Origin of the sequence: Roseobacter sp. (assembly GCF_045106495.1) — a bacterium.
Classification (GTDB): domain Bacteria; phylum Pseudomonadota; class Alphaproteobacteria; order Rhodobacterales; family Rhodobacteraceae; genus Roseobacter.
This window is the reverse complement of record NZ_JBGCEQ010000002.1, coordinates 56094-171436: the sequence shown is the minus strand read 5'-3', so window position 1 is coordinate 171436 and position 115343 is coordinate 56094. Positions and strand designations below refer to the sequence as shown.

Annotated in this window: 106 protein-coding genes, 4 pseudogenes and 1 riboswitch (2 of these 111 cut by a window edge); of the genes and pseudogenes, 57 read left to right on the top strand and 53 right to left on the bottom strand. The window is 54.3% G+C overall.

The genetic code is table 11. From position 1 onward, the window contains the following. Positions 1-1440 carry the 5' portion of a lysine--tRNA ligase gene (locus tag AB8B75_RS01485; protein ID WP_405359284.1) on the bottom strand. It extends 144 nt beyond the left edge of the window, so only the first 1440 of its 1584 coding nucleotides appear in the window; the start codon lies at positions 1438-1440; its stop codon lies off the left edge, out of view. Between the two features lie 169 nt (positions 1441-1609). On the opposite strand from AB8B75_RS01485, the gene AB8B75_RS01480 reads away from it, so the two are divergent. After that, positions 1610-1981, top strand: coding sequence for a tellurite resistance TerB family protein (locus AB8B75_RS01480; RefSeq protein ID WP_405359420.1), 372 nt, complete (start codon positions 1610-1612; stop codon positions 1979-1981). A gap of 116 nt (positions 1982-2097) precedes the next feature. On the opposite strand, the gene dacB is transcribed toward AB8B75_RS01480, so the two are convergent. The 3 genes from dacB to AB8B75_RS01465 all read right to left on the bottom strand — a co-directional run bounded on the left by dacB (position 2098) and on the right by AB8B75_RS01465 (position 5803). Beyond that, the gene (gene dacB, locus AB8B75_RS01475) at positions 2098-3618 is read right to left on the bottom strand and encodes a D-alanyl-D-alanine carboxypeptidase/D-alanyl-D-alanine-endopeptidase (RefSeq protein ID WP_405359283.1); all 1521 of its coding nucleotides are present in this window, start codon (positions 3616-3618) and stop codon (positions 2098-2100) included. A gap of 82 nt (positions 3619-3700) precedes the next feature. Then, positions 3701-4303, bottom strand: coding sequence for a nicotinate-nucleotide adenylyltransferase (locus AB8B75_RS01470; RefSeq protein WP_405359282.1), 603 nt, complete (start codon positions 4301-4303; stop codon positions 3701-3703). Positions 4304-4408: 105 nt separating this feature from the next. Beyond that, positions 4409-5803 (bottom strand): alpha/beta hydrolase, encoded by a 1395-nt coding sequence (locus AB8B75_RS01465; protein ID WP_405359281.1) that lies wholly within the window; start codon positions 5801-5803, stop codon positions 4409-4411. Between the two features lie 310 nt (positions 5804-6113). On the opposite strand from AB8B75_RS01465, the gene ettA reads away from it, so the two are divergent. From ettA to cutA, 3 genes are read left to right on the top strand one after another with little or no spacing between them, the layout of a single operon-like run. Continuing rightward, positions 6114-7769: an energy-dependent translational throttle protein EttA gene (gene ettA / locus AB8B75_RS01460; protein ID WP_405359279.1), complete on the top strand. Its 1656-nt coding sequence runs from the start codon at positions 6114-6116 to the stop codon at positions 7767-7769. Continuing rightward, positions 7766-8860, top strand: a complete 1095-nt coding sequence (locus AB8B75_RS01455; protein WP_405359278.1) for a hypothetical protein — start codon at positions 7766-7768, stop codon at positions 8858-8860. Before ettA ends, AB8B75_RS01455 begins: the two co-directional genes overlap by 4 nt. An 11-nt stretch (positions 8861-8871) precedes the next feature. Continuing rightward, complete coding sequence (gene cutA / locus AB8B75_RS01450; RefSeq protein ID WP_405359276.1) at positions 8872-9216, top strand: divalent-cation tolerance protein CutA; 345 nt, start codon at positions 8872-8874, stop codon at positions 9214-9216. On the opposite strand, the gene AB8B75_RS01445 is transcribed toward cutA, so the two are convergent. Continuing rightward, complete coding sequence (locus tag AB8B75_RS01445) at positions 9211-9684, bottom strand: DUF2938 domain-containing protein (RefSeq protein ID WP_405359275.1); 474 nt, start codon at positions 9682-9684, stop codon at positions 9211-9213. The two genes, cutA and AB8B75_RS01445, sit on opposite strands and share 6 nt — an antisense overlap. Before the next feature lie 156 nt (positions 9685-9840). Here AB8B75_RS01445 and AB8B75_RS01440 point away from each other — a divergent pair, with 156 nt between their 5' ends. After that, positions 9841-10092 carry a YdcH family protein gene (locus tag AB8B75_RS01440; protein ID WP_405359274.1) on the top strand — a complete coding sequence of 84 codons (252 nt, stop codon included), beginning with the start codon at positions 9841-9843 and terminating at the stop codon, positions 10090-10092. A gap of 1407 nt (positions 10093-11499) precedes the next feature. Further along, positions 11500-11706, top strand: coding sequence for a cold-shock protein (locus tag AB8B75_RS01435; protein ID WP_007117950.1), 207 nt, complete (start codon positions 11500-11502; stop codon positions 11704-11706). Between the two features lie 77 nt (positions 11707-11783). Here AB8B75_RS01435 and AB8B75_RS01430 read toward each other — a convergent pair whose 3' ends face one another. The 8 genes from AB8B75_RS01430 to AB8B75_RS01395 all read right to left on the bottom strand — a co-directional run bounded on the left by AB8B75_RS01430 (position 11784) and on the right by AB8B75_RS01395 (position 19018). Next, a complete protein-coding gene (locus tag AB8B75_RS01430; protein WP_405359419.1) occupies positions 11784-12038 on the bottom strand; it encodes a hypothetical protein in 255 nt (84 codons plus the stop codon). A 131-nt stretch (positions 12039-12169) separates the two neighbouring features. Beyond that, the gene (locus tag AB8B75_RS01425; RefSeq protein ID WP_405359272.1) at positions 12170-13159 is read right to left on the bottom strand and encodes an ABC transporter substrate-binding protein; all 990 of its coding nucleotides are present in this window, start codon (positions 13157-13159) and stop codon (positions 12170-12172) included. Between the two features lie 23 nt (positions 13160-13182). Continuing rightward, complete coding sequence (locus tag AB8B75_RS01420; RefSeq protein WP_405359271.1) at positions 13183-14022, bottom strand: ABC transporter permease; 840 nt, start codon at positions 14020-14022, stop codon at positions 13183-13185. Continuing rightward, entirely contained in the window at positions 14019-14879 is an 861-nt protein-coding gene (locus AB8B75_RS01415) for an ABC transporter permease (RefSeq protein ID WP_405359270.1), read from the bottom strand. The genes AB8B75_RS01420 and AB8B75_RS01415 overlap by 4 nt, the downstream gene beginning before the upstream one ends. 154 nt (positions 14880-15033) lie before the next feature. Then, the gene (locus AB8B75_RS01410; RefSeq protein WP_405359268.1) at positions 15034-15864 is read right to left on the bottom strand and encodes an ABC transporter ATP-binding protein; all 831 of its coding nucleotides are present in this window, start codon (positions 15862-15864) and stop codon (positions 15034-15036) included. Then, complete coding sequence (locus AB8B75_RS01405; protein WP_405359267.1) at positions 15861-16229, bottom strand: hypothetical protein; 369 nt, start codon at positions 16227-16229, stop codon at positions 15861-15863. Before AB8B75_RS01405 ends, AB8B75_RS01410 begins: the two co-directional genes overlap by 4 nt. Before the next feature lie 13 nt (positions 16230-16242). Beyond that, positions 16243-17703, bottom strand: a complete 1461-nt coding sequence (gene hydA / locus AB8B75_RS01400) for a dihydropyrimidinase (RefSeq protein WP_405359265.1) — start codon at positions 17701-17703, stop codon at positions 16243-16245. A 64-nt stretch (positions 17704-17767) separates the two neighbouring features. Beyond that, positions 17768-19018: a Zn-dependent hydrolase gene (locus tag AB8B75_RS01395; RefSeq protein WP_405359264.1), complete on the bottom strand. Its 1251-nt coding sequence runs from the start codon at positions 19016-19018 to the stop codon at positions 17768-17770. A gap of 181 nt (positions 19019-19199) precedes the next feature. Here AB8B75_RS01395 and AB8B75_RS01390 point away from each other — a divergent pair, with 181 nt between their 5' ends. Then, on the top strand, positions 19200-19817 hold the full coding sequence (locus tag AB8B75_RS01390) for a TetR family transcriptional regulator C-terminal domain-containing protein (protein WP_405359262.1): 618 nt from the start codon (positions 19200-19202) through the stop codon (positions 19815-19817). 116 nt (positions 19818-19933) lie between these two features. Beyond that, a complete protein-coding gene (locus tag AB8B75_RS01385; RefSeq protein WP_405359261.1) occupies positions 19934-20407 on the top strand; it encodes a hypothetical protein in 474 nt (157 codons plus the stop codon). Between the two features lies 1 nt (position 20408). Here AB8B75_RS01385 and preA read toward each other — a convergent pair whose 3' ends face one another. Next, positions 20409-21710, bottom strand: a complete 1302-nt coding sequence (preA, locus tag AB8B75_RS01380; protein ID WP_405359260.1) for an NAD-dependent dihydropyrimidine dehydrogenase subunit PreA — start codon at positions 21708-21710, stop codon at positions 20409-20411. A gap of 24 nt (positions 21711-21734) precedes the next feature. Next, on the bottom strand, positions 21735-23066 hold the full coding sequence (locus tag AB8B75_RS01375) for an NAD(P)-dependent oxidoreductase (RefSeq protein WP_405359259.1): 1332 nt from the start codon (positions 23064-23066) through the stop codon (positions 21735-21737). 326 nt (positions 23067-23392) lie between these two features. On the opposite strand from AB8B75_RS01375, the gene AB8B75_RS01370 reads away from it, so the two are divergent. Beyond that, positions 23393-23599, top strand: a complete 207-nt coding sequence (locus tag AB8B75_RS01370) for a cold-shock protein (protein ID WP_405359258.1) — start codon at positions 23393-23395, stop codon at positions 23597-23599. A gap of 52 nt (positions 23600-23651) precedes the next feature. Here the strand turns inward: AB8B75_RS01370 and AB8B75_RS01365 are convergent, their stop codons facing one another. After that, complete coding sequence (locus AB8B75_RS01365) at positions 23652-24269, bottom strand: SOS response-associated peptidase (RefSeq protein ID WP_405359256.1); 618 nt, start codon at positions 24267-24269, stop codon at positions 23652-23654. A gap of 5 nt (positions 24270-24274) precedes the next feature. Further along, a complete protein-coding gene (locus tag AB8B75_RS01360) occupies positions 24275-24907 on the bottom strand; it encodes an arylesterase (protein ID WP_405359254.1) in 633 nt (210 codons plus the stop codon). Positions 24908-24958: 51 nt separating this feature from the next. On the opposite strand from AB8B75_RS01360, the gene AB8B75_RS01355 reads away from it, so the two are divergent. Together AB8B75_RS01355 and AB8B75_RS01350 are read left to right on the top strand one after the other, a co-directional pair. Beyond that, the gene (locus AB8B75_RS01355; RefSeq protein ID WP_405359253.1) at positions 24959-25648 is read left to right on the top strand and encodes an ABC transporter ATP-binding protein; all 690 of its coding nucleotides are present in this window, start codon (positions 24959-24961) and stop codon (positions 25646-25648) included. Beyond that, the gene (locus tag AB8B75_RS01350; RefSeq protein ID WP_405359252.1) at positions 25645-28173 is read left to right on the top strand and encodes an ABC transporter permease; all 2529 of its coding nucleotides are present in this window, start codon (positions 25645-25647) and stop codon (positions 28171-28173) included. Before AB8B75_RS01355 ends, AB8B75_RS01350 begins: the two co-directional genes overlap by 4 nt. Before the next feature lie 4 nt (positions 28174-28177). Here the strand turns inward: AB8B75_RS01350 and gcvP are convergent, their stop codons facing one another. From gcvP to gcvT, 3 genes are all read right to left on the bottom strand, one after another. After that, positions 28178-31021, bottom strand: coding sequence for an aminomethyl-transferring glycine dehydrogenase (gcvP, locus tag AB8B75_RS01345; protein WP_405359250.1), 2844 nt, complete (start codon positions 31019-31021; stop codon positions 28178-28180). A gap of 61 nt (positions 31022-31082) precedes the next feature. Continuing rightward, a complete protein-coding gene (gene gcvH / locus AB8B75_RS01340) occupies positions 31083-31442 on the bottom strand; it encodes a glycine cleavage system protein GcvH (protein ID WP_405359249.1) in 360 nt (119 codons plus the stop codon). A gap of 19 nt (positions 31443-31461) precedes the next feature. Next, positions 31462-32586, bottom strand: coding sequence for a glycine cleavage system aminomethyltransferase GcvT (gene gcvT, locus AB8B75_RS01335; RefSeq protein ID WP_405359248.1), 1125 nt, complete (start codon positions 32584-32586; stop codon positions 31462-31464). A gap of 146 nt (positions 32587-32732) precedes the next feature. After that, positions 32733-32821, bottom strand: a riboswitch (glycine riboswitch). 96 nt (positions 32822-32917) lie between these two features. On the opposite strand from gcvT, the gene AB8B75_RS01330 reads away from it, so the two are divergent. Beyond that, positions 32918-33508 (top strand): gamma-glutamylcyclotransferase family protein, encoded by a 591-nt coding sequence (locus tag AB8B75_RS01330; protein WP_405359247.1) that lies wholly within the window; start codon positions 32918-32920, stop codon positions 33506-33508. Here AB8B75_RS01330 and AB8B75_RS01325 read toward each other — a convergent pair. The 3 genes from AB8B75_RS01325 to AB8B75_RS01315 are packed head-to-tail and all read right to left on the bottom strand — an operon-like array spanning position 33455 to position 36678. Further along, positions 33455-34852 carry an MATE family efflux transporter gene (locus AB8B75_RS01325; RefSeq protein ID WP_405359246.1) on the bottom strand — a complete coding sequence of 466 codons (1398 nt, stop codon included), beginning with the start codon at positions 34850-34852 and terminating at the stop codon, positions 33455-33457. The two genes, AB8B75_RS01330 and AB8B75_RS01325, sit on opposite strands and share 54 nt — an antisense overlap. Positions 34853-34882: 30 nt before the next feature. After that, on the bottom strand, positions 34883-36208 hold the full coding sequence (gltX, locus tag AB8B75_RS01320; protein WP_405359245.1) for a glutamate--tRNA ligase: 1326 nt from the start codon (positions 36206-36208) through the stop codon (positions 34883-34885). Positions 36209-36267: 59 nt separating this feature from the next. Then, complete coding sequence (locus tag AB8B75_RS01315; RefSeq protein ID WP_405359244.1) at positions 36268-36678, bottom strand: DUF1801 domain-containing protein; 411 nt, start codon at positions 36676-36678, stop codon at positions 36268-36270. 106 nt (positions 36679-36784) lie between these two features. Here AB8B75_RS01315 and AB8B75_RS01310 point away from each other — a divergent pair, with 106 nt between their 5' ends. Then, positions 36785-37714, top strand: coding sequence for an MBL fold metallo-hydrolase (locus tag AB8B75_RS01310; protein WP_405359243.1), 930 nt, complete (start codon positions 36785-36787; stop codon positions 37712-37714). A gap of 20 nt (positions 37715-37734) precedes the next feature. Here the strand turns inward: AB8B75_RS01310 and AB8B75_RS01305 are convergent, their stop codons facing one another. Then, on the bottom strand, positions 37735-38595 hold the full coding sequence (locus tag AB8B75_RS01305; RefSeq protein WP_405359242.1) for an alpha/beta hydrolase family esterase: 861 nt from the start codon (positions 38593-38595) through the stop codon (positions 37735-37737). A gap of 99 nt (positions 38596-38694) precedes the next feature. Beyond that, complete coding sequence (locus AB8B75_RS01300; RefSeq protein ID WP_405359241.1) at positions 38695-40356, bottom strand: NAD+ synthase; 1662 nt, start codon at positions 40354-40356, stop codon at positions 38695-38697. Positions 40357-40539: 183 nt separating this feature from the next. Here AB8B75_RS01300 and AB8B75_RS01295 point away from each other — a divergent pair, with 183 nt between their 5' ends. Continuing rightward, positions 40540-41928 (top strand): MORN repeat-containing protein, encoded by a 1389-nt coding sequence (locus tag AB8B75_RS01295; protein ID WP_405359239.1) that lies wholly within the window; start codon positions 40540-40542, stop codon positions 41926-41928. A 122-nt stretch (positions 41929-42050) separates the two neighbouring features. Here AB8B75_RS01295 and AB8B75_RS01290 read toward each other — a convergent pair whose 3' ends face one another. The 3 genes from AB8B75_RS01290 to AB8B75_RS01280 all read right to left on the bottom strand — a co-directional run bounded on the left by AB8B75_RS01290 (position 42051) and on the right by AB8B75_RS01280 (position 43424). Continuing rightward, positions 42051-42350, bottom strand: a complete 300-nt coding sequence (locus AB8B75_RS01290) for a CcdB family protein (protein WP_405359238.1) — start codon at positions 42348-42350, stop codon at positions 42051-42053. Further along, positions 42350-42580 carry a type II toxin-antitoxin system CcdA family antitoxin gene (locus AB8B75_RS01285; protein WP_405359236.1) on the bottom strand — a complete coding sequence of 77 codons (231 nt, stop codon included), beginning with the start codon at positions 42578-42580 and terminating at the stop codon, positions 42350-42352. Before AB8B75_RS01285 ends, AB8B75_RS01290 begins: the two co-directional genes overlap by 1 nt. Positions 42581-43130: 550 nt before the next feature. After that, on the bottom strand, positions 43131-43424 hold the full coding sequence (locus AB8B75_RS01280) for a hypothetical protein (RefSeq protein ID WP_405359234.1): 294 nt from the start codon (positions 43422-43424) through the stop codon (positions 43131-43133). A 218-nt stretch (positions 43425-43642) separates the two neighbouring features. On the opposite strand from AB8B75_RS01280, the gene phnC reads away from it, so the two are divergent. The 6 genes from phnC to AB8B75_RS01250 all read left to right on the top strand — a co-directional run bounded on the left by phnC (position 43643) and on the right by AB8B75_RS01250 (position 49841). After that, positions 43643-44458, top strand: a complete 816-nt coding sequence (gene phnC, locus AB8B75_RS01275; RefSeq protein ID WP_405359232.1) for a phosphonate ABC transporter ATP-binding protein — start codon at positions 43643-43645, stop codon at positions 44456-44458. A 94-nt stretch (positions 44459-44552) separates the two neighbouring features. Next, a complete protein-coding gene (gene phnD, locus AB8B75_RS01270; RefSeq protein WP_405359230.1) occupies positions 44553-45464 on the top strand; it encodes a phosphonate ABC transporter substrate-binding protein in 912 nt (303 codons plus the stop codon). 65 nt (positions 45465-45529) lie between these two features. Next, on the top strand, positions 45530-46405 hold the full coding sequence (phnE, locus tag AB8B75_RS01265) for a phosphonate ABC transporter, permease protein PhnE (RefSeq protein ID WP_405359228.1): 876 nt from the start codon (positions 45530-45532) through the stop codon (positions 46403-46405). Next, positions 46402-47715 (top strand): phosphonate ABC transporter, permease protein PhnE, encoded by a 1314-nt coding sequence (gene phnE, locus AB8B75_RS01260; protein ID WP_405359226.1) that lies wholly within the window; start codon positions 46402-46404, stop codon positions 47713-47715. Before phnE (AB8B75_RS01265) ends, phnE (AB8B75_RS01260) begins: the two co-directional genes overlap by 4 nt. 177 nt (positions 47716-47892) lie before the next feature. Next, positions 47893-48513: a chloramphenicol acetyltransferase gene (locus AB8B75_RS01255; RefSeq protein WP_405359224.1), complete on the top strand. Its 621-nt coding sequence runs from the start codon at positions 47893-47895 to the stop codon at positions 48511-48513. 128 nt (positions 48514-48641) lie between these two features. Then, complete coding sequence (locus AB8B75_RS01250) at positions 48642-49841, top strand: glycerophosphodiester phosphodiesterase family protein (RefSeq protein ID WP_405359418.1); 1200 nt, start codon at positions 48642-48644, stop codon at positions 49839-49841. A gap of 68 nt (positions 49842-49909) precedes the next feature. Here the strand turns inward: AB8B75_RS01250 and phnF are convergent, their stop codons facing one another. Then, positions 49910-50632 (bottom strand): phosphonate metabolism transcriptional regulator PhnF, encoded by a 723-nt coding sequence (gene phnF, locus AB8B75_RS01245; RefSeq protein WP_405359222.1) that lies wholly within the window; start codon positions 50630-50632, stop codon positions 49910-49912. 81 nt (positions 50633-50713) lie between these two features. Here phnF and phnG point away from each other — a divergent pair, with 81 nt between their 5' ends. From phnG to AB8B75_RS01200, 9 genes are all read left to right on the top strand, one after another. Further along, positions 50714-51169 (top strand): phosphonate C-P lyase system protein PhnG, encoded by a 456-nt coding sequence (gene phnG / locus AB8B75_RS01240; protein WP_405359220.1) that lies wholly within the window; start codon positions 50714-50716, stop codon positions 51167-51169. Continuing rightward, on the top strand, positions 51169-51732 hold the full coding sequence (gene phnH, locus AB8B75_RS01235; RefSeq protein WP_405359218.1) for a phosphonate C-P lyase system protein PhnH: 564 nt from the start codon (positions 51169-51171) through the stop codon (positions 51730-51732). The genes phnG and phnH overlap by 1 nt, the downstream gene beginning before the upstream one ends. Then, positions 51732-52820, top strand: a complete 1089-nt coding sequence (locus AB8B75_RS01230; protein WP_405359216.1) for a carbon-phosphorus lyase complex subunit PhnI — start codon at positions 51732-51734, stop codon at positions 52818-52820. The genes phnH and AB8B75_RS01230 overlap by 1 nt, the downstream gene beginning before the upstream one ends. Beyond that, entirely contained in the window at positions 52817-53416 is a 600-nt protein-coding gene (locus AB8B75_RS01225) for an HAD-IA family hydrolase (RefSeq protein WP_405359214.1), read from the top strand. Before AB8B75_RS01230 ends, AB8B75_RS01225 begins: the two co-directional genes overlap by 4 nt. Then, positions 53413-54270, top strand: a complete 858-nt coding sequence (locus tag AB8B75_RS01220) for an alpha-D-ribose 1-methylphosphonate 5-phosphate C-P-lyase PhnJ (RefSeq protein WP_405359212.1) — start codon at positions 53413-53415, stop codon at positions 54268-54270. Before AB8B75_RS01225 ends, AB8B75_RS01220 begins: the two co-directional genes overlap by 4 nt. After that, positions 54267-55037 (top strand): phosphonate C-P lyase system protein PhnK, encoded by a 771-nt coding sequence (gene phnK / locus AB8B75_RS01215; protein ID WP_405359210.1) that lies wholly within the window; start codon positions 54267-54269, stop codon positions 55035-55037. Before AB8B75_RS01220 ends, phnK begins: the two co-directional genes overlap by 4 nt. Before the next feature lie 3 nt (positions 55038-55040). Beyond that, positions 55041-55724 (top strand): phosphonate C-P lyase system protein PhnL, encoded by a 684-nt coding sequence (gene phnL / locus AB8B75_RS01210; RefSeq protein ID WP_405359209.1) that lies wholly within the window; start codon positions 55041-55043, stop codon positions 55722-55724. Further along, positions 55721-56266: a phosphonate metabolism protein/1,5-bisphosphokinase (PRPP-forming) PhnN gene (gene phnN, locus AB8B75_RS01205; protein ID WP_405359207.1), complete on the top strand. Its 546-nt coding sequence runs from the start codon at positions 55721-55723 to the stop codon at positions 56264-56266. The genes phnL and phnN overlap by 4 nt, the downstream gene beginning before the upstream one ends. Before the next feature lie 159 nt (positions 56267-56425). Further along, a complete protein-coding gene (locus tag AB8B75_RS01200; RefSeq protein WP_405359205.1) occupies positions 56426-57619 on the top strand; it encodes an alpha-D-ribose 1-methylphosphonate 5-triphosphate diphosphatase in 1194 nt (397 codons plus the stop codon). Between the two features lie 738 nt (positions 57620-58357). Here AB8B75_RS01200 and AB8B75_RS01195 read toward each other — a convergent pair. Continuing rightward, positions 58358-59233 carry a GlxA family transcriptional regulator gene (locus AB8B75_RS01195; protein ID WP_405359203.1) on the bottom strand — a complete coding sequence of 292 codons (876 nt, stop codon included), beginning with the start codon at positions 59231-59233 and terminating at the stop codon, positions 58358-58360. Between the two features lie 344 nt (positions 59234-59577). Here AB8B75_RS01195 and AB8B75_RS01190 point away from each other — a divergent pair. The 6 genes and pseudogenes from AB8B75_RS01190 to AB8B75_RS01165 all read left to right on the top strand — a co-directional run. Then, positions 59578-60486 (top strand): annotated as a pseudogene (locus AB8B75_RS01190) (3-keto-5-aminohexanoate cleavage protein). Further along, the gene (locus AB8B75_RS01185) at positions 60483-60863 is read left to right on the top strand and encodes a 3-hydroxyacyl-CoA dehydrogenase NAD-binding domain-containing protein (RefSeq protein ID WP_405359201.1); all 381 of its coding nucleotides are present in this window, start codon (positions 60483-60485) and stop codon (positions 60861-60863) included. The pseudogene AB8B75_RS01190 and the gene AB8B75_RS01185 overlap by 4 nt, the downstream one beginning before the upstream one ends. Before the next feature lie 5 nt (positions 60864-60868). After that, on the top strand, positions 60869-61900 hold the full coding sequence (locus AB8B75_RS01180; RefSeq protein WP_405359199.1) for a thioesterase family protein: 1032 nt from the start codon (positions 60869-60871) through the stop codon (positions 61898-61900). Positions 61901-61974: 74 nt separating this feature from the next. Then, entirely contained in the window at positions 61975-63111 is a 1137-nt protein-coding gene (locus AB8B75_RS01175; RefSeq protein ID WP_405359197.1) for an extracellular solute-binding protein, read from the top strand. A 12-nt stretch (positions 63112-63123) separates the two neighbouring features. Then, positions 63124-64725: a BCCT family transporter gene (locus tag AB8B75_RS01170; protein ID WP_405359195.1), complete on the top strand. Its 1602-nt coding sequence runs from the start codon at positions 63124-63126 to the stop codon at positions 64723-64725. Between the two features lie 121 nt (positions 64726-64846). Continuing rightward, positions 64847-65641, top strand: a pseudogene (locus tag AB8B75_RS01165) (IS110 family transposase); the annotation flags it as partial. 603 nt (positions 65642-66244) lie between these two features. On the opposite strand, the gene AB8B75_RS01160 reads toward AB8B75_RS01165, so the two are convergent. The 5 genes from AB8B75_RS01160 to AB8B75_RS01140 form a co-directional block, all read right to left on the bottom strand. Continuing rightward, positions 66245-67648, bottom strand: a complete 1404-nt coding sequence (locus AB8B75_RS01160; protein ID WP_405359193.1) for a hypothetical protein — start codon at positions 67646-67648, stop codon at positions 66245-66247. A 256-nt stretch (positions 67649-67904) separates the two neighbouring features. Next, positions 67905-68786, bottom strand: coding sequence for a hypothetical protein (locus AB8B75_RS01155; RefSeq protein WP_405359191.1), 882 nt, complete (start codon positions 68784-68786; stop codon positions 67905-67907). A 10-nt stretch (positions 68787-68796) separates the two neighbouring features. Next, positions 68797-70194, bottom strand: coding sequence for a hypothetical protein (locus AB8B75_RS01150; protein ID WP_405359189.1), 1398 nt, complete (start codon positions 70192-70194; stop codon positions 68797-68799). Between the two features lie 4 nt (positions 70195-70198). Further along, positions 70199-71221: a TAXI family TRAP transporter solute-binding subunit gene (locus tag AB8B75_RS01145; RefSeq protein WP_405359188.1), complete on the bottom strand. Its 1023-nt coding sequence runs from the start codon at positions 71219-71221 to the stop codon at positions 70199-70201. A 10-nt stretch (positions 71222-71231) separates the two neighbouring features. Next, positions 71232-72038, bottom strand: a complete 807-nt coding sequence (locus AB8B75_RS01140; RefSeq protein WP_405359187.1) for a hypothetical protein — start codon at positions 72036-72038, stop codon at positions 71232-71234. A gap of 156 nt (positions 72039-72194) precedes the next feature. Here AB8B75_RS01140 and AB8B75_RS01135 point away from each other — a divergent pair, with 156 nt between their 5' ends. The 4 genes from AB8B75_RS01135 to AB8B75_RS01120 are packed head-to-tail and all read left to right on the top strand — an operon-like array spanning position 72195 to position 76041. Next, positions 72195-72854, top strand: coding sequence for a hypothetical protein (locus tag AB8B75_RS01135; protein WP_405359185.1), 660 nt, complete (start codon positions 72195-72197; stop codon positions 72852-72854). Beyond that, positions 72842-73942: a hypothetical protein gene (locus tag AB8B75_RS01130; RefSeq protein ID WP_405359183.1), complete on the top strand. Its 1101-nt coding sequence runs from the start codon at positions 72842-72844 to the stop codon at positions 73940-73942. Before AB8B75_RS01135 ends, AB8B75_RS01130 begins: the two co-directional genes overlap by 13 nt. Before the next feature lie 34 nt (positions 73943-73976). Beyond that, positions 73977-74513 (top strand): OmpA family protein, encoded by a 537-nt coding sequence (locus tag AB8B75_RS01125; protein ID WP_405359181.1) that lies wholly within the window; start codon positions 73977-73979, stop codon positions 74511-74513. 25 nt (positions 74514-74538) lie between these two features. After that, the gene (locus tag AB8B75_RS01120) at positions 74539-76041 is read left to right on the top strand and encodes a caspase family protein (protein WP_405359180.1); all 1503 of its coding nucleotides are present in this window, start codon (positions 74539-74541) and stop codon (positions 76039-76041) included. Positions 76042-76483: 442 nt separating this feature from the next. On the opposite strand, the gene AB8B75_RS01115 is transcribed toward AB8B75_RS01120, so the two are convergent. The 8 genes from AB8B75_RS01115 to AB8B75_RS01080 all read right to left on the bottom strand — a co-directional run bounded on the left by AB8B75_RS01115 (position 76484) and on the right by AB8B75_RS01080 (position 84455). Beyond that, entirely contained in the window at positions 76484-76768 is a 285-nt protein-coding gene (locus tag AB8B75_RS01115) for a hypothetical protein (protein ID WP_405359178.1), read from the bottom strand. A gap of 274 nt (positions 76769-77042) precedes the next feature. Continuing rightward, complete coding sequence (locus AB8B75_RS01110) at positions 77043-77870, bottom strand: ABC transporter ATP-binding protein (RefSeq protein WP_405359176.1); 828 nt, start codon at positions 77868-77870, stop codon at positions 77043-77045. Next, positions 77864-78640 carry an ABC transporter permease gene (locus AB8B75_RS01105; protein ID WP_405359174.1) on the bottom strand — a complete coding sequence of 259 codons (777 nt, stop codon included), beginning with the start codon at positions 78638-78640 and terminating at the stop codon, positions 77864-77866. The genes AB8B75_RS01110 and AB8B75_RS01105 overlap by 7 nt, the downstream gene beginning before the upstream one ends. A gap of 1 nt (position 78641) precedes the next feature. Next, entirely contained in the window at positions 78642-79667 is a 1026-nt protein-coding gene (locus AB8B75_RS01100) for an ABC transporter substrate-binding protein (RefSeq protein WP_405359172.1), read from the bottom strand. A 294-nt stretch (positions 79668-79961) separates the two neighbouring features. Further along, on the bottom strand, positions 79962-81290 hold the full coding sequence (locus AB8B75_RS01095) for an amidase family protein (protein ID WP_405359170.1): 1329 nt from the start codon (positions 81288-81290) through the stop codon (positions 79962-79964). Further along, positions 81287-82294, bottom strand: a complete 1008-nt coding sequence (locus AB8B75_RS01090) for an ABC transporter substrate-binding protein (RefSeq protein ID WP_405359169.1) — start codon at positions 82292-82294, stop codon at positions 81287-81289. Before AB8B75_RS01090 ends, AB8B75_RS01095 begins: the two co-directional genes overlap by 4 nt. A 59-nt stretch (positions 82295-82353) precedes the next feature. Then, positions 82354-83172, bottom strand: coding sequence for an ABC transporter permease (locus tag AB8B75_RS01085; RefSeq protein ID WP_405359167.1), 819 nt, complete (start codon positions 83170-83172; stop codon positions 82354-82356). Next, complete coding sequence (locus tag AB8B75_RS01080) at positions 83169-84455, bottom strand: M20 family metallopeptidase (RefSeq protein ID WP_405359166.1); 1287 nt, start codon at positions 84453-84455, stop codon at positions 83169-83171. Before AB8B75_RS01080 ends, AB8B75_RS01085 begins: the two co-directional genes overlap by 4 nt. 109 nt (positions 84456-84564) lie before the next feature. On the opposite strand from AB8B75_RS01080, the gene AB8B75_RS01075 reads away from it, so the two are divergent. The 6 genes and pseudogenes from AB8B75_RS01075 (at position 84565) to AB8B75_RS01050 (ending at position 89127) form a co-directional block, all read left to right on the top strand. Beyond that, a complete protein-coding gene (locus tag AB8B75_RS01075; protein WP_405359164.1) occupies positions 84565-85470 on the top strand; it encodes a LysR family transcriptional regulator in 906 nt (301 codons plus the stop codon). A 182-nt stretch (positions 85471-85652) separates the two neighbouring features. After that, positions 85653-86330, top strand: a complete 678-nt coding sequence (locus tag AB8B75_RS01070) for an amino acid ABC transporter permease (protein ID WP_405359163.1) — start codon at positions 85653-85655, stop codon at positions 86328-86330. Beyond that, complete coding sequence (locus tag AB8B75_RS01065) at positions 86327-87034, top strand: amino acid ABC transporter permease (protein WP_405359161.1); 708 nt, start codon at positions 86327-86329, stop codon at positions 87032-87034. Before AB8B75_RS01070 ends, AB8B75_RS01065 begins: the two co-directional genes overlap by 4 nt. A 20-nt stretch (positions 87035-87054) precedes the next feature. Continuing rightward, complete coding sequence (locus tag AB8B75_RS01060) at positions 87055-87837, top strand: transporter substrate-binding domain-containing protein (RefSeq protein ID WP_405359159.1); 783 nt, start codon at positions 87055-87057, stop codon at positions 87835-87837. A 226-nt stretch (positions 87838-88063) separates the two neighbouring features. Continuing rightward, positions 88064-88403, top strand: a pseudogene (locus AB8B75_RS01055) (IS6 family transposase); the annotation flags it as partial. 187 nt (positions 88404-88590) lie between these two features. Further along, positions 88591-89127, top strand: a complete 537-nt coding sequence (locus AB8B75_RS01050; protein WP_405359157.1) for a VPLPA-CTERM sorting domain-containing protein — start codon at positions 88591-88593, stop codon at positions 89125-89127. A 537-nt stretch (positions 89128-89664) separates the two neighbouring features. On the opposite strand, the gene AB8B75_RS01045 is transcribed toward AB8B75_RS01050, so the two are convergent. Together AB8B75_RS01045 and AB8B75_RS01040 are read right to left on the bottom strand one after the other, a co-directional pair. Then, positions 89665-90360, bottom strand: a complete 696-nt coding sequence (locus tag AB8B75_RS01045; protein ID WP_405359155.1) for a class I SAM-dependent methyltransferase — start codon at positions 90358-90360, stop codon at positions 89665-89667. A gap of 93 nt (positions 90361-90453) precedes the next feature. After that, positions 90454-91257, bottom strand: a complete 804-nt coding sequence (locus AB8B75_RS01040) for a sulfotransferase (RefSeq protein ID WP_405359153.1) — start codon at positions 91255-91257, stop codon at positions 90454-90456. A 232-nt stretch (positions 91258-91489) separates the two neighbouring features. Here AB8B75_RS01040 and AB8B75_RS01035 point away from each other — a divergent pair, with 232 nt between their 5' ends. After that, complete coding sequence (locus AB8B75_RS01035; RefSeq protein ID WP_405359151.1) at positions 91490-93973, top strand: glycosyltransferase family 4 protein; 2484 nt, start codon at positions 91490-91492, stop codon at positions 93971-93973. A gap of 27 nt (positions 93974-94000) precedes the next feature. Here AB8B75_RS01035 and AB8B75_RS01030 read toward each other — a convergent pair whose 3' ends face one another. Both AB8B75_RS01030 and AB8B75_RS01025 read right to left on the bottom strand, forming a co-directional pair. After that, complete coding sequence (locus AB8B75_RS01030) at positions 94001-94639, bottom strand: class I SAM-dependent methyltransferase (protein ID WP_405359150.1); 639 nt, start codon at positions 94637-94639, stop codon at positions 94001-94003. A gap of 226 nt (positions 94640-94865) precedes the next feature. Then, entirely contained in the window at positions 94866-96023 is a 1158-nt protein-coding gene (locus AB8B75_RS01025; protein ID WP_405359148.1) for an NAD-dependent epimerase/dehydratase family protein, read from the bottom strand. A 245-nt stretch (positions 96024-96268) separates the two neighbouring features. Between AB8B75_RS01025 and AB8B75_RS01020 the strand changes: the two genes are divergently transcribed. The 5 genes from AB8B75_RS01020 to AB8B75_RS01000 all read left to right on the top strand — a co-directional run bounded on the left by AB8B75_RS01020 (position 96269) and on the right by AB8B75_RS01000 (position 101659). Beyond that, positions 96269-97207 (top strand): NAD-dependent epimerase/dehydratase family protein, encoded by a 939-nt coding sequence (locus AB8B75_RS01020; RefSeq protein WP_405359146.1) that lies wholly within the window; start codon positions 96269-96271, stop codon positions 97205-97207. Positions 97208-97517: 310 nt separating this feature from the next. Continuing rightward, positions 97518-98480 (top strand): rhamnan synthesis F family protein, encoded by a 963-nt coding sequence (locus AB8B75_RS01015; RefSeq protein WP_405359144.1) that lies wholly within the window; start codon positions 97518-97520, stop codon positions 98478-98480. Positions 98481-99448: 968 nt separating this feature from the next. Continuing rightward, entirely contained in the window at positions 99449-100081 is a 633-nt protein-coding gene (locus tag AB8B75_RS01010) for a class I SAM-dependent methyltransferase (protein WP_405359142.1), read from the top strand. Positions 100082-100085: 4 nt separating this feature from the next. Then, on the top strand, positions 100086-100748 hold the full coding sequence (locus AB8B75_RS01005; protein WP_405359140.1) for an acetyltransferase: 663 nt from the start codon (positions 100086-100088) through the stop codon (positions 100746-100748). Continuing rightward, the gene (locus tag AB8B75_RS01000; protein ID WP_405359138.1) at positions 100748-101659 is read left to right on the top strand and encodes a hypothetical protein; all 912 of its coding nucleotides are present in this window, start codon (positions 100748-100750) and stop codon (positions 101657-101659) included. Before AB8B75_RS01005 ends, AB8B75_RS01000 begins: the two co-directional genes overlap by 1 nt. A 50-nt stretch (positions 101660-101709) precedes the next feature. Here AB8B75_RS01000 and rffA read toward each other — a convergent pair whose 3' ends face one another. Beyond that, the gene (gene rffA, locus AB8B75_RS00995) at positions 101710-102882 is read right to left on the bottom strand and encodes a dTDP-4-amino-4,6-dideoxygalactose transaminase (protein ID WP_405359136.1); all 1173 of its coding nucleotides are present in this window, start codon (positions 102880-102882) and stop codon (positions 101710-101712) included. A 275-nt stretch (positions 102883-103157) separates the two neighbouring features. On the opposite strand from rffA, the gene AB8B75_RS00990 reads away from it, so the two are divergent. From AB8B75_RS00990 to AB8B75_RS00980, 3 genes are all read left to right on the top strand, one after another. Continuing rightward, positions 103158-104030, top strand: a complete 873-nt coding sequence (locus AB8B75_RS00990) for a class I SAM-dependent methyltransferase (RefSeq protein ID WP_405359134.1) — start codon at positions 103158-103160, stop codon at positions 104028-104030. Positions 104031-104142: 112 nt separating this feature from the next. Next, positions 104143-104742, top strand: a complete 600-nt coding sequence (locus AB8B75_RS00985; protein WP_405359132.1) for a hypothetical protein — start codon at positions 104143-104145, stop codon at positions 104740-104742. Further along, complete coding sequence (locus AB8B75_RS00980) at positions 104739-105080, top strand: hypothetical protein (protein ID WP_405359130.1); 342 nt, start codon at positions 104739-104741, stop codon at positions 105078-105080. Before AB8B75_RS00985 ends, AB8B75_RS00980 begins: the two co-directional genes overlap by 4 nt. 2 nt (positions 105081-105082) lie before the next feature. On the opposite strand, the gene AB8B75_RS00975 is transcribed toward AB8B75_RS00980, so the two are convergent. The 5 genes from AB8B75_RS00975 to AB8B75_RS00955 all read right to left on the bottom strand — a co-directional run bounded on the left by AB8B75_RS00975 (position 105083) and on the right by AB8B75_RS00955 (position 110938). After that, on the bottom strand, positions 105083-106045 hold the full coding sequence (locus AB8B75_RS00975; protein WP_405359128.1) for a glycosyltransferase family 2 protein: 963 nt from the start codon (positions 106043-106045) through the stop codon (positions 105083-105085). Continuing rightward, complete coding sequence (locus tag AB8B75_RS00970) at positions 106045-106863, bottom strand: phytanoyl-CoA dioxygenase family protein (RefSeq protein ID WP_405359126.1); 819 nt, start codon at positions 106861-106863, stop codon at positions 106045-106047. The genes AB8B75_RS00975 and AB8B75_RS00970 overlap by 1 nt, the downstream gene beginning before the upstream one ends. Positions 106864-106865: 2 nt before the next feature. After that, positions 106866-108041 (bottom strand): class I SAM-dependent methyltransferase, encoded by a 1176-nt coding sequence (locus AB8B75_RS00965; protein ID WP_405359124.1) that lies wholly within the window; start codon positions 108039-108041, stop codon positions 106866-106868. Between the two features lie 181 nt (positions 108042-108222). Next, a complete protein-coding gene (locus AB8B75_RS00960; RefSeq protein WP_405359122.1) occupies positions 108223-108930 on the bottom strand; it encodes a WbqC family protein in 708 nt (235 codons plus the stop codon). 70 nt (positions 108931-109000) lie between these two features. Then, the gene (locus AB8B75_RS00955) at positions 109001-110938 is read right to left on the bottom strand and encodes a hypothetical protein (RefSeq protein WP_405359120.1); all 1938 of its coding nucleotides are present in this window, start codon (positions 110936-110938) and stop codon (positions 109001-109003) included. A 1141-nt stretch (positions 110939-112079) separates the two neighbouring features. Between AB8B75_RS00955 and AB8B75_RS00950 the strand changes: the two are divergent. The 3 genes and pseudogenes from AB8B75_RS00950 to AB8B75_RS00940 all read left to right on the top strand — a co-directional run. Then, positions 112080-112219, top strand: a pseudogene (locus AB8B75_RS00950) (IS5/IS1182 family transposase); the annotation flags it as partial. A gap of 314 nt (positions 112220-112533) precedes the next feature. Continuing rightward, a complete protein-coding gene (locus AB8B75_RS00945; RefSeq protein WP_405359118.1) occupies positions 112534-114255 on the top strand; it encodes a glycosyltransferase in 1722 nt (573 codons plus the stop codon). 516 nt (positions 114256-114771) lie between these two features. Continuing rightward, on the top strand, positions 114772-115343 hold the 5' end (the start) of the coding sequence (locus tag AB8B75_RS00940) for an ABC transporter ATP-binding protein (RefSeq protein ID WP_405359116.1). The gene runs 1162 nt beyond the window's last position; the window shows 572 of its 1734 coding nt (coding positions 1-572); it begins with the start codon at positions 114772-114774; its stop codon lies off the right edge, out of view.

The following is a 115343-nucleotide window of genomic DNA, read 5'->3' as shown; positions in this document are numbered from 1 at the left end:
ACGCAACGGCTCGAACCTGTCGCGGCCACAGGCATAAACAATCGACTGCAAGGCTTCGTCGTCCACTGGACCATCATATGCTTTGAGTTGATCCCGCAAATCGCTCAACGCCTCCCGCTCCAGTTCGCTGGCCAATCGGTAGACCTTTTTGGGCTTAACAAAGTCATTGTAGTAGCGCACGGCAAAACCCGCCGCTGCATCCATATCCGGGTTGTTTTCTGCATTTGTTTCAGGCGCATAGCGTTGCACAAAACCCCAAAGTTGAGACTTGTCTTCAGCCGCCGAAACGCTTGCAAGATTGAGAAGCATCGAAAACGGAACCAGCATATTTGACTGCGGCACGTCACCGCCATGAATGTGCCAGACCGGATTGTTTAGCCGTTGCGTTACATCCTGCGTCTCGTAGGCGCGCAGCTGTTGATGATACTCATCAACTGCTTTGGGAATGACATCAAAATACATTCTCTTGGCGGTTTTGGGCTTTTGATACATGAAGTATGACAGGCTTTCAGTGCTGGCATAAGTCAGCCATTGATCTATCGAAATACCATTGCCGGACGACTTGGATATTTTCTGGCCGTTTTCGTCCAGAAAAAGCTCATAGCTGAAATGCTCGGGCTTTTCGCCGCCCAGTATTTCGCAAATCCGGTCGTAGATCGCCGTGTTGGTCGCGTGTTCCTTGCCATACATCTCGAAATCGACGTCCAATGCGGCCCAACGCGCTCCGAAGTCTGGCTTCCATTGGAGTTTAACGTTGCCGCCCGTCACCGGCAGGGTCCACTCGCGCCCATCTTGGTCATCGAATGTGACTGTATGATTTGTCGCATCCACATGCTTCATCGGCACATAGAGCACGCGGCCCGTTTCGGGATGAATGGGCAGGAAGATGGAATAAGTCTGCTGACGCTCTTCGCGCAATGATTTGAGCATGACCTTCATCACATCGTCATAGCGCTCCACTGCGCGGCGCAGGATGCCGTCGAACTGACCGGATTGGTAGAACTCGCGAGCGGAGTAAAACTCGTAGTCAAACCCGAAGGTGTCCAGAAACCGCCGTAACATCGCATTGTTGTGATGCCCGAAGCTCTCATGCGTGCCAAAGGGATCGGGTACGGAGGTCAACGGCTTGTGCATATGCTCGGTAAGCATGTCTTGTTGAGGTACGTTGCCCGGTATCTTGCGCATTCCATCAAGATCATCTGAAAAACAGATCAGCCGCGTTGGAATATCAGAAATTTGCTCAAATGCGCGCCGCACCATTGTGGTACGAAGCACTTCGCCAAAGGTTCCGATGTGTGGTAGACCGCTGGGCCCATACCCGGTTTCAAAAAGCACGTGCCCTTTTTCAGGTGGTGCTTTCTGGTACCGTTTCAGAATGCGGCGCGCTTCTTCAAAGGGCCATGCTTTGCTGGTCATTGCGGCGTCGCGTAATTCGGACATGTCTCACCTGAGGCTTACTCATCCGGCACCCCTTGCGCCGGGTTTCGTCCGTCCCTATTGCGTTGCAGCATTGCCGTCAATAATCTGACGGCGTTGACCCAAGTGAAAGAACAGCCAAGTGCCTGACAATCCCGCTCACGCGTTTTCCGAACAAGACAGCCTCGTTGCCATGATGATCGCGGTTTCTGCGTCGGACGAGGACATCCGCACAGCAGAGCTTGTGAAAATTCAGTCCGCCGTTCAAATGCTTCCCATATTCGCGGACTATGATGAAGATCGTTTGGGCGTCATCAGCCAGACCGTCTTCGACCTTTTCGAACAGGAAGACGGGCTGGATGCACTTTTTGGACTGATCCGAGAAGCGTTGCCGGAACGGTTGTTTGAAACAGCTTATGCTCTGGCCTGCGATGTCGCCGCCGCCGATGGCACGCTTGAGGAAGCTGAACTGCGTCTGCTCGAAGAAATCCGTTATGAACTGAATCTCGATCGGCTGCATGCCGCGGCCATCGAACGGGGCGCACGGGCAAGGCATCTGACGTAAGTCAGTAGGTTTCCGTCATTTCACGAACATCCGCGGTGCGCAGCACCCCGCGAAACACAGTTTTGGCACAACAAACACAACACGCTCGGTAAATGGGGGTGTGTTGCAGAAGGGTTTTAGTTTTTCAACGCTGCAGTGCTTCGCTCTGCGTAAACTGTCCCCCACCGACCTAGCAATTTCCGCTGCAATCGGCGCGCACGCGTGGCCCAAGGCCGGGCTCCTTTTGGGCGTTCACGGTTGGCCCGCGTGATCGTCGCGCGGATGTCTTCATCCGCACAGAAAACCGCGAAGACCATCTCACGGCCTCCTGGTGCGGTAATGAAGCCAGCCAGGCCGGACACATAATTCAGCGTTCCGGTTTTCGCGACCACTTTGACCGGATGGTTTTTGGTTGTGCGACCGTCTTTGTCGAAGAGATTGACCGGTTTCAGGATTGGCCGCAATTCTGCCTCTTTGTGCGCCGCCGCCAGACCACGCACCATATCATTCGCGCTTATGCGGCTTGCGCCACCCAAGCCCGAATGATCCACAAAAGCTGGCCTTGTCATGCCGAGGTTTTCCATTGCCCAAAGGTTCATCTGCAATGCCGACGCAGCCAGCGTATTTACACGCCCTGACCGGGCCCGAGTGGTGGCAAGCCCGACCATTTCAGCGGTAAGATTATTTGAATACTTTAGCATCCCATGAAGAATTTCGTTCATCGGGGGGCTTTTCACGGACGCGATTACGGAACCCATTGGCATTTCTTCAACCAGCTCCGCGGTCTTCAGCACGATACCGTGGGACCGTGCAAGCGTCGCGAAGACATCTCCGGCATAGAGCCCTGGGTGGCGCACTGGAAGCCAGCGCGATCCCTCACTGCCCAGAGCGCGTTTCGCGACCGTCCATTCGTCCGCCGCACCGGCGTCTTCATAGGTGAATATGGGCGACGACCTGTCCACAATCTTCATGCGGGCCATGGCAACGTCTGGGCGGTAGGGCGCAGCCCGCGCGTCCATTGTCACATTGTACTTCCCCGATGCGCGTTTCCATTGGAAATGCACCCGGTTGTAGTTCAGCGCAATACCCGACACGGCCGGGCTATAACCCAAATGGTCAGGTTGCTCCGGGTCGATGGTTTTTACAGGTTCCAGAATGTTCTCAAAGACCAAAAATCGCCCGCGAATTTCGCGCAGACCCGCATCTTTGAGCTGGCTGGCGAGCTCAGCCAAATCATTGGTATCCATGGTCGGATCGCAGCCACCAACAAGCACCAGATCTCCGTCCAGCACGCCATCTGTCAAGGTTCCTGTCGTTACGACCGTGGTTTCAAAACGGTGGGAAGGGCCCAGCACGCCAAGCGCGTAAAGAGCTGTTATGGATTTCGCCACACTGGCCGGCGCAATCCCCAAATCTTCGTTGTGCGCCTCAAGCAGTTTTCCTGTTTCGGCATCCGCAACGGCAAAAACAATGTCACCGGTGACCCTTGACTCGCGCAAAAGCGCATTGAGTTCGCGTGCCGGTTTTGGAGTGTTGTCCCGGAGCCTGGGCCGCAAAGATACTTCAGGCGCACCCGCCAGTACGGGGCTGGCTACGCCCGCCAGAAACGTGGCAATGAAGGCCCGTCGGGAGACCTGCGATGAGGGGTGTCGCGTCATACGGGTAAGTAAACCTTAGCCTATCGGTTGAAACAAGCGGAAGCGTCGCCGGAAATTCTGAATATTTCGTGACGCAACCTGTTTATGCCTGCCAACCTCCTGCCGCGCGGATAGCAGATGAGGATTGGGCAACCATGGGAACATTCACAAAACACCAAGCTGGTGCATCCGCACGTCCCAATAGAACGGAAGCATGTCCCGCGATCCGCGCGGCGGAAAACAGCCGTGCGGCAGGACTCATTCTGGCGGATATTCGGTCTCCCGGGCGTGCCAAGACACCGATGGGTACCGCCATCATGATCTGCCGCCAATTCTGCCAATGGTGAAATTGGGCCAGATTGTCCGCGCCCATCAACCAGACAAACCGCACGCCGGGGTAGCGCATTTGCAATGCGGCAAGTGTCTCAGCAGTATAGCGCGTGCCCAGATAGGTCTCCATATCGGTGACCGTAACGCGCGGATTCTGGATCATCGCCTGCGCGCGCGCCATACGTTGTGCCAAAGGTGCGGGGCCTTGTTTCTTGATAGGGTTGCCGGGGCTAACCAGCCACCACAGCCGGGTCAGCCCGAAACGTTTCAAGGCTTCGCGTGATATGTGCACGTGTCCGCTGTGCGCTGGATCGAACGACCCACCCAAAAGGCCGATGACCTCTCCTGAGCGCGCGATGGGGAACCCTTGTTTCAAAGGAACGCTTTCTAAGCCATTTCAGCGCTCTTTGAACGTGCGCTGCGCGTTTTTGTCAATAACCTGCGCTAAATGCGCGTCACGCCGGCATCAAACTACGGTGCCTCAGGTCTTTGCCAAGAAACATCCAACGCGCAAACGATCCAGAATACAAAAACCCCCTTGGAGGAAAGATCGTTGCATTGAGCTGGTTTTGCTTATGCCGATGTCAACGATCTTCGCCGGCGACATTGGCCAACTCTGGCAACCTTTCCAATGGATAGTTGGGATGCAACTGCCAAAACCCATCATCAGCCAATTCCAAAGGCCGCAAACTCCCCCCGGAAAGGCTCGCGTGCGCAAAGCAAGCGCGATGTCTGACAGTACCGCCTGATTGTCGCGAAAATACGAATGACCGCGGCCAATGACATTCTCGACACGGATAAAATGCACCAATTCTGCTTTCTTTAACTGCTCCAGTTGCGAAACGCTCAACGTATCCGACGTCGCGGACCCAAGACGCGGCGCGTTGGTGATGTATGACGCCAATCGCAATGCACCATCTTCAGGATTGATGTAGATGTTGATCTGCTCAAATGCTTCGGAGAACCGTTCGGCCTGTAAGCGTTGTTCGACAACACCTGCATCCAGATCAGCCGCCGCCAGGATCAAAGTACCTGTTTTCATGGCTGTCTTGGGCGGCACGCCCTGCCCGCGATGGTAGATCACGAGCTCGCGAAGAGATTTGCTCATGACATCCGTACCGCGAGAGTGCGCCACGATGTCAATGTCTTCCACCTCCTCGATTTCAGCGAGCAACCGCAGGAATTCCTTTGCGTGAAACACGCTGAAGTCCCCCGCTTCCCGGTCGCGGAAATACCCCAGAAGGCCACTGTTGCCCGCAGGCCATGTAAAGGCGATCGGCACACTTTCGCGACCCGTATAATGCCAGAGGTTCGCCAGGGTATCCATTGCGCGTTCAAAGTCGTTGGCAGCACCATGAGTGAAAACCAGAACCCGTCCATTGCCAGTACGTATGATTTCGTCCCGGATGGCCTTTTGAAAGGCGCGCGCGTCCTCTTCATAGCGCTCTAGCGCGTCGGGTTCGAACATCAGCTTGCCATCTTCGCGCCGGGTCGGGAGCGGAACATCACGGAACCGCACAAGCTCAGTGGTATCTTCCACGTCAAGGCGCGACAGGCGCCGAGCGCCATCCTGCGATGTGCGCGCAACCAAGTCGGCCCAATCCTGCGCCCCAAACCGGACGCGTGCAACGCCCAATGCCATGGAATTGGAGCGCTGCGACGAGTAGGTCAACTGACCCGCCTCGTCTGTCAAGGCCGCGCGATCCGTGACGTAGAATATTGGCGGAGCCACAGTTTGAAGAACGGCCGGAATTTCATCCGCCGGATAATTTTCTTCTGACAAATAGATATTGGGAGGCGGTGCCAGCGTAACGTCCCGCGCACTGCAGCCCAATAATACAGCCAGCAGCACCGCAATCTTTGTGAAGGTCCTCACCGCTTCCGCCCCGCCCTTGATCTTATAGAACCAGCGCTAACATGGGGTGCCAAAAAATCAAATCACACCTTTGGAGATCAGCGGATAATGCCTGTCTATCGCAATGAGGCAACGCGTGAAAACAGCATTGCTAACGCTGTCATGTATTGAATTGGCCGACTGGCTGTGTGTTGCTGTCCCCTCGTGTGTTCTGAAATGCATCAGCGCCCCATAAACAAGCGACGTGATCCTTTTTGCATAGCACCTCCGCATTGCCCTTGCTTCTGTCTGTGTCTAAGAGATGAGCAAATGAAAACAAACGAGGTTTCCCATGGCTGCCTATCAATACGTCTACCATATGTCCGGTGTCTCGAAGACGTATCCGGGCGGCAAAAAGTGTTTTGAAAACATTCACCTGAACTTTCTGCCCGGTGTGAAAATAGGTGTTGTCGGCGTGAACGGGGCAGGTAAATCCACGTTGATGAAAATCATGGCCGGCCTGGATACCGAGTTCTCAGGCGAAGCCTGGCATGCCGAAGGCGCCACCGTGGGCTACTTACCACAGGAACCCAAACTTGATGAAAGCCTGACGGTGCGGGAAAATGTCATGCTCGCGGTGGCAGACAAAAAGGCCATTCTGGATCGTTACAATGAACTGGCAATGAATTACTCCGACGAGACCGCCGACGAAATGGCCAATTTGCAAGACAAGATCGACGCCGAGAATCTCTGGGATCTCGACAGCCAGATTGATGTTTCGATGGAAGCACTGCGCTGCCCACCCGATGATGCCAATATCGCCGATCTATCCGGCGGCGAAGCGCGCCGTGTGGCCTTGTGCAAACTGCTGCTCGAAGCCCCCGATATGCTGTTGCTCGACGAGCCGACCAACCATCTGGATGCGGAAACCATCGCCTGGCTGCAACAACACCTGATCGATTACAAAGGCACCATTCTCATTGTCACCCATGATCGCTATTTCCTGGATGACATCACGGGTTGGATACTGGAACTCGACCGCGGCCGCGGCATTCCCTACGAGGGCAATTATTCGGATTGGCTCGAACAAAAAGCCAAACGTCTGAGCCAGGAAGCCCGCGAAGATAAATCCCGCCAGAAGACACTGGAACGGGAATTGGAGTGGATGCGACAGGGCGCCAAAGCCCGTCAGGCCAAATCCAAGGCCCGGATCAATGCCTATAACGAAATGGCGGAAACTTCGGAGCGCGAAAAACTTGCCCGCGCACAGATCGTCATTCCCAATGGCCCGCGTCTGGGTGCCAAGGTGATCGAGGTCACGGGGCTGGCAAAACACATGGGCGACAAGCAACTGTTAGAAAGTCTCGACTTCTCCCTGCCCCCAGGTGGCATCGTGGGTGTGATCGGACCGAACGGCGCAGGTAAGTCGACACTTTTCAAAATGCTCACCGGGCAATTGGAGCCGGACGCCGGTACCATCGAATACGGCGATACGGTCGATCTGTCCTATGTGGATCAGAGCCGCGATGATCTGGCCGCCAATGATAATGTCTGGGAGGCAATCACCGGTGGGGCTGAGCTAATCCAACTAGGCGATGCCGAGGTCAACTCTCGTGCCTACTGTTCGTCGTTCAACTTCAAGGGCGGCGACCAACAGAAGAAGGTCGGCCTGCTCTCAGGCGGCGAGCGCAACCGCGTGCACATGGCGCGGCTGCTGAAAGCCGGCGGTAACGTGCTGCTGCTCGACGAACCGACCAATGATTTGGACGTCGAAACCCTGCGCGCGTTGGAAGACGCTTTGGTCGATTTCGCCGGTTGCGCTGTGGTGATCAGCCACGACCGGTTTTTCCTTGACCGCATCTGCACGCATATCCTCGCGTTTGAAGGCGAAGCCCATGTGGAATGGTTCGAAGGCGGCTTCACGGATTACGAAGAGGACAAGAAGCGCCGGTTGGGTGCAGATGCTCTGGAGCCGAAGCGGTTGAAGCATAAGAAGTTTGTGAGATGATTTGGACAGTTTCTGAGAAATCAGAGCCTCAAGAGATTAGTCTCCACAAGCTTGCGAGCTTTACCCCGGCGTGTGAAGAGATCGTTGCTCGGCTCAAATCAAGAGACGTTACAGAATACTGTCAAATCTGGCTTTCGACCACTCTCGTTGAACGGGTGGCTAACACTAACGACTTGCTTGCGACAGTTCGCAACACTTTACCAACAGATGCCTTTTTTGAGTGGCCTTCAATGGAGAAGCGATATGTACATGCACCTCCAGTTGTTCGTCTATACCATAAAGTCAAGTCGTACACACACTTGGCCCAAGACGCTATCGTACCGCTCGTCGGCAATTATCTTGTAGTATATATTCCTGTTGATGGAACTGAAGGCAACGCCTTACTCAAGCAACGTGGATCGACGGAAATAGATCGGATATCAAGCGAAATCCGCGCTCATCTAAACCTTCTACTTGGCGCTGGCTCTATTCTTGGAGTACATGCTGTGTTTCGCAGGGATGTAAAGAGCACATGGATTTCCCTTGAAAGTGATCAAACGCGCGACTCGGAGGTTCTAGCCCACGAGAACAGCATATACAATTTTTTGCTTGATGGACTTCCCGAGAGAAATCTCCTCTATCAACGCTTCCCAGTTGAAGTTCTGGACCTTGTCGCGCAGGCAGAGACCAGCACAGTGCCAGAAGTCCGGTTTTCGATTCTTTGGCTAGCTCTCGAAAGAGCCTTGGGAAATGGCGCGGACCGTCGCAAGTTTTGCATTGAACAGCTTAAATCGGAAACGATTAATAAATTCTGCTTTGATGTTTTTAGAGTTCGAAGCGACTGGTTTCATGGTGCAAATCGCGAAGGGACGCTTGCAAGGTACGAACCCTTTTTGAAAATAATGATTCTTCTACGGTATATCGGCTCCGGTAAGGTGCTCTCGCATATCGTAAAAAGGCTTGAAGAGCTGATCGAGGGCAATCGGATACTGGGTCAAGAGAAGGATTTTCTTTCCATGCGCTGGACCTTTAGCTTTCAAGAACCTATGCCTAATTTCAAATCTGACAGAGCGTTTTCTGCAGATCCAAGGGATGAATCTCCACTCTCGTAGGAAAGTGCAGCGTGCACCCACTTACCGATCTCCTCATCGACATCCTCGCAAACTGCCCTTCCATCCAAAACGCCGACACCATCAGTGCGGCTCTTATCGAACAGCGCCTCGTCGCCTGCTCTAACCGCTACCCAGCTATCCAAAGCGCCCATTTCTGGAAGGGCAAGGTAGAGCAGGAAGAGGAAAACCCGTTACTTTTGAAGACCCGTATCAAACTGGGCGACGCTGTAGAGGATGCGGTGCGTATGCTGCATCCCTATGAAGTGCCGCCGATCACACGCGTCAATGTGGACGCGGCCAACGCTGACTACATTCAGTGGGTCTACGATGTGACCCGCGCGCCGCAAAACCTATAACAGCGCGCCCATCCAAAGACCGACACCGAAAACCGTATGGGCCGCCAGCCCCAGCCCGCGTGCTTTCCAGGGTTGAGGCGTTTTCGACGCGGCCCAGCCGACCCCCAACCCCGGTTGCAGCAAGAACCAACCAAAGCCAATCATCAAAAGCGAAAAAATCCATGCGGGCATAAAGGTGGGCGCCGCCAGCCACGTGGCACCCATTATCCCCGCCAGCACGATGCCATAAATGACCCCGACCGCATAGTGAAAGCCCCAACCGATCATGCGCTCTCCGGTCACAGGCGCCACAGCTCCAATATCGTCGTGAAACACCTGACCCAATGGCAAAGTCGCCACCCAACGCCCGACCAAACCCCAATTCGGCAAGGGTTGACCGGCGGCGCGGTTCAGCACCACAGCCCAAAGGTCCATCAATACGGTCGCGAGCAAACCCATCACAACTCCCGTTCCCAAAACCTCGTTCACTCAAGAGACTCCCTACCTATCAATCACCCAAACCCTGTCATTTATTGCAAGCTTGCGCCAGCAGCCCCGCATTAAAAGCCTGTTTTGTTGACCCAGATCAAAACAAGATCGCCAACCCAATGACATAAGTCCAGCAAGTCCACGAAGGAGGAATAAATGTCTCACACGCCACATGAACTTGCCGATGACTTCCCTGAACACACCGCTCGGATACATGATCTGCGCGAAACCGACGCGCATTTTCGCAAGCTTTCAGACGCTTACCATGATGCTAATCGTGCAGTTCACAGGGCGGAAACAAATGTTGAACCCATTGATTCTCAGTACGAGACCGAACTGCGCAAGCAGCGCATGCGGATCAAAGACGAAATTGCCACCATTCTGAACAAAACCCAGGCTATGGGTTAGTTCAAACCGTGCGCCGCACGACAGATCGCAATGTGAAAAAAAACGGGCCGGTGTTAAACCGGCCCGCAGGGAAGAAACAACGCTGGGGGAGAAAACAACGTTGCTTGTGTCAAAGGGCAGCCCAGTCGGTGAAACGCCACTTGGAAGGACATTTCGGACCTGGACGAGGATTGACTGGGCTGCACCCGATTGCGCGCCAGGAAGAGGTGCGCGGAACCGGGGAGATTTCCGGGATAATGTCCCGGGGGTCGTCATGAAATTCTGGAAATTTGACCATAATCGTTACTCCACTTCCGAGGAGGAAAATAACCCCGGCTCACAAATCCATCTAATTCGATAGAATGGCCAGCGTCTGTGAAGAGGATCACACTTGTTAAAACTTTCGGGGCTTTTTTAACCTTTTTCTTACGATCAGGTGCCGCTGCGTTTTCCATCAAGCCTTACATACCCGAATACCAAGAAATAGAAGGATGGCCTGATGATTTTCGACCGTTGAAATACGAATAAAAAAGAATTTTGGGGATTTCGTCAGGAGCACTATGACGCGGAAACACCCCAATGGAACCGTTATCTGGATCGACAATAACCAAATATTGCCTTCAAATTAAGCAAAATTAGTAGAAGACGGACGAAACCTGCACAAAAATCACGCCGCAAACCCTATTGAAATACGCGCGGGAATCGGGCGTAATACAAAGAAATTTACATTTTACGACTGCTGTTAAGATCATCCTAAGACCTTATAATTAAAGATAATATCCGGTCCAATTCACAAATCACAACTGGCTAAATTGAAATTCGATATTCGTTGCAACGCATACGAGAAGTGTGTCGACAGACAAATAGATTTAAACGACGGCGGCCCAGTGGGCCAGATCTCGGCTGTCGAACCATCGCGAGCCTAGTCAGACGAGCGACGGGACGGGACGAGAGGGGAAACAGACATGGCGATCTTGATAGTCCTGATCGGAGCTGTAAGCGGATTTGTGAGTTTAGCTATTGCACTACTGGTGTTTCAAACAGGCTTTTTGACGGCCGTGATTACGCATATTATCACTTCATTTGTCGTTGCAGGTCTTCTGTTCGTGATTAGAGCGCTCCGAAATAAGTGCTGACAACCAATCTAGATCAAACTTTTGATTGTCACCATTGCATACTTGGATTCCGCTCAAAATCACCCCTGGTTTTTCAGAAGCAAAGCATGAAAAACCAGCGGAATATGGCCCTTAATTCCACCGCTGGTTAAAGCTTTTTCTTGTCAAAACAGCAACTTTCTGTCATATGCCCCTCGCAAACGTTTTTCTTTTTCGACCTGCTGTCTCTTATGGACGGTCAGTCTTCGATCCAGACCGACCACGCCAGGCTATCGCACAAACGCGGATAGCATCTACACAGGAGACCACGGATATGGCCACCGGCACCGTGAAATGGTTCAACACAACAAAAGGCTTCGGCTTTATCGCACCCGATGGCGGCAGCAAGGACGTATTCGTTCACATTTCTGCCGTTGAGCGCGCTGGACTCACAGGTCTGGCCGACAATCAGAAGGTGACTTTTGACATCGAAGCCGGCCGTGATGGCCGCGAAAGTGCGACGAATATCGCTTTGGCGTAAGCCACGATCACGTAAGAAAAAACCGGCTTCTTTGAGGCCGGTTTTTTTGCGCTAACTTGAATGTCGGGAGCGTGGCTTCAAAGCAGTACGCGCCAGATTAGCAAGCTTGGTACCAGCATCGCAAACAGGATGCAAAAAAGCTTGGCGACATGACTGATCTTTCCAAAAATGCGATCTCCCAATGCGGCTTCGCCATAGCTTAAAAAGCTGGCCATGACAGCGTATCCACGCGCTTCTTGCCGTACACCTTTCGCTTTTAGAGCAGCAACAGCTTGGTCATAGACCTGCGTCTGGCGCTCTTTTTCAGTCAATTGATTTTGCAGGCTTTCCATATTGCTCACTGTTTCCATACTCCTTTGCGTCAAGGAAAACATGGTGCGGTCGTGCGCAAAGTCTAGGTTTTTAAACAAAAAAAAGGCCAGTCGCTTAACTGGCCTTTACAGGACTTTCCAAACGTAAAAAATCAGTTCAACGCTTTGTCCGTGATGGCATGCGTCCACGCGCCTTCCGGGGCTTTGGTAATGACAGGATCAGATCCACCAGATAGCAATGATTCGACCGTTCTCTCATAATCTGCAGGATCCAGCGCGCCGTTGCTACCAGCAGTCAGCTTCGCAATTTCTCCCATCATCCGCTTTTGATGCATTTCCGTCTGCGCTCCACTTGCGTCGTTGTCGAGCACAATCTCTGCCGCCTCATCAGGGTTTTCTTCTGCATATTTCCAGCCCTTCATAGAAGCGCGGACAAAGCGAACCATCTTTTCCGCAAATTCAGCATCCGCCAGTTTGTCTTCAAGAACATAAAGCCCATCTTCCAGCGTCGCCACACCTTGGTCTTCGTATTTGAAGACGGTCAGGTCCTCGGGCGTCAACCCCGCATCGATCACCTGCCAATACTCGTTGTAGGTCATGGTCGATACACAGGCCGCCTGACCTTGCAAAAGCGGGTCCACATTAAAGCCCTGCTTGAGCACCGTAACGCCGGTATCGGACCCGTCGGTCGGGATATCGAGCTTGCTCATCCAGCTCAGAAACGGGAATTCGTTGCCAAAGAACCAAACGCCTAGTGTTTTTCCCGCGAAATCATCCGTACTGGAAACGCCGGCATCCTTGCGACAGGTCAACATCATACCAGAGGATTTGAAAGGCTGTGCAATATTGACCATCGGCAGGCCTTTTTCGCGTGCAGCCAGAGCAGAAGGCATCCAATCTACCGTGACGTCCGCACCGCCGCCAGCCAGCACCTGTGTTGGAGCGATGTCAGGGCCGCCGGGTTGAATGGTCACGTTTAGATCTTCTTCCGTGTAAAATCCCTTGTCCAGCGCCACGTAGTAGCCCGCGAATTGCGCTTGCGTAACCCATTTGAGCTGCAGCGTGACATCATCTGCAGCTTGCGCAGAAGCCGCCCAGAGCGCTAGCGCCGCCCCGGTGGCAAATGTTCTTACTTTTTTCATCATACTCTCCTTTATTTTGTTTTTCAGTTTCTTTGGGACGGATGCCAAAATGTCACCGCCCGTTCAATCAGCGCGACGCAACCATAAAACGCCGAGCCCACGATCGCAGCAACCACGATTTCCGCCCAGACCAGATCCAGCGAGAGCTGTCCAACAGACGTCGATATTCGAAAGCCCATTCCTCGTATGGGTGAGCCAAAAAATTCCGCGACTATGGCGCCGATCAACGCCAGAGTGCTTGCAATCTTCAACCCGTTGAAAACAAATGGCATTGCAGCAGGTAAACGTAGTTTCAACAAAGTGGTCCAATAGCCGGCCGCGTAGGTTCGCATCAGATCACGCTGCATGGCAGAACTATCCGACAAGCCCTGTACAGTGTTCACAAGCATTGGGAAAAATACCATCACCACCACCACAGCTGCCTTGGAGTGCCAGTCAAACCCAAACCACATCACCAAAATGGGTGCCATACCGATCACCGGCAACGCGGCCACAAAATTGCCGACGGGCAATAATCCGCGCCGCAGGAAGTCAAACCGATCCACTAGAATCGCCACGACAAATGCCGATCCGCACCCCAGCACGTAGCCCGTCAAAGCGCCCTTGATCACAGTTTGCACAAAATCTTCCCATAAGATCGCCGTAGATGCGGCAAAGCGTACGGCAATCATTGAAGGGGCTGGCAACAGGATTGGGCTGATGTCAAATCCGCGGACAAGACCTTCCCAAACCGCGATCAAAGTCAGACCAAATATCACCGGGACGACCAACGCAATCGCCCGTGATTGTGGCAAAGCCGCCAGTCGCGAGTTTAACCACCACCCCGCGACCCAAACCCAGAAAGCAAAGAAAAGCCAGATCATACCATGCCCATCCGCTTCAAGGTGACGCGTTGGATCACCCCTATGATTGCCACAAGGGTTGCAGCCAACGCCGCCGCCATGATCAGAGCAGACCAGATTTGTATTGTCTGACCATAGTAGCTGCCCGCCAGTAACCGCGCACCCAAACCGGCAATGGCACCGGTTGGTAGTTCCCCAACAATGGCGCCAACCAATGATGCTGCCATCGCGATCTTGAGCGAGGTAAAGAGGTAGGGCATCGAAGATGGCAATCGCAACCGCCAAAATGTCTGGTGCGGGCTGGCGTTCCAGGTATGCATCTGGTCCAGCTGCATTCTTTCGGGGCTGCGCAGCCCCTTGACCATGCCCACAACTACAGGAAAGAACGATAAATACATTGAAATCATCGCTTTGGGTAACAAACCTGAAATTCCTACCGCGTTCAAAACGACAATAATCATTGGCGCAATGGCGAGAATAGGGATGGTTTGGCTGGCAATGACCCAGGGCATCACCGACATGTCCATCGTACGGTTGTAGACAATGCCGACCGCCAGCGCGATACCGAGCGCAGTACCAAGTGCAAACCCCAAAAGCGTAGCACTCAGCGTGATCCAGCTATGATAAATCAGCGAGCGTTTCGAAGTGATTTTCTTTTCAACCGTGGTTTGCCAGATTTCGGCAGCTACTTGATGTGGAGCCGGTAGTTTTGGTTTCTCTTGGCTCCATGTATCTGCGATCAACGTTTGCGTTGTCAGCGTTTCGCCCGAACGTGTCGCTTTGTCATGGGCCCAGGCCGCGTTCAGCCAAATGGCCGCAGCATACCAAAGCACAAAGATTGCGCAGACAACGGTTACAATAGGCAGCACGCTACGCATTTCCGACTCTGCCTCGCCAAATTACTGCCAACACCACCAACTCAAACAATATCGGCTGCACCAAAAGAGACAGGAGGATGCGCATCAAACACCCCTGCCCAGAGGCTCGCAGAAACAATTGTGCGCCAAGTGGCGCGCAAGGATCAAACCTCGATCAGTCATCAATGTGCCCCGCACGCAGTCCCTGACGGACCCGGTGGGCCACTTCCAGAAAAGCGGCTGTGTCGCGTATGTCCAAAGGCCGCTCTTTGGGCAGGGGGCTCTCAATCACATCGGTGATCCGGCCAGGACGCGGGCTCATCACCACAATCTTGGTGCTCAGATACACCGCCTCAGGGATCGAGTGGGTCACAAAGGCAATCGTTTTTTCAGTTCGGGCCCAAAGCTGCAGCAATTGTTCGTTCAAGTGATCCCGTACAATTTCGTCCAGCGCGCCAAAGGGCTCGTCCATCAGCAAGATATCCGCATCAAAGGCTAAGGCCCGCGCGATTGAGGCGCGTTGCTGCATGCCGCCCGACAATTGCCAAGGGAATTTACGCTCGAACCCCGCCAGTTCGACAAGCTCCAGCACGCGCGCTACCCGCGCATCCATATCGGAATTTGAATACCCCATGATCTCTAGCGGCAACCTGATATTGCCACCTATCGTGCGCCACGGATATAGCCCCGCCGCTTGAAAAACGTAACCATAGGCGCGTTTTTGGCGCGCTTCCTCGGCGCTCACACCATTGACTGTGATTTTTCCGCCCGTAGGGTGCTCCAGATCCGCTATACAGCGCAAAAACGTCGTCTTTCCACACCCCGATGGGCCGATAAAGCTCACGAACTCACCTTTGCCGATATCGAGCGATACGTCCTTGAGGGCACGTACTGGACCATCGTTGGTCTCGAAGGTCAGGTCTAGGTTTCTTGCGGAAATCACACTCGTTTTGACTTCAACTGTTCCAACCGTTTCGGTTCGTTTCGGGGTTTTTTCTTGTCTCATATTGTTCGCTCTGCAGCGGCCAAGCGCCATTTGCAGAGTGTACGCCATGCCAAAAGCACAGTGACAAATGGCGCAAAAACGAACGCAGTGAGGCGGTCAATGTCCGGAAACTTATAGCTGCATTGGAAAAAAGGAATTACTTCGGTTGCACCGTCTGGTTTTGGTAACAATCTAAATGGATCACCTGTACAATTCAGCAAAAGAGCCAACGTGGCGTAAAGCGCTGTGCTGGTGCCAACAAAACCGATAATAACCGCTATTTTTGGGAACCAATTCGATAGAATCGCCATAGTTCCAACAACCGCACAAACATAGACCATGCTCACGCTCGACAACACAGCAGAGAAAAAGAGCAAACCTTTCAAATCACTAAAATCCTCAAATCCCCGCCGGAATGTTCATCGGATCACGTTTGATCATCTTGGGTGCGGTCAGCGCTTTCCATTTACTCAAGGCCTCAGATGCGGAGGAAAACGCCGGGCGCGGGATGAAACGACCGCGGCCCGGATTGGGTTGCGAATTTTGCCCCCAGGCCCAGATCACTTCACCCCGGTTCAGGGTATAACGGCTCTGGGCTTTGACCTCGAAACCCTCGAACACGTTGTAATCCAAAACAGAATGATGATTGGAGGGCGAAATGGTTTTGGAAATTTTTGGGTCCCAAACCACGATGTCCGCATCCGCGCCTTCGACCAGCGCGCCCTTGCGTGGGTAGATGTTCAGGATTTTGGCCACGTTTGTCGAGGTTGCTGCAACGAACTCATTCGGGGTTAAGCGGCCCGTTTCCACACCTTCGGTCCACAGCACGGCCAGACGCTCCTCCAACCCGTTTGAACCGTTAGGAATGATGCGAAAGTCATCGCGACCGGCGCGCTTTTGTTCGGTATTGAATGCCGCGTGATCGGTCGCGACCACTTGCAAGGATCCTGCCTGCAGACCCGCCCACAACGAATCCTGATGGTCCTTGGAACGGAATGGTGGCGACATGACGCGCCGCGCCGCGTGGTCCCAATCCTTGTTGAAATACTCGGATTCATCTAGCGTCAGGAACTGAATAAGGGGCTCGCCGTAGACCCGCATGCCTTTTTGACGCGCGCGCCTGATCGCCTCATGCGCCTGCTCGCAAGACACGTGAACGATATACAAGGGCACCCCCGCCGCGTCTGCAATGGTGATCGCGCGGTTTGCCGCTTCTCCTTCAAACTCGGGCGGTCGGGAGTAGGCATGACCCTCTGGACCAGTAATCCCCTGATCAAAGTACTTTTGCTGCATCTCGGCGACCAGATCACCGTTCTCCGCATGTACCATCGGCAGCGCACCAAGCTCGGCACAGCGCTTGAAAGAGGCGAACATCTCGTCATCCTCGATCATCAACGCCCCTTTGTAGGCCATGAAGTGTTTGAAGGAATTCACGCCCATGTCGACGGCGTCTTTCATTTCATTAAAGACTGTCTCGTCCCACCCTGTGATCGCCATGTGATAACCGACGTCGGAACAAATCTGCGGCGCCGATTTACGGTGCCACTCATTGATGGCATTCTTGATCGACCCATCCGCGCCCGGCAGACAAAAATCAACGACCATGGTGGTCCCGCCCGCCGCCGCAGCCCATGTGCCACTCTCAAAGGTTTCAGCTGCAGTCGTGCCCATGAAGGGCATCTCAAGATGGGTGTGCGGATCAATGCCACCCGGGATCACATAGGCGCCTTCGGCATCAATGGTTTCGTCGCCGGTCAGGTCTTCGCCAATTTGTTTGATCGTTTCGCCTTCGATCAACACATCGGCTTTCCAGGTCCGATCCGCCGTGCAAACCAAACCGCCTTTAATAACCTTGGACATTTCTTAACTCCTCGTTCTGTCAGCTGCCGCGGTGACTACCGAACGCGCGCTGCAACCAGTGTTTTTATCCCACAATCTCAGCTGTTTCGACCACAGCATGCAGCAACACGTCTGTGCCCGCCATAGCCCAGTCTTTGGATATCTCTTCCGCCTCGTTGTGGCTCAACCCGTCCACACAAGGGCACATCACCATCGCCGTGGGAGCCACACGATTGATCCAGCAGGCGTCATGACCGGCACCGGAAATCAGGTCCATGTGGGAGTATCCCAGACGTTCAGCCGCCGCCCGCACGGCACTGACACAACCCGCATCAAAGGTGACCGGGTCAAACCCACCTACCTTTTCAAACACGATCTCCAGCCCCATGTTGTCCACAATTTTCTGAGCTTCAACATGAAGCTGAGCCTCCATATCCTGAATCACGCTCAAATCAGGCGAACGAAAGTCAACTGTGAACACAACCTTGCCGGGGATCACATTTCGCGAGTTTGGATAGACATCAATGTGCCCTGCTGCGCCCACGGCGTGCGGCTTATGCGACCATGCAATCTCGTCCACTTTTTCCAATACCCGCGCCATCGCGAGACCTGCGTTCTTGCGCATTGGCATCGGGGTCGAGCCGGTGTGGCTGTCTTTGCCAAGGATCGTGATTTGCGTCCATGACAGGCCTTGACCATGGGTAACCACGCCAATGTCGCGCCCCTCAGTCTCCAATATCGGACCTTGTTCGATGTGCAATTCGAAGAATGCGTGCATTTTGCGCGCACCGACCTCTTCCTCGCCCTGCCATCCAATGCGCTTCAGTTCATCGCCAAATTTCTTCCCTTCGGTATCTACCCTGTCGTAGGCCCAGTCCTGCGAATGAATGCCAGCAAACACACCTGATGAAAGCATCGCCGGTGCATAGCGCGTTCCTTCCTCATTGGTGAACTTCGTCACCACAATCGGATGTTTGGTTTGAACACCCAGATCGTTCAGCGTACGGATGATCTCCAAACCGCTCAAAACACCCAGAACGCCATCATACTTCCCACCGGTTGGCTGGGTATCCAGATGCGATCCGACATAGACCGGCAAGGCATCAGAGTCCGTGCCCTCGCGGCGCGCAAACATGTTGCCCATCTGGTCCAGACCCATTGTGCACCCGGCGGCCTCACACCAGCTTTGAAAAAGTGCGCGGCCTTCTGCATCCTCGTCGGTCAAGGTCTGCCGATTGTTACCTCCCGCCACACCAGGGCCAATTTTGGCCATTTCCATCAAGCTGTCCCAAAGCCGGTCCGGATTGACTTTCAGGTTTTCTCCGGGCGCGGGCATAGCTAGGTCCTTCCTGACGATACATTCTTGGGGGCAACAGTAATTTTTACCAATTGGTCAATACACGATTGCCACTCGGCTATGGCAAGTCAAGACTTCCTTTTGAGCGCCTTGCATGGGAAGCTGCCGTTAACCGGTTTGATGCCCTAATTTCACGCAACCTGATTGGATACCTTCGCCAATGCCGGACGGCACAAACAAAAAACCAAGTCGCATCCAGCAGCGCAATCGCAGCCTTATTCTGGATGCCGCTTTGGATGTGTTTTCTCAACACGGTTATCGTGGCACTACGCTGGATCAGATTGCCGAAGCTGCGGGTCTCAGCAAACCCAATATTCTGTACTATTTTGACGGCAAGGAAGAGATCCATATCACGCTTCTGAACCAGTTGATGGCAACCTGGCTGGACCCTTTGGTAACACTCGATCCACAGGGCGACCCGTTGAGCGAAATTCTCGGATACGTTCGGCGCAAATTGGATATGGCGCGTGAACTTCCACGGGAAAGCAGACTTTTTGCGGGTGAAATTCTGCAAGGTGCACCACGGATAGCGCCCCACCTCAAAACTGACTTACAGCCTCTTTTTGAAGAGAAGTGTGACGTGATACAGAATTGGGTGGATCAGGGGCATCTCAACAAAGTTGATCCGCGTCATTTGATTTTTTCCATCTGGGCCACGACCCAACATTACGCGGATTTCGCGGCGCAAGTAGAAGTCTTGCTGGAAGATGACCCCAAAGGCCACGAGCAAGCAGAATTGTATCTTGATACCTTGTTCACACGTCTTTTGAGACCTTAACCGATAGTTAACCAAGCTTGCAGAAACCACAGCGCCTTAAGGCCTCGTTAATCTTCACTTTGCATTAATGATTGCGGGTGGCGGCTTCAGATTGAACGATTAAATCGGAGCTAACCATGAGTGCGATTTCTTTCAACGCCCCTTACGCGCCGCAACCGGTTGCGGCGTCGGCGAACGACCCACAGGGCATTAATGCCCAGATCAACCAGCCGATTGCAAATTCGGCAGCAAACAACGGGACCAATCTGGCATCAGATCACTCCGGACAGGGCGCAGGCAACGGGACAGGAACTGGAGGCGCGCATCTCGCCAGTCTGCTCAAACGTGGCAGAGTCGCAATGCCGCCTGTCGAAGCAACTCCAAAGTCAGTCATTGACGCGCAGACGACAGAAGGAACCAGTGCCGAATTTCTTGCTCAAAAAGCACAATTGCGGGCGGAATTCAAAGCGCAGCAGAATGCACGGGACGATGCGCAGGTTGCTGAACGAGCCGCAGCCGCGAAGGAAGCCGCCGCCAAAGAGCAGGAGCCTGAATTTGAGCTGCCCAACCCACTGCCCACAGCCCCTATTCTTGAACGCGATGACGCGTAGGTTACTCCGCTGCAGCTGAACCAGGGTTATTGGGATGGGTCGTCCAATTGGCGTATTCCGGTGACACCACTACCCCAGTACGCGGGTCTACCTGACCTGGCGCGACCTTTTCCATCGTGATGCAAGACTCCACCGGGCAAACGTTAACGCACAAGTTACAGGCGACGCATTCTTCGTCGATAACGGTGAATGTGCGGTCTTCAGACATGGCAATCGCCTGGTGTGACGTGTCCTCACAGGCCGCAAAGCAACGCCCGCAAGAGATACAAAGGTCCTGATCAATCTTGGCCTTGGCGACATAGTTCAGGTTCAGGTACTGCCAATCCGTGATATTTGGCACAGCGCGTCGCACAATCTGATCTACTGAGGTCAAACCTTTGCCATCCATGTAATCGCTGAGGCCTGAAATCATTTCCTGAACGATTTTGAAGCCGTAGGTCATGGCCGCAGTGCAAACCTGCACGTTGCCCGCACCAAGAGCCAAGAATTCTGCGGCATCGCGCCAGGTCGTAACGCCGCCGATCCCGGAGATCGGTAGCTGCGCCAAAGCCGGATCACGTGCGATTTCCGCCACCATGTTCAGAGCGATGGGTTTCACCGCAGGCCCGCAATATCCCCCATGCGCACCCTTGCCATCAATTGTGGGTTCAGGTGCAAAGAGATCCAGATCCACGGATGTGATTGAATTGATCGTGTTGATCAGAGAAACTGCATCCGCGCCCCCCTGCAAAGCCGCCTCGGCCGGTTTGCGAACATCTGTGATGTTGGGCGTAAGCTTCACGATTACTGGCATGCGCGTATTGGCCTTGACCCAGCGCGTCACCATTTCGATATACTCGGGCACCTGCCCTACAGCCGACCCCATGCCGCGTTCCGACATCCCGTGAGGACAACCGAAGTTCAACTCCACCCCGTCGGCGCCAGTGTCTTCCACGAGCGGCAGGATGTACTTCCATGGGTCTTCCTCACAGGGCACCATCAGCGATACGACCATGGCACGGTCCGGATAATCACGCTTGACCACTTTGATTTCATCCAAATTGGTCTGCAGCGGGCGATCCGTGATCAATTCAATGTTGTTTAACCCCAGCAACCGACGATCGGCGCCGTAAACTGCCCCATATCTTGGCCCGTTTACGTTGACCACATGCGGATCCAGACCAAGCGTCTTCCACACGACGCCGCCCCAACCCGCGTCAAATGCGCGGCGGACATTGTATTCTTTGTCCGTAGGCGGTGCGGATGCCAACCAAAACGGGTTCGGGCTTTTGATTCCAATAAATTCACTTTTCAGATCAGCCATTTGCTATACTCCGTATGGTGGGTTTCAACCCGCTGCGCTCGTCAATGCGGTGTGAATGTCCATCGCTGCATCGCGACCCTCTGCGACAGCCGTCACAGTCAGGTCATCCCCGCCAGAAGCACAATCTCCTCCCGCCCAAACCCCAGTAACCGAGGTTCGGCCTCTATCCTTTACAGCGATTTTACCACCCTCGAGATCTGGCAAGCCCTCGCCCTCAAGCGTTTGACCAATGGCCCTAAAGACCTGATCCGCTGCCAATCGCAACGTTTGGCCTGTCGGTTTCATTCTATCGTCGACATAGTCAAATTCGATCTCACGCACCGCGCCGTTTCCAATGATCGCGCCTGGAACCGCATGTGTGACAAGACGCACGCCCTTACGCGCCGCCAAATCCTGTTCAAACACGCTCGCGTTCATCCGGTCCCGACCCCTTCGATAAACCAGTGTGACATTCAATGCTCCAAGCAGTTTAGCCTGAACCGCCGCATCAATCGCTGTCATTCCGCCGCCGATTACGACCACATCGCGGCCGACAGGCACTTGCGCTAAATCCTCAGCCTGCCGTAGTTCCGAGATGAAATCGACTGCATCCAAAACGCCCTCCTTCTCCGACCCTTCTGCGTGCAATGCATTGACCCCGCCCAGACCCATGCCGAGGAATACTGCGTCATATGCGTCGCGCAAGCCGTCGAGCGTCTCTTCGCGGCCCAAAGCACGCTCGTATTCAATCCGTATTCCACCGATTTCCAGTAACCAGTTCACTTCGGACTGTGCGAAACCTTGCACCGTTTTGTAGGTCGCAATGCCGTATTCGTTCAAACCACCTGCTTTGGGCTGGGCATCATAGACCACCACGTCATGTCCCAGCATGGCCAACCGGTGCGCACAGGAAAGGCCAGCAGGACCCGCCCCCACGACAGCCACTGTTTTGCCGGTTGTCTCAGCGCGGGAAAAGGGATGTACCCCCTGGCCTTGCAAATGATCGGTCGCATAGCGTTGCAATTGTCCGATCAATACTGGCTTGCCTTCTGCAGCCTCGCGTACACAGGCTTCTTCACAAAGCTGTTCGGTCGGACACACCCGCGCGCACATACCGCCCATAATGTTCTGACCGAGAATCGTTTTTGCAGCTGCATCCGGTGTGCCTGTCGCAATCTGGCGAATGAACAGCGGAATATCGATATCCGTCGGGCAGGCGGTGATACATGGCGCGTCGTGACAGAAATAGCACCTATCTGCCGCAACCAGTGCTTCATGCGGATCAAGTGGGGGATGCAGGTCAGAAAACTGCGCCTCATAGTCCGTTTCATCCAAACGGCCTGGCACGATTCCGGGTGTAAATGCATCGCTGGACATGGTTTTTTCCCACACTGGCTGGTTCATTTTGGAAAACGCTCTCATGGTTTCATTTTTTTATCAACTGGTAAAATTTGAATTCCTGCTCATCAATGATCAATTGCTCAAATTAAAAGCAATACACGGATGGCGGGAAATTGCCGATGCAATCGTATGCACCTTTGTCATTAGATTATCACTTGATTTTGAACATTCGTGCTTCAATATCAGAGCCGCGACGCGACAAACTATCGACCACTGCTCTTATTTGGCCAGTCAATCGATCTGCTTTCGACCGAGCCAAGCTGCCGCATTCTGCGGGCAGCACAAGACAGGAGAACACGGGAATGGCCACAGGCACCGTGAAATGGTTCAACACCACCAAAGGGTATGGGTTTATTGCACCCGACGGCGGTGGCAAAGATATTTTTGTACATATTTCCGCTGTAGAACGAGCCGGCCTTACAGGATTGGCGGACAATCAAAAAGTCACGTTTGACGTAGAAGCAGGCCGCGATGGCCGCGAAAGCGCAGGCAATATCGCACTGGCGTGATCGCAGAACGAAACGATTGCAAACGGGCGCGGGGGTGCCCGTTTTTTTTGGATCAGGGGCCGTTCCAATCTATGCCCTTGGCCTCGGCGACCGTCAGCCTGCCTGCCGGCCAAGACCGTAGCAGGGGTTTCACATCCTCTTCAGATCTCGACAACCAATGTTCAATATCCGTCAGTTCCAAAATGACACCCATACGGTTATGGATATCGCACACATCTTTCGATGGCGCGCAGGTCAATGTGGCCACCTGATCCACCACAACACCGCCCGGCCCCTGCCAACGATCGGTGATCGCTGCAAAATACAAAAACCCTCCCACTTTAGGCGTAATGGCCCAGGCGGTTTTGCGACGTTTTTCACCCGTCCATTCGTACCAGCCGTTCATCGGCACCACGGCGCGGCCCGTGCCCAGATAGGCTGATTTGTCAAAAACGGTCTCACTGCGCGCGTTCACAATGGTCTCCATGACTGGGCGGCCGCGCGCATTGACCCGACCCACCGGCACAATACCCCAACGCATGTACCGAAGTCCTGCTTCTGTGACCACCACGATGTTTTGACCCGGCGCAATATTGTGACGCACAGGCTCATCTGCAACCGACTCCCCATTTCGTCCCAGGTCTTTTGCCAAATCAGACATCGATGACGTCAGAAAAAAGCGGCCTGGCATGGTTGCTATTCCGCGGCCTGCGCGATCAGCGCAAGCACATCGGGGCCAAGCGTTTCCACGATTTTAGCCACGCCTTCCGCGTTGGGATGAATACCGTCGGCCTGCATGTAAGCGCGGGCACCGTCTGGGTCCTCCATCGCATTCAGCCCCGCGAAGAAGCTTGGCACCAAAAGAGTTCCGTAGGTCTCGGCAAGCTCCGGGTAAATTGCGTCAAATGCAGCTTTATACTCCGGGCCGTAATTGCCCGGCGCTTCCATCCCGACCAGTAATACATCGACATCAACGGCGGCGGCTGCCTGCAGTATCCCGTCAAGGTTTTCTCGGCTGACAGATGGTTCTATCCCGCGCAACAGGTCGTTGCCGCCCAAGGCCACGATCATCGCATCCACTTCCGGCGTCAACGTCCAGGCAGCGCGCGACAACCCACCAGCCGTAGTGTCGCCGGAAACGCCCGCATTGATCAGGTGTACTTCGGCCCCTCGATCCTCTAACCACGCCTGGAGTTGCGGCACGAAACCCTCTTCAGTTACCAACCCGTAACCCTGCGTCAGGCTGTCCCCGAGTGCTGCGATAACGATGTCTTCGGCCTGCAACACACCCGGCCAAAGAAAAGCAAATCCCATCAAAACCTTGCGCATCTTGATCTAGCCTCCATATGCCACACGTATCCCCCTAAAGGTGCCCACTCTATGACCAACTCTGTGTTCTCTCTCAATGATGCGGCTTTGTCGCTGGATGGCAATGCCGGGCGGGTAGATATCCTGCATGGTATAACGATGGATGTTCACAAGGGCGAGAGTTTGGGACTGATCGGGCCTTCCGGCTCAGGAAAGTCATCTCTTTTAATGCTGATGGGGGGATTGGAGCGCGCAACAGGCGGCAGCGTTATGGCTTTGGGTCACGACCTGACCCACATGTCAGAAGATGCTTTGGCACGATTTCGACGCAACCACATGGGCGTGGTTTTCCAGTCGTTTCACTTGATCCCGACCATGACCGCTTTGGAGAATGTCGCCTCGCCGCTGGAACTGGCGGGAGATGCGGATGCCTTCTCCAAGGCTGAGGCCGAGTTGGAGGTGGTTGGACTGGCTCACCGCGCCGATCACTATCCGTCGCAAATGTCCGGCGGCGAACAACAACGCGTGGCACTGGCCCGCGCCTCGGCACCCAGACCGGACATCCTTTTGGCGGATGAACCCACCGGAAATCTGGATGGGGCCAACGGAACCGCCATCATCGATTTGTTGTTTGGCTTGCGGGACCGCTACGGCGCCACACTGGTTCTAGTCACCCATAGCCAAAGCCTTGCCGCACGCTGCGACCGCGTGATCCGTTTGACAGATGGCCGCATTGCTCCGCTTGAGCGAGCCGCAGAATGAGCCTACGCATTGCGGCAAAATTTGCCCGACGTGAGCTGCGCGGCGGCCTGCGCGGGTTTCGCATTTTTCTGGCCTGCCTGGCACTCGGCGTGGCGGCGATTGCAACCGTTGGGTCCGTCCGCTCCAGCATCGAAGCAGGACTGGCCCGCGAAGGTGCGGCCCTTTTGGGAGGGGATGCCGAGCTTGATTTTACCTACCGTTTTGCGACCGAAGAAGAACGCGCATGGATGACGGACAAGGCACTCGCTGTTTCAGAGATCGTAGACTTCAGGTCCATGGCGGTGGTCGGCGAAGGTGACACTGCTGAACGGGGTCTGACCCAGATCAAGGCCGTCGATACGGCTTATCCTCTGGTCGGTACTGTGGTTCTAGACCCTGATATCTCACTCGCCGAAGCGCTGGCAGGCTCAAATGGCTTGCCGGGCGCCGTGATGGAGCGGGTATTGATTGACCGACTCGGCCTTTCCGTTGGGGACACCTTCCGGCTGGGCACGCAAAGCTTCCACCTTTCGGCCGTGCTGGTACGCGAACCTGACAGTGCCGCAGGCGGGTTCGCGCTTGGCCCGCGCACGATCGTCAGTACGCCGAGCCTGGAAAACTCCTCGCTGCTGGCTTCAGGATCGATTTTTGAGTCAGAGTATCGCCTGAAACTGCCCGAAAACACAGACCTCGATGCGCTCGAAGCCGAAGCCCGCGTTCGATTTGACGGCACCGGCGTGCGTTGGCGGGATTCGCGCAATGGCGCTCCCGGTGTATCGCGTTTTGTGGAGCGTCTGGGCTCCTTTTTAGTGCTCGTCGGGCTCTCGGGTCTGGCCGTTGGCGGGGTCGGCGTTTCCTCTGCCGTGCGGTCCTACATGTCTAGCAAGACCAATGTCATCGCCACGCTCAGGACCCTCGGCGCCGAACGATCGACGATTTTTCAAACCTACTTCTTGCAGATCGGTATTCTATCGATTTTGGGCGTTGGCATCGGCGTTATGTTGGGGGGGCTTGCGCCGCTGTTGTTTGCGCCATTGATCGAAGCGCGCCTTCCCATTCCTGCGCAATTCGCCCTTTACCCCAAACCCTTGTTCGAAGCCGTAATCTATGGGTTGCTCACTGCCTTTCTGTTCACTCTCTGGCCTCTGGCCCGCGCCGAAGACATCCGCGCTGCCACCCTCTTTCGCGACGCATTGAGCGCCGGGCGCAAGCTGCCGGCTCTCCGCTATCTCGTTATGACCGCAGTGGCATTGGCCCTCTTGCTCGCAGTTGCAGGATGGTTTTCAGGGTCTTGGTGGCTCACGCTATGGACCGCTGGTGGGATTACCGGCGCGTTGATACTGCTGTCAGGTGCTGCATTTCTGATCAGGACCCTGTCGCGAAGGGGCGGCAAACTGGCCCGGGGGGCCCCACGTCTCAGATGGGCGCTTGCGGCGATTGCCGACCCGCGCGAAGGCGCTGCATCGGTTGTACTTTCACTCGGATTGGGCCTTTCCGTCCTGGCCGCTGTCGGTCAGATCGATGGCAACCTGCGCAATGCCATCTCCGGAAACCTGCCCGCCATTGCTCCCTCATACTTCTTTGTGGACATCCAGAAAGACCAAATTGACGGCTACACGGAGCGGCTGCAAAACGACCCGGCTGTAGAGCGTATCCAGTCCGCACCCATGTTGCGCGGTGTGGTCACTCAAATCAACGGCATCCCCGCCCGTGAGGTGGCTGGCGATCATTGGGTTGTGCGCGGCGACAGAGGCGTCACCTATGCCGAAGCACTGCCCGAAGACACGCGGCTGACGGCCGGCACTTGGTGGGCCGAAGACTACACGGGTCCGCCCCTGATAAGTTTTGCCGCAGAAGAAGCCGAAGAAATCGGCCTCAGCCTGGGCGATACGCTGACAATTAACATCCTGGGGCGCGACATCACCGGCACCATTGCCAGCTTTCGCGAGGTTGATTTTTCAACGGCGGGCATTGGTTTCATCCTGACCATGAACCCTGCGGCCCTTTCCGGTGCGCCCCATAGCTTTATTTCAACCGTCTACGCCGAAGAACACGCCGAAACCAAGATCCTGCGCGACCTCAGCACCCGGTATCCCAACATCACGGCCATTCGCGTACGAGACGCCATTGACCGCGTTGCGGATGTGTTGAGCGGGCTTGCAGCGGCAACCTCCTACGGCGCGGCAGCGACCCTGCTGACCGGGTTGCTTGTGCTCTTTGGTGCAGCATCTGCTGGAACGGGCGCGCGCAGTTATGAGGCAGCAGTACTGAAAACTCTTGGCGTGACCCGCCGCAGCATCTTCATCAGCTTCGCTCTGCGCTCCGCCCTACTGGGTTTGCTGGCCGGGTCGGTGGCCCTTGCGGCAGGCATAGCAGGTGGATGGGCAGTGAGCACCTTCATCATGGAAACTGAGTTCACCATCATCTGGCCCTATGCGCTTGCCATCATCGGCGGCGGCATTCTCGCGACACTAATGGCAAGCCTGGCATTTGCGTGGGGTCCGGTGAACACTACACCGGCCCGCGTGCTGCGCGCCAAGGAGTAGTCTGCTATTCGGCGGCTTCCGCGTAGTCCTCCATCGGGGGGCATGTGCAAATGAGGTGCCGGTCACCATAGACGTTGTCCACCCGGTTGACCGGTGGCCAGTATTTGTCCACACGAAAGGCGCCCGGCGGGAAACACCCCTGCTCGCGGCTGTAAGGGCGCTCCCACTCGCCGACCAGGTCTTCGACCGTATGCGGCGCGTTTTTGAGGGGGTTGTTCTCGGCATCCGCCTGCCCTGCCTCGATGGCTGCGATTTCTGCACGGATGGCCAGCATCGCATCACAAAAACGGTCAAGTTCGGCCTTCGTTTCACTCTCCGTGGGCTCTACCATCAGCGTCCCTGCCACAGGCCAACTCATCGTCGGCGCATGGAAACCGCAATCGATCAATCGCTTGGCGATGTCTTCAACAGTCACATGCGAGCTTTGCTCAAAAGGGCGTACGTCAAGTATGCACTCATGCGCGACTCGTCCAGTGGGACCTTTGTACAAGACATCGTATGCGCCTTCGAGCCGCTTGGCGATGTAATTGGCATTCAGGATCGCAACACGGGTCGCCTGCGTCAGCCCGTCCCCGCCCATCATAAGACAATATGCCCAGCTGATCGGCAGCAAAGATGGCGAACCAAAGGGAGCGGCCGAAACGGCTCCTTCACCATCCGTCGGCGCGCCCGGCAAATGCGGCACAAGATGCGATTTCACGCCAATAGGTCCCATGCCGGGGCCGCCACCCCCATGGGGAATGCAGAATGTCTTGTGCAGATTCAAGTGGCTCACGTCACCCCCCAGATCGCCTGGACGGCTTAATCCAACCATCGCATTCATGTTGGCACCGTCGATGTAAACCTGACCGCCATGCGCATGAGTTATTGCAGTGACCTCGGTCACTGTCTCTTCGAAAACCCCGTGAGTGGACGGATAGGTGATCATGCAGCCTGCAAGATTTTCGCCTGCCGCTTCCGCCTTGGTGCGAAAATCATCCAGATCGATGTCGCCATTGTCAGCTGTTTTTATCACCACGACCTTCCAGCCAACCATCTGCGCACTGGCAGGATTGGTTCCATGAGCGCTCATCGGAATCAGACAGATATTGCGATGACCCTCACCCCTACTGCGGTGATACCCCGAAATGGTCAGCAAACCGGCATATTCACCCTGCGCGCCGGAATTGGGCTGCATTGAAATGGCATCATAGCCGGTGATGTCGCAGAGTTTGGCGCTGAGATCATCAATCATGACCTTGTAACCCAGCGCCTGATCGGCCGGCACATAGGGGTGGATCAACGAAAACTCGCGCCAGCTCACCGGCATCATTTCGGCCGCAGAGTTTAGCTTCATTGTGCAGGATCCGAGCGGGATCATCGCCCGATCCAAGGCCAGATCGCGGTCCGCCAACCGGCGCATGTAACGCATCATTTCGGTTTCCGCACGGTTCATGTGAAAAATCGGATGTGTGAGATACTTTGAGCTGCGCAACATCTTTTCTGGAAAGCGGTAGTCCGGTTTGAAATCCTTGTCCTCGCGCACAATCCCAAAAGCCCGCCAAACAGCCTCCACCGTTGCAGGCTTGCAGCGTTCATCCAGGGTTATCCCGACCCGAAACTCGCCCACGCGACGCAGATTGATGCCTTCATCCACCGCCGATTTCATGACAGCCGACTGCAGCGGACCCACATCTACAGTAATCGTGTCAAAACATGCCCTTGGATCAACCTTGAATCCGGCGGCCTCCAACCCTTTGGCCAACCGCACTGTCTTGCGGTGAATGCGCTGTGCAATCGCGCGCAACCCCTCGGGCCCGTGGAAAACTGCGTACATCGACGCCATAACGGCCAGCAGAGCCTGCGCGGTACAGACATTCGAAGTCGCCTTTTCACGGCGAATATGCTGCTCCCGCGTTTGCAGTGAAAGCCGGTATGCGCGGTTGCCATGGCTGTCGACAGACACGCCGACAATCCGCCCCGGCATCGCGCGTTTATAAGCATCGCGGCAGGCCATATAGGCCGCATGTGGCCCACCGTAGCCTTCGGGCACGCCAAAGCGCTGGGTCGACCCAACGGCAATATCTGCCCCCATGGCACCGGGTTCTTTCAATAGTGTGAGCGCCAGAGGATCCGCTGCGACAACGCCAATCGCACGGTGTTCATGCAACGCGGATATATGATCCGTGTAGTCATTTACGTGGCCGTAGGTGCCTGGATATTGGAAGATCGCGCCGAAGACGGCACTTGCGTCCATCTTGGCGGGATTACCAACAATCACTTCTATCCCGAGAGGCGCGGCACGGGTTTTCATAACGGCTATGTTTTGCGGATGGCAATCACGGTCCACAAAAAAAGCCTTCGATTTCGATTTCGCCACCCGTTGCGCCATGGTCATGGCTTCGGCACAAGCCGTCGCCTCATCCAACAGTGAAGCATTGGCAATCTCAAGACCGGTCAGATCGGACACCATGGTCTGAAAATTCAACAGCGCTTCCAGACGACCTTGCGATATTTCTGGTTGATAGGGCGTATAGGCTGTATACCACGCCGGGTTTTCCAGAATATTGCGCTGGATTGCTGGGGGCGTCACCGTGCCATGGTAGCCCTGCCCGATCAGCGAGGTCAGCACTTTGTTCTGGGCACCGGTTTTTCGCAAATGTTCCAGCACTTCGCGCTCTGACATCGCCCGGCCAAAATCCAGAGGTTCCTTTTGCCGGATCACAGATGGCAGCGTGTCATCGATCAGCGCTTCCAGCGTGGTTACGCCCAAGGTGCCCAACATCTCCGCCATCTCACTCGGAGAGGGGCCAATGTGGCGCCTGTTGGCGAAGTCATAGGGCAAATAATCAGTTGGCTTGTAAACCATGGCTTGGTTCCCTTCCGTTGACGTGCAGTTTCATCCGGCTTTGATGATCCGCCCGCACAGTCTATGCGATGAATTTTTGATACCCTGCTTCGTCCATGAACTCGTCCATCTGGCTGGGATCACTCACTTGCAGTTTGAAAAACCAAGCCTCACCCTGCGGGTCATCATTGACCATGGCAGGATTGTCCGCGAGCGCAGTGTTCACCTCCACGATTTCACCGTCTACCGGGGCCAGAATGTCGCTGGCAGCCTTGACAGATTCGATCACCACCACCTCATCATCCTTGCTCACGGTGGTGCCTTCGTCGGGCAGTTCCACAAACACCACATCGCCCAGCTGTTCCGCGGCATGAATGGTGATCCCCACAACCATGACTCCATCTTCGTCGCGCAACCATTCGTGTTCTTCGGTAAATTTCATATTCTGGTCTCCTTTTTGATCATCGTTTGAATTTGGCTGGCACAAAAGGCAATTTGACCACCTCCAGGGGCAGCCGCTTGCCGCGGACCTCGCCGAACAATTCCGTACCGGGCGTCGTGAAACCGGTGCTGACATACCCCATTGCAACCGGTCCCTGAAGCGATGGTCCAAACCCGCCAGAGGTCACACATCCGATCTCGGTGCCACCATCAGTTTGGTCATAAATCAATACGCCGTCTCGCATCGGAGCACGGCCTTTGGGTTGCAATCCCACGCGTTGTCGGGGAACGCCTCTTTCCAGGGCAGCAAACACGGCTGTCGCCCCCGGGAAACCCCCCTCCCGGTCACCACCGACTCGTCTCGCTTTCTGCATGGCCCATGTAAGCCCGGCGGAAACCGGGTCCGTACCGGCGTCAATGTCATTGCCATAAAGGCAAAGCCCGGCTTCCAATCGCAAGGAGTCCCGCGCACCCAAACCGATGGGTGCTACACCCGGCTGTTCCAAAAGTATTTTCGCGAGCGCCTCGGCTTCGCTGGCATCGACGGAAATCTCATAGCCGTCCTCCCCGGTGTAGCCGGACCGCGAGGCCCAAACCGCATGACCATCCAGCGTCAAATCAAAAACGTCCATGAACCTCATATCTGCAGCGCGGCTATCCAATGCGGCCAGAACCGCTTCCGCGCCGGGTCCCTGCAAAGCGATCAGAGCGCGATCTTTCAATTCTGTCAGCTGTATTTGTTGTGGCAGGCCGTTCCGCATCCGCGCCAGATCCGCGACCTTGCAAGCAGCATTTACAACCACAAACAAATCATCCCCGCGCCGCGCAAACATCAGATCGTCCTCTATGCCGCCCGTTTCATTGGTGAACAAACCATAGCGTTGTCGCCCATCCGCCAAGCCCAGCACATCCATTGGCACCAGCGCTTCGAAAGCCAGCGCAACGCTTTCCCAAGACGGGCCGGACAAAATCACCTGCCCCATGTGGCTGACATCAAAGAGCCCGGCATGCGTCCGCGTATGAACATGTTCTTGCATCACACCCATCGGGTATTGAACCGGCATTGCATATCCTGCAAAGGGCACCATCTTCGCGCCAAGGCTCTCGTGCAGCTCGTAAAGCGGTGTTTGGCGTAAGTCACTCATTCGGCTTCTCCCCTGCGCCGGTTCATGTGTGATCAAAACACCGGCATCTGATACGCGCATGTGCGCGTCCTGATGCCCCCTCTGTCTTTTCGCCTGAGATCGCTATCCCTTCGGCGGATGCATCATGCATCTCTCTCCAGAGTTTCAGATCCCGCACGGTCCGGTGGCCTGAGAGTTTCCGGGGCGGTTGCTCCTTCGGCACCAGCCTCGCAGCTGGTTCTCCCGGGCGGGATTTGGTCAGACGGTATTCCGTTGCGTACAGATTGGTCAAGGTCTCTTGTGCCTCTTTCGGCATAATGTTTGACTACGTTCACTGATCTGCGGAGTAACGATGAACGACCCCTATTTCTTTGGCTATGGCAGTCTTGTGAACACCAAGAGTCACAGCTATCCCGATCCGCGCCCGGCCACCTTGAACGGTTGGCGCCGCGCCTGGGTGGCCACACCGCGATTCGGAGTGGTGTTGCTGACGGGCGTTCCGGCACCGGGTCACAGCATTCAGGGATTGATCGCCGCCGTACCTGGTGCAGACTGGGATGCTCTTGATGCACGCGAGGGCGGATATGCCCGGCTACCCGCGCGCCACGCCGTGGATCACAATCACCCGCATGATCCTGATATTGCTGTCTACGCAGTGGCCCCTGAAAACCACTTGCCACGCGATCGGCAAATGATCCTGCTCAGCTATCTGGATGTGGTCGTACAAGGGTTTCATGAGGTTTTCGGCGAAACCGGCGTGCAGGGTTTCTTTGACACGACAGACGGCTGGGATACACCCATCGTCAACGATCGTGCCAGCCCGCTTTACCCCCGACATCAAACCCTGACCAAAGGGCAAACTGCCCTTGTGGATGATCATTTGGCGCGTTTATCGGCGCAGGTGCAGGAGCGCCATGAGGCGCCCTTGCCGCCCGAATTCTGACCCCGTCGCCGGTAGGACACCCGGAGCTTCGCGCATCACGCGGCGCGCGAACACCCATCCCAAACCGCCAAAAATCACGCCCGCCAACGCTTGGCCGATCAACACGCCCTCTGCCCCCAGTAAGCCAGCACCCAACAGAACCAGAGGCACCATGCCAACAGTGTTCCGCCCCCAATTGAGGAAGGTGGAATAGAAGGGGTAACCCATGTTGTTGAACGCCGCGTTCGCGATGAACAACACGCCGTTGAAAAAGAATAGTAACGAGAGTGGACCGCAGAACAAAAACACCAGCTCCCGTGTGATGCCTGTGGCAGAAAACAGATCTGCTATCGGCGCGCGCAACAAAAAAAGAAGTGCGGATACAACGAAAACGACCATTCCATTGAAATACACCGCAGCCAGAAACCCGTCTCTGACACGCTCTGAATTGCCCGCACCATAGTTTTGACCAAGGATCGGCCCAACCGCTCCCGAAAGGGCAAAGACAATACCAAAGGCAACCATGGAAAGCCGGCCTACAATTGCCATGCCCGCAATCGCTGCCTCGCCGTAGTCGGCCATTGCTCGGGTCACGATGGCTTGGCCAACCGGCGTTGCAAGCTGTGTCAAAATCGCAGGGACCGCAATGGTGGCGATGGGGACGATATCGCGCAACATACCTGCCGCACGGGGTCGGCCCACGCCCCCGTAGTGCCGGGCAATAGGGACCAGCGCGGCGTAGGCGATGACCAGCCGTGCCGCCACGGACGCAAGTGCTGCACCCGTCAGATCAAGGCCCAACCCAAAGATCAAAATTGGATCCAGCACCGCGTTGACCGCACCGCCATAGATGGTGGCCATCATGGCCCGCCGGGCGTCGCCATGCGCGCGTAGAATGGCACCCCCCATCATGCCGAGCATCAAAAACGGCAGTGTCGGCACAATGATCTGCAAATAGCCAACCGCCAAATCTGCGATCTCTGCCTGAGCGCCCAGCAAAGAAACCAGAAAAGCGAGGTTCAGCCAGATCACGACCGCAAAAATGAGGCCAAAGACAAACCCATATATCAAGGAATGTGTCTTGCGTTCCTCGGCAAGCTGGCTGTCTCCGCTGCCAAGCGCACGCGCGACAAGAGCACCAGCAGCGATGGACATGCCGATGCCAAAAGAGGTGGTGAAAAACAATATTGTCGCGGCATAGCCAACCGCTGCGGCCAACTCGGCTTTTCCCAACATAGCGATAAAGATCATGTCGACAAAATCGACCAGAAAAATCGCCATCAGGCCAACGGAAGATGTCAGAGACATAACCGATACATGACGAAACAGATTGCCCGTCAGGAACTTGGCCTGTGCGTCAGCCATGACCCGCCTCCGTTTGCGCGGATCGCCAGGTCATCCCCGCGCCTTGACCACCTGCAATAGCGGCATCAACGCCGACATATCAGGCCCGTGTGCCTGCCCGGTCAGCGCTTTGCGCAACGGCATGAAAAGTCCCCTGCCCTTGCGGCCTGTTGCTTCCTTGACCGCAGAGGTCCAGGCACCCCATGTCTGATCGTCAAATGGGCCATCGGGCAAAAGCGCCATCGCTTCTTTGACAAATGCGGCGTCTTCGGCGTCAATCTGCGGGACGGCACCGTCGCGCATCATCTCCCACCAGGGACCAAGGTCTTTCAGTGTCGAAATATTCTGGCGGGTCACATCCCAGAATTGCGCTGCTTTTTCGTCTGGTACACCCGCCTCAACCACGGCCTCTTGTACCGCCGCAAGAGGCAAACTCGCCAAATGGCGTGCCGTCAGCGGGAAAAGATCATCCACATCAAATTTCGTGGGGGCGGAGCCAAAACGCTCAATGTCAAAACCATCAATCAGCTCGGCCATGTCAGAGCGCAACTCGACCGCATCCGAAGATCCCAACCGTGCCATCAAGCTCAAAAGCGCCATCGGTTCAATCCCTTGGGCGCGTAGATCACGCAGAGCCAAGGTGCCCAGACGTTTGGAAAGTGCCTCACCCTGTGGGCCGGTCAGCAGCGAGTGATGCGCAAAAGCGGGGACCTTCCCACCCAGAGCTTCGATGATCTGGATCTGCGTTGCGGTATTGGTCACGTGATCGGACCCCCGCACAACATTCGTCACACCCATCTCTGTGTCGTCAACAACGGAAGCTATCGTATAAAGCACCTGCCCATCGCCCCGGATCAGCACCGGATCAGATACCGACGCCGCATCGATGGAGATGTCGCCCAGAATGCCATCACGCCACTCTATCCGTTCACGATCAAGCTTGAACCGCCAGACACCGTCGCCGCGTTCAGCGCGCAGGGTTTCTTTTTCCGCATCCGTCAGGGCCAAAGCCGCACGATCATAGACCGGCGGCTTGCCCATGTTCAGTTGCTTCTTGCGTTTGAGATCCAGCTCTGTAGGGGTCTCAAATGCTTCGTAAAACCGCCCCATCTCGCGCAAACTGTCCGCAGCTGCCTGGTAGCGGTCCAAGCGTTCGGATTGCCGCTCTATGCGGTCCCAGTGCAGACCCAGCCATTCCAGATCGCTCTTGATGCCATCTACGTATTCTTCTTTCGAGCGTTCAGGATCCGTGTCATCGATCCGCAGGATGAACGTACCACCGGCTTTGCGCGCAATCAGATAATTCATCAAGGCCGTGCGCAGGTTGCCGATATGGATATAGCCGGTAGGCGAAGGGGCGAAGCGTGTGGTGGTCATGCATGTCTCCTGTTGGGGCGCGTGGTGTCACAGGGATCGGCGATTGTCCAGCAAAGCCATCACGTGGGATGGACAGGCCAGCGTGTGCTCAGATCCGCCAACCCTGCGCGGATCAACTGGTTTAATACAGTGAGATCCACATCTTCTAGCTTGTTAATATAGAGACAGGATTTGCCCAGCTTGTGCTTGCCAAGATTTTGCAGAATGGCGGCGAAATCGGCATAGCCGGGCATAATGTAGACCGATAGTTTGGCCTTTCGCGGGGCAAAACCTGTGGCCAAATGGGTTCCCGATCGACCGGATGCATAGGTGTAGTCGTAAGTGCCATAGCCTAAAATCCCGCCTTTCCAAAGCTTTGGCTGCCATCCTGTGGCCTGCTGGAAAATGCGGTTCAGCGATTCCGCTTCATGCTGACGACGTATCGGCATGACGGTTTCCAGAAAACCTGCGATTGCTCGTGCTTCATCCATTACGCGCGTCCCTCGCAAAAAAATGATCGCATGGCTCGACTTTAGCATGGGCAGCGCCTATCGCCATGCTAGATTTCCGAATGTCCAACACAAAAGGAACGCGATCATGTCAGATCAAATCAACCTCTCACGCCGCGCTGCACTTGCAGGTGCGGCTGCCCTACCACTCGCAGCTGCTTCTTCGGGCATTGCGCGCGCCGGGGCGCCGATGCAGGGTATCGGGATGAGCCCCTTCAACCGTGTAAAAGTCGGCGAATTCGACGTTACCACCCTGCTCGCTGGAACCCGTGCCGTCGAGGGGCCACACAACATCTTTGGCCTCAACGTGGACGCAGATACCTTCGCATCGGTCTCCGCCGAAGCCAATCTGCCTACCGATGTGTCGCAGTTCTTTTTCACTCCGACGATCGTAAACACCGGATCGGAACTGGCGCTCTTTGACACCGGCCTGTCCGCCGCTGGCACGACAGCAGCTCTTGAGGCGGCTGGCTACACCGCGGATCAGGTTGACGTGGTGGTGATCACGCACATGCATGGCGACCACATCGGCGGCATGACTACTGAGGATGGATCGTTGACCTATGCCAATGCCCGTTTGGTGACAGGGCGGACGGAATTTGACGCCTGGTCCAAAGCCGACAACGACAACTTCAAAGCCAAGATCGCGCCTTTTGCAGATCAGTTCACCTTTCTTGAAGACGGCGGCGACGTGGCCTCGGGCCTGACAGCCATGGCGGCCTTCGGCCACACGCCCGGCCACATGATCTATATGGTGGAATCGAACGGCACACAGTTGGTGTTGGGAGCAGATTTTGCGAACCACTACGTTTGGTCGCTGGCACATCCGGATTGGGAAGTAAAATTCGACATGGACAAACCAGCGGCGGCCGTCACGCGGCGCCGCATACTCGATATGATGGCGACGGACAAAACTGCCTTCGTCGGCTACCACATGCCATGGCCGGGCATCGGTTATGTTGAAAAACGCGGCGATTCTTACGCCTATGCACCGCACAGCTATCAACTGATGTTGTAACTCTTTGGTGGGGCGGCGCTCTAAAGCCGCCCCGCATCCTTGAATCGTTCCCAGGCAAAACGCACGTATTCCGTTCGAAAGGAATGCCCGCCTTCAAAGAGGCAAAAATCCAGTATGTCGGCGTTGTCATTGCGTCGTTCCTGACACCGCAGGGTATCGTGAGTGGTCGGACTTGCAGGCCCGAACCTGCCATAGGCGATGTACATATCCAGAGCGTCTTGTACTTCGCCCTGTTTGGTTTGCTGAATGCGGCGCCCTTTCAACGGCACGGTTTTGTCATTGTCGCCGTGAATGTGGATGACGTTAGCCACGGGTCCCGAGCATTCCTCTGGCGGTTTCAGCCAAAACGTGCCCGAAATCGGTGCAAATGCGGCAAACCGATCACTGCGCGCACAGGCAAGATTCCAGACCATCATCCCACCGGCACTGAACCCAGTCGCCATGATACGGCTTTCGTCGATGTTGAAATGTGCGGCAGCGTCCTCGAGCACTGCATCGAAATAGGCAAACTCAATTGCACCATCCGTATCCATATGGCGTGGCGCATTGGGGATCACCCAGTCATCGTCCTTGGATTTCACTGCGATCAAGGCGGCCCCTAAGTCGGACACCATGCGGCGCAACGAACCATTTCGCATCACACCCTGCGCCGACCCGCGATACCCATGAGAAAAGACAATGGCCGGAACCGCTGTCGCGCCATCATGTCCTTCAGGCATGGCAATCCGGTAATGCCTGTCACCCAAAACGCAATCGCTGTCCGGACCACAGGCGAAAACCGGCATGCCCACCCACCCCAAAACCACTGCCACCATCGTAACGATCCGCATCGTCTGTCCCTTTGCTGTTTGACGCGACATTGCCGCCAGTCTGATGCGCATTCAAATCACATCCGCGTTTTTGAAACAGCAATCATAGAAGCCCGGCCGACCTGCTCATAGATCGAACATCCGCACAAAAAAGACAGGTCCCGTGCCGTACTAACCAGATGGATCACGCCAGCGGTTCACAATTGGATAACGCCGGTCCAACCAGAACGCACCTTTGGTCAACCGCGCGCCAGGGGCGGACTGGAAGCGTTTGTATTCGCTGATATAAATCAAGTGTTCAACGTGTTTAGCAACGTCTCGCGCGAATCCAGCCGCCACACAGTCTTCGATGGAACCGGCCTGATCCACCAGAATTTCCAACATCGCATCGAGCTCCGGATAGTCAGGCAAACTATCGCTGTCTTTCTGATCTTCACGCAACTCCGCCGAAGGGGGTTTTTCGATCACACGGTTTGGGATCACTTCGCCGCTGGGACCCTTCATCCAACCGCGATGATTGGCGTTGCGCCAGCGGCAGGTTTCGAACACCCGTGTTTTGTAGAGATCCTTGATCGGATTGTAGCCGCCCGCCATATCGCCGTAAATCGTCGCATAACCGACAGCGACCTCGGACTTGTTGCCTGTGGTGAGAAGCATCTCACCGAACTTGTTGGACATTGCCATGAGCAAAAGCCCGCGCAGGCGGGATTGGATGTTTTCCTCGGCCAAACCGGTGTCCAACCCCTCAAACAAGGGTTCCAGGGTATTGGTGATCGCCGCGCGCCCCTCTGAGATCGGCACATAGTCATAGCGACAGCCCAAAGCTTTCGCGACCGCCTCGGCATCTTCAAGCGAGCTTTGAGAAGTATATTCAGACGGCAACATCACACAGCGCACATTTTCGGCACCCAATGCGTCCACAGCAATCGCCGCGACAATCGCGGAGTCGACACCGCCCGACAGACCCAGCAGTACCTTGCCAAAACCGGTTTTGCCGCAATAGTCGCGCAAGGACTGAACCATCACGTTGTAGTCCTGTTCCCAGCCATCCGGATGCACAGCTTTCTCGCCTGTGACGATCCGCCAGCCCTCCGACGTGCGTTCGAGATCAAGATGACAAAGGTTTTCTTCGAACACAGGCAATTGCACTGCCAATTCCCCGCCGGGGTTCAACGCAAACGACGCGCCGTCAAATACCTGATCGTCCTGCCCGCCGACCATGTTGAGATAAATCAAAGGCAGACCTGTCTCCACAACCCGCGCAACCATATGATTCAAACGCGTTTCGAATTTACCCCGGTAATAAGGCGAACCATTTGGGACCAATAGGAATTCGGCGCCGGTTTCTGCCAGTGTTTCGGCTACATCTTCGTGCCATGCGTCTTCACAAATAGGACTCCCGACTCGCGAGTTGCCAATTGAATAGGGTCCGCCCAAGGGCCCGGAATCGAAAATACGCACCTCATCAAATACAGTTTCATTGGGCAAATGGTGTTTTAGCACCTGACTGGCAATTATTCCGCCTTTGAGGATCAGATAGGCGTTATAGAGTTTGGTGCCTTCCACCCATGGCGCGCCGATGGCCAGTGCCGGCCCATCTGCACATTCAGCAGCAAGTTTTTTGACAACCTGAGCAGCATTCAGGTGAAAAGCCCGCCGCATGACCAAATCTTGTGCGTTGTAGCCAGCGATGAACATCTCTGGCAGAGCCACAAGATCGGCACCTGCAGCGCGACCCACTTGCCAAGCATCTCTCGCTAAGATTGCATTTCCCGTCAGATCTCCTACCGTTGGATTAAGTTGCCCCAGAGTGATACGAAAACGATCCGACATATGCCCGGTCCTTTTACATGACTACCAGTGATGTAGCAGATTGGGCGTGGGTGAAAAGGCCATCGCCGCGCATTGCAACAAAAGAGCGTTGCTCCCGGCGCGCCCATTGCATAAGTTCTCGCAAAGGCCCTTTTGGGGGGTTCGTTCGCAATTCTTGCCGCAAAGATTCGTTCAGGGTTCAAAATGTCCATTCGCCACCTGATTTTCTGCCTCGCTTTTGTTCCTGCCCAACTTTTGGCGCAGGACAGCCAGGTTCTGACGAAACAATATGATGATGGAGGTGTCTACGAGGGAACCTTCCAGGGTGGCGTGCAACATGGCACCGGCACATACAAGTTGCCGAACGGGTACGAATATTCCGGCCAGTGGGAAGATGGCGAGATCAAAGGCGAAGGAATCGCCCGGTTCCCTAATGGGTCTGTCTACGAAGGCATCTTTGCCAAAGGTAAACCGGACGGATTGGGTAAGATCACTTTCGCTGACGGCGGGACTTATGAGGGCGAATGGTCTGGCGGGGCCATCATGGGGTCCGGCATCGCTCTGTATGCCAACGGCGTGCGCTACGAGGGTCAATTCCGGAATGCAAAACACCACGGAAAAGGCACGATGCAAAGCCCCGGTGGGTATGAATACAAGGGCGACTGGGTTGATGGCATCAAAGAGGGCATCGGTACGATAACATACCCGGACGGTGCGATTTACGAGGGCGCGATCCAGGCTGGCAAACGCTCCGGCGAAGGCACGCTGACGATGCCGGACGGTTTGGTTTACGTCGGGTTTTGGAAAGACGGCCAGATTGATGGCACGGGTAAGCTGTCTCAGGCAAATGGCGACGTTTATGAAGGGCAACTTTCTAGTGGGCGGCGCGAGGGCGTTGGGAAAGTGACGTACGCCAACGGGGATACCTACGAGGGCGAATTCACCAACGATTTACGTGAAGGCCAAGGCACATTCACCGCACAAGATGGCTATACATACACAGGCTCCTGGGTTGCAGGAGAGATAGAAGGTCAGGGGCGCGTGACCTACCCGGATGGGTCCGTTTACGTCGGCGCTTTCGGCAACGGTTTGGCAGATGGCGAAGGTCTGATCACATATCCGGATGGATCCACCTACGAAGGTACCTGGAAAGCCGGTGTGATCGACGGAACAGGTAAGGCCACATACGTCAATGGTGTCGTTTATGAGGGCGGCTTTCGCAATGCGCGCAATCACGGCAAGGGCGTGATGACTTACGCGGATGGATACAAGTACGATGGCGATTGGGTTGATGGTCAACGGCAAGGGCAAGGCACCGCGACTTATCCTGATGGTACCATCTATGTTGGATCTTTCGAGAACGGGCAAAGGCATGGGAAAGGCAAAATCACCATGCCCAGTAACTTCGTTTACGATGGCGAATGGCAAAATGGTGAGATCGAAGGCGAAGGCTTGGCCACTTACGCGAATGGCGATGTTTACGAGGGCACTTTCAAAGCGGGCAAACGCCAAGGAAGTGGCACTATGCGTTACGCGACCGGTGAGGAAGCGACAGGCGACTGGGAAAACGGCGCCCTTACCGACGGCGGATAGTCGAAAACGGGAAGTTTTAGTGCATACAAAAATGCGGCAAAGGCAACTTGCTCATTTTTGATCGAGCTCATAGCACGGCCTGCAAAATGCTTACCCGAAGAGCGCTGCTAGCTAAGTGATTGCTAGAATCCCTGAAACAACATGTCGATTGCCGCCGTGACCCGATCGAATTCTTTATCGAGTTTGCCCAACGAGGCACCAAGAACACCGGTTGGGACCGCCGCCATAAATTGGGTTACCATGACAACTGGCTCGTCATGGAAATTAAAGACCGGATTGAGTCGCGTTGCTGGTTTTGGAGCGCTAGATGCTGGGAGCAACGGTACAACCACGCGAGTGTTCATGTCGCTCAGTAGATCCGTCTGAACATCCAAGAGATACCCGTCTCCCGAGGGGTTGGGGAAAACATCGTATTTCGGCATCAGAACTGGCGATAGCGATCAAGCGGCAGACCATGACTTTCGACGTATGCGTTGGAACTCTGAATTGCAGCCGCGTTCTCGACTTTCCACCGTTCTGCTTTGGCTGCGACGACGGCGCCACGGACCCCATCTTCGGCCGCCCGCGACAGGTTCACCTTCAACGCCTTGGCCTCTGCAAGCAGACTAGCGTCCAACGATAGATTTGTGGCTTTGCGAGGTTGAGAAGTCATTTATCGGTCTCCTGCTCGAAGGATACCCTCATATTGGATGCACGTCAATCATGCGCATAAATGATAAGCATCGTACTCTACTTTCAACAATATCATGGGTTTAGCCGCTAATCTCGCAGATGGCTTACGCGGCGAGCCACGTCATGTTCTCAGCATGCCCAGCACCGGACTTAAACTTAGCTGACACAGCACATACCCAAACTGAAGCCTCTTGAAACAATTCGTCAAAGCAGGTTGGAGAACGCCAGTTTGTTACGACTAAGAGCACCGAAATAGGTAGTAGTGGCCGCGACAATTTCTTGCGACAGTACGTTGAAAGCCCCACTCGGCCAGGTCTCGACATCGTCGCTGTTGTCCAATTGCACGGAATTGGCACAGTTACTCCTTTGCAAGAGACCTCGGAGGTTCAAAGCGTTTTGCAGAAGGCGGGTAAAATCCAGCATATCGGCATGCCAAATTTCGCTGTTTAGCAAGTGACAATGGTGCGATTTATCACGAACACTTTGGGAATGCGCATCAAAGCTCTATTTCCGCGGCCGGTGGCGACAGCCTAAGCCGGGTTCGCATGGGAACCTTCCCAGTGTTCGCCCATGGCCACGATACAAGAAGTGCCATTCGCGTAACTCTGCACGATCAACCAATCGCCATTCCGAGTAGTGACCCAGACTTCGAGCCTCGTTTCAGGGTCTCGCAAACCCATGCCTTGGCGCTCTGCACCCAAAACATTGTTCAGGGTCTCGGTCATCCGGGCGCTGTCATCGCAGCTTACATCCGACATGCGGGCCTGCGCGAGTTCCGGAAGCGTCACACAGACACAAAAAAGAAATATGAGGCGAGTGATCATTTTCAAATTCCAGCTGCTCCTGAATCAAAATGTAACAGCTTTATGAAGGCCTGTGGATAACAATATCACTTAACTGCAACGTCAGGTTTTTCATCAGTGTGACCACGGGCTTTTGATTTGTGTCACATATCTGTTGTGCAATTGTCAGAAAGTTGAATCAAAAGCGTCACGAAGCTGTAGCCTTGGTCTCTTATCCGCCTCTCAAACATGGGGGCGATATGCTGCAAATCGATACTTTGACGAAGCGGTTCGGAGACAAGACGGCCGTGGACGCGGCTAACATCTCCGTCGACAAATCGACAATGATCGGGATTATCGGGCGTTCAGGTGCAGGTAAGTCGACGCTGTTGCGCATGATCAATCGCCTCAGCGATGCAACGGCAGGCACGATCATCTTCGAAGGCGAGGAGATCACCACACTGCGAGGTGCGGCCAAGCGCAACTGGCAGTCGCGCTGTGCCATGATATTTCAGCAGTTCAACCTCGTGCCGCGCATGGATGTCGTATCGAACGTCCTGCATGGAACACTGAACAAGCGCTCGACCATTGCGACGATGTTCAACCTCTATCCGCAAGCGGATATCCACAAAGCAATCGAAATTCTGGACCGCCTCGGCATTGCGGAACAAGCCCCAAAACGGGCCGAAGCGCTTTCCGGCGGTCAGCAGCAACGCGTCGCGATTGCCCGTGCGTTGATGCAGGATCCCAAGATCATTCTTGCAGATGAACCGATCGCCAGCCTCGACCCGATGAATGCGCAGGTGGTGATGCAATCGTTGCGCACTATTCACGAGGAAGACGGGCGCATGGTGATCGCTAATCTGCACACATTAGACACGGCACGGCGCTATTGCGACCGGGTGATCGGGATGCGCGACGGTCGGATCGTTTTTGACGGCAACCCTGCTCAGCTCACCACGGGCGTGGCACGCGATATCTATGGAGCTGGTGCAGATTTTTCCGAAGCAGCCACCTCCACCGAAATCGGAACACTGGACAGGCCGGGAGTTCGCGGAGCCGAAGCATACGCCTGAGCCTGACAATTTCCCCGCAGCGCGCGGGCCACCTTCTTCAAAACCGCCCTCAATCAGCCGCAAGGCAATAGGGCACCAAATCACGGAGAGAACAATGAAACAGACCCTCGCCCTGGCGCTTGCCGCAACTACAGCATTCGGTACGGGAGCCTTCGCTCAGGAAATCACTGAATTTCGCATCGGCGTTTTGGGCGGCGAAAATGCCCAGGACCGCATCAATAACTACCAGTGTCTCGTTGACTACACCACAGAAGCGCTTGGCGTGGAAACCAAAGTCTTCGCGCCTGCGGATTACAATGGCGTTATCCAGGGCCTGCTCGGCGGTACCATCGATATGGCGTGGCTGGGTGCATCCTCCTATGCGGCCACGTTCCTGCAAGATCCGGAAGCGGTCGAGCCGGTTCTGGTAAAGGTCAACCTTGACGGCTCCATCGGCTATCACTCAATCGGCTTTGCGCGCGTTGACAGCGGCATAACCTCGCTGGACGACATGAAAGGCAAGGTGTTTGGCTTTGGTGATCCAAATTCGACCTCGGGCTATCTTGTCCCGTCCATTGAAATTCCGCAGTACAAAGACGGTATCACAATGGAATCCGGCGCGTACTTTGGAGAGGTCAAGTTCACTGGCGGCCATGAACAAACCATCGTTGCTGTCAACAATGGCGATATCGACGGCGGCGTAACCTGGGCCGATGGTCAGGGCAATTGGGAAGATGGCTACAACTCTGGCGCGCTGCGCCGAGCCGTTGACGCGGGACTGGTCGACATGAACAATCTGGTCCAGATCTGGAAGTCCGACGTGATCCCCGAAGGCCCTATCGTTCTACGCAAAGCGCTGCCTGCGGATGTGAAGGCGACAATGACCGAACTCATGGACACCCTTTATGAGAAAGACGCCGAATGCTCTTACGGTGTGTTCGCCGGTGACAATCTGGGGGCGCAGCCCGTGACCCATCACACCTACATCTCTATCGTTGAGGCGCGTAAAGCCAAGATCGGCGGATAAGCAGATTTCATGACGTGACCGGCTGCCCACAGAGGCGGCCGGTATTTCTTTGTTCGGGGTCGGGGATGGCAAACATATCACTTAGTGGCGCACTGCCCAGTGTCGACAGCATTCAAGAAAGCTACATGGCGCAGGTGCACCGCCGCAGGCTCTATGGTGGTCTGACCCTTCTCATTTTCGGCGTTCTGATGATGTCCGGCTTCAACATCGCGGACAACCGCAACGCAGGCGGCTTCTGGGACGGTCTGGATCAAATTGGTGACTATCCCGCGGATGTTCTTTCCGAGGCTTGGGAAAAGCGCGCCAATCTGCCCGGTCTCATCGCTAAGTATTTTCCGGCATTGGTTGAAACCATCAATATCGCCGCCGTATCTACTTTGATCGGGGCGATAGGCGGCTTGTTCTTGTCGCTGCTTGGCACACGCGGGCTCGCGAAATGGCCGCGGTTGATCTCTTTGTTCCGTCGCATCTCCGACGTGATGCGTGCCGTACCTGAGATCGTCATTGCTCTGGTGCTGATCTTCGTACTGGGCGGCGGCCCTGTTCCCGCGATGATCGCAATCGCAATCCACACCGCCGGCGCCCTTGGAAAGATGTTCTCGGAAGTCGCCGAAAACGCCGACCTGAAGCCGGTTGAGGGCCTGGCGTCGACCGGTGCGACGTGGTCACAACGCATGCTTCTAGGCGTTCTGCCACAGGTTGCGCCGAACTACGTCAGCTATACGCTTCTCCGGTTCGAGATCAACATCCGCGCCTCTGCTATCCTTGGCTTCGTTGGCGCGGGTGGCCTGGGGTATGAGTTGCGTAATGCCATGGCCTGGGGTCCTGGCCGTTTTGACGAGGCAGGTGCAATCTTCATTCTTCTCTTTGGCACCATCGTGTTCTTTGACCAGCTATCCAGCCGCTATCGCAACCGACTGACCGAGGGGCAGGCACAATGACGGCAGTTGACCTGAATGCCATCAAGCGCGCGACCGACAAGCGTTTTCAGGGCAAACGGATGCTTGGGTTCGGCATCCCTGCTGTCGTTACGGTTTACCTTGTCTACATATTCTTCGCCTTCGATCTGCCTGGTCTCGCGCAGCGCGCAAACCTCGACAACGCCCTCACGCTGGCCTCCGACAGCTGGTCGCACAAGGTTCACGTCACGCGAGACAATAGCTCGGGGGAGATCACCTACGCTGTCGAGGGCGAACGCAAGGGTACATATCCAGTCGGCCAGCGCCCGGATTGGGTTGGTGGGACCGAGACCCTCACCATCGATCTCGGCAGTGGCTACATCGTGCGCTACCAGCCGGACAACCGAACAGAGATCGAAATTCCCGGTTTCCCCTTGATCAAGCTGCAGGCCAAGGATCGGCGCGTCACAAGCAACTTGCGAGAGAACCTCCCGGACTGGATTTCCGCCTCCGACCGGCGCATCGGCATCACCACACCCGAGGGTCGGATCACGATGACCGGCGCGCGCACCGAAGTTTTCAATTACTTCCCCGGATGGGAACTGTTCTGGTTCACGCTCGACAGCCCCTATCACGGGCAGAGCCTTGGCACGATCCTGTTTGGAGAGCAGTTGGACGCGGAGCGCAGCAACATCGCGGGCGCTGTTTCAGACTGGTGGAACAACGCGATGTGGCGGCACAAGGACGTCGCCTGGGCGATTGGGGAAACGATCCTGATGGCGTTCCTCGGAACCATGGGCGCGGCGATCATCGCGCTACCGCTGGCCTTTCTCGCCGCCAGGCGCTTTTCGCCCTTCATGCTGATGCGTGCCGCAACACGGCGCCTGTTTGACTTTGTGCGGGGAGTCGACGCGCTAATCTGGACGGTTGTGCTTGCCCGCGCCTTTGGTCCTGGTCCCCTCACGGGCGCGCTGGCGATCCTGATCACCGACACCGGCACCTTCGGCAAGATATTTTCCGAAGCACTCGAAAACGTCGATCAGAAACAGATCGAAGGTGTCGCCTCTACAGGGGCCAAACCGCTACAACGCTACCGCTTTGGCGTGATCCCGCAGGTGGTGCCGGTGTTGCTGGCACAGATCCTCTACTTCCTTGAATCCAACACGCGCTCTGCCACCATCATAGGGGCGATCACGGGAGGTGGCATCGGCCTGATGCTGACGCAGGCGATTCAGACCCAAAAAGACTGGGAGGAAGTTGCCTATTACATCATCCTGATCGTGGCCATGGTAATGTTCATGGATTGGTTCTCAGGCTGGCTGCGCAGTAAGCTGATAGGGCGTACAGATTGATGGCGAAAACATCTGTCATAGTCATCAACCAAGGGATCAGCACCGCAAGGTGGTCACAGTGACTCTCAATAACCCGGAGGAGATCGCGAAGGGTAGTCTTGCGATGGCCAGCCGACTGGCAGTGGAAAACGCCTCGAAGTTCTTTTACGCCACAGCAAAAGTACGCCCGTTCTGACCATGGCCCGCCTGTCCGCAGACGCCCCCTTCATCCACCCTGAATGCGAGGTCACCGACAGCACGTTCGGGGCCTATGTTGAGATTGGCAAAGGCAGTCGCGTGGCGCACTCTGTTTTCGGGGACTACAGCTATTGCGACCGCTATGCCGACATCGCCAACGCGCAGATCGGTAAATTCGCCAATATTGCGGCCTTCAGCCGGATCGGTGCAACAGATCATCCGCTGCATACGGCAGCCTGCCACCATTTCCTCTATCGCTCGGACGACTACTGGGACAATGCCGGGCGGGATGACGCCTTCTTTACCCATCGCAAATCCCGCCGCGCCCATATTGGCCATGATACATGGATTGGCGCAGGCGCGATGATCAAGCCCGAAGTGACACTGGGCCATGGTGCAGTCGTTGCCGCTGGCGCAGTTGTGACCAAGGATGTGGCGCCCTACACTATCGTTGCAGGCACCCCGGCCAAGCCCCTCCGCCTGCGGCAGCCCCGCGACATCGCGGACCGCCTCATTGCGCTGGCGTGGTGGGACTGGTCGCATGATACATTGCGTTTGGCTCTGGCAGATTTCCGCATGCTTGAAGCCGAGGCGTTTCTGGAAAAATACGAAAATGCATAGCGTATACTCTGAAGGCGGCGCAATTTCAGGAAACTGCAACGAAACTGTCGCGCTCCTGTTACCCCGCAAAACGCAGATAAGAGACTATCTGGAACAAAGGAAACAGAATGTTGCGCATCACGGCACTCATGTCGATCTGTATGGCCGCCTCACCTGCCCTGTCTCAATCTTTCGACGGCAATGTCGAGTTTGGCCCTCGACCCTACTACCTGATTGATCGGATGTCTGAAGGGCCGCTCAAAGACAAGCTTTTGTCCTGCGGTGGTCAGGAAGCCAGTACGTCGTTGTTTTCCATCGGCCACCGGGGCGCACCCATGCAGTTTCCCGAACACACGGTGGAATCCAATCGGGCGGCAGCGCGTATGGGAGCCGGTATCCTGGAATGCGATGTGACCTTTACTAAAGACTTGGAACTGGTTTGCCGCCATGCGCAGAATGATCTGCACACGACGACAAACATTTTGACCACCCCATTGGCCGAGAGCTGCATCACGTCGTTTTCTCCGGCAGAGGGTGAGACACCTGCAGGCGCAGAGTGCCGGACCTCTGAAATTACCTTGGATCAGTTTCGCACATTGACGCCCAAGATGGATGCCGCAAACAGCGCGGCCACGACGGTTGAAGCCTATTTGCAAGGTACGGCCGATTGGAGGACGGATCTTTACTCCGCCGAACCTGCAACCCTCATGACGCATGCAGAGTCCATTGCGCTGTTTAAATCTTTGGGAGCCAAATTCACACCGGAATTGAAAACGCCATCGGTAGAGATGCCGTTCAACGGATTCTCTCAGCAGAACTTTGCGCAAAAGCTGGTTGACGAATACAAGACGGCTGGAATTCCCGCAGCAGACGTCTGGCTGCAATCGTTCAATATTGATGATGTGCTCTATTGGATTGAGGCCGAACCGGAATTTGGGGCCCAAGCGGTCTATCTGATGGATGAGTATGACATCGATGGCTATTCGCCCATGGACCCCGAGACATGGCCCAATTCCATGGAAGATCTGAAATCCATGGGTGTCAACTACATCGCGCCGCCCATGTGGATGCTGGTGACCGCCTCTGCTGAGGGCGAGATCGTGCCATCTGAATTATCGCATCAGGCGAAAGCGGCCGGCTTGAACATCATCACATGGACCATCGAACGTTCTGGGCCACTGGTGTCTGGCGGAGGGTGGTACTACCAGTCCATTGCCAATCTCACCACCGGCGATGGGGTGATGTATGAGTTTATCGATACATTGGCGCAAGACGTAGGGGTTGTCGGCATCTTTTCCGACTGGCCTGCAACCGTCACCTACTACGCAAACTGCATGGGCCTCAAATAATCCGTCCTGTCCGTTCCAGACGCACGTACCCGCCGTTGCGTTGCCCGGGGGGTTTTCACCTGCAGTCCTTATTGTCCCTCTAGCGTCAGAGCCACACGATCTCCGGCAAACCAAGTCCGCCCATACTCCACAGGCACCCCTGCCTCGTCAACATTCACACCTGAGGATCTCAGCAGCGGATCGCCCTCTGTGACCTGCAAATGCAACGCCTGGGTAGCTGACGCCCGAACCGCCGTTAGTCGTGTTGAAGCGCGCGTGTAATCGGCGACACTTACGGATCGCAACGCTTCGGTTACACTGCTTGTTTCTTTCAATGCCTCGCCGATGCCCGGTAGGCGCGCCAGAGGGAACAAGCTCTCAAATACCGCAATCGGCTGACCGTCGGCAAGCGACAAGCCATGATACACACAGACGGGGTCACCCGACGCAATATACAATGCTTTCGCTTCGCCTTCAGTTGCCGCGCGTTCTTCCAAATGTAGCACGCGCTTTTCCGGCCTGCGCCCAGCTGCGATCAGGTTTTCGTGGAACCGGACCCGACTGCCGATCGGGTAATCCGTGGGCGTGGCCGCCACAAAGGCACCCGCGCCGCGGCGGGTCCGAACAAACCCTTCATCGACCAAAGCGGAAATACCATGGCGCACCGTGTGGCGGTTGACACCGAAGCGCTCCGCCAAGGCAGCCTCGGTCGGAAGCTTGTCACCAGGGGTGTAGCGCCCTTCGGCCAAATCGCTACGCAGAGCATCGGCGATGGCTTTCCAAATCGGTGTCTTGGCGGATATGTCACGCAAGTTTCACAAATTTCCTCTGTCTTCCCGCGCGGAATAGGGTAAGATAAGTATAGTTGTATAGGAAATGGATAAGTTGTCGAGATGAAAGACGCTTTCGACGAAAATAATCCTCGCAAGACCTGGATGAGTCTGCTCGCCAAAGCCCCGGAAGGCCGTGTTGTTGCGCTGCTTGATGCGGCGATGACCCGTCCTGAATTTACATGGTTGAGGCCACCGGAGATTGGAAGCACGATGGTGCGCGCCCATGCGGGCGGCACCGGATCACCGTTCAACCTGGGCGAGATGACGGTGACCCGCTGCGCTTTGACACTTGTCACCGGCGAGGTCGGGCATGCCTATATCCAAGGGCGGCGCAAAGCAGATGCCGAAGCTTCGGCGCTGGTGGATGCGCTGATGCAAACGCGCGCATCGGAAGCTCTGCGCAGATCAGTGTTGGACCCACTCGCAGACGAGCAGAACACTGCAAAAGCGGCCCGCGCCGCAAAGGCCGCCGCCACTAAGGTCGATTTTTTCACTATGGTCAGAGGGGAAGATTGATGCAGGCTGAAACTCTTTTCGGCGGCTTCGCCGATCCGGCAATCCAGTCGGCCCATGCCTTTCGCAGCATGATGGAGGCAATGGCGCGTCCGGGGACGATTCACGACATCAGCGGCGCGAAACCACCTGCGCCTTTGTCCATGGCGGCGGGTACCGTTCTGCTGACACTTTGCGACAGCGAGACACCGGTTTATCTGGCCGGCCATACCAATTGCGAAGCAGTGCGTGCATGGTTGGCTTTTCACACCGGCGCGCCGATGACCGGACCGTCCAATTGTATGTTTGCGGTCGGCACGTGGGAGGCTTTGGCGCCTCAGTCGGAATACTCCATCGGAACCCCAGAGTACCCGGACCGCTCTGCCACATTGATCGTCGAATGCTCAGAGCTTGCGGCAACCGGAGCAACGCTCACAGGCCCTGGCATCAAGACAAGCGCGTCCCTGTCGTTGCCGAACGTGCGGGCCTTCCGGAACAACCGCAGCCTGTTTCCCTTGGGCCTGGACTTCATTCTGACCAGCGGCAGTCGGCTCGCAGCACTGCCCAGATCGACAGAGGTGCAATAATGTATGTTGCTGTGAAAGGCGGAGAGCGAGCGATCGAGAACGCCCATGCCTGGCTCGCCGAAGAGCGCCGGGGCGATCCGGATGTTCCTGAGCTCAGCATCGCACAGATACGTGAGCAGCTCAAACTGGCAGTTGACCGCGTCATGTCGGAAGGCTCCCTTTATGATCCCGACCTTGCCGCACTGGCAATCAAACAGGCGCGTGGCGACCTGATCGAAGCAATTTTTCTGATCCGCGCTTACCGAACCACTCTACCCCGCTTTGGCGCCTCAAAGCCTGTTGATACTGGCACAATGGCATGTGACAGGCGTATCTCGGCCACTTTCAAGGACCTCCCCGGTGGGCAGGTGTTAGGGCCGACTTTTGACTACACCCACCGTCTGCTGGATTTCAAACTGGCCGCTGACGGCGATGTCCCGGAAGCGCCTGCGCGCGCGGTTACGCCGGGTGATGTGCCGCATGTCACCGAATTCCTGAACCGCGAAGGCCTCATCGAACCCGCAGGGCACGACGACACACCACCCCCCGATCTCACACGCGAACCGCTGGAGATGCCTGCTGATCGCGCCTTGCGGCTTCAAGCGTTGACCCGTGCCGATGAAGGTTTCACGCTTGGGCTCGCCTATTCGACGCAGCGCGGCTATGCGCGCAACCACGCCTTTGTGGGCGAGTTGCGGATCGGTGCTGTGCCGGTTGAGCTGGAGATCCCGGAATTGGGCTTCTCGGTTGAAATCGGTGAAGTAACCCTGACCGAATGCGAAACCGTGAATCAGTTCAAGGGGTCAAAAACCGAGCCGCCGCAGTTCACGCGCGGCTATGGGCTGGTTTTCGGCCACACCGAGCGCAAAGCGATTTCAATGGCCCTTGTCGACCGCGCCCTCCGCTGGGAAGAACTGGGCGAAGACAACGTTGGCGCGCCCGCGCAGGATGTGGAATTTGTCCTCTATCATGCAGACAACATTCAGGCGACGGGCTTTCTGGAGCACATAAAGCTGCCGCACTACGTAGACTTCCAGTCGGAACTTGAACTGGTGCGCAAGATGCGCCGAGAGGCAGGAGCCGATCAGGTGCAGGAGGCCGCGGAATGACGGTCAGTACTGTCGTTTTCGACATCGGTGGCGTGCTCGTGGATTGGCAACCGCATCTTGCCTGGGTCGATGACCTTGGGGAAGAAGGTGCACGCGCCTTTCTAGACCGGGTCAGGTTCGACAAGATCAACTTTGCCTGCGATGGCGGCACGCGTTTCAGTGACGCCGCAGCACATATTCCGGATCGGGAAGACGCAGCGCGCCTTGCCCAATACGTTGGCCGCTACTCTCTGACCGTACCTGACAAGATCGCGGGCACATGGGAGTGTCTCTATGCCTTGCGGGACAATGGCATTCCAACTCACGCCATAACGAACTGGTCTGCCGAGACTTGGCCCGAAGGCCTGAAGGTGCATCCTGAACTGGGCACGGTCTTTGGAACCCTCGTGGTCTCAGGCGAGGTGGGTGTCCTGAAGCCCAGCGTCCTGATTTACCGGCTCTTGTGCGAACGCGCCGAGGTAAATCCGCAAGACTGCGTCTTCATCGATGATGGCCTTCACAATTGTCTGGCTGCGCGTGCAGTGGGGATGGACGCAATTCACTTTACCGGTGCCGATGCCCTTTGGTTGACGCTGAATGAAAGGGGGTTGCTATGACCGACCAGTCCTACAACTTTGCCTATCTGGATGAACAGACCAAGCGGATGATCCGCCGCGCAATCCTGAAAGGATTGGCGATCCCCGGCTATCAGGTGCCTTTTGCTTCGCGCGAGATGCCCATGCCGTATGGCTGGGGCACCGGCGGTGTTCAGGTCTCTGCAGCCGTTCTTACGCCCGACGATACGTTCAAGGTAATCGACCAGGGCGCGGATGATACAACGAACGCCGTATCGATCCGGACCTTCTTCGAGCAAACCGCAGGTGTGGAGACAACGACCACAACCCGGGACGCAACGGTTATCCAAACCCGGCACCGCATCCCCGAAGAGAAGCTGACCGAGGGTCAGATCCTCGTTTACCAGGTGCCGATCCCAGAACCACTACGGTTTTTGGAGCCACGCGAGAGCGAGACGCGCAAGATGCACGCCCTCGAGGAATATGGTTTGATGCATGTAAAGCTCTACGAAGACATCAGCCGCCATGGGCATATCGCCACCTCTTATGCTTATCCAGTGAAGGTTGAAGGGCAGTATGTCATGGACCCTTCGCCAATCCCGAAATTCGACAACCCCAAGCTGGGTGGGATGGCGGCGATCCAGCTTTTCGGGGCGGGGCGGGAACAGCGGATCTACGCGCTGCCCCCTTACACGCAAGTGGTCAGCCTCGATTTCGAAGATCACCCTTTTGAGGCCTCGAAGGCCGATCACCCCTGCGGGATGTGTGGTGCCGAAGAAAGCTATCTCGATGAGGTGATCATCGATGACACGGGCGGGCGGATGTTCGTCTGCTCTGACACCGATTATTGCGAGGCACGTCAGGCGGCGGGCCACAAGGGAAAGGACGCGGCATGACACCATTGCTGTCAGTTCAGGGGATAACAAAACGCTATGGCCCGCATATCGGATGCGCGGATGTTTCCTTCGACCTCTATGCCGGTGAGGTCATGGGGGTCGTCGGCGAAAGCGGCTCGGGCAAGTCCACGCTGCTGAACTGCATGGCGGGTCATCTGAAACCAGATGCAGGCAAAGTGTTGTTTGACACCCGTATGGATGGCCCGCGCGATACGGTCGCCATGCCTGAGCCGGAACGCCGGATGCTGTCGCGAACCGATTGGGCATTTGTACACCAGCACGCCCGCGATGGGTTGCGCATGGGTGTGTCAGCGGGTGGCAATGTAGGTGAGCGGCTGATGGCCGTCGGCGCGCGCCACTATGGCGATATCCGTGACAAGGCCACGGACTGGCTTGAGCGGGTCGAGATTGACGCCACCCGCGTGGATGATCGGCCCACGACCTTTTCCGGTGGCATGCAGCAACGCCTGCAGATCGCCCGTAACCTGGTCAACGGACCGCGGCTGGTATTCATGGATGAACCCACGGGCGGATTGGATGTGTCCGTGCAAGCCCGATTGCTGGATCTGCTGCGTGGGCTGGTCCGCGACATGGGGTTGTCTGCGATCATTGTAACCCATGACCTTGCCGTGGTGCGTCTACTTGCAGACCGGCTGATGGTGATGAAATCCGGCCGCGTGGTCGAAACCGGGTTGACCGATCAGGTGCTCGACGACCCGCAACATGCCTATAGCCAACTTCTTGTCAGTTCCGTTTTGCAGGTGTGACCCATGATTGAATTGAAAGACGTGTCCAAGACCTTCACCCTGCATAATCAGGGAAGCGCGGTCATCGAGGTTATCAATAATGTGTCCTTCGAAGTCGCCACCGGCGAGTGCGTGGCACTCACCGGTGCGTCTGGCGCGGGTAAGTCGACGCTGATGAGGATGATCTACGGCAACTACCTGACGCGAGCGGGGTCAATACAGATCGGCGGGTTGGACATGGCGCAAGCAGAGCCGCGTGAAGTGATCGCCTTGCGTCGCGAAGTGCTGGGTTACGTTAGCCAGTTCCTGCGGGTGGTGCCCCGTGTGCCGACGCTGGCCGTGGTCGCCGAACCTTTGCGTATGGTGGGTGTGGCAGCAGAGGCAGCGCAAGCGCGAGCGCAAGCGCTTCTCACTCAGCTGAACATCCCGGAACGGCTCTGGACCCTCTCGCCGACAACCTTTTCGGGCGGTGAACAGCAGCGCGTGAACATCGCCCGCGGTTTTGCCCATGCCTACCCGGCGATGCTACTGGATGAACCAACGGCCAGCCTTGATTCCGTGAACCGCGAAGTCGTGCTTTCGCTCATTGAAGAGGCCAAGGCGCGTGGGGTTGCTATCATTGGTATCTTCCATGACGAAGCGGCCCGCGCACGTGTCTGCGACCGCGAGATCGATGTCGGGCGCTTTACGCCCGGGGTGGCCGCATGACGTCGGGAAGGCTCATCGCGGTCGTCGGGCCCTCAGGTGTTGGCAAGGATAGCGTGATGGCGGGCATTCACGATGCAATACCCCAGCTTAAACTGGTGCAAAGAGTGGTCACGCGCGCGCCTGGGCTCGGCGGCGAAATCTATGATGGCGTGTCGGTTGCCGAGTTTGAGGCCATGGTCGAGAATGGGGCCTTTGCCGTACATTGGTCCGCGCACGGGCTCTATTACGGCATCCCCATCACGGTGAAATGCCAGTTGAACAAGGGCACAGATTGCCTCGTGAATTTCTCTCGCAAGGCCTTGTCTGAAGCGGCCGCGATCTTTCCACGCTTCAAGGTTCTAAATATCACGGCACAGCCTTCTACCCTTAAACAGCGTCTGGTTGCCCGCGGGCGCGAGACGGACGAGGAGATTGCGGCGCGCCTTGCGCAAGCGTCAAATCCCCTGCCTGCCGACCTTGAAGTAATCCACCTGTCCAATGACGGCCCACTGTCTCAGACCGTCGCACTCGGTGTGGCGCTCCTTCAACCCGAGAGCGTGTAGCGATGTATGAACTCGAACCGACCATTGTTCCCCGCGCCGCACAGGGTGATCTAACCGACCAAATAGGACGTGGGAAAAGTGCCAGTCTGGCCACGCAACACCGAGTTCGACAAGGTGCTCTCGAGCGGGTCATGGCAAACTGCGAAGCGAGAAAATGAGATGAATTCCCCTTGCCATGCGTCCTCTTTGGCCCGGTCTTGTCAAAGCGATGTGCCAGCCGATCTATGCCTCGCAAATGCACAGATGGTGCTGCCCGATCGTATTGTCACCGGATCGGTCACGATCGAAAAAGGTGTGATCTGCGACATCGCAGAAGGGGACCGCGTGCTAACCGGTGCCATAGATTGCGCGGGCGATTTGGTTTTGCCCGGTTTGGTGGAACTGCACACGGACAATGTCGAGCGGCACATCGAGCCACGTCCAAAGGTGGATTGGCCCCATCTGGCGGCCTTGATTGCCCATGATGCGGAACTGGCCTCGACCGGCATCACCACCGTATTCGATGCGATGCGGGTGGGCTCCATACACGGCGGCAAAGGACGGTACATTAACTACGCTCGCAAACTGGCAGACGAATTGCTGGCCGCCCGCGCAGAAGGACTGTTCAAGATCAGTCATTTTCTGCATCTGCGGGCCGAGATCTGTTCCGAGACTCTGCTGGACGAGCTGGCAGCCTTCGGACTGGAAGATCGCGTCGGTATTGTCAGCCTGATGGACCACACCCCGGGACAGCGTCAATTCCGCGACCTTGCCAGATTGAAGACCTATGTCGCCAAAAAGCGCGGCATGAACGATATGGAATTTGCCGAGCACGTCGAGAACCTGTTGCGGCTGCAAAAAAGCTTCGGCTCCAAACACGAGGCAGGCGCCGTGACCGAGGCTAACCGCCTTGGCGCGGTTCTCGCCAGCCACGACGACACGACATCTGAACATGTGGCAACATCGGCGCAAAATGGTGTAGGTTTCGCGGAATTCCCAACCGCTTTGGAAGCCGCCAAAGCCTGCCGCGCCCATGGCATTGCGGTGATGATGGGCGCGCCGAACCTGATCCGGGGTAGTTCTCACTCCGGGAATGTCGCGGCGGAAGAGCTCGCCCAAGCTGACCTCTTGGACATCGTGTCTTCGGACTATGTGCCCTCGGCACTGCTCTTGTCTGCCTTCCACCTCGCCCAAGTCTGGGACGATCTACCTCGCGCCATCGCAACAGTTACTTGCAACCCGGCCAAGGCTGCGCGACTGCATGATCGCGGTGTGCTGCAGCACGGGTTTCGTGGTGATGTGCTGCGTGTGCGCACCGTGGGCCAAACACCCATGCTGCGCGGTGTTTGGAGCCAAGGCAACAGAATCGGCTGAACGTCTCAATCCCAAAAGTGCAACTGGCATAGGGTTTTACGAATTGGCAGTATGTTTGAATTTTGCGTCTTGACCTCTCACCTCGCTGCAGCGGAAGCACAACGTGGCGCGGCGGTGGGCCTTCTATGGATCGGGTCCGACAAAGGATGTAGCGATCTACACGCGCACTGGCGCAACTGCAGATCGACTTGGGGCGCATCTCCCAATTGTTGATGCGCAACGCGATCCTTGCGAACAATACCAAAACTGTTTTTGGCATTACCAACCACTAAGAGAACGACAGCCAAGTGGGTAAGAACCCAGGCGCTGGCGGGATCGGAACCAAACAAGTCGACGGTTCTACGCGCACCAAAATGTTCGCTGACTGGCGGTGAGCACCGATCCTGCTGACCAGCTTCGGAACTATCAATTGTCTCGGATCGAGGCGGGTAGCAATTGGTCAACACTACAGAGCTTAGATAACACCGCGCTGGAGATCCATTCAAATGTCTGGCCCAAGTCAGTGAACCAGGGCAAGGAGATGTGTTTGAGCGTCAGCCCATGCTGCGTCAGAGCATGTTCCTCTCGCTCATGACCGCGCCAATCGATACGGACAGGCTAATGGAAATAACAAAGCCATTTCTTTTACGGGCCCATCAACTACGCATCGCCATTTGGGTTGGATGCGCTGATGCCGCGACGCGCGCAGGCGCAGTAGGCATCTATTTTGGTACTTATACCGGCAACCTGTGTCTCGCTTCAGACCATTTGGGATACTTTTCTTACCAAAGTTTCCTCAAAGACCCCTTTGTAGGCACGACACAATGATGACGCTGAAGCGTAGCCACATCGTAGTGCGATCTGCTCCAAAGAGAGATCTGTACTCGCAGCAAGATACTCCGCTTGCTTGAGCCGGAATCTGGATCTGAATTTGCCTGGCGTCACATGCAATTCACTCAAGAACGTACGGTGCAATGTGCGGCTGGAAACGCCAATGTGTTTGGCAATCTCACTTGTCGACATGGGAGACTGGATGTCCTCGGCGATCAGTTCGACAGCCTTGACGAGCATTGGCGATCCTCTGACGCTCAGATTTGGCGCACTTTTGGTCGCGTCAGGCGCGCGTTTGTCGGAGTAAACAAACATATTTGAGGCATCAAAAGCAGTGGCCGGTCCAAACAGACTGCTAAGCATGTCAAACATCAGCTCCAAAACAGTGCTCGCGCCGCCACAGGTATAATACTTCCCGGATTTCACAAAGTGGTCCGATGTCGTAGCAACAGCAGGGAATGCTTCCGCAAACTCTTTCAGATCCTGCCAATGGATCGTGGCCACGTGCCCATCCAGCAGACCCGCATCGGCAAGCAGCCAGGCAGCCGCATCAATCGCGACCACTGCCTCGCATTGTCGGGCCGCGATCCGCAATTTGGCCCGCAAATCGGGATTGGTGATGTTGCGAACACCGTAGCCGGCCACCAACACCAGCCTTTTGGACGGTCGATCAGCCTGAAATGTGCTGTTTGGAACGATCTGAAGACCACTGGAACTGGTGGCTCTTTCTCCATCCAAGGTTGTAACGATCCAGTTTGCGCGCTTCCGGCCCGCCCGCAACTTGACGTCTCGCAAAGGTTCCATAGCGCACGACAAAGCAATGTTCGAGAAACCCCCGAACAACAGAAATTCAAAGTCGTGGATCGATTCTGACAACATATGTACATATTTTTGGCAAATTTTGACAATGTTGAAAACCCTATCACGTGTTTGAATACACGCAATATTTCGGGCTTCAGGCGATTCCAGTCAAAAGGGCAACCCGTGAAACATAGGCGATGTCGGCACGAATGTCCGGTCAATTGACCTAGTCGTGTCTGCATTCGACTGCGCAATGCCCAATTCGAGACGTGTCTGGTTTGGTCAATCCCGAAACCCTGAAACACGACGGGGGGGCGCCCTCGATGACAGGAAAAACGGATACGGCTGTGCCACTTCGCATGAACAGAGACGTCTTTATCGCATGCGCAGTCACGGGGTCGGGTGGAACGCAGGACCGGTCGCCACATGTGCTCCGCAGTCCTAAACAGATCGCAGATTCTGCGATTGATGCCGCCAACGCCGGTGCAGCGATTATCCATTGTTATGTGCGTGATCCGGAAACCAGGGCGCCCTCCCGCCGTCTCCATCTCTACCCCGAGGTGGCAGACCGGAACCGTTCCTCAAACGTGGATGCCGTTCTGAACCTGACCGCCGACGTGCGCGGCGACATCGTATTTGGTCCGACCGAACCCTCCCTCCCTGTCCACGAAGCCACGTCCTTTGTCATCGGCCCACCCGAACGAACAAGTCACATCAGCGCATGCCTTCCCGAGCTGTGCGCCCTGTATTGCGGTGTAATGAACTTTGCCAACGCCGACTACGTCATGACCAACTCGGCTGACATGACATGGGCCATAGGCTTAAAACCCGAAATCGAGGCGTTCAACGCAGGTCATCTGAGGTTCGCCAAGGAACAGATGAAGGAAAGTGTCCTTGATGGCCCTCTTGTGCAATTGTGCATCGGCGTCGCTTGGGGGGCACCCAATGACATCAACACGCTGATGACGATGGTCAACAGCGCACCTGCCGACTGGACCTGGGCCGCGTTCAATCTTGGCCGGAACCAAATGCCATACACAGCCAAGGCCGCGCCGACTGGCTGGAGGAAACGTGCGCGTGAGTCTCGAAGACAATTTGTTTCTCGAAAAGGGTTTACTGGCCACGAACGTGCAGTTGGTAGAGCGCCCCATGGTCGCGATTTCAGAGACTGCGGCCACGTCATCGGTTTGGATGCCGAACGCGAAAATCTGGGCCAGAAAAACCGCGCGGCTGTCGACCTGCGGGGCGTTGCATGACCCGCAAAGCAACAATTGTCGGTGGCGGTCTGATTTGGGATGGCTGGGTTGCGCGGCTAATGCTGAACGGCTGGGATGTTTCGGTATTCGCTCTTGATCAACGCTCTGAACATAAAACTGACGCAGTCTTCGAAAATACCCGCAGAGCGTTGCCGCCTGAAGGTGCAATTATGTTTTGCGATGACATTGGAGAGACGCTAATCAATAGGTCCTGGGTGCAGGAAAGCGTGCCAAAGCGTTTGGATCTCAAACACAAAGTACACTCTGTGATTACCAAGCAGACCACGCGCGAGGCAATCGTCGGGTCGTCAACATTAGGCTTCAAACAGCCAGATTTGATTGCCGGTAGGACACGGATCATCGTGTCCCCCCATTAAACCCGGTGCGCCTTTCGCCGCTTGTCGAAGACGCCCAAACTTGCGCCAAGACATCGGACGTCTTCCGCAACATCGGTGTACTTCCCCTGACCTTGCGCAGGGAAATCGACGCCCCTATCGCCGATCGGATTCGGGAGGCGATCTGGCGCGAAGGGCTTCGGCTCATCAAGGATAGCTTTTGTACCACTGAGGAACCCGACGAGGACACCCGCATGGGCTTTTGTTTGCAATGGACACAAATGGGTTTGTCCAAGACCGACAGGATCGCTGGGGCCGAGTCCGGAATGAAGCATTTTGTGTCACGGTTAGGGTCGGCGGCGAAATGGCCTTGGAGCAAGCTGATGGATATGCCAGAGTTTACCGAAGACTTGGTCAACCTGATCTCGGGCCAGTCGGACACGCCATTAAGCCATCTGTCGATCCGAGATATGGAACGTCTGTGCGACGACAATCTTGTCGGAAGGAAGCGCAAACTGCAACAAACCGGTACTGGGGCTGGCGCCGTGATCGATGCGCAAGAAAAGCAACTGCCCGAACCTTTTCAATATCTGGGAAAGGAACGCATCACCATGCACCGCTACGTGCCGCAAAGCCGGACCGACTGTAACCGTCATTTGAACAAGGCTCACTACGTGGAGTCCTCTGCGCAGGCAACGGACCGCTTTATGGAAATGTTTGTCTGCAATACCAAATACATCGCTGCGCGTGGCAGCTACTTTACTATAGAGAACCGCCTTCCGTTTCTTGATGATATGTTCGAAGGCCATTTGTTGACGGTCGCTACACAACTGAGTTCGGGCCAGGGCAAAAAATTGCATCTGTTCCACCTCGTTAAAAGCGAGACGGGCACCGTTAGCGCAAGTGTCAAAACATATTTGGTACACATTGATCTGACGACGCGCCGCCCCTCTGAGCCTGTCGGCGGCATTCAGGTGCGGATTGAAGAGATTCAAGCTGATAACAGCAACCTTCCCAAACCGGAGACTCTGGGCAGAGCCAGTAGAGGCGCTTCGCCGCAACGTGATCCGGTCCCATGACCGTCAAGAACGCTGCCCATCGCGGACAGTGCCATCAACACACTTCAAGACAAACCAAATAGGGGAGGGACCTGATGAAACACAGATCACACAGAAACCTGAGGCTGAGTATCGGCTGCGCATTACTGAGCGCGCTGTGGCTGCAGCCTGCTGTCGCCCAAGATCCGCCAGAGCCCAAGAACGAGATCACATTCACAAGCTGGACGGGTCCCTATATGCGGTCGCAGATGCTTGGCTTCGTGCGCCCCTACGAGGAACAGAGCGGAGATCGCGTCCACGTCGAACATTACAATGGCGGGCTCGCCGAAATCCGCGATCAGGTGGAGTCGGCTAACGTCATCTGGGACGTTGTCGATTTGACACAGGCGGACTCTTTGCGCGCCTGCGAGGAAGGGTTATTAGAGAACATTTCCGACATCTCGCTGCCCAACGGCGCCGACGGCACAGCCGCAGAGGAAGACTTTGTCGAAGGCGCCCTGAACGATTGCGGTGTCGGAGTTATCCAGTGGTCGACAGCCTTTGCCTATTCGACGTCGGCCTTTGGGGATGGTGCCCCTGCATCCATTTCGGATTTCTTTGACGTCGACACCTTTCCGGGTGCGCGCGCGATCCGCAATGATCCGACAGTAATCATGGAATGGGCGCTCATGGCCGACGGCGTAGCGCGTGGCGATGTTTATGGAACGCTTGAAACACCCGATGGCGTCGCACAGGCCCTAGCCAAGATGGAGGATATCAAACCTGGTCTGCAAATCTGGTCCACAGGCCGCGAACCTGTCCGCCTGCTCAACAATGGCGATGTCGTGATGTCATCGATCTGGGCCACAACAGGTGCCACGGCCTCCGAAGAAGATGGGGCCGGTTTCGAGATCGTGTTTGACGGGCGGGTGATGGAGCTTGACCTCTTTGGCATTCCGAAGGGCAGCCGATACAAGGACGAAGCGATTGAGTTCATTCGCTTTGCAAGTTCGACAAAGTCGCTAGCCAATATGGTCGGATACCTGCCCAACGGCCCTACACGCCGGTCGTCTCTGGCGCTTTTGTCCGAGGACACACTCGCGAAAATACCAAACAGCCCGGTCTATGCCGACAGCCTGTCTATCGTATCAGATGCTGCCTGGTGGGCCGACAACCACGGTCGACTGGAAGAAGCCTTCCGCGCATGGCTCAGCGAAACCGTGCAACAAGGTCCTTCGGGCACAACAAGATAACAGGGAACAGACATGCCAAATAGAGAAAAAAAGACACCGGAAACCCTGATTGCAAAATCTGGTTTGTTTGCCGGGATGAACACTTTCATGGCTCTCGCGTCGATGGCCATGATCATTGCTTTTGTCGTTTACACGATCATGGATGTTGAACGTTCTTCTGCAGTTTTTTCTGCGGGCAAAAATTTTATTCTGGGCACAATGGACTGGTTTTATGTGCTGGTTGCCAATGCGGCCCTGTTCTTTTCGATCTGGTTGATGTTCAGTCGGTTTGGGGACGTGAAACTGGGCAAGGAAGACGACGAGCCAGACTTCTCGACCTTCTCGTGGATCGCGATGTTGTTCTCGGCAGGACTTGGGTCCGGCCTGATCTATTGGGGCGTGGCTGAGCCAATGTTCCATATTCAGGGAAACCCGTTTGGCGACGAGGCGGGCCTCGTGGCAGGATCAACAGCCGCAGCAGTCAAGGCCGTCACTGTAACCAGCTTTCACTGGGGTTTTCACGGCTGGGGCCTATACGTACTGACCGGGCTTTGCCTGGCGTATTTTGCCTATCGCAACGACCTGCCTTTGACACCGCGTGCCGCGCTCTACCCTGTGCTCAAGCATCGCATTTATGGACCTTGGGGACATCTGGTCGACCTGATCGCGGTGTTCGGAACAATCTTTGGTATCGCGACATCGCTGGGTTTGGGCATCGTGCCTATTGGTGCAGGCTTCGAACGGCTGGGCATTATGGAAAACACCCAAACCAATCAGTTGATCCTGGTGGGCATCATAACCGTCCTGGGCACTGCCTCTGCAGCATCTGGCGTCGGTAAAGGCGTGCGCATCCTGTCTGAGATCAACGTCTTGACCAGTCTTGGTTTGCTGCTGTTGTTCGTCATTCTGGGGCCAACCGCGTTTATCCTAGGCGTTACGATTTCGGGCATGGGCGATTATCTCTGGAACGTCTTGCCGATGGGCTTCTGGATCGACAATGAACCGGAAAGTCAGTGGCAAGGATGGTGGACCATCTTCTATTGGGGTTGGTGGATCGCCTGGTGTCCCTTTGTCGGCATGTTCATCGCACGCGTGTCCAAAGGGCGCACGATCCGGGAATTCTGCCTAGCCGTCCTGTTTGTGCCGGTCACGGTTGTGATCATCTGGATGGGTGTGTTTGGCGGAGCGGCGGCAGGAGTGGATCTGTTTTACGGCGCAGGCGTGGTTGATGCCGTCAACGAAGACTATGCACGCGGGGTATTCCAGACGATTGCAGGATTTGGATATGACTGGATCACCTACCCGATGTATATCCTTGTCACGCTCTTGCTGGTTTCATGGTTTGTGACGTCTTCGGACTCCGGCACGCTCGTTCTGTGCACCATGTTGTCGATGGGTGACGAAGACCCACCGATCCGCTTCCGCATTTTCTGGGGCCTGTCCTCCGGCATGGTGGCAGCGGTTCTGATGGTGGCGGGCGGCTTGAGCGCGTTGCAAACGGCATCCATCGTGGCGGGTTTGCCCATAGCTGTCATCGTCTTGCTCATGATTTATGGCATGGTCAAAACCCTGCATGAAGAGCACCCAGTGCCGGATTACCCAGACAAATATGATCTGGAATTCTTGAACCGCTAAATCAATAACTTGTATACGACCGAGGCCGCTTTTGTGGCCTCGGTGACCCGTGAGAAACCATTCCTTGACTCACTATGGTGCAGTCGGGACTGATGCTGTAACCGCTCCCCGACGGCATCTTTACGTCAAGCCTTTTGTGAAGCGACAAAAGAACGATGCGGTCGACGCTGAGGCGATCTGTGAGGCTGCTGTGCGCCCCTCAATGCGGTTCGTGTCAGTGAAGAGCGAAGAGACGCAAGGCGCGGCGATGGTCTTCCGTGTCCGCGAGCTTCTGATCCGGCAGCGGACCCAAGCCATCAATGCGCTGCGAGGACATTTGGGTGAGTTCGGGCAGGTCGTGCCTGAAGGCGCAGCAAATGCAACGAAGCTGATTGGAATCATTGAAGATTCGGAATGTGAACTGCCAGCGGATGCCATTGCGACGTTGAAAACCCTCCTCGCAACACTCACCCATTTTGAAACGGAGATTGCCAAGCTTGATGCCGAGATCGCCCGCCGGGCCAAGAAAGACGAACTCGTACGGCGCCTGATGACAGTACCAGGTATCGGCCCGCTGATCGCGACGGCACTTGCCACCCTTGCGCCACCGCCAGAAAACTTCCGGAGGGCGCGCGACTTTGCAGCTTGGCTTGGACGAGTACCGCGCCAGCATTCGACTGGCGGCAAGCAGCGACTTGGTGCCACAACAAAGATGGGCGAGCGATCCTTGAGACGGTTGCTAATAATTGGTGCCAATAGTGTCATCATCAAAAGGCACACCCATCGAGACGCTCAGCCGGGAACGTGGCTGGGCAATCTATTGTCACGCAAGCCGCCGATGCTGGTGCGGGTGGCGCTCGCAAACAAGATGGCGCGCATCGTCTGGGCCTTGATGGCCCGTGGTGGCGTCTACCAGTCTCCGGTCCCGGAAGCATAAGGCTACCGAGGGCCGCGAGAACGTCGGAGCGTAAGAGGGCAAGGAGTAGTTTGGCGCAACAGTCGTGAGACAGGTTCAATAAATCAATATGCAACAAGTGCCGATGAGCACGCGGGACTGATCTGACTTTGAACTTCGAACACCATACGGGCCCGCAGCATGTGGATCACTGCATCAGAGGCCGGATACATGTCAGCACCCGATGACGCGTCAAAATCAACTCTGAAATTACCTCTTGCGCATGGAGCGGTTATTCATGATGCATCAACTTGCACTTCGCATCTCCAATCCCCGCGTTGACGACGCGACCATCTTCTCAAGTTCCAGGATCGAACACAGCAGCGCCGCGTGATGGTTCGCAGGTCGCGCACAGACCAATCCAATCCCCGCCCAATTGGTAGAACCCAATCCACAGGTCCGACCGCATGGAAGCGCTGAAAAAACAGTCTCAAGACAGATTCTGGTCGTTATGGCAAAGCGAAACCCAGCGAAAACGCCAACCAGCTGGCTCCGAGCTTATGGGTTAGTTTCCGCAAGACGGCCTTTTTGCCGCAGAAATAGACAAGAAGATCTCTGCAAATCCACGGAATAGTCGCTCAAGGGCTATGTGTTTTTGTCTTCAGAACAGTCATCGCTAGCGCTGTCGGCAGGTTTTCCCGTGTTTGTTTGGGAACGCTCCTCGTCGCGTTCGATTTGCAGAATACCTAGAATGAGGCCGCAGAAGGCCAAAAAGAGCGATGTCAGGACAACGAGCGACGGCTCAAGCAGCACGCGCGTGAGAAACGGGACAGAGACCACGTTGCTGTTGTCCGTTGTTCCGCCAGCGCCGGGACGCAGAATGTGAAATCTGTTCGCCTCGGCAGAAAGATTTGCGTGGTACCGACCGTCCTTGAATTCGACCTGACCATAAAAATGGGATGGTGATGCGCTCCAGTAATAAGTTGGATCGTTCCGCCTATCGAACCACTCAGCCAATGGTTCGGGAAACCAATTAGTCTCGGTGCCGTAGAATGCAGATCCTGCCGGAAAACTGACAGGTTCAGTATTTGTCGGATAGATACGTGTGCATGAACGGTCCTGATCTCCTGAAACGCTTCTATCCGATGCGAAAAAACGCGCCGGTGAGAAAAGTTTCCAACACAAGACCTGACGTATTAGAATTTCGGTTTCCCCTTTAATGACCGGAAGATCGTCGTCAGCCACAGTGGCGCCGCCTACAGTGCGCAATTTGCGCCCGATCACAGCAGGGCCATCTATGGTGACAGGTGTCAGTGGTGAAGCGAAGGCCGCGTTTTCCCCACGTTCTTGCGCACAACCGGGATCTTGTGAAATCGTGATAGGCCCTTTGATCGCAAACTCCCCGATCATATCCACCGGATCGCTGACGTCATCAAAATTCAGTGGCTTAAGCATCAATCCCTCAGGTTCCTCCGTATTCGGGTCTGTCGGCTTTGTTTTCTCCGGTGGGTCCTGGTGCGAATCACGCACCGCCAAATCTTGACCATTAAAGCTGAGCGTGGCGAGTGTGCCTTTCGCATTTGCGGGTTGGGTATCCTCTTCATCCTTACCAATTTTCTGCATTAGCCAGATCAACCATGGCGGCCTGACTGCAATAGACGGCCGGACGTTTGAAATTCTCAGAACTTGTTTTCCGTCGTCGATATCCATCTCAATGCGTGAATCAAGAAGAGGCTTAACAATACCGCTGTAGCAAAAATAGTCTGGTCTGGTTTCGACTGTAATTGCCTGAGCCGATAGTGTTGAAGAACTCCATTCTTGCCAAAAAACACGAAAAAATGCGGAAACGATATTTTTGATTTTTTCAACAATATCATTGGTCTTCGCCTCATGTTGAGAAACATCGACAACGTCTCCCCCTTTGGCGGAGATCAATACTCCTTGCAGTCGGATCTCGCTCCTGTTCTCGTTTGTCACATCGTATTCGAGCCGGGTCGTTTCAACTTTGGTGACAAATAGCCCGCCAGATGGGTAAAGAAAAACAAACAACAAGATTGCGCAAATCAAAAGGACAAGCGTCCCAAATGTCAGAACACTTAAGATCGGCGCAAAACGGCAAAACAGGTTTTTGACTTGGACGTTGCTACATGCCCTGAAACAGGCATGAGCCGCCCGCTTGATCGGACCGGGTTTTTTGGTAGGCGAAGCAGCTACGTGCTCTCCATCATCCAACGGCTGTTTGACCTCACTTTTCAAATGCGCCGGAGATTGCGCCAATGGCTGATCGTGCTCGGTCCCCGTCATTTCAGGGTAACTCTGGCAAAGTGATGCGCGAGCGAAAGAGACGGGGTTTCGGCAGGTGCGGCTGGGTAACTTCCAGCCAAACCTCATAGATCGTGTTTCCCTTCAACTTTGGTTTTTCTTTGATTCCCAAAGTACAATCAAATCCCCTATCTACACGCCGCGTCGTCTCGCACTCAAATTTATCCACCGGCTCTTCATTCGGTTTGCCTGACTCATCAATCTCGTGAAGAGTGGCTTGTACCCGTGCATTTCCAATCTCAAAGACAGCCAGGAGCGTATTGGGCACGTCACTGTTCTTGGAACTGAAATACATCGGCACGTAGTAACTCGAGCGACCCGCTGCACAATCTGGTGCCACGAAACCGCGCAGAAGCATTAGATCTTCTGTATAATTCCCATCAATATACTTGCTCTCATCGGCTTTTATAGTGATCGGACTGCCCTGAGCCTCCTCCTGAGCGGCAAGCGGGATGCTTCTCGCTACGGCCTCATAAAAGCCATTGATTGTTCGCACTTCTGCACAAAGCAGGAGTTTTTCACTTTCCTGATCAATGTTTGCCGGCAATCTAATGGGTGCAAATCGCAGATCTTTCATGTTTATCTTTGCGGCCGCGGTGGGCGCGGATTTCTCTTGATTTTCGTTTTCTTCCTTCTCTGCGTCTACGTTGATCAACTGAAAGGCCGCAAAGAGTTGATTGGTCCGGATCGACAGCCGTTGATTGCCAGACATGGTACCACTCGAGGCATTGATCGTTTCCTTGAATTCGATTTCCCCCGAGATTGGAAGATCCTGGAAAAAGGAGTTTCCAATCTCGGGAGAGGCGCTTTGGGCGGTCGCAACAGAAGCGCCAAAGCCTAGAATCAAAGCAAGACGTACAATCATTGGAACATCCTCAAAAGCTGCGCTGTTCAAATCCAGACGCCGGCAGCGTGCCGTCTGCTCGACGCCAGCCAAATACAAATTTGCTACCCGGTAAAAAATAGTTTGCGGCCAGCATATCACGAAAATCATCAAGCGACTGGAAAGAATAACGCGCCCGTGGCTGGCCTTCCAACACCACATTGACCCTTGCAATACGATCCTGAGACCGGAAGGCCGAAGCCGTATTTGTGCGAGAGACAATGACGCTTTTGCCATCGGCGTCAAAGCCAAGTGCTGCGATGCCCAAATCGGATAGTGCTGCCTCTAAAATGCATGCGTTGACTACATTTTTTTCGGGTCCTTCAACAACCAGACCCTGATCGCGCAATGCAAGCGCTTCATCGCGTTTTTCGGGATCGATCCTGCAAATCTGCGCGTCCTGTCGCCAGTCTGACGACGCCGACCCTACAGGCCCGGAAACTTTGGGTTCCGAAAGGCTGAAGCTACCGTCGATCGTATCATAAAGGACGTGAGGAATTTGACGCCATCCCAGAATTGGCAAGTCACGGTCGCTTGCAGCAAAAACACTTTGGGCCTCGACCGCTAGACGCACGTCTGTGAAGATACTCAAAAGAGGTCGCTTGTCACTTATCACCGGCAGCAGGTTCCGCGAAAAGAGTGAATAAATCTCGGTTGATAGTTCATCGGTTGGCAGGTCTTCGAGATCCAAGCTGTCCAGCATGCCAACCGACTGATCGCCTCTCAGAAGTTCCTCGCGTTCCGAATTGTTCATGATGTCATAGGCAATGCCCCTTGGCGAAGAGCTATAGAGCACCAGGATCTCGTTATCCACATCATCGAACCGTGGTCGCACAGGCGCACGAGACGCCTCAGAGACAAGCGGTTCATCCCCGCATGCATTGATAATCAGGACAATTCTGGAGGGCCGCCCGACATTGAGTTTGCGAATGACCTCCTCAAGCGTTATCGACCCAGCGCGCATATCGCCAATCGAGCCATAGCGTTCGCCGGAGCCTGGCACACCGACCAGGTAGTTTTTCCCATCGTCAGAAAACCCGTGGCCGTTAAAAACAAAAAGTACTTCAGAGCCTTCGGTGATCTTGGTCGATGCCACGTCGAGGTCATTCTCGATGGACCGCAGAGAACGATCCGAAAATGAGGTGTTGATCACATCCCAGTTCATGTCCTCAAGGGCTTCAACATAGCCCAATGCATCCGCGCGGGGCGTGAGCAGGTTCAGCGGAGAATTCATTACTGGTTCGTTATCGCCCAGTCGTTCATATGCTCCATTGCCAATGACAAAAGCAAACCTGTCAGTAACGACCTCGGCCGCAAGCGGCTGTGAGGCGGCGAGCATCACCGCAAAAACAAGAAAGATCCCACTGCTTTTCCAGCGCGCGCGTCGCACAACCCTAACGTCCGTTCAGGACGCGCGCAGAACACCGATAGATGTCCGAACGGTTACCTGCGCCTACAAGATCAACCTCCCGCCACTTCGGGTGACTGCCCGAGATCGGATTCTGCCTGTCCCTAAGGCCGTCTTTGATCGCCTGCGTCAGGCGGGCAATCAGATCACAATAGGGATTCTCCTCGTCGTAATCAAAAGTCACCAGTAGCGCAGTCACCGCCAACGTAGGGACATCGGCTTCAAGCCAAGGATACTGATCACGTGTCAATAGGGCCTTCCGGTAAGGTGTTTCAGCGCCGTCCAGCAACGTTCCGTATTCCGTTATCGGCAAAAGCTCGAGGCCCTGTTCGGAAGAGATAGATTGACCCAACGAATTGGGCGCTCCCGAAACGTCGAAAAGAACGTCGTATCCCGCACCTATCGCCGGCAGGCCCTTTTCTACCGAATAGTTGTCCCAATTGTATGTTTCGGTTGCATATCCCATTTGCTCAAACAGCCACCTTGACGTAAGGTTCGTACCGCTCCGCTCGCCACCCGCGTTTACGACAAGTCCCGCGCCTATGATGTCATTTACGCTTTCGAGTTCGTTCGCCGATTCCGCATAGACATGAATCTCTTCGCCATAGAGCGGCATCACCACCTTAATTCGATCTACGACGGTTTCGAGCACATCACTGCCTGCTGCCCGTGCCCGCAACTGGTCAAGCACGTCAGCCTGCACTAGTGCGAGTTGAAAGTACTGCTGATCTTCGTGCCCTTCGTATCCTATGAGGCGCTTTAGGTTTTGCACGGATCCTTCGCTTGGCACGATCTCTAAGCGGATATCCGGAATCATTTCGCCTATTTCTCTGGCAAAACGCGTGTAAGTCCCACCGGGAGAGCCTGTTGTGATGGTCAGATAAAGACCGTCATCCTGAGCCTCGGCAGGCACACTGAATGCCAATGCGACAAAAACCCCAAAAATCAGGGAAATCGCGCTTCGGTGCGCCGTCTGCATGAAATTCCCTAGTGTTGAGCGGACTGACATTGCCACCTCCTTAGCGCGCGTAAAATTCTGATTTATCGACATAGACGAGTCCAAACTCCGCATGGACGAGCATCACCGTTTGCGCGTCTGTATCTTCTGTTTCGATAACAATCACGTTCTCTCCGGTGTCGCTTATCGACCCCACTTCCGTGAAACCTGAGTCAGAGCCTGTTTTGAGCAAAAGTCCGGCCGGTGCTTCTTCCACCACAATCTGAGTTACTGATCCAAGATCGAGCCCGCGGTTGCCCTCAAGCTCCAGCGCAAAGCGGCGCGTCAGACTTTCACGACGCGCCACCTGATCAAGGGTATCCAGTATCTGACGCAGCTCGTTCATCGATTCCAGATCCCGTGGCGAAAGCACCCCCGAAGTGGCCTGACGGGTTTTCAAACGCTCAAAGTCGTTGCGCACAATTTCGAGCCGCGCAGCCAGACCATCGCGCTGTCCTTGGAGGCGTGCAAGCTCCCATTCAAAAAGACCGAGCGCATCGGTCCCCTCGCTTCGCGGAGCGCATTGATAGGAAAACTTCGCTTTTTCCAAAGCAGGAATGATGTCACAACTTTCAGCAGTCGGCGGTGCCACGAACCAAACCCAAGCCCGCGCGCGTTCGATCTCAAGCCGTTCTTCCCACGCCTTTTCACGATTCGCGAGGTAGTTTGGCAATTCCTGGATGTACAGGTAACCACATCCCTCAAACTTCAACCACTCCAATATAGGCGCGTCTTCGCATTTGAAATTAGGATACGGGTTTTGGAATTCACCCAAAAATGAACCGACAGCTTCGGATGCTGAGGCGATGTTCGGGTTAACCCCCGTCAAAAAGAACACCATCAAAAAAGATAAAACTTTTTGCCAAATGGCCAAAATTAATCAACTCCATGCCGATTGTTGCGACACACATTTCCACAGACTATCATTAACGGATTATAAATAATCAATTGATTCGTTAACTTAGTAGTAAGGAGGTTAATAAGCGTGGTCCGTTCATCCTTAACTTTTGTTCTTGTTTTGTGCGTCGCCTGGTCAGGCAACCAAAGTACAGCGCAGATACTGACGGATGAAGATATGGCCGCGCTTGACCTTTCTGCGATTGATACGGCAATCAACAACATTGCACTGCAAGTTGAGCGCTTAAAGGGAGATGCTTCAGTCGCAAGCCCGCCCTTGGCCGGGATTTCGGGGAATTCGACAGACCCGACGCCTGCCGTTGCGGTGCAAACGACACGCTCCCGCGCAAATGCCCTTTGCTTTAGGGATTCAGAAACCGGCCATGTGAATCCTGCCAAACTGGATACATACTTCGATAGCTTCGAAGGATTGGTAAAAGAGATCAACGTTACTCTCGCGGCCTTCGAAGGCCTTAAAGTGAGCTTTGAAGAAAGCGCTTGCCCCAGTTTTATGACGGATATGGTAACAACAATAGACGGACAGCTGGCAAGCATTTCGCGCCGCGACCTGAGCGATTTGGTTTTTCATCTGGAAAGCTGCTGGCCAGATGACGATATGTCCGAGGCGGACCAAACACCCGTGACACCTGCAGAAATGGACAAGCGTTTTCTGCGTGCGCGCACAGGGCTCAATGCTTACGGGCGCATCCAGCGCAGCTACCGGGAGGCATCGCAATGGTGCGAATAGCGTTTGTCACAATGGGCGCTTTTTTGGCCGTTACGACCGGTCAGCTTTTTGCCCAGCAAGGCGCTGCCTTGCGCGAAGTCTACACACTTGTGAACGATGCAAACCGCCAGATTCTGGAAATGCAAAGCGCCATCGAACAGACTGAGGCGCGTCTATCCGCATGGGAAACGAGCTTAAGCCGTGCGTCCGCCACGAGGAGCGCGCGGACAGTTGCACCGGGCAGATCAGAAGGTGAGTTAGCCGCGCTGGGTCGCGAAATCGCCAACCATCCGGTCACTGCTTCAGCAAGTGGTGGCTGCCGAGACGATCTGCAATCAGTAGGCCAGGCGGATTATTTGAACAGCGCTTTGACACGGCTTCCCTCGATAAATGCTTGCGCTCAAAGCATTGCGCCGCGGGTTCGCATCGATCTCCCGTTTGAATGTGCGAGCCTGTTTTGGAAAGTTGGCACAAGCGGCGCTTTGAACCTGTCAGGCCACGTACAAAACCCTGGAGATCTGGATGCGCTGCGCACCCGTTTCGGTACCGCGCTGACCAAAGACGTTGTGACGCGGCCCTTCCCGGTATGCTCTGCTCTGGAAGCCTTGGAATTGCCGCTGACCTCGCAAGACAAGCCTTCTATCCGGATGTTAAGCGGGCAATCCAACATTCTGTTTGATGACAGTCTGGCTTTCGAAGTCGTCACGCCCGATTTTTATGCATTCTTTTACCTTGCTTATCTTCAGGCTGATGGGACCGTGGTGAACCTGCTGCCCAGGCGAGGCTTGATGCGACCGCAACACCCGCCTCGCACCGTTCTGCGCTTTGGCGACGGGCGCGAGGGACGCCAGACATATACCGCTTCCGCACCGGCGGGCACCGAAGCCATTATCGGGATCGCATCCCGAAGCCCAATCGACGCTTTGGAAAACCTCGAACAAGGCGCTTCGGGGCAATACACTATGAGAGGTGCGTCAGGGGTCCGTGATGTTGATCAGGCAGTGTTTCTTGACCTTCTGAACAGCAGCCTCGACGAAGAATATGAAGCCGGTGGTGGCCGGCGCGAAATTTCTGCCGAAGTCCTGCACATTACTGTCGTGCAAGGATGACTTTAAACGTGAAACCCCTCTGTGGAGGCCTAAAATGATTAAACGAATTTGTTTTCTTATTGCTGTGCTGGCCGCACCTGTGTCAGCGCAGGATTTTCAGGACAGCACATCCATACTCCAAAAACTCATGCCACAAAATACAGGTCCAATGGTCCGATCAATGACACCTGTGGCAAAACGCGGCATTAACATACAAGGGCCGTTGCCCGCCAATGTCGACCTGCCAAAAGTTGATCTCACCGTAAATTTCGAACTCGGATCTGCGCGGTTGACAACAGATGGCATGATAGCATTGCGCTCGCTGGCCAAGGCGCTGCTACATCCCAGCATTGCGAACATGACTTTTCAGGTAGCAGGCCACACGGACGGACGGGGCGATGCCTTTATGAACCAAGGTCTCTCTGAACGCCGTGCACAAGCGGTCGTGGAGTTCCTGACCGTTCATTATGAAGTGCCCAACAATCAGCTAATCCCTATTGGATATGGCTTTAACCGCCCGATGGACCCCACAAACCTCATGAATCCATTGAACCGGCGTGTTGAAATCATCAATTTGCAACCCCTTTCCTAACCCGCACACGAAGGAGACGAATACTATGCTGAAAGCTCTAAAATCTATTCTCGTATGCGTGGCGCTCATTTTCACAGCTCAATCGGCTAGTGCGACCATGGAGCGTAAAGTCGCCCTGGTTATTGGCAACGGTGCGTATACCCATGCAAGTCCACTCGCCAACCCTGTCAATGATGCTCAGGCAATGTCCAACAAACTTGAATCTCTAGGCTTTGAAACCTACACCGGTTTTGATCTCGACAAATTCGGAATGGAACGTCTGCTGCGCGATTTCGCGCGTGCTTCGCGTGAAAGCGACGTGAACGTTTTCTTCTATGCCGGTCACGGTATGGCTGTTGATGGGATAAATTATCTTGTCCCCGTTGACGCCGCCTTCCAAGACGAGACCGCGCTTGATTTCGAGGCGGTAGCCGTCGATTTCATCACGCGTCAAATGTCATTGTCGAATGCGGTAAACCTCGTGTTTCTAGACGCATGTCGAGACAACCCGTTGGCCAGCACACTTTCACGGTCGATGGGAAGTACACGTTCGGCCGCTGTCGCAAATGGCCTGGCCGAAATGAAAGTAGCAAACACCGGCAAGGGTATGGCCATTGCTTTTGCAACGAGCCCCGGCGAGGTTGCCCTTGATGGCGAGGGCATGAACTCGCCCTTTACCACGGCGCTGCTGCGCCATCTGGATGCCGAAAATACGGACATTGCCGAGGTGTTCACGCGTGTGACCGGCGACGTATATGAATCCACGGGCCAACAACAGCGTCCTTGGCTGAATGTGTCGCTCACCGGGTCTGTGATGCTCAACCCGGTTACACGTCTGCAACCCGCTCAGAATGAAGCTGTAACTGCCTTGGCAACGCAACCGCAAAGTGCCGCTCCGGCGGGCGGTCAGCTCCTTGAAGAACAAAAGATGCTCTTCGATCTGGCACGCGAGACGCAAGACCCGGAAGACTATCGTGCGTATCTCGAAAGTTTCCCACAGGGCCTCTACGCAAACAACGCGCGTCGTATGATCCGTCGACTTGAGGGCAACGGGAACGGAGGCGTGTTCACGTCAACGGGCACGGTGACAGCCGCTGCAACTGCGCCCGCGCCAGCCAACTCTCGCAGCGCACAAATCAATGAAGCCGGCCCTCTCGTTTTGCCGGTTTCCAACACCTTGCGCGCAATGCCATCTTCAGAAGCCACAGAGATGCGGCTGGAACTTGACAGGACGCTGCGCGGCAATATTCAGTCACGCCTGAATGCAGCTGGCCACAACGTCGGCAAAGTGGACGGTCAATGGGGACGCAAGACCCGGACTGGTTTGTCTAACTGGCAAGTGGCAAACGGTCTGATACCCACGGGTTATTTGAACGTGCCCCAGTACCAGCTGTTGGTCTCGCAAACCGAAGGCCGTTACACGCCTTACACAGCGCCCGTGGCCAATTCGCGCCCGAGTTCGAACAACACCAGACGCAATAACGGCAACAATGATGCTTTGGGCGCTGCACTTCTCGGGGCGGCCATCGGTGCTATACTGACGAAGTAAAACAATGGGTATGCAGGGTATCCCTGCATACCTCGCTTGATCGGCTTACCAGACGGTTTTTGGACCCAACTTAGCCGTTTTTGGAAATTCAGATGCAAATATCGAAACAGCTTGCTCTGCAGATTGATCGCTTCGCTTGCGATTTTCTAAGCCACCTGGCATTCACCTGATTGCCCAATACAAATGTCAAATCACATCATGGAGGATGGTATCGGTTGATCACCGCTTTCGCCACCGCCTCTGGCGACGTCTTGACATCGAATTTCTGACGCGCGCCAAGCAGATGGAAATCCTCATTTTGACAATTTGCGCCAAGCCGATTTGCTATTTCAACGTTGGGATCGCTTGTCTGGTCGCCATCAAGTTACAGATCACTAGAAGCTGGCATGCATTCGGCTGTTAGGACAAGTGTGAACGCTCTGAACTATTCGCAATCTCGGCCTCAGATTTCTTTGCTGACGCCCCAGTGCACCCAAAGCTGTACCTTTCTCCACCGGCCATTGTGCTGCAATTCATGCGCCCCGATGATCAGCGCCCAGATCTTGCTTTTATGCAGCTTGCCTTTTTGTTCGGGATTGCCGGCATTGGTGCGGTCGCTTCCATTTCGCACCAGTATCTGCGCCACACGCCCTTCTTTTCCCAAGGCCTTCGGGAATGGTGAATCGTTGCCCTCACCGATGTGGTGATCCAACTCGCAGTTTACTGAAACACGGCCAAAATACCACATTTTCAGGGGCTTCGAGACGCGTTGTAGTGTCTCAACCGCAGGGTTTCAAAATGATCGTTACGTCTTCCGCGACGCGGTGGACCAAACCGCAATCTGCTGAACGAGCGGCCAAGCCGAAACTCTAACTTTGGATGTTTCTCCGCGGCGCCACGCGGCTTTCTCGAAACTCACTCATGTTCGCGGCTGAGTGCCTCCTGCATTCTGATCTAAAAACGGACCTGGAATGCGATGTCGCTCAATTTTGCTTTCAATAGGTTGGCAACTACCTTGAACGTCACAGCTGTCGGCCAGTCATTTGTTGCTCGAAAGCGCGTGCACTTTCTTGTTGGATGGGTTCGAAACAGCGTTGCTTGAGAGAAAGAAACTCCACGGAAAGCGAGAGTTTCGGATCGCGTGGACGCGGCAAATCAACAATCACCTCGTCGATGATGCGCCCGGGGCTTGCGCTCATGATTAGTATCCGGTCGGCCAGAAAAACGGCTTCATCAATGTCATGCGTCACAAAAACCACCGTTGGCTTTTGGTCCGCCCAAATACGCAACAGGTTCTCCTGCATCAGCAATCTGGTCTGCGCGTCCAGCGCGCCGAAGGGCTCATCCATCAAAAGTACGTGCGGCGATGGCGCCAACGCACGCGCGATACCGACACGCTGTTGCATACCCCCTGAAAGCGTCGACGGACGCCGGTCAGCAAACCCGGCCAACCCCACCAAGGACAATAGCGCGTCCGCGATCTCAAGCGATTTGGATTTTGAATGCCCCTGCATGCGAGGACCGTGCGCAACATTGGCGCGCACGGATTTCCACGGAAAAAGTGTGGGTTGTTGAAACACCATACCCCGATCCGGTCCGGGGCCGTTGATTTTTTTGCCGTCGACAAGCAACTGCCCGCTGCTAATCCGCTCAAACCCAGCGACGGCGTTGAGCACCGTCGATTTTCCGCAGCCTGATGGACCCAAAATGCAAACAAATTCGCTCGCAGCAATCTTGGAAGAAAAGCGGTCGACGGCGCAAAACGCGTCCTGCCCTTCGCCAAAAATGATACGCACAGAATCAAGATCAATCGCCCCACCGCGGATCTGGTCCGCTTTCGCCACTACCACCAGACCAATCTTTTTGCCGTAACCGAAAATGCTTTGTCGGCCGCTGCTGAAATCAAGCCTAACATCACCAGCCCGCCAAGCATTTTTCCCATCTGCAAGTTCTGTTGTGAGATGTCGATACGGTAGGCAAGCCCGGCAAAAGTACCGGCAAGCTCTGCTGCAACCAGCGTATAAAATGAGATCGACACAGACGTGCGCAGCCCAACAAAGATATAAGGCATGGCTCCCGGGATCAGCACCTCGCGCAGCATGAGGCGTTCTGGGGTGCCAAGAGATTTCGCGGCTCGGATCAGCCCTGGGTCCACCTGTTTCACACCAAGATGAGCTGCGATCCAGACTGTAAAAAAGACGCCCCAGAAGACCAGAAAGTACTTTCCCATTTCTCCAAGACCGAACCAAAGGATGACGATCGGCACAAAGGCGATCGGAGGAATGGGACGTAAAAGCTGGAATATCGGCGACAGAAAGGCCGAGATCAAGGCATACCGCCCCGTCATTACGCCAACGATGATGCCCGCCAAGGCGCCTGAGACAAATCCAACGACAACACGCGAGACGCTCATCAAGAAATCTTCTGTCAGCTCGCCGCTTGCCGCCCAGCCATACAAGGATCTCGCAACTGTACTCGGCGGTGGGAACAAGACCGAGTTCACCACCCCGGAACGAGAAACACCCTCCCACGCCAGAAGGAAAACCGGGACCGAAACAAAAGAAACAAGGCGGCGAAGACGTTCTTGCGAACGCTCCGCCGCCAATTTGTCCGACGCCATATCAGAACGGATCTTTAACGCGTGCAGGATCGATGCTGCGCAGTGGTTCGGGAAAGATCACGGTGCTGAAGTCAGGCATGGTCGCGCCGTCCGGATGGTTGCCACTATCAAGACGCCATTGCGCATGCGCGGTCAGCACGTCGACTTGGCGCTGATCCAACACCACCTCAAAGATGTAATCGTCCCAGATCGCCGCAAGGTCAGCAACCGGCATTCCTACCGCCGTCGCAACAACCTCAATCGCCATTTCCGGATTGGCTTTCATCCAGCCTTCGGCTTCAATCAGCGATTCCAGAAACGTGTTGATCAGTTCGGGATTGGCTTCGAGGTAATCTTGCATCACAACGATGTTGAACGTCTCTGAATAGACGCCGCTTGTGTCGAGCTGCAGCGCTTTATCGGATAGGGTTTTTTCTCCGTTGCTGATATGCGGCTCCCAGGTGTTGTAAGCGTCTATGCTGCCGCTGACCATGGCTGGCAACATGTCTTGCGGACGCAGGTTCACAAGCTCGACGTCGTCTTGTGTCAGATTTGCTTTTGCCAACAACGCCATGGTGTAAACTTCACTGCCCGAACCGGCAGTAAAGGCGATCTTTTTGCCTTTGAGATCCTCGAACGACGCGATGCCGGATGTGGCACTCGTCAATGTCTTCAGGTCGGAGTATTCCATACGTGCCAGAAACGCGATGGGCTGCTTAGCCATAGCTGCCGCGGTGGTCGGCGCTTCGGCTGTGGTTGCGATTTGCGCAGCCCCGCCCAAAACCGCATTCAGGGCCTGTTTGCCGGAAGTGAAATTACTCTGAGCGATCGACAAACCGTTCTTCTCAAAAATTCCTTCTTCCATGGCCACAATGGCAATGCCTGAGATTGGTGAAAGATTGAGCGCCATGGTGGCTTCGGTTTCTTCAGCATGAAGCGGGGTGATGCTTGCTGCCGTGGCGAAAGCTGCACTTAGAACAAGGCCTGAAAAGTGCGTTGCCACTCGGGTCTTAAGTGGGTTTTTCAAGTTCGGTACCGTGTGAGACATGAGAGAATCTCCAAATAACATGAGTGGGCGATTTGCCCGGATGAATGAGGCTCACACGCAGCACCCCCGGCGCATTGACAACTAATTGACAGACAGTTGATCAGCCCGATCCCTAGGGAGTTTTCTGCACAATTATCAATCGGCTGACGGCTCCATGCTCGTTTTGACTGCGACGAAAAAAACAGCGCATCAGCATCCGATGGCGCGGATTAAACTGAAGACGGAGCGCAATAATTACCGGCGTATCTCAGGACACGCCTCAGCGTTGTTGGATCATTTTTTACGCCGTCGGGTCTAAATCAGCGCGGCAATTCTCTTGGCGATTTCCACTGCCGCAGGCAAGCGTTCAGGAAGTGTGTACAAGGTCAGCCCCCATCGCACATTGCTGGGCGTTTTCCCAAAAGGAACGGCCAGGGCGCTCAAACCCAATGGGCTGGCAAAATTCGTGTAGGTTCCATTTCGAAAGTTTGGTCCAAGCGGGTCCTCCTCGCACATAGCGAGAGACACAAGCACGCCAACTGTTGGTGTAACCAACACGTCATGGGCATCCCAAAAGGGTTCTGTTGCCTTACGTACTTCTGCTGTTTGGTAAAGCGCACGGTACGCATCCGCTGCGGTGAACTTGCGGCTTGCTTGGATCATCGTCGCCACCACCGGATGGCAGGCTTCTGGGTTTGCGTCGATAAATGCACCCACCGATACATCGCGTTCGGCCAAGAAAGCTCCGAAGAACATCAGGTCGTTGATGGACTGAAACGGCACGAGATCTGCTTCCGCCACATCCATTGTCTTGGAAATCAAATCATGGGCCTCTGCATAAAGTGCTGCGACATCAGCGTCTCCAAAGGTTTCGATATGTTCCGGACCCGCCATCGCAACGCGTGGAGCGGCAATGTTGGTTGTTACAATTTCTGCGCTGAAAGCATCTTCTGGGTCGCTGCCTTTGACAGTGTCATGCACCTTCAGAGCATCTTCCATCCGGGCGGCGAAAACCGTCGCTGTGTCGAAACTGCGGCAGGCGTAGACAAGACCGGCGCGGCTCCATTCTCCTGGGGCTGGTTTAAGTCCGTAGATACCGTTGTAACTTGCCGGAACGCGCCCTGATCCGCCGGTATCTGTTCCGATGGCAAAAGCGACCATTCCGGTCGAGACCGACACACCGGCGCCCGAAGAGGAGCCACCGGGTATGTAATCCGCGTTGAAGGGGTTTGTGGGAATACCATAGGGCGAGCGCACACCGACAAGGCCGGTTGCGAACTGATCAAGGTTCGTCTTGCCGATGCAAATCGCCCCAGCCGCTTCAGCTTTGGCAACGATAGTTGCAGAGGTTTCTGGAGAATACGCAAATCCCGGGCAGGCAGCCGTTGTCTGAAAGCCAGCCACGTTGATATTGTCTTTGACTGAAAACGGTATGCCATAGAGTGGCAGATCCTTGGCCGCGGGGTCGGCTTCAAGACTGGCACAACGTTCCGCTAAAAATTCGGGCGATATGGTCGATATCCAAACCGCGCGCTGATCCGGGTCAGAGAACCGGCTGGCAAGTTTGGCCATCACGCTTGTTGGTGTGGCCTCACTTGATAGATAGGCGCGCCGCAGCGCGCCTATTGTCAGTGGTGTCGTCATTTGGCGTCGACAACATTTTGAAGCCATGTCGATTCGAGGAAATCCTCAAAGATGGCCCGGCTCGGAGCTTCCGGCAAACGGTCTTGGCTGACCAGAAACTCAGACGTTGCCATCAACGTGTCGACAAACCCACCAGCGGCGGCTTCGGTGCCCATGTACTGGCCCGTCAATTGCTTGTCGCACGGAACCATTTCGGTGCCGCGCATCATGCGCGTGGCATCTTCCAGTGGCAGTTCCAATTCTTCGGCAATAATCGCTGCAGTTTCTTTCGGGTTATCAATCCAATAGTCGATGCCCTCACATTCAGCCGAAATGAATTTTTCGACATACTCCGGATATTTTTCGGCAAACTCGATCATCACTACACCAACATCCCAAGTAGGATACCCACGCTTTTCCATGATTCCTGAGGTCATGAAGATGTTGCCGCCATCCTTGACGGCCTTGTCGAGGTTCGGTTCCCAATACCAAGCCGCATCAACATCGCCGCGCGCCCACGCAACAGCAATATCATTGGGTCGCAGATCAAGGATTTTCATACTGGCCGGATCGATACCTTCGTTCGCAAGGGCTTGCAAAAGCAAGTAATGCGTCGTCGAGCCGAAAGGTGCTGCGATCGTTTTGCCTTCAAGGTCTTTGAACGATTGAATGTCTTTGTCCGTGCGCACCACCATCGCTTCGACATAGTCCAGCATGTTCAGCACCATCGTGCCTTTGATGGGCAGGCCGCGCGCAACGCCGATGGCCGTTGGTGGATTGCCCAAGCCGCCGAAATCGACTTGTTCGGCTGCAATCGCGCGCAGCATGTCACCGCCACCACCGACCTTGATGTAGTTGATTTTCACGCCCGGCATTTGCTTTTGAACCAAACCAAGGTTCTTGGTCACAAGCTGGGCGTTCACCAGGTTCAGATAGCCGATGGTGATTTCTTCGGGCGCTTCTTGCGCCAGTGAGGCAGACGTCAGCGCGAGCGTAGACGCGAGGCCAAGTAGGAACTTTTTCATGTCAGTCTCCGTGTTGTGTTGTCTTTTCTAATTTCAAAGACGCAGTTCTTCTGCGTTTCTCAGTTTCTGATTCTTGCCTCCCACGGCATGAGCCAGCGTCCGATTTGACGCATCGCCATGTCCAAAGCGACACCCGTCAGGCCAAGAACTATCAGGCCCATAATGACGACATCGCTCAGTAAAAATTTCGCGGCATCCCAGATCATCCACCCGATCCCTGCTGTTGCAGCCACGATCTCGGCGGCGACCAGAACGGTGTAGATAAACCCAAGTGAAATACGCATGCCTGCCAAAATCGTAGGCCCGGCGGCAGGCAGATAAACGTGCAGGACCAAATCCCAACCTCGCGCACCCAATGCTTGGGCCGCGCGTGCATAGATCGGCTCGATACTCCAGATCGCCTGCGTCGTCGTAATGATGATGCCGGGCAATCCGGCAAGGAACAAAAGCGCGAACTTGCTTTCTTCGCCGATGCCAAGCCACATTACCAAAAGCGTATAAAGCCCGAGCGGTGGCAGGGGGCGGTAGAACTCGATGATTGGATTTAGCAGAGCACGTGCATCCTTGCTGAGACCCATCAAAATGCCCAAGGGTACGCCAACAATGATAGCTGCGAAGAATGCGGCAAGGATGCGTAAAAGGCTGACGCCCACATGGGTCTGCAAGGTATTGCCCTGATAGCCCTTTGTTGCCGCTTTGATGAAGGCTTGCCAAACGGCCTCTGGCGCGGGAAGAAAAAGCTTGTTGGCCAAACCAGTTGCCGTGACGAATTCCCAGGTGGCAAACATGACAATAACCGTTGTCATGGACAAAACACTCGAACGCGTGAAGAGGCGCCCTTTCAAGCGCTGCATCAGGGTGTCGGGTGTCTCGCTCACGCATTGGCCCCCAGCAGACGAAGGATGGTTATTGCGTAAATCTTTGCCGCCTCAACAGATTTCGGGATCGAAATCCATTCGTTATCCGCAGCCCAACCGTCTTCACCAGGGCCGAAAGTGACCGCATTGATTCCCGCCTCGCGAAACCGGATCGTATCGTTGAAGGCGTTCTTGCGGTTGAGCTTTGGCGCTTCGCCCCGCATTGTTTCATAGACAGAACTCAGGGTGACGACGGGTTCTTGATCGGCCTCGACGTTTTCGGTACCCGACACGAAAAGCGATCCCGCAACCTGACGCACAGCTGCTGTTATTTCATTCGAACCGCTCAGCTTGCCGGTGACCACGGTACTGATGTCCTGCAACACGCTTTCCATCGTCATGCCGGGTACGATCCCCACCACTGACAAGGTTATGGTGCAGGTATCTGGCGAAAACTGGATTTCTCCAGTCAAACCGCCACGGATACGCACGACCGAACACATGGGCGGCGTGTGCCCCATGAATTTGTCGGGCACATGGTTGAACGCCATGGTTTCAAGATCTGCCAAAAGGCGCCCGGCCTCCAAGATTGGATTGGCGACAATGTCCGGTCGCCAGATATGCCCCTTTGTTCCGGTGATTTCGATTTCGACAAGACAATGACCAGAGTTAGCCGTGGAAATCGACATGCCCCATGGGCCATCAGGCCCGCCCCACGCGGTTGGCTCTGCGGTAATGGAATAGTCAGGATTCAAACCCATTTCTTCGACCATAAAGATCGAACCGTCGGTGCCATCGCGTTCTTCATCGACCGTAAAGCAGGCCAGCAGTTCACCCTTAAGGGCAGGCTTCGCATCGGTGACCGCACGCAGCGCCAAAAGAGCGCTTGCCATGTTCCCACGCGTATCGGACGTGCCGCGGGCAAAAAGCAAATTGCCGTGTCGCGTTGCTTTGTAAGGGTCAAAGTCTGTCTTGTCCCACTTTTCAGGCTCGACCACAGGATAGGTGTCCAAGTGATCGTTGATCATCAAGCTCGGACCTTCGGCTCCCTTGATCCGGCCAAGAACATTCGGACGACCCGTGCGTTTGACGGGCATTTCAACATCAAACCCCATCCCTTTAAGCTCGCCTGCCACCATGTGGGCGATGGCCTCTTCTTTGGCGTGCGGTTGGTCAGGATCAAGGGCGTTGCCAGAGTCAGGCTGACCACAGCGAATGAGATCAGCGGCCAGCTTTAGCCAGCTCTCTTCTGTAATTTTATTGATTACCGATTGCTCAAACGCAGACAATTCTTGTGCAGACACAGTGTAACCCCACCAAATGTTCCAATCAGGAGCCTATTCGAAGCAACCGGTGCAAACTGCTGCTAATTTCGTGTGGCAATGTGACGAAAAACTCAACAGTCGGACTGAAATGCAAAATCTGCGCATCTACCGCTACATCGATCGAATCTCGCGAACGGGGTCTATCCGTCAGGCGGCGGAGCAGCTTTCGATAACGCCTTCGGCGCTAAACCGGCGCGTGATCGCACTTGAGCAGGAACTTGACGTCGAGATCTTTGATCGTCTTGGCCGCGGCGTTCGCCTGTCGACAGCAGGTGAGTTGTTGATCGATACAATGCGCAAGCATCTGGCCGAAACGGATACACTGAAGTCCCGCATCGCCGATCTGTCGGGGTTGCGTCGCGGACATGTCTCAATCGCATGCTCTCAAGCCGTCCTACCCTATCTGCTGCCTGAACAGATCCGCGATTACCAAGCCGAATTCCCGCAAGTTACATTCAGTGTCATGAACAAGGACGGGTCAGAAGCGGCAGAAGCGCTTTTGAACTACAGCGCCGATCTGGCTATCGTTTTCGATCCATTGCGCCAGGCGGAATTCCATACTGTTTTTGCCATGCCTCAACCTATTCATGCGATTATGGCAAGCGATCATCCACTTTCCGGAAAAACAGAAGTTTCATTGAGCGAGTGCCTTGATTTTCCGCTGGCGCTGCCGACGGCTCACTACGGCGTGCGTAAAACGATTGAGGTCCTCTCCGACAAGCTATCCACGCGTGTTACTCCGACCGTAGAGGCTGACAGCTATGTTCTGCTTCAACACTATGTCGCGCGCACGCAAGCCATCGGATTCGAGTTGAAGATTGGTTTGCCACAAGCTGTCTCTCACCAGCTGGTCTCGCGCCCCTTGAAGAACTCCCAATCCAAACTTGGTTCTCTTTTCATTGTCCATCTCAAAGGGCGCTCGCTGCCCGTCGCCGCCACCAGATTTGCCCAACAGTTCGCCGAGACTTTGGCGAAACTGAAGAACGCGGACTGAAAAATGAGTCAACGCGGACTCTTTTTACTCTGAAAACGGGCAATTAGCGAGCAACCCGCTCATAAATTAGTCAAGAAAAGGCATCCTCCGAAAGGGCGCCGCAAAAGCGGGCATCTTCGCGTTGACCTCGCACAAGACCAACAGCCTAGGCATTGAGGAGAGGCCGGGGGACTGCTGTCAGAATGGAATTGCGTTTTTTCGAGATATATCGAAATGCCGAGTATCTTTGGCTTTTGGCACAGGGCGTTGCCACGTCAGCTGGTTTGACAATTGCCGGTGGGGCCATTGGATTTGTCTTTGGGGTTTTGCTGGCGATCACCCGGTTTGAACGCGTCAAGATCTTAGGCTTGATTGCAGCGGGCTATGTCGATTTTGTGCGGAACACGCCGCTTGTCGTTCAAATGTTTTTCGTCGCCTTTGGCCTGCCGCAGCTTTTGGGATATCAATGGCCATTTTGGGCGCATGCTTTACTTGCCCTGTCGCTGAATTTTTCTGCCTATTTCGCAGAGATCATTTGGGCCGGGTTGAAATCGGTTGACGCCAATCAAAGCGAGGCAGCCAATGCGCTTGGCTTGTCGCGCTTTGTCGTGCTGCGGCGCGTTTTGCTGCCGCAAGCAATGAGCAATATGTTCCCGGCTCTGAGTGCGCAGTTTGTATTTCTGTTTCTGACCACTGGGATCATTTCCGAGATCAGCGTCAAGGATTTGACCTATGCAGGCGTTTTCATCGACAGCCGCACCTTTCGCAGCTTCGAAGTCTTTCTGACTCTGACCATCCTCTACATTCTCATGTCCCTGATCTTCAAAACCGTGTTGTCCAAAGTTGAGCGCATAAGCATGCATTGGAAATTTGTTCGATGAAGGACACGCTCACAGCCCTCTTTGGTAAGCCCGAAGGCATCATCCTGTTTCAGCTGATCGAAGCCAGTCAGTTCACAATTTACCTGTCACTCATTGCCTTTGCCGGTGGCGCGACTTTTGGCGGGCTCCTGACACTTCTGCGCATTCTTCCAAACAAAGCCGTTCAGCGCAGCGCGACCGCGTTTGTCTGGCTGTTTCAGTCAACGCCGCTTTTGATGCTTCTGTTCCTTACAGGCTTGGGAGCGCCAAGATTCTTGGGGCTGGACATCAGCCCATGGACAGCGGCCGTTATCTCATTGACCTTGCATTCTTCGGCATTCATGGCCGACGTCTGGCGCGGCGCCCTTGAAAGTGTCCCATCAGGCCAGTGGGAAGCAGCCCGCGCCGTGGGGCTCTCTTTCTTCCGCTCGCTGCAAAAGGTCATCATGCCGCAAGCCGTACGCGCCGCGTTAGCACCGACCGTCAGCTTCATGGTGCAGATCATAAAAGGTACGTCGCTGGCTTACATCATTGGGTTCCACGACCTTATGGCAATAGGCAAACGCTGGGCGAATGCCACCGTGCCTGGGTCCGAACCCTTCATCATCTTTCCCGTAATGGCGCTGATCTACTTTTCGCTTTGTTACCCATTGACGCTTTGGTCGCGCCATCTGGAAAAGAGCCTCGGCACCAAACCGAGGGAACCCGTCGTTACTACCGCCTGAAAACCAAAGAGGAAATGAATATGAAGATCTTAAAATCCCTTGCCATGGCTGCTTTGATTACACTGCCGTTTACCGGACCGGCGTTTGCCGACTTGTCTGACATTCTTGACGCAGGTGTCATTAAAATCGGCGTGCCCGAAAGCTTTCCACCGTTTGGATCGCTGAATGATGAAGGCGAGCATGTCGGCTACGACATCGATGTCGCCAACCTTATTGCTGAAGACCTTGGCGTCGAGGTTGAGATCATCCCGATCGTCTCAAAACAACGCATCCCGTTTCTCGAGACCGACAAACTTGATCTGGTCATCTCGACTCTGGGCGCAAACCCTGAGCGGGCGAAATCCATCTGGTTCTCAGCGGCTTATGCGCCGTTTTACACCGGCGCATTCGGCAAAGCCGATCTGGCAGTCGAAAGTATCGATGACTTGGCGGGCCTGAAAATTGGCCTTACCGGTGGGACCATCGAAGACATTCAGGTGACAGAAGACGCACCCGAAGGCACAGAGATCCTGCGTTTTGGTGATAACGCTGCAACACAGGCGGCCTATGTGGCCGGGCAAGTGGATGCCATTATCACGTCAAACGTGGTCGCCGCAGCCCTGTCCGAAGCAAACCCCGGTCTTGATCTATCAACCAAATACATCTCGAAATATGGTGCGTCGTTTATCGGTGTTGAAAAAGGCGAAATTGATTTGCTGCAATGGGTCAATGTTTGGATCATGCACAAGAAACTGAACGGCACATTGAATGAGATTTCGCTTAAGTGGTTGGGCCAACCTTTGCCTGAGCTGCCCACTTTCTAAAAAAATTGGCGGCAGCAATGCGCTGCCGCCGAATTTCCGGACAGCGCGGTTCAAGAAACCCGGCGTGTCGTCGTCGCCAAATCGCATACCTTCGGACTTTATGCGACTGCGCCACGCCATCCTCTTTTCCAATTGCAATTCTAAGTTCTGGAAGATTGAACACGCTCAGCAAAGGTTTTGCCAAGTTAATTGAATGAGCGATCAACCCTAATTGCTCAGCACGAATATGCCAGCTAACTTAGTGCGCCTGAAAGGCTATCGTTACCTGCGAGACATCATTGCCTACCAGGTTTGAACATAGCAACGCTTCGCCTTGAGTATGGCAGATGTTGAGGATCCTCTCGCGGAGAGGGATCATCGTCAGCCAAGAACGCATCCGGTTGTGGATCAAGCGCATCGGTTCGTACTTCGCTACATGCGTTCGCCGTGATCGGCTTCGGCCAAACCGTAACTGGCATTTGGACAAAGCTGTCATCACGATCCGCTGTTAGAAGTGCTGGCTATGGAGTGCCATCGACGCGGCCAGAGACGTGCTTGATATCCTTGCTCAAAAACGGCGGAACGCAGCTGATATCCCGGGCGCGGTCTATGGTAAACAGCTTGGCAATACCGAATTGATCTTGGCGCCTTGTATTTTTCTTTACTGAACGAGGTTTGTTCACCATAATTTAAGTGCGTTCGCCGGTGGTCTTTTTGTCGTCGAGAATGGCCCCCGCTAGCGTTTTCGTGGTGACAAATTGGGGGATGAATACTATGAATATCAAAACTCTTGTAAAAGCATCTATGGTCGCAATGGCCCTGTCTGCCGCTTCTGCTTACGCAGCGACAGTGCGCGTAAATGTGGACGGGGCCGAGTGGGCTGTTACGACCCTCGACACGACATTTGAAGAGTCATCAGTTTTGCTTAGATCGCAGACATGGTGGAGGCCGGAATTCCAGATCGCGCGCGACCGCGCGATAAAATTCTCTGCTGCTGTAAACACCGGTTTGGGAATGTACCCGAACAGCGCCACAAACACTCTCGAAGGGCCGCTTTTCGCATTCACGATTGATGGTTTGGCTCAAGAAGCAGATGTCTACAGGTATACTGTTCCGCCCTCTGCCCCCGTTCAATCCTATCATTGGCAGGATGAGGTTCGGCCCTACGCGTATGCTATAAAAATCAGTGCTGTGCCATTGCCGGCGGGCGGCGTACTTATTTTGACCGGCTTGGCAGGTTTCGCGGCACTGAGGCGCCGCCGAAAATGCCACAGAAAAGTTCCATCCAAAACAGCAACAGGGGCGATTTAGCGAAGCAGAGCATCTTCGTATGCATTGATAGCAGGCTTTAAGCGGTCCACCACAATTCGACTTTGAAGGCTACTTGCACTGAATGGGTTTGCGACATTGGTGCTTGCTGTTTTGCAAACTAAGAATCTATTGGCAGTCTCATAGACTTCTTTGATATCCGGATCCCACATCTTTCGTAGGTGGAACTTGTGTGGAAACGGGCGACGCGACCGCGGATTGGTTTTATCATCAACGGTTTCTTTGGAGCTGTCGTGTTAGAGTAGTTCGCAGACGAAACTCTTATTTTCAAGTTCTCATCCGGCTTTTGATACCACGTTCCAAGCGTCGAATGTCTCCATTCTGAAGTATCGGATTGTTAGGGAGGAACGACGACGGGTTGAGGCGGAGAATCAGTTTCCAATAGCGGATGGATTGTAGTGAACCGCTGCAAGTTGCCCGGCGACCGAAAACCTTGCATCACTCTTTATCGCTTTCAATCGGAAAGTTGGACCGCGCTACGATCTGCGAAAGGAGTAATTCCTTTATCACTGAAGGAGGTCATCTGTTGCGGGTCCACGCCCACAAACTTTTCAAGGTCCATTTCTGACCCCAGCGCGGAATATTCCATATGGCCCGGGGAGCCCTGAGAAGCTTCCAGTTTTCGGCGGAAAATTCGGCATCCTCCTCGAAGCCAAAACCGTCACGGAAGTATTCGTTGGCGATTACACCAATATGTGCCTCTGCCTTCTCTTCGGGCGTGTAGATATCAAAATCGTACATGTCCTTGTAGAATTCGCTGTTCGACAGACTTTTTTCTTTTTCGGCAAGGTTCCAAGTCACATCATCGAACGCAATAAAGCCACCGGGGTTAAGCAGGGGAATACATGCCATTGCGGCTGCAAAATCAACATACATCGTGTGGTGACCGTCAAGATAGATTAAGTCGAACTTCGCACCTTCGCGCTTGAGACGTATGAGATTGTAGAGATATGTCCCGGTGTGATTGCCGATATAGCGCATTCGATCCTTCGGGATTTCAAGGCGGTCGCGCTCGGCATCATGCGTATCGCAAACCTCCTGAAAATCAAGACCAGTAAAGCGTATGCCGAGCCGGTCGATTGCCTTCAGGCGCGAGGGTCGAAGCATAGGGCCAAGACCAATTTCGAGAAATGACTTTATTTCAAATTGCTCTAACAGGACCTCGACATTTTTATTGATTTCGACGCGGTTCTTAATATTTTTCGTGCTTTTCATATGATGCCCCGTAAGTGTCCGCTTATTGTTGCATTGTCTGTTTGGATACTGGCGGAACCACCGCTCAATTGGGTTTTTCGGCAGAGTTGTGGTTTATTCCTCCGCCCAAGTAGTCAGCTGATGCTGCTCGAGATAGGCCATTACTGTACCCGGATTGTTGAACCGATCGACAATGCGCGACGGATTGCGCTTCTGTGTGAGCGAGGTCATCTGGCGCGGCTCCACTCCCAGAAAGTTCAAAAGGTTCTCAAGGACTCTTTCCGACCCAAGGTCGGAATACTCCATCTCAAAGATACGATCCTCAGGGATGATCTGGAGTGCTTTGTTCACATCGTCATCTTTAGCGTTCAGAGCGGTTATGAAGCGCTCGAAATGCTTGGCATCGAAATCAAGTTTGCTGCGCTGCACTTCCTGGTGTACCAGTGCGGTCCCTTGTCCGGTCAGCTTGGCGATCTGGGAACTTGAGTAAATGGCCAGAAGGTTGGTCCGGACCAGACGGATGATCTGCAGACCAGCGCGGTGCGCAACCTGGGTAACAGGTAGGAACTGTTTTGGAAAAACCTTAAAACCAAGCACGTCTATGTCGCTATTCACATATGAAGCGTAATGCTGATACGCAGCAGGATCCAGGAATGAACCATCTTTCAGGTGTGCGGCGAATTTCACATACGCGTCGGTTTTCACGAATTCTTCAAGATCGTCAAGAAACCTGTCGGGATCGGTTTTACGAGCCTCGGTAGGCGCATAATGGGCGAACGCCTCGCCGATGAGTTCGGGTACGTTGTAACCGTCTCGGAAAACTTCCCCAAAGCATGCAATCTGCGGATGGGATTTCAGCAAGGAAACGAAATGGTTCGTTCCTGATCGCTGCTTGCTTACAATCATGAAGCGTTTCAAGTGGTTTCCCATCTAGCGTTACCGGGTGTCATTAAAATCGATTGCGGAATTTATTTGACGCGTACAGATAGCAAAAACCGCTTTCTGCGCAAGAGGAAAGCCAAACAGATCGAATCTCCAACGAACTGGCCTCTTGAAAAGGTTCTGTGGAATCTCAACAACCGCTCTTTTCTTGCACAAGTTATTGCCTTAAGCCCTTTGTAAAGCTGCCAGACGTAAAGGATTTGATGCTTTGCAAACGGACGATTTCGAGGTCAAGCCATTCCCGGATCTTTCAGGGTTCAAGACGGTGGAGAAACCAACCCGTAGGCTACGGGTTTGCATCGTCACTGAGGAGATCTTCGGGCCGGTTCGCAATGGTGGCATCAGTTCGACCTACATGTATCTCGCCAAGATGCTTGCTAAGGCGGGGCATGATGTCAGCGTTCTCTATCTGAAGGGCCGTCAGGTAGAGGATCACTCCATCGAATACTGGATCGAGTGGTATGCCAAGGACGGCGTAACGTTGGTGCCCATGCCCCCGGTCAATGCGCGCTGCTCAGGGACGTTTTGGCAAACCAAGCATTACACGGCCTATTGTTGGCTGCAAACGCAACCGGATTTCGATGTCATACATACATCGGAATGGCGCGGTGGCTGTTATTATGCGCTCCTTGCCAAGAAGCAGGGTCTGGCCTTCCAGAATACAGTTTTCCTCGTCAAAACGTCCTCACCGCATGTCTGGAACCGGCATTATCAGATGCAGTTCTTGAGCGACCAGCAGACCTTCAGTGTGATGTATCCCGAACAGATGTGCGTGGAAAATGGCGACGTCGTCATCGGCGGCAGCGCGCATCTTCTGCGCTTCATGGAAAATACGGGTTACACACTGCCCGCAGGGCGCGTTTTCGTGCAACCCAATGTGATCGAGTTGGCGCATCTGGACATCGAAGACAAACGCCCAGCCGTAGAGCCGGGCGACGTTGTGCACTGTGACGAGCTGGCCTTTTTTGGACGACTGGAGACGCGCAAGGGGCTGGAGGTCTTCTGCGAAGCGTTGGACTACCTGGTGGCGCGGGGCAAAGCACCCTCCAAGGTCAGTTTTCTCGGTAAACCAGGCGCGCTGCTGTCGCATCCCGATATGAACAGTCTTCAGTTTCTCGAACAGCGTGCGGCTAATTGGCCGTTCGAGATCGAAGTACATACGGGATTCAATCAGCTTCAGGTCATCAGCTATCTGACCGCGACGAACCGCATCGCTGTCATGCCATCGCTGATCGAGAATTCCACTATGGCCGTCTACGAGGCGCTGATCTACAAAATCCCGTTTATTGCCTCAGATTCGGGCGGCACGCCTGAATTGGTCGCCTCCGAGCATCAGGCCGAGACACTGGTGCCAGCACGGCCGCGCGAGCTGGCAAACGGCCTGGAGGTTGCGCTTCGAAAAGGCGCGCGGGTGGCGCGCTGCAGCTTCGACAATACCGAAAACTTGCGGGTTTGGAACGCTTTTCACGAATTTCTTGCCGCTCGGTTCGAAACCACCAGTGCCGTAGAGATCATCGACGAGATCAACTATTCCGGAAGTGCGCGGCCTACAGGCAGCGGCGCAGCAACATCACTGAGCGTATGTCTCCTGCATCGGGGTCAGGCCGAAGCCGCGCAACAAGCAATCGATGCATTGGTAGCGGAGGCTGCGGAGCGGCCCGATCAAATCGTCGTTGCCGTACACGAGTATGGTGAGAGTAGCCAGGCATTTGCCGAACTCAAGGCGGCCCTGAGCGCGCCGGAAGGCGTTTCACTCGATGTGGTTGGCGCCAACGAGCGTTCCCTTGGCGAGGCATTCAACCTCGCGCGTAGCCATGCTACGAGCGCCGCGCTTGTTTTCGCTCGAAGTGATATCCACACGATTTACCCAGAGGCTTCCGGGGCCTATCGTCAGGCATTCGCGCACTCGGACGCATCGGTCTTCACCTGTTTCTTCGATAAAATCGACCTCACGACGCAAAAGTGCATTCATCAGGTCCCCGTTGGGGCGGATCTTGCTGCGGGCTTTGTCGACCGTGCCAAAATGGGCAGCTCGATGATCGCAATGCGGGCGGAGATATTCGACCGGCGAGGCGGGTTTACGGATATCTTCGGGGTGGACGGTGTCGAGCACAGTTTTGTGTTCAGCGCGATCCAAGACGGCGAGAAGGTCGAGATCATCCCCACACATATCGTGCTGGAAGATGTCAAGAAGGACAGCCTTGCGCTGAACCAGGCCAGCGCGCAGTATCTTGTGGCGCGGGGTTTGATCCAGTCGCCCTCCTATCCGCTTCGCCGGTTGCTTCTGGCAAACAAGATCCAGACAACCAATCAACAGCTCAGTCTGAACCACATGCAACAGCTTTCCCTGTCGGCGCTTCCGTCTCGCATGCGCAATTTGACAACCCTTCAGGATGCAATGGAGCGGCAACAACGGTGGTACCGTATCATGCTGAAACGCCCTTGGTCGTTCGAAGAATGGTTAGCGGTGCTCAGGCTCAACCGACTCGCCGAAGGCAAGACCCGCAGCCTGTCAGTGGAGGATCTGGCTCTAAAGGCCCTGCCGTTGGGGATCGACAGCATCGAGGATGTCGACCGCATCGCCCAGGCCGACGAAAAATGGGAAGATATCTGGAAAAGAAAGCCGCTCAATTTGGCCTATGTGGCGGCGGTGCGGCGTATCCAGAAAACCCATCGCAGAAACGTGCAATAACGAGCGGAACGGCGAACCGATAGAGTCCTAATCGGTTGTGATAATCACTTCTCCGTTGTGAAGTTCGAGCGGCGGAAATTGGTCAAAACAAGTTTCCGTCTCGGAGGATTCATGTTTGCGAATGTAGAGGTTCTGCACGGGCGCAGTGTCAATCGTGGCCTCTTCAGCGCGTATTCCCACACCATAGAGCATTTGCCGTATGCCCTGTAACGAATGACGCGGGGGCTGCACGATCCAATGGGTCTTTTCCAATACGTCGATGATCGCTGAGATGTGAATCTGCCATCCGTTTTGTTGAAAATAGGCGGATATCCATTCGGGTCCCGGTTGGTAAAAGCCGTGCTGCATCCAGTTGTTCGCAGGGGACAGGTGTACAAGGCAACCGCCCGGCCGAACAAAGGATGCCGCGTGCTGCAAAGCTCGAGAGATGTGGAATACGTGTTCCAAAGTGCCACCGGTGAATACCATGTCATATCGGTTCAACAGGTGGTCCGGGGCCGTGGGAGCGTTGAGATCAAAAATGTGATGCGAGCCTTCATAATCCGAAACATCCAGGCTTTCGACCACATCGAAGCCAAGAGCCAGGAACACATCCTCTTGGGTCAACTTCTTTCGGATGTCCCGGCTTCCGAGCATGCGCGCCAGATCGCGCGAAGAGAAGTTCACTTTCTGCTCCCCGAGGGTCAGTACCCGACCACTGCACATCGGGAGACGCCTGAAAAGTTCTATGATATTAGGGTTCAGTGCCACGCCGAAACTCCGTTTCATGCCATATAGGTATGGGCGCGCCGTCTCGAATTTCCATCGAGAAACAGGCGCGCACGATATCGCCCGCTCCGTGCAACTGGTGTTAAAGAATGGCGAAAGCGGGCGCTTTTGCCGCTCCCCCTGTTCAGGTCCACTTTGAGACGCAGGGGATTTTGCTGCGGTCGCAGTTGCCCGCATATTTGCGCGCAATTTCGGTCACTTCATCAAGGAGCGCGACTTCCAACGTGATCGGTTCCAGTCCGAGGCCCAGAAACCGGGCATTGGCCACGTGCAGATCGTTTTCGTCGGCCTCTTGGCGAGGGTTCTCGACATAGGCGATTTCCGCGTCAGTTTGATCGGCGATCATCTTGGCCAGATCACGCACGCGGTGCGTTTCGGTCATCTGGTTGAGGATGTTTACGCGCTCGCCTTTCTGCGGCGGGTTGGTCAACGCCAACTCGATGCAGCGACAAGTGTCCTGAATGTGTATGAAGGCGCGTGTCTGGCCACCGGTACCATGCACGGTTAGCGGATAGTTAACGGCAGCCTGCATCAGGAATCTGTTCAGAACGGTTCCGTAATCGCCGTCATAATCAAACCGATTGATGAGACGCTCGTCCATCTTGGTCTCTTCCGTCTGGGTGCCCCAGACGATGCCCTGGTGCAGGTCGGTGATCCGGATTTTGTCGTTCTTGTTGTAGAAGTGGAAAAACAGCTGATCCTGAGTCTTGGTCATATGATATATAGAGCCGGGATTAGCCGGATACAGGATTTCCTGCTTGTGCGGACCCTCCGAGGTTTCAACCTGAACCTCTAGGTATCCTTCGGGGATTTGCATTCCCGCCGTACCGTAACCGTAGACGCCCATCGTGCCCAGATGGACCAAATGCGTATCGACGCCACTTTCCACAATCGCTGCCAGCACGTCATTGGTGGCGTTAAGGTTGTTGTTTACAGTGTAACGCTTATGAGCGGCGGATTTCATAGAGTAAGGGGCAGCGCGCTGCTCAGCGAAATGTATGATCGCATCAGGTTCTTCTTCACGGATCATTGTCATCATGCGGTGGTAATTCTCACCCACAGTGAAGTTTTCGACCCGAATATCCTTGCCCGTCAACTCCTTCCAGGCGTCAACCCTTTCGCCAAGCGAGCGGATTGGCGTCAAAGAAGATACTTCGAGTTCGACGTCGATTTTCCGACGCGACAGGTTATCTACGATGATTACTTCGTGTCCCTTGCGAGAAAGATACAAAGCCGTAGGCCAACCGCAAAACCCATCACCGCCTAGAATGATAACCTTCATTGAATTTGCGCCTTCCTATTAACTCTGATAAATTGTGGCTCTGGGTAGAAGACCTCCTTAAAAGTGTCAACCTGGCCTTTTAGTCGACCAGTTGGGACGACTGATGCTCGTCCAATCGTTGCGACCATCTCTCGGTGTGTAGGTACTACAACCCTTTCTTACGAAACGACACGCAGGACACGGCTTGCCTCTTTATCTTTGTGACCGCGCGTCGTACAGGGGCGCGAAAATAACTGGAAAATAACATGCAGATACTTGTGACCGGTGGGTGCGGATTTGTCGGTGTAAACCTGAGCCATTTTGCAAGGTTGAACGGATACAAAGTGCGGATCCTGGACAATATGGTACTAGGAAACCCAGGGCATCTCGAAGGCCTGGATGTTGATCTGATCGAGGGCGACATCCGCGATGCTGCCACAGTTGAGAAGGCACTCGACGGCGTGGACGCGGTAGTACATCTTGCGGCCGATACGCGCGTCATCCCCTCTATTGAAAACCCGAAATTCAATTTTGAGAACAACGTGATCGGTACGTTTAACCTGATCGAGGCAATGCGCAATGCGGGTGTGAATCGGCTGGTTAACGCGTCAACCGGAGGTGCTATTTTGGGCGAAGTCGACCCGCCTGTTCATGAAAGCATGGTGCCCAAACCCATCTCTCCCTACGGGGCCTCAAAACTCGCGTGTGAAGGCTATCTTTCGGCTTATGCCGGTAGCTATGACATGCAAGCGGCCTCGCTGCGTTTTACCAATGTCTATGGGCCGCGATCGTTCCACAAGGGCAGTGTCGTGGCGCATTTTATTAAGCAAATCCTCAACCAAGAGGATCTGCTTATCTACGGCGACGGCAGCCAGGCAAGGGACTACATCTATGTGGACGACCTTTGCCAGGGCATCCTTGCCTGCATCGATCGCAGCGCGGTCGGCGTAATTCAGCTTGGCACGGGCATTCCCACGCCTCTGGATGACCTGATCGCCATCCTGCGCGACGTGGCTGGCGAGGACCGCATCACCTTTAACGTGCGCTACGAAGACTGGCGACCTGGCGAAATCCGCCACACCTACGGTCTGATCGATAAGGCGCGAGAGGTGCTGGATTTCGCCCCGCAGGTGAAGCTGGATGATGGAATTCGTAAGACGTGGCAATGGTTCAAAAACCGAGAACAGGGCAAACGCGAAGAATAGGTGGGGCTGGTTCACCTAAAGCCAGAACCGGCAAGCAACAAAGCAACCCTTGCAATATTAGGTTGAACCGCTCTAAACGGCTTCCGAATACATCCTTTCGGATTAGTTAAGCGATGTAAGACGAACTGGAAGCTCAAGCATGCTGCAGCCTTGGAAATTCAAGCGCGAACTGAAACGGCTGGTCCAAAATATGGTGGAATTGCCCACTGACGCCATAAGCTTCGTTTTCGGGTCGCTTTATTACGACCTGTTTCTATCCAAAAAACGGCGCGTGCTGTCGGGCCAACGGCGCGATTCGGCGCGACGGGCAGTGTATCTTATCTTCCCGATAAATGGCTTGCTACCAACACACATAAGAAGCCTAAATTATCTGTTGTCGAAGGGATTGAGCGTTACTGTTGTGTCCAACGTACCGCTAAGTTCAACAGATGAGGAAAAACTGCTGACGTTGTGCCATTGCTACATCGAAAGGCCAAATTTCGGATATGACTTCGGAGGATACAGAGACGGAATTCTTGCACTTGAGCAGACACTAAGCCAGACGAAGCAGCTTGTCCTGATCAACGATTCCGTATGGTTTCCTGTCAGCTCACAAACCGATTGGCTGGAGGATATAGACAGCTTGAATGTTGACTTTTCGGGTGCAGTATCCAATTACGGTATGCCCAGGGTTGAAGCCGAGAACTTTAGAGACCTCAATTTCGACTATCACACCGACCACAAGAATTTCCACTACTGCTCTTTTGCACTCAGTTTTGGCGAAAATATACTGCATTATCCGGGCTTTGTGCGGTTCTGGAAGCATTTTCCATTGACCAGTAAGAAAAAAAGAACCGTGCGGCGCGGTGAAATCGGATTGACAGCCTGGGTTTTGAAACATGGGTTTACCCATGGCGAAACATTGGGTGTAGCACATCTGAATGACTACCTTGACAGTCTTTCGGACGACCGGCTCGCGGAAATTGCGTCAAAAGTGATCATACCAGAGGACGCTCGGCTAAAAGCCGTAAAAAAAGAACTGCTTTCTCAAATAGATACGTTGTCACGAAAAGAATTGACTGGGTTTATTTTGACTGCTGCTGCCCGTCAGGGCGCTGGCTATGCACTGGCCTATTTCTCGATCTTTGAATTGGGATATCCTTTCCTAAAGAAGTCACCACTGTGGCTTGATCGGGAATCGTCCGATATCTCTCTTTGGCTACTCGAAAAATTGGGAACACCTGCATCACAAGACGCATTGAAAGAGGCGACGATGCTTCAAAAACGCATTTGATCGTTCATTTATTGCGTCAACGATACGCGCATCGACTTATCCTGTTCACGAGTCGTGCGGACCGGCACCAAAGTAGAGGGTCATGTCGCATTAATGGCTGATGGAGCTTGCGCTATGCTTTGATCGGCGAGCGAGATTTTCATAACGCGGAGCAATCCTTTCAAACATCATCGCTTCAACAACCGAGATGAGAACAGCCGTCTGCCGTATCGAAAGCGAGAAAAAGCGATGCAGCGTTATCGATCGCCGAGTAGCTTACAGCGCTTCGTATCGATCCACTCAGCCCTTCGAAACTGCTTCTCTGTCCTGGCGCGTCGTCGTTCCGCCTTAACAATCAGATACCACCGATTGGAGGCGTTTGACGTTTGGAACGTGGTCACGAAGTCCGCATAAGAGTTTGGGAATGGCGCTTCATTTTGCGGCCTGCATTAACGTGACAACTCCGGACGTTCGTAAGCGACAATGTACCACGCAAGAATTGCTCAAATGATCGTCGACCCTCCGGCCAGAGCAAGACAAGCCGTTCATTCGTAAAATTCAAATGTGTGCAGAAAATACCAATATCTGCCTTTGTTTTGGTAAAACAAACTTTTTGAAATTCGACGCATTGTTAGATCACGTCCCAAAGCGAAACAATATGAAATGTTGCATGTACTGCATCTGAGCGGTTCGCGCCACTCCCAGCAAAATTGGGTTCAAATCAAGTAAGGCAACATGCCAAAATTCGCGGCAGGGGCCCATATTGGCAGCTTTGAACAGATGCCCGCGAACTGGTTTGGTACGGCGGATACGGTCAACAATGCAAGCTTTGTTCTGATACGCAGAAAACCATACGGGATTACAAATATTCGCCCTCATTCAGACAACTTGTGGACTGTCCGAATTTGATGCAAGTCTGTTCAGCAAACGGGGCCATAACCGCGACTATACAATCGGGCTCTGTCGCTGCAGTAACTAAGGCCGAACCGATGGAAAACAGAAATAGCGAAATCCTCGCCGAAGTTACTCGCTATTATAGCGAAAAAATCAGAAAATATGGTCAGACGCCAAAAGGCGTCGATTGGAACGGCCGTACGAGCCAGGAATTGCGGTTCGAACAACTGTGCCTGATCTTGCCATCTACCAAAGACGAATTCTCACTGCTTGATCTTGGTTGCGGATACGGCGCCTTGTTAGATTACCTCGCCCTGCGGGGCTTTTCGGCGTCTTACACTGGACTGGACGTGAGTGAAGAGATGATTGTGGAGGCAAAACGTCGTTACGCGAAGGAGCCCAATGCGCATTTTGTTCATTCCTCGACTCCCGAGACCTTTGCGGATTACGCAATTGCAAGTGGCATATTTAATGTGAAACAGAACCGATCAGATTCTGAATGGAAAGCCCTAATAGAAGACACACTCGATACGATGGACGCGAACACCACTAGAGGCTTCGCGTTTAATTGCCTAACCTCGTACTCTGACACCTCCAAGAAACGCGCTGATCTATTTTACGCGGATCCCTGTTGGTTATTCGATCTATGCAAGCAAAAGTACTCTAGGAACGTCGCGTTGCTTCATGACTACGGCCTTTATGAATTCACGATCTTGGTGAGAAAATGAAACAATGAAGAAACTAATTATTTTTGGCGCCGGCGACATTGCCGAGCTTGCTCATTATTATTTCACGCAGGATTCAGCTTATGACGTTGCGGGCTTCACGGTTGATGGCGCGTACCTAAAAGAGAACCGTTTTGCTGGATTGCCCGTTGTGGCGGTGGAAGATATTCAAGAAGAGTTCCCGTCGGACGACTTCGATATGTTCGTGGCACTGAGCTATGCAAAGCTCAACGCGGTTCGAAAGGAAAAGTACTTGGCCGCACGCGACATGGGATACGGGATCGCAAGCTACATAAGCTCACATGCATCTGTCCTGAATGATGGGCAGATTGGAGAGAATTGCTTTATCCTAGAAGACAACACGGTTCAGCCCTTTTGCCGCATCGGGAACAACGTGACATTATGGAGCGGAAACCACATCGGTCATCATTCGCACATTGGCGATCACACGTTCATCTCTTCGCACGTCGTCGTATCCGGCGGCGTAACGATTGGAGAACAATGCTTCATTGGCGTAAATGCAACGCTGCGAGATCATATTGACGTCGGAGACAAATGTGTCCTGGGCGCTGGATCCTTACTGCTAGGCAATGCTGAGCCGGGAGGCGTTTATCTGGCATCGCAGGCGGAGAGGTCGCGTGTTCCGAGTACACGGCTGCGGAACATCTGATGCCGGTGTGGCGCAAACTCGGACAGATCTATTCTGCCGAGAACGTCTTGCACCCGAAGTTGCGATCCCACGCGGCAAACCCACTCCCTGTCCACATGGAAGGGGACGTGTATCGCGTGTTTTTCAGCAGCAGGGACGATCACAACCGATCCTCAGTCGGTGCACTGGATTTCGACATCAAGCGCCGAGATGTACTTGAGGTGTACAACAAGCCCATTTTCGAACACGGACCTCAGGGCAGTTTTTTCGCCGACGGAGTGAGTATCGGTAATTGCTATCGTGCGGATGGGCAGACATTCATGTTGTTCATGGGGTGGCAAGCCCCTGAAAATGCGCATTGGCGTGGCGACATCGGGAAACTGCGCGTCAGCGATGATCTCGACCTCACCCTATGCGGGGCTGAGCCACTTCTAGCATCAAACGACAAAGATCCCCTCAGCCTATCTTACCCTTGGGTTCTGCCTGCGCGGGGTGGTGGATATGACATGTGGTACGGCTCCACAATTTCTTGGACGAGCGGAAACGGCGAAATGCTGCACGTTATAAAACATGCGACATCGCACGACGGTCATGCCTGGGAGCGCAGGGGTATTGCAGTACCCTATTCAGAAGACATTGCGCAGGCCTTTTCGCGCCCCAGCGTTGTCTGGAACAATGACGGAACAGGCCAAATGTGGTTTTCCTACCGCGGTAGCAAGAACACGCCGTACAGGATTGGCTATGCCCGTTGTATGGATGGTCAAACATGGGAGGTGGCCCTGAAAGACGCAGGCATCGACGTTTCGCCCGATGGATGGGACAGCGACATGATCGAGTACCCATTTGTGCTAGAACATCAGGGAGAAAGATACATGTTTTACAATGGAAACGGCTTCGGCAGGACCGGTTTTGGTCTCGCCATCCTTACATAATCACGGATCGTGAACCCACATTTCTGTATTTGAAGCTTGGCAAGCGGTAGTCAAACAATGGCTTTGAAAGAAAACTCTGAAAGAATTTCAGCTACCTTCTCCTGGGCAGTCTCTTCAAGATCGTACCAGAGCGGCAACCGGATCAATGTGTCAGAAACACGGTCGGTGACCGGCAGTGGACCGTTAGTGCGGGAGAACTTTCGCCCTGCTGGCGCCGAGTGCAATGGAATATAGTGAAATACAGCATCCACCCCGCATTCCTTGAGGCGCTTCAGAACCTTTGCCCGATCAACCTGCGGGGAGACCAAAACATAATACATATGTGCATTGTGTGAACAATGGTCGGGAACGACCGGTCGGCGTAACAGCTCATTCTGTTCAAGGGGCGCGAGTATCCGATGATAGGTTTGCCAACTCTCAAGCCGGTTCGAAGTGATCTTTTCCGCGTCCCCCAATTGCCCCCAAAGAAACGCCGCCACGAGTTCGCCGGGCAGGAAAGACGATCCAACCTCCTGCCAAGTGTACTTGTCAACTTGACCTCTAAAAAATTGGCTCCTGTTGGTGCCCTTTTCGCGGATGACCTCCGCCCGTTCCACCAACGTTTCATCATTGACAAGTAAAGCGCCACCTTCCCCGGAAATCAGGTTCTTCGTCTCATGAAAGCTTAGGGTCCCAAGGCTACCCAGGCTGCCGAGCGGTCTACCCTTGTAGGTCGACATGAGGCCCTGAGCGGCATCCTCTACCACTGGCAAGCCATGGTGGCGCGCAATTTCCAGAATTCTATCCATCTCGCACGAAACACCCGCATAATGTACCGGAACGATCGCGCGGGTTTTTGATGTGATCGCAGCTTCAATCAGGTTTTCGTTCAGATTAAGTGTGTCATTGCGAATATCCACGAAAACCGGCACACCCCCGCGCAACACGAACGCATTAGCTGTTGATACAAATGTGTATGACGGCATGATGATTTCATCACCGGGCTGTATGTCGAGCAGCAGTGCGGACATCTCCAATGCAGCGGTACAAGAGTGCGTCAGAAGTGATTTTTTACATCCAATACAATCTTCTAGCCAGCCGTGGCACTTTTTCGTAAACGGGCCGTCACCGGCGAGGCGACCGTTATTATGTGCCTGCGCGACATAGTGCAGTTCTTTTCCGGTCATATGCGGCCAATTAAAGGGTATTATCTTCCGGGTGGCTTGCGTCACATCGTCGGTCATTAAAACTCTCGTTTTGCGTGTGTTGTCGGACGTACGGACCAGACGCGACGGCAGTGACCGGGTCCAGAACTATTAATAACCTCTAGATTGCGCGCGGCGGTTGAGAAAGTCCATGGGCGATGCGGTCTTTTCAGAACAGCAAACAACGCTTAAACGCACTGGGCGGGCGCATCCTGAGAGGCCAACTGGCTCGGCCGAAATCCTCGTGGACGAAGTAATCGCGGTCGGTTATGCGTGGCGGGCGCGACAGTACATCCGGCCCGAGGAAAACTCCGATGAAGAAGTGCTTGCATTGCTCTCAAATCTACAATTCAAACCTGCAGGTTTGCGACCAATGCCATGAAACGCCACAGATTATTGATGGGTTTACGGCATATGCCCCATCCCTAGCAGGTGAAAGCAGCGGGTTTAAAGCCGGATATTTTGGCGATCTTGCCGCCCTTGAGGGCGAGAACTTCTGGTTCAGATCACGTAACAAGATCATCACCTGGGCCGTAGAAACCTATGCATCCGACTTCTCATCCATGCTGGAGGTAGGATGCGGCACCGGCTTTGTCCTCTCAGGCCTGACCAGGCAGTTTCCCGACGCGAAGTTCATGGGAAGTGAAATCTTCACCAGCGGGCTCAGTTTTGCACGCCAACGCCTGCCATCTGCTGAACTTGTGCAAATGGACGCGCGACAGATCCCATTTTCTGAGGAATTCGATCTCATTGGAGCTTTCGACGTGCTTGAGCATATCAAGGAAGATGAAACTGTTCTTGGCGAGGTCTTTGGTGCGATAAAATCCGGGGGCACACTGATCGCGAGCGTGCCCCAACACCCATGGATGTGGAGCGCCGCAGACGACTACGCATGCCACAAACGCAGGTACACAGCATGTGAATTGAGCGGAAAACTGAAACGCGCCGGCTTTGATATCTTACTCAGCACCTCGTTTGTCACGCTATTGTTGCCACCGATGGTTCTATCGCGACTTATCAATCGCAAAAGAACAGGTAGCTACGATCCTTGTGCAGAAATGCAGATCAATCCATCCCTAAACAAGTTCTTCGAGATGTGCCTCAGTGTCGAATTGGCCTGCATCAAACGCGGGCTGCGCTTCCCAGTAGGTGGATCAAGACTAGTCATCGCACGCAAACCAGCTTGAGACAGAAGCCGTTTCATGAAAACGTGCAGTTCCGTTTTGGATCTCCCGACGACTTCTAGTTGGTGTCGATCTACCGGTGTCTTGGGGTGAAAGAAAGATCATAGATGTGGATATGAACTTGCTGATATGCGGCGGTGTACCGCGGGGGGCAACCACCTTTCTGCATACCGAGTTGTCAAATTACGACAACGTGTCAAACAGTTTGATCAAAGAAAGTTATCTTTTTGAACGTTCCAATAGCTTGATTAATCTGAAACTCCGCACGCTGCCAAAAAACAAAATCCATCTCGATTTCACGCCCGAGTATATTTTCAACAAGCGCGCTCTGAACAAAATTGCTAAGCGAGATATTCCATGTTTTTTCATCATCAGGCCGTATGCTGACTTCGTCTCCTCCATTTCCAAATACCTTACGATCAATAGTATTGAAAATATTGCGTTGAAGAACATTTCAAAGGTGGATTACCAGAAAGCGGTGCGATTTGTGGGCGAGCACTTCCTCGTCTTCGACTTCAAGGAGGTGGTTGACTCACCGTTGACAGTCATCGGGAAAATTCAATCCGAGTTTTCATTAGATTTCGGCTCTCGATCCGGTATGAAGGAATTCCGGAATGATTCGGCTGAACGGCATTATCGTTGGCAAAGCTTCCTTGCCAGCCAATTTCAAGCCCCATCAAAAGTCGCTAGGTCGGCTCTTTTCGGCTTGATATGATCGGGTACTTCTTCGCGGGTGCTGCGCGGAACCTGCTTGGTTTGGTCTTGCTAGCCTGGCTTGTTGGCAAGGGATTGGGTGTCACCGTCTCACTCTCAGTGGTCGTCGTGATCGGGTTTTGCCTTTTCTTGCTGCAAGCCAGATACTTTGTAGGTCATGTGGATACAAAAAAAGTCTTTCTGACTTTTGTTTGTATTTTCATCGGCAACCGCTTCATGCTCTGGCTTCTCTATGAAGAGCTAGGATTGCACATCACCGTGGCACAGCTCATTTCCATGTTCGTCTTTTCGTTTTCTAGCTACCTGTTCCTTCGGCGCAACCGCCGCTCTTCTGACTGAAACTAAGCACCCGTTTCGTTGTGAACCAACCCTGCCGTGTTGGACCGCCGTTCATATACTTCCTGCACCACAGTAATCGGACGGTCTTTCACCTCTTCCAGTACCTGTTTCAGATAGAGCCCAATGAGCCCTGTGAAAACTGCATTCAGGCTGAAGAAAAAGACCACTACGGCCATCAGTGACGACCATCCACCGCGTGTTTCGACGAAAAGGCCCATCAATACAACATATAAGCCATAAAGCAGTCCCATGAAGCACAGGATCAAGCTGAGATAAAACATCAGCAAAAGCGGACGACTGCTGAACGACGTAATTGCGAGAATCATCAGACCGATGCGCCGACCCAATGAATAGGTGGTCTCTGATTTCTCCGATTTTTCAAAAACATAGGCTGCTTGAGGATAGCCTGCCAGAAGGGACAAGGGTACGAACACGGGGCTCTTGTCTTTGAATGCCAGCAGCGAGTCAACGTAACGTTTTGTCATCAATCGTACGGTGGAAACATTCTTTGGCAGCTCGACTTCACTTAAATTATTAAAAAAACTGTAGAAAATTTTCCCCGTCACCTGCTCAACGCGCCCGCCTTTGCGCTTTTTCTGGACGCCATACAAACAATCCACCGGTGTCTTGTGCATGAACTCGGACATCCCGTTAAGCAACTCTGGTGGTTCTTCAAGGTCGCTGTCGATCAGAAAGATCAGATCGCCGTTGGCGTGTTTCAAGCCAGTGAGCATCGCCTTGTGATGCCCAAAATTCCGGCTGAGCCGCACCAGTCGGACCCGAGGGTCTTTGTCCACTACATCGCATACGATTTCAGCAGAGGCGTCTGGACTGCCATCATCGACAACGATCAACTCGGCATCATACCCGACTTGATCGGCCGCCTGCAGCGCTCTTTCAATAAACTCGGTTATGGTCGCTGCCGACCTGTAGACCGTCGTAACAATGGAGATACGAACAGACATTAGGATGCCATTCCCGCACGCGATGCCAGCCATTCATCGACGGAACGGTATTCCTCCAGCCCATATCCAAGTGTGCGACGTTGGCTTTCCGTGAACTCCACTTCCTCTCCGAGAGTAGATGGCAGATGCAATTGTTGGCGGATAAGCGGGATTGTGAAGACATGATTGATCGCACGCCGGTCCCGTTTCGAGCGATTACTGCTGCCTGCGTGGTACACCATGCAGTCAAGGACTATGAAGGTTCCGCGCGGAACCGTGACCTGTTTTTCGTTACGACTCACGAGGGTTCCCGGAGGAAAAGCCTCCCGATGATGACTGGCTGGTATTACCCGTGTCGCACCGTTTTCCAGTGTGAAAGGGTCCAGCGCGAAAAGGGCGTTAATTGCAAGTGGTCGCGAACTCGTGAAGTGCTGATAGGGCAGGTCTCTATGATACTTGCTTTGATGGTATTCACTTCCATTTCCGCGATTGATCAGCCCATTGACCTGATTGAGAATATAGTAGCCGCCAAGAAGTTTATTGAGCAGCACGTGCAGGTTCTTGTTGAAAACAATCTCCCAGAACGCAGGCTCTTCCTTGGGCAGTAACCGGATCGTGTCGTTTTCAGCAATGCTCTTCAGATCCAACCCTTGCTCTGCGGCACGTACCCGATACGTGCTTGCTGCGCGATCAAAAAGGTCGGACAATTGGTCAAGCTTCGTCTCTGTCAAACCTGCATCCAGCGTGGTGAACCCGAGCAGCCTGACCTCTTCATCCATGGTATCAAGAGCCGTATCGTCCGGCTTCCCTTCCAACACGCCATATCTATCTAGTTGCATCATTAAGATCCCATCTTCGGGTTTTGACAATAGGGATGAAAGATTTCTGCACCCAAAGACCTGAATCGTTTGTGCACTGCTGGCCAGCTCCGTTCATGCACGGCTGCAACCAACTTCAGATCTTCCAGCGAAATGAAGGTTTTCGTATCGATGACAGGTTTCCCACGATAACTTTCCACAACCGAATTATCTACAACGAAGTATGTAGCGTTCTCAACAATGGGCGCGCAATATGTTGCAAGTAGATCCGCGAATTCACCTGTGCCGAAAATCGCGTAGTCGTTTTCTCGCAGAGCCAAGCCTAGCGTGCTGCATCCTTGGCACCAACGCTCAAGAAATTCTATTCTTTGTTTCGAAAGGTCCTGATATGAAGAAGATACAGTTTCTGGAAACTGGTTGTCTTGATCCAGTAGATGGGCACGGAACCCCTGTAATCCTCCGGTCAAGGAACGGGAGGCCACTTTGCGTAGACCCGCCTGTTTTGCGAACGACGTCAAGGACGCATCGGTGAAGCTGGACATGTGATCGTAAAAAAGCAGCTCCGAACTTGGTTGCTCACCATCCGGACAGATGACCAAAATGTGCCCTGCATCCGTGACGGTGGAATTGCATTTTCTCAGAAACTCTGATGGCGCCAAGGTATGCTCGGCCACGTTGACGGATAGGCACAGATCAAAGCCGCAAAATTCCTGCATCGGCAAGTCTTCTGCAGCGCATTGATGCACCACAGCGTTTTCGGGGCACTTTGTCAGTGCCGCGGTCGCCAACTGTTGGCTGGGTTCGATCCCCGCTGCCGACTGGCAGTTCCAGCGCCCAGCCAGCAATGACAAAAGGCTACCCATTCCGCAACCGATCTCGACCAACCGTTGTGGCCAAGCGATGCTATTTTCCGCAAGAAACTCCATTATGGCTTCGGCATAGAGTTCTGCACGATGCACCTCGGCGGACGGATCCCGCTGACCAAGGCTGTAATTTTCATCAAAAAGCTTTAGCAGATCTTCCTGTGTCGGCGGCGCTGCGTGAAAACAGTGCCCGCAATCGCAACAGGACATCTTTCTGAGCACGCATTTCAGAGTCTGCCCATCGCTTAGCATAGAGTTTTCTGGATGGGGTATAGGCAATTCGAGCAGATCGGTCTGTTCGCAGGCTGGGCATGTCAACGTTTTACGGATTGTCAAATTGACGTCCTTCATCTGCCGTACTGAAACTTTGTACACCCTTCAAATCGTATACTTCACAAGTAATGGCGTCGCAATAACTTGCGGCATGGGATTATAGTGCGCAGCCTTTGGACGGGTCTATCAGCCTTGGAATGTGAGCGTCTCAGGCCATGGTCGCTAGAACCAAAACCGTCTCGCTTCACGAAACATGCTTCATGAACCGAGACGCGTCATGCCCGCAGTTGCAAAGCAGATCGAGAATTGTAACGCCATGTTCGAATTCACCCCAGATCTGCGGATACTCTGGGTAGCCAGCGTAATCGAACCAGGTCAACTTAATTTCCGCCTCAAGAAAAACAGCCTCGTCAACATAGTCGCGTGCGGCTGGGCCAGAGATGTATTCATTTCCTCCAGCTTGGCCACACAGATCCGCAAGCCGTTCGGTCTTCCCATCGCGCAGCGTGTAATCCCAGGAATTGCTGATTTTGGTTTTGATACCAATGAAACGGCAAATTTCTTCTATGAAACAACGGTTCAGATCAGACAGATGATCAAATTTCTTCGTCAGGTAGATCGGTTCTAACCATTCCGCGACTTCATCGAAATGAGGTGCTTTTCGATAGTTGTTTTCGAGACTACGCCAATGCGTTATCGCCCAGTCATCGCTGTTGATCTGCGTCTCACGAATTTTTTGATGGTATCGACCTTTGGCCACAACTGGGACAGTCAGCCATTTCAGCCCATTGGGCGTCTTGATCTTGTTGCGATTACGCCAATCGCGACGTGTGTATTGCATATCATCGTACAGGATGAACTCATCCACTGCCGCAATCATGTCGAAATAGCCTTTCCACGGGATGTAATTCGATTGGAGAATTGCAACCTTCTTCTTTTTATTCAGAGTCATGTGGGGTGTTTCTCTATATTTGGACAATTCCACGTGTAATCAAAGCTTCCCTCAAGCTCCATAAGTTCAACTACTTTTGCATCATGTGCGACCTGCGATTTGTTAACATCACACCGATGAAGCCAAGCAATACAACCGGAAAACCGAAGATCCAAATTCTTAAGCCGAGCGACAGATAGGGATCCGTATGGTAGAACTCTACAGTGTGTGTTCCAGGCGGCAGACTCAGAGCGCGAAATGATCCAAATGCACGTAGAATTTGCGCAGGTGCACCATTGACAGCCGCAGTCCATCCATCTGCATCCAGTTCAGAGAACACCACGATAGCAGATTTGTTGACAGTCACGTTGTAGTTCGCGACCGGTCCGGTCAATCTGAGCCGATCAATGGAGTACACCAACGGATCTTCTATTTCCGAGGGGAGCAGGCCAGGATCTTGCTCAAGCAGAACCTTGTCGTCCGCCCAAGCATTGGCTGCAGGTTTTACATCCCCGCTCGATACGGCCCCAACCGTCCAATCGGTAAAGGCGCGTGGCAAGGCTTGTAATGATGATGGATGTTCGTAAGTTATCACGCGTTCATTCGCTGATGTCCAAACCGCCTTGAATGGGTCAGGCGGCACATCACTCTTTCTGCATACGGCGTAGCGCAATGCCGTCAATTCGATCCCCGGAGAACGCAGATTACTGCAATTGTTTCTGCCGATCCAATGCGGGCGCGCCACGTCCATTGTCCTGCCGGTCAGCAAAAAAAGAGCGATCTTCTGCTGCTCCAAGAAATTGTTGGAAAACCCCAAAATACCGCGGGCTTCCGGAACACCACGTGGGGGGCAGTAGAGCGGGGGGAAACAGTAAGTGCGTTGCATAGCCAGCTTTTGCGACATTCCGCTCGTCACGGGATAGTCTGGTTCATTGGTCAGGCGATAACTGGTAAAATCCCGCTGGTAGAACCCGCACTGGACAACGATGACCAGTAAAACCAATCCAGTTTTGACCAGCGCCGGCTTCTCCCAATTTTTCCAAAACCTCTCTTGCAGGCCCAATGTGGCCAGCGCGATCAGACCGAAACTCGCATAGGAAACGAAAATGAAACTGTGGCGAAGCTGCGAGATGATAGGGATCTTCTCATAGTATTCCCGAAAGAGCTCTCGCGGTAGGAAAAAGCCTACCGAAACACCCAGAAAGATTGCGCTACAAAAAGCAATTCCTAAAAAACTTGCGTTTGCACGTCTCAGCATTCGGGGGCGCAACATGGACAATCCGACGATGAGAAATATGGACAAATGCGGAAAACTAACCTGGCTTCGAACTTCTTTCTGATCCTCGGTAATTGGCAGGAATAAATTGAACAGTGTGCTGAGATCCGGCAGCGATATCAACCGATCGTACCCCTGCGCCGCTATTGTCATATTGTGTAACACGAGCGGGGCCAATATGGGTACAAAAACAATCAGGCCCGCGCTGGAGATCACAAAAATCTCTGCCCCCGCTTTCAATATCGCTGGCATCCACGCCAGCCCTCTGCGTCGAAACTCTGCGAACGACATGACAAATAACATGAATGCAGGGACCAGAATGTAATATGCGCTCAAAACCATTATCACGCCTAGGCCGAGTATAAGCATGGCAAGATACATCCCGCGGTGCGTGGCCTTCCAACGGATAAAACACACGATAGAGAAGAACATGAAAAACATGTTCGTCATTGTGTTCAGTCGACCGCTGGATAGGTGAGTGTAAATGATATCAGAATTCACAAAAGTAACTGCTGCCAGCGCGGCGAGGCTGGCAACTAGACCAAGCGACCGAAATACGAGATACGTCATACTTGCAGTCGCGCAGGCCGAAATGATCAGCAAGAAGTTGAATGTCAGGTTGAAGTTTTCAAGCCCTGGCAGAGCGATCACCGGTGCGGCAAGAAGGTAAAAGTAGCGCTCGGGATCGGAAAAAACGTATTGACCAAGGTTGGAATAAGGATCCCAAGTCGGGACATACCAATCAGAGGACATGGCTTTTTCCACCCAGATTTTCACTCTAGGTCCGTCTCCCCGAGGGGCGCTGGAAGAGCGAAGCGAAAAAACAGAGTAGTAAATAAAAACGGCCAAGTTCGTAGTAAGCAACCACAGAAGGGCTTGATTAGAGCTACTTTCTTGCCTTTGCATGCGCGTACCCCATTAACCAGCGAGTGGTCCCCACTAAGGCGTGAACCTTCCAGGCATGTCTCCTCCTGCATCGCCACATCGCATTTCATACATCCCGTGACAAGCAATGTATCGGAATGAGACTATTGCATTCACCATGTGATTGTGCCGGTTGAGGGGTGTTGAGGTCGATAGTCTCGCGCAAGTCTCTGTTTAACTGCCGCTTCCTTCTCACCCATTCAGTCAGCCTCACCGTAGGTGGCATTGCCGGATCGCCTTGCGAACCTGTTGCCGGATCTGGCGCGCATTGACGGACCAGCTCCCATGCGGAAAAACCACGCAATGAATGGCAGGGCGACCAGCGCCGCTGCATGAGCATAGGTATCGACTGTTGAATGTCAGTACTCACTGACATTCAACACCAATTGACCCAAACAATAAATCTGGCTGGAGATCCAAGATGAACCATATGCGAATTCTCCGGTACGAATATATCGCCGGGAGTGCTTTGGTTGAAATGGGTTGCGAAAAGCAAAACGCTGCTGATAGCGCAATGGGCTATGCAGGCACAAAATAAGTGCTCTCAGTGTTACTTGTCCGATCGGTTTTCCCCTAAACTCAGTGAAGAGGCGAGTCTGTGCCAACCTGCCTTTAATCCTTTGGGTTGGGCAGATCGTTGGCTGGTCACCTACGAAGTGACCTGCGCCTCAAGTGTCCCTCATTTATAATGAGAGTTTGCAGGTTCGGATTATATTTTCGTCTTTGTCGGTTTGGGCAAGCGGGTCAAACGCAGAGCCCTCAAATTGGCCAAGCGCACGGCGCGTTTGGGCGCATGTTTGGTTTCGCAACGATGAATGACGTTGTTAAACGGATCGCCCGAAGGCTGATAGTGAAGCGGTTTGTCCCTTTGCAGATGCTGTAAACTCCATACAAGTTCTTCGCTGACCGCCGTGACAGGATGCCCAAACAAAAGTATCGGGTGACCAACTGAGCGGAGTACAACGGGGGCCTGCGCTGCGCGGGATTTGACGGCCTGGATCCGCGATGCCACGCTTGACCTGCACGCGGCACCGCCCCGAACAACCCGAGGGGCAGCCACGATACTCGGATCTGGCGATTGAGCTCCGTTTAGCATTGGGCATGGTTTTCAACCATTCTCGTAGCGTGACAATCAACGTGAGTAGGGTGTGTTACAACTGAACGGTGACCCATGTAGCCACGCCAGAGATCATGGAGATTTTGAGGCAAACGAATGGCTCTGGACTGACAAAAACGAGCGACCCAATATGGGCATCAGCATTATCACACCCGCAATCAAACTGAAAACAGCTGTGTGAATGCTGTGGCAATTCCCATAAAAATGGGGAGATTGCGCGACGGTTCGAAATAATCTGCGAAAATAGACCTTTAAGTTCAAACCTCCCCATAGTTATGTGGAAAGGTGGCAACTCAAGCAATCGACCATGGATAAGATAAAAAAACTAAAGCGTCAGCGGAATTGGTTGTTACTCGGGGCTCTGCCCTTCCTACCTTTCATTGCGGTTTTCATGTTGATGGAGCGCCTTCGCAAGCGGCAGGTCAAAAAGGTGACCCTGACGACTTTCGCCCGTTTTCATGGCCGAGACCCGGAACAGATTGTACGTTGGCTTGAGAGCTTCCAGGACGATCTGGTCCGAAGACTGAAGGACGGCGGCCTGCATGAAATGACTTTGGCAGCCCATAAGATAGAACCCCTGATCCCGGCATATGACCAGGCCATCCCTATCGTGGTTCATCCGTTTACGGACCGAACGTTTCTCAAGATGATCAACGGGATCCTCGAACTTCAGAATAACCTCGACCGGAATCGGTTCGACACGATTATTGTGACCAGCAACGCTGCCGATCCTTCCGAAATACAGACGCTGATCGCAAAGGTCGAGAAACAGGGTGGGCAGGCCCTGGTAATCGACACATCCCGCGATGGTGCGCTTTCCATGCAGCGTGAGACTTTCCACCTTTTTTTAGTCTCGCCACATGCAGCGTTGCTGGATGATGTGGATAGCGAGCGTGTCCTCTTCGAGTTCATCCGTTCCCTGCAGCCGAAACGGGTGATTCTCGCCGATAGCGCGTTGATGTGGCGTGTCGTGGCCAGCCATGGAAGGGCGCTGGCCGCCGCTGCCGAGATCAGTGCTTTCTTCTCAGCACGCCCGGAAAACACATTTACCAGACGGTATTTCTATCGGTTTTTCGAATTGTTTTCGCAGATCCATGTCATGGACGCTACCGCGAGAGAAAGCCTGGCAGCACGGTTCGTGCTCTGCTCTGACAATACATCACGTCTGGTCCCGCTCGATGTTATGGCTGACGCGGTGAGCGCAGAACTCGATCTTCTGCCCGCAATCGGCGGAGTTGATGTAACGCCCTGCGATTGCGACGCCGGTATCGACATCTCCCTGATCGTGACCGCGCATAACGAAACGATTGTAACCGGCATGAGCATGATCGCGGCAAACGCGTCGGTGGAGGCCGCCAAGAATGCCGGATTCACGGTCGAAAGGATCATTGCGCTGGACGCCGCCTCCGAAAACACCCGAGCCTGCCTGAGCCATCCGGCCTACGCAGACTGGCGTGTTGTCGAGTTGACCGAGCGCGATCTGGGTCGCGCTCGCAACCGGGTTGTCCGAATGGCGCGGGGTAAGTACATCGCTTTTCTTGATGCCGATGATCTGTTCAGCGAGAATTGGCTCGCTGAGGGCGCCGCCGTCCTAGACGTCGCTACGTCAGCAGGTGAGAAGGTGATTGTACATCCAGAAATCAATTGGTTCTTTGACGACGATCAGGCGATTTTGGCGGTAACCCCGCAAGACAGTCCAGTCTTTTCGCCAGTTCTATTCTATTTTGAAAACTACTATGACAGCCTTTGCATGGCCCCGCGGCAGGTGCATTTCGATCTTCCTTATGTTTCACGCGACATTCCCAACGGTCTGTCCTACCAGGATTGCCAGTTTGCCATCGAGACCGTCGCTGCCGGATGGCAGCACCGGACGGCCCCGAATACAATCATCTTTAAGCGCCGCCGGGACTCTTCCCTCGCGACCGAAAGCCGGGATCGAAAATCCGTAATCCGGCAGATCACACCTCTATCGATTGACAACATTCAAGCACTGCTCTCTTCGAAAGCAAAAACACCTGTTGGCTCTTGAGCGACGCCAGCCTTGTCAGATGTGGAAAGCGCTAATTGGTCAGGGCGCTCGTTTGTTGGGCTCCTACCCAGTCCAGCGCCCTAAGGCGTTTCAGGCCAAATTTTTAGAGGTGATGCCTATATCTGCGAAACGGCTGGCGATGACAGATATTCCCCGCCCGCCACACAGCCCAGCCTTAACTCCCTGATGCGCTTACGCCGCCGTTGTGCCAGATTTTCCTAGCTGAAGATCGCCGCGCCAGAACTTTGCAAGCTGGTAAATTGCTTTTGACGTTTCACATTCCTGCCAGAAGCAGAGTACCAAACTTTTTTTCAAACCGAACCGGCAAAGCCAAGGGTCATGTGCTTTACGAAATGACTTGGGGGCAAACCTGATGCTACAGGCTCCGTCCAATGGACCCTAACATGCAATTCTGCTAGGGGTCGCATGTTGAGGTGCAAAAAATAAACTAAAATCGTATATGAGCAGTCAATAAGCATGATATCACAAGTGGTTAGTAAGATAACTGGAAACAGTGTGCTCTGGCGACTTCTACGCGAAAGCGTCCCAGAACACCGCAAAAAATATTTTGTGGCGATCGTGGCTATGGTTCTTGTTGCGGCTTCGACGGCCGGCACTGCCTGGATCATGGGTGAGATCGTCAACTCCATGACTGATTCAGAGAACAAACAGCGGGTCTATTGGGTCGCTTTCGGTGTGGCGGGCATTTTCTTCCTGAAAGGATGCGCCTCATATGTTCAGGCAGTAATGATGGCCCGCGCTGGCAACCGCATTGTCGCCCAGAAGCAGGTGCTGCTTTACCGCCGTCTGCTTGAGCAGGGTGTCGCGTTTTTCAATGTGACTGAATCGTCTGACATATTGATGCGTGTCACACGCAGCGCGGAAATGGCTCGCAACGTGATCGATACGATCGTGACCGGATTTGTTCGCGACGCGCTAACGCTGTTGGGTCTGGTCCTGGTGATGATCTACCAGCAGCCGGTGCTCTCCATGGTGTGCTTGGTCATCGGCCCGTTGGCAATCTTCTGCGTGCGTCAAATCCTTTCCAGAGTACGGCTGGTAATGGAGCAGGAAATGGCGGGCATGGC

What these genes read in the sequence shown, in the direction of transcription:
- AB8B75_RS01480 (WP_405359420.1), top strand. Translation starts at nt 1,610, where the DNA reads ATGATGATCGCGGTTTCTGCGTCGGACGAGGACATCCGCACAGCAGAG.
- dacB (WP_405359283.1), bottom strand. Translation starts at nt 3,618, where the DNA reads ATGACGCGACACCCCTCATCGCAGGTCTCCCGACGGGCCTTCATTGCC.
- ettA (WP_405359279.1), top strand. Translation starts at nt 6,114, where the DNA reads ATGGCTGCCTATCAATACGTCTACCATATGTCCGGTGTCTCGAAGACG.
- AB8B75_RS01455 (WP_405359278.1), top strand. Translation starts at nt 7,766, where the DNA reads ATGATTTGGACAGTTTCTGAGAAATCAGAGCCTCAAGAGATTAGTCTC.
- AB8B75_RS01440 (WP_405359274.1), top strand. Translation starts at nt 9,841, where the DNA reads ATGTCTCACACGCCACATGAACTTGCCGATGACTTCCCTGAACACACC.
- AB8B75_RS01435 (WP_007117950.1), top strand. Translation starts at nt 11,500, where the DNA reads ATGGCCACCGGCACCGTGAAATGGTTCAACACAACAAAAGGCTTCGGC.
- AB8B75_RS01430 (WP_405359419.1), bottom strand. Translation starts at nt 12,038, where the DNA reads ATGGAAAGCCTGCAAAATCAATTGACTGAAAAAGAGCGCCAGACGCAG.
- AB8B75_RS01425 (WP_405359272.1), bottom strand. Translation starts at nt 13,159, where the DNA reads ATGAAAAAAGTAAGAACATTTGCCACCGGGGCGGCGCTAGCGCTCTGG.
- AB8B75_RS01420 (WP_405359271.1), bottom strand. Translation starts at nt 14,022, where the DNA reads ATGATCTGGCTTTTCTTTGCTTTCTGGGTTTGGGTCGCGGGGTGGTGG.
- AB8B75_RS01415 (WP_405359270.1), bottom strand. Translation starts at nt 14,879, where the DNA reads ATGCGTAGCGTGCTGCCTATTGTAACCGTTGTCTGCGCAATCTTTGTG.
- AB8B75_RS01410 (WP_405359268.1), bottom strand. Translation starts at nt 15,864, where the DNA reads ATGAGACAAGAAAAAACCCCGAAACGAACCGAAACGGTTGGAACAGTT.
- hydA (WP_405359265.1), bottom strand. Translation starts at nt 17,703, where the DNA reads ATGTCCAAGGTTATTAAAGGCGGTTTGGTTTGCACGGCGGATCGGACC.
- AB8B75_RS01395 (WP_405359264.1), bottom strand. Translation starts at nt 19,018, where the DNA reads ATGCCCGCGCCCGGAGAAAACCTGAAAGTCAATCCGGACCGGCTTTGG.
- AB8B75_RS01390 (WP_405359262.1), top strand. Translation starts at nt 19,200, where the DNA reads ATGCCGGACGGCACAAACAAAAAACCAAGTCGCATCCAGCAGCGCAAT.
- AB8B75_RS01385 (WP_405359261.1), top strand. Translation starts at nt 19,934, where the DNA reads ATGAGTGCGATTTCTTTCAACGCCCCTTACGCGCCGCAACCGGTTGCG.
- preA (WP_405359260.1), bottom strand. Translation starts at nt 21,710, where the DNA reads ATGGCTGATCTGAAAAGTGAATTTATTGGAATCAAAAGCCCGAACCCG.
- AB8B75_RS01375 (WP_405359259.1), bottom strand. Translation starts at nt 23,066, where the DNA reads ATGTCCAGCGATGCATTTACACCCGGAATCGTGCCAGGCCGTTTGGAT.
- AB8B75_RS01370 (WP_405359258.1), top strand. Translation starts at nt 23,393, where the DNA reads ATGGCCACAGGCACCGTGAAATGGTTCAACACCACCAAAGGGTATGGG.
- AB8B75_RS01365 (WP_405359256.1), bottom strand. Translation starts at nt 24,269, where the DNA reads ATGCCAGGCCGCTTTTTTCTGACGTCATCGATGTCTGATTTGGCAAAA.
- AB8B75_RS01360 (WP_405359254.1), bottom strand. Translation starts at nt 24,907, where the DNA reads ATGCGCAAGGTTTTGATGGGATTTGCTTTTCTTTGGCCGGGTGTGTTG.
- AB8B75_RS01355 (WP_405359253.1), top strand. Translation starts at nt 24,959, where the DNA reads ATGACCAACTCTGTGTTCTCTCTCAATGATGCGGCTTTGTCGCTGGAT.
- AB8B75_RS01350 (WP_405359252.1), top strand. Translation starts at nt 25,645, where the DNA reads ATGAGCCTACGCATTGCGGCAAAATTTGCCCGACGTGAGCTGCGCGGC.
- gcvP (WP_405359250.1), bottom strand. Translation starts at nt 31,021, where the DNA reads ATGGTTTACAAGCCAACTGATTATTTGCCCTATGACTTCGCCAACAGG.
- gcvH (WP_405359249.1), bottom strand. Translation starts at nt 31,442, where the DNA reads ATGAAATTTACCGAAGAACACGAATGGTTGCGCGACGAAGATGGAGTC.
- gcvT (WP_405359248.1), bottom strand. Translation starts at nt 32,586, where the DNA reads ATGAGTGACTTACGCCAAACACCGCTTTACGAGCTGCACGAGAGCCTT.
- AB8B75_RS01330 (WP_405359247.1), top strand. Translation starts at nt 32,918, where the DNA reads ATGAACGACCCCTATTTCTTTGGCTATGGCAGTCTTGTGAACACCAAG.
- AB8B75_RS01325 (WP_405359246.1), bottom strand. Translation starts at nt 34,852, where the DNA reads ATGGCTGACGCACAGGCCAAGTTCCTGACGGGCAATCTGTTTCGTCAT.
- gltX (WP_405359245.1), bottom strand. Translation starts at nt 36,208, where the DNA reads ATGACCACCACACGCTTCGCCCCTTCGCCTACCGGCTATATCCATATC.
- AB8B75_RS01315 (WP_405359244.1), bottom strand. Translation starts at nt 36,678, where the DNA reads ATGGATGAAGCACGAGCAATCGCAGGTTTTCTGGAAACCGTCATGCCG.
- AB8B75_RS01310 (WP_405359243.1), top strand. Translation starts at nt 36,785, where the DNA reads ATGTCAGATCAAATCAACCTCTCACGCCGCGCTGCACTTGCAGGTGCG.
- AB8B75_RS01305 (WP_405359242.1), bottom strand. Translation starts at nt 38,595, where the DNA reads ATGCGCATCAGACTGGCGGCAATGTCGCGTCAAACAGCAAAGGGACAG.
- AB8B75_RS01300 (WP_405359241.1), bottom strand. Translation starts at nt 40,356, where the DNA reads ATGTCGGATCGTTTTCGTATCACTCTGGGGCAACTTAATCCAACGGTA.
- AB8B75_RS01295 (WP_405359239.1), top strand. Translation starts at nt 40,540, where the DNA reads ATGTCCATTCGCCACCTGATTTTCTGCCTCGCTTTTGTTCCTGCCCAA.
- AB8B75_RS01290 (WP_405359238.1), bottom strand. Translation starts at nt 42,350, where the DNA reads ATGCCGAAATACGATGTTTTCCCCAACCCCTCGGGAGACGGGTATCTC.
- AB8B75_RS01285 (WP_405359236.1), bottom strand. Translation starts at nt 42,580, where the DNA reads ATGACTTCTCAACCTCGCAAAGCCACAAATCTATCGTTGGACGCTAGT.
- AB8B75_RS01280 (WP_405359234.1), bottom strand. Translation starts at nt 43,424, where the DNA reads ATGATCACTCGCCTCATATTTCTTTTTTGTGTCTGTGTGACGCTTCCG.
- phnC (WP_405359232.1), top strand. Translation starts at nt 43,643, where the DNA reads ATGCTGCAAATCGATACTTTGACGAAGCGGTTCGGAGACAAGACGGCC.
- phnD (WP_405359230.1), top strand. Translation starts at nt 44,553, where the DNA reads ATGAAACAGACCCTCGCCCTGGCGCTTGCCGCAACTACAGCATTCGGT.
- phnE (WP_405359228.1), top strand. Translation starts at nt 45,530, where the DNA reads ATGGCAAACATATCACTTAGTGGCGCACTGCCCAGTGTCGACAGCATT.
- phnE (WP_405359226.1), top strand. Translation starts at nt 46,402, where the DNA reads ATGACGGCAGTTGACCTGAATGCCATCAAGCGCGCGACCGACAAGCGT.
- AB8B75_RS01255 (WP_405359224.1), top strand. Translation starts at nt 47,893, where the DNA reads ATGGCCCGCCTGTCCGCAGACGCCCCCTTCATCCACCCTGAATGCGAG.
- AB8B75_RS01250 (WP_405359418.1), top strand. Translation starts at nt 48,642, where the DNA reads ATGTCGATCTGTATGGCCGCCTCACCTGCCCTGTCTCAATCTTTCGAC.
- phnG (WP_405359220.1), top strand. Translation starts at nt 50,714, where the DNA reads ATGAAAGACGCTTTCGACGAAAATAATCCTCGCAAGACCTGGATGAGT.
- phnH (WP_405359218.1), top strand. Translation starts at nt 51,169, where the DNA reads ATGCAGGCTGAAACTCTTTTCGGCGGCTTCGCCGATCCGGCAATCCAG.
- AB8B75_RS01230 (WP_405359216.1), top strand. Translation starts at nt 51,732, where the DNA reads ATGTATGTTGCTGTGAAAGGCGGAGAGCGAGCGATCGAGAACGCCCAT.
- AB8B75_RS01225 (WP_405359214.1), top strand. Translation starts at nt 52,817, where the DNA reads ATGACGGTCAGTACTGTCGTTTTCGACATCGGTGGCGTGCTCGTGGAT.
- AB8B75_RS01220 (WP_405359212.1), top strand. Translation starts at nt 53,413, where the DNA reads ATGACCGACCAGTCCTACAACTTTGCCTATCTGGATGAACAGACCAAG.
- phnK (WP_405359210.1), top strand. Translation starts at nt 54,267, where the DNA reads ATGACACCATTGCTGTCAGTTCAGGGGATAACAAAACGCTATGGCCCG.
- phnL (WP_405359209.1), top strand. Translation starts at nt 55,041, where the DNA reads ATGATTGAATTGAAAGACGTGTCCAAGACCTTCACCCTGCATAATCAG.
- phnN (WP_405359207.1), top strand. Translation starts at nt 55,721, where the DNA reads ATGACGTCGGGAAGGCTCATCGCGGTCGTCGGGCCCTCAGGTGTTGGC.
- AB8B75_RS01200 (WP_405359205.1), top strand. Translation starts at nt 56,426, where the DNA reads ATGAATTCCCCTTGCCATGCGTCCTCTTTGGCCCGGTCTTGTCAAAGC.
- AB8B75_RS01195 (WP_405359203.1), bottom strand. Translation starts at nt 59,233, where the DNA reads ATGGAACCTTTGCGAGACGTCAAGTTGCGGGCGGGCCGGAAGCGCGCA.
- AB8B75_RS01185 (WP_405359201.1), top strand. Translation starts at nt 60,483, where the DNA reads ATGACCCGCAAAGCAACAATTGTCGGTGGCGGTCTGATTTGGGATGGC.
- AB8B75_RS01175 (WP_405359197.1), top strand. Translation starts at nt 61,975, where the DNA reads ATGAAACACAGATCACACAGAAACCTGAGGCTGAGTATCGGCTGCGCA.
- AB8B75_RS01170 (WP_405359195.1), top strand. Translation starts at nt 63,124, where the DNA reads ATGCCAAATAGAGAAAAAAAGACACCGGAAACCCTGATTGCAAAATCT.
- AB8B75_RS01155 (WP_405359191.1), bottom strand. Translation starts at nt 68,786, where the DNA reads ATGATTGTACGTCTTGCTTTGATTCTAGGCTTTGGCGCTTCTGTTGCG.
- AB8B75_RS01145 (WP_405359188.1), bottom strand. Translation starts at nt 71,221, where the DNA reads ATGTCAGTCCGCTCAACACTAGGGAATTTCATGCAGACGGCGCACCGA.
- AB8B75_RS01130 (WP_405359183.1), top strand. Translation starts at nt 72,842, where the DNA reads ATGGTGCGAATAGCGTTTGTCACAATGGGCGCTTTTTTGGCCGTTACG.
- AB8B75_RS01125 (WP_405359181.1), top strand. Translation starts at nt 73,977, where the DNA reads ATGATTAAACGAATTTGTTTTCTTATTGCTGTGCTGGCCGCACCTGTG.
- AB8B75_RS01120 (WP_405359180.1), top strand. Translation starts at nt 74,539, where the DNA reads ATGCTGAAAGCTCTAAAATCTATTCTCGTATGCGTGGCGCTCATTTTC.
- AB8B75_RS01115 (WP_405359178.1), bottom strand. Translation starts at nt 76,768, where the DNA reads ATGTGGTATTTTGGCCGTGTTTCAGTAAACTGCGAGTTGGATCACCAC.
- AB8B75_RS01105 (WP_405359174.1), bottom strand. Translation starts at nt 78,640, where the DNA reads ATGGCGTCGGACAAATTGGCGGCGGAGCGTTCGCAAGAACGTCTTCGC.
- AB8B75_RS01100 (WP_405359172.1), bottom strand. Translation starts at nt 79,667, where the DNA reads ATGTCTCACACGGTACCGAACTTGAAAAACCCACTTAAGACCCGAGTG.
- AB8B75_RS01095 (WP_405359170.1), bottom strand. Translation starts at nt 81,290, where the DNA reads ATGACGACACCACTGACAATAGGCGCGCTGCGGCGCGCCTATCTATCA.
- AB8B75_RS01090 (WP_405359169.1), bottom strand. Translation starts at nt 82,294, where the DNA reads ATGAAAAAGTTCCTACTTGGCCTCGCGTCTACGCTCGCGCTGACGTCT.
- AB8B75_RS01075 (WP_405359164.1), top strand. Translation starts at nt 84,565, where the DNA reads ATGCAAAATCTGCGCATCTACCGCTACATCGATCGAATCTCGCGAACG.
- AB8B75_RS01070 (WP_405359163.1), top strand. Translation starts at nt 85,653, where the DNA reads ATGGAATTGCGTTTTTTCGAGATATATCGAAATGCCGAGTATCTTTGG.
- AB8B75_RS01065 (WP_405359161.1), top strand. Translation starts at nt 86,327, where the DNA reads ATGAAGGACACGCTCACAGCCCTCTTTGGTAAGCCCGAAGGCATCATC.
- AB8B75_RS01060 (WP_405359159.1), top strand. Translation starts at nt 87,055, where the DNA reads ATGAAGATCTTAAAATCCCTTGCCATGGCTGCTTTGATTACACTGCCG.
- AB8B75_RS01050 (WP_405359157.1), top strand. Translation starts at nt 88,591, where the DNA reads ATGAATATCAAAACTCTTGTAAAAGCATCTATGGTCGCAATGGCCCTG.
- AB8B75_RS01045 (WP_405359155.1), bottom strand. Translation starts at nt 90,360, where the DNA reads ATGAAAAGCACGAAAAATATTAAGAACCGCGTCGAAATCAATAAAAAT.
- AB8B75_RS01025 (WP_405359148.1), bottom strand. Translation starts at nt 96,023, where the DNA reads ATGAAGGTTATCATTCTAGGCGGTGATGGGTTTTGCGGTTGGCCTACG.
- AB8B75_RS01020 (WP_405359146.1), top strand. Translation starts at nt 96,269, where the DNA reads ATGCAGATACTTGTGACCGGTGGGTGCGGATTTGTCGGTGTAAACCTG.
- AB8B75_RS01010 (WP_405359142.1), top strand. Translation starts at nt 99,449, where the DNA reads ATGGAAAACAGAAATAGCGAAATCCTCGCCGAAGTTACTCGCTATTAT.
- AB8B75_RS01005 (WP_405359140.1), top strand. Translation starts at nt 100,086, where the DNA reads ATGAAGAAACTAATTATTTTTGGCGCCGGCGACATTGCCGAGCTTGCT.
- AB8B75_RS01000 (WP_405359138.1), top strand. Translation starts at nt 100,748, where the DNA reads ATGCCGGTGTGGCGCAAACTCGGACAGATCTATTCTGCCGAGAACGTC.
- rffA (WP_405359136.1), bottom strand. Translation starts at nt 102,882, where the DNA reads ATGACCGACGATGTGACGCAAGCCACCCGGAAGATAATACCCTTTAAT.
- AB8B75_RS00990 (WP_405359134.1), top strand. Translation starts at nt 103,158, where the DNA reads ATGAAGAAGTGCTTGCATTGCTCTCAAATCTACAATTCAAACCTGCAG.
- AB8B75_RS00985 (WP_405359132.1), top strand. Translation starts at nt 104,143, where the DNA reads ATGAACTTGCTGATATGCGGCGGTGTACCGCGGGGGGCAACCACCTTT.
- AB8B75_RS00980 (WP_405359130.1), top strand. Translation starts at nt 104,739, where the DNA reads ATGATCGGGTACTTCTTCGCGGGTGCTGCGCGGAACCTGCTTGGTTTG.
- AB8B75_RS00975 (WP_405359128.1), bottom strand. Translation starts at nt 106,045, where the DNA reads ATGTCTGTTCGTATCTCCATTGTTACGACGGTCTACAGGTCGGCAGCG.
- AB8B75_RS00970 (WP_405359126.1), bottom strand. Translation starts at nt 106,863, where the DNA reads ATGCAACTAGATAGATATGGCGTGTTGGAAGGGAAGCCGGACGATACG.
- AB8B75_RS00960 (WP_405359122.1), bottom strand. Translation starts at nt 108,930, where the DNA reads ATGACTCTGAATAAAAAGAAGAAGGTTGCAATTCTCCAATCGAATTAC.
- AB8B75_RS00955 (WP_405359120.1), bottom strand. Translation starts at nt 110,938, where the DNA reads ATGTCCTCTGATTGGTATGTCCCGACTTGGGATCCTTATTCCAACCTT.
- AB8B75_RS00945 (WP_405359118.1), top strand. Translation starts at nt 112,534, where the DNA reads ATGGATAAGATAAAAAAACTAAAGCGTCAGCGGAATTGGTTGTTACTC.